Origin of the sequence: Variovorax sp. 22077, from assembly GCF_052044195.1 — a bacterium.
Lineage (GTDB): Bacteria > Pseudomonadota > Gammaproteobacteria > Burkholderiales > Burkholderiaceae_C > Variovorax > Variovorax atrisoli.
In genome coordinates, this window is sequence record NZ_JBQEQC010000013.1 from 1 (window position 1) to 107,671 (window position 107,671).

Consider the following 107,671-nt stretch of genomic DNA (forward strand, 5'->3'; position numbering starts at 1 on the left):
CATTCCGTTCCTGGTCGTCTGCGCAGCATCGGCGCTGCTGCTGCGGCTGGGGTGATCTTTCGTCCTGACTCTCACATCAACAAAGGAAGAAACCATGCCTCATCACAACTCCCACGAAACCGTCGACGTCTGGTCTGTCGAAGGCCGCTTCGCGCACTACCTCTACAGTCCCAAGGGCGGCATCGAGGGAATGCTCATCGAGACCGACGGCATCCCCACGCAGTTCGTCTTCGAGCGCCACGGCGAAGGCCTGCCTTCGCAGCTCGCGGACATCCGCGCCGGCCAGGCACTGGTCGTCGAAGGCATCGAATCGCCGCCGTCTCCCAAGGGCGAGGCCGCACACACGGTGTACCGCTTCGAGCGGCTCGCCGCGATCGACGGCAAGCCGCTGCCCGAAGCGCAGCCCGACGACAGCGTCGACGGGCACGTGGCGCGCATCCACTACGCGCGCCACGGCGAAGCGAATGGCGTCGTGCTCCACAGCGGCGACTTCGTCCACACGCGGCCCCAGGGCTTCGCGCAGCTGAACCTGAAAGTCGGCGACAGGGTGCAGGCAGAAGGCCGGGTCCGGCCGCTCGCCACGGGTGAGGGGCGCGTGGTGGAGGCGGCACGAGTCAACGACATAGAACTGGAATGAGCACGCGACCGCTGCCGGCCAGGGCCTCGTAGATCTCGCAAGACCCGGGAGGCGCTGCCTTGCAGCGGGTTGGGCGGCACGTAGACGCTGCGCCCGACCTTGCCATAGTCACGAATTGAATAGTAATATTATTACTATGAAATCCGTGAAACGCTCCACCCTGGCCCTCGCGATCCTCGGCATGCTGATGCAACGGCCGCTGCACCCCTACGGGATGCAGCGGCTGATCAAGGCGCGCGGCAAGGACGAGGTGATCAACGTCACCCAGCGAACCAGCCTCTACCAGACGATCCAGCGGCTGGAGCGCGAAGAGCTGATCCGTGCGCAGATGACGCTGCGCGACGAAGGCCGGCCCGAGAGAACCGTCTACGAGATCACCGACGGCGGACGGACGATCGCGCTGGAATGGATGCGCCAGATGCTCTCGACGCCGACGCGGGAGTACCCCGAGTTCCCCGCCGCCGTGTCCTTCCTTCCGCTGCTGGCGCCCGAGGATGCGATGCAACAACTCGCGCTCAGGGTGAAGGCCATCGAGGCGGAGATCCAGCGGATCGACAGGGGCCTGCAGGAGGCCTCGGCCGTCCCGCGCCTCTTCCTGCTGGAATCGGAATACGCGCGCGCGCTCCTGGCCACCGAGCTGTCGTGGACCCGGGCCGTGGTCGAGGACCTCCGCGCGAAGCGCATCACCTGGGACGACGCCTGGCTCCGCATGATCGACGCGCAATTCGCCGTCGACCTGCAGCCCGAGAAGGACTGACGCCATGCACGTGCTGATCGTCGGCGCCGGCACGGGCGGGCTGGCCTTGGCCCATTCGCTCAGGCAGTCGGGCATCCGCGTATCCGTATGGGAGCGCGACCCCGTGCCGAACGCGGACACGGGCGGCTACCGCGTCGGCATCAGCCCTGGCGGCAGCCGCGCGCTGCGGGCCTGCCTTCCCGGCGAACTCTACGAGCTCTTCGCCGCGACCTGCGCCCGGCCGCCGGCCCACATCAACATGCTCACCGAGCAACTGCGCGAACTGCTGAGCTTCGACATCGAAGGCATGGGCGCGAATGGCCTCGACGGCGAAAAGAGCGTGATCCGAAAGACGCTGCGCCGGGTGCTCCTGAGCGGCCTCGAGGACCAGGTCTTCTTCGGCAAGGCGCTGTCGCACTACACGCACAACGCCGACGCAACGGTCACCGCCCACTTCGAGGATGGCAGCGTCGCCACCGCCGATGTCCTTGTCGGTGCGGACGGCACGAACTCCGCCGTGCGCAGGCAGCGCCTGCCCGAGGCCCGTCTCGAAGACACCGGCATCGTGTCGTTCGGCGGCAAGCTGCCGATGACGCCCGAGAACGAAGCGCTGCTGTCCCGCGGGATGCGCGAAGGCATGTCGCTGGTGATGGCGCCTCGGGGCTTCGGAGGCATCGTCCACTCGCTGCGCTTCGATCGCGACGACGTGAAGTTCGCCGCGCGCTGGCCCCACTTCGTCGATGCACTGGACGAGGACAGCATAGGCTGGGCACTGTGGGGGGCGCGGCAGAACGTTCCGCGCGATCCCGCCGGCCTCGACGGCCCCGCGCTGCAGGAAATGGGACTGGCGCTGACTCGCCACTGGCACCCGCACCTGCGCGAACTCATCCGCAGGAGCGAGCCTTCGACCCTGCTCCACGTCAACGTGCGAACCTCCGGCACGCTGTTGCCCTGGCGGAGCTCGAACGTCACGCTGATAGGCGATGCCGTTCACACCATGACACCGGGGCGCGGCGCCGGCGCCAACACCGCGCTGCGCGACGCCGCCCTGCTCGGCCGCCTGCTGGCCGAGACGCACCAGGGCCGCCGGCCGCTTCTCGATTCGATTCGCGCCTATGAGGCCGAGATGCTTCGCTACAGCAGCGAGGCCGTCCGGGCGTCGAGAAAGCGGATGGATTCACGCGACCTGATCCACAAGCCCTGGACGGGCGCCCTGCAGCTCGCCGCGATGCGCGCTGCCATGCGCACGGTCGACGCGGTGCCCTTGCTGAAACGCCGGGTCCTCGCACAGATGATGCGCGTCAGGGGCGAGAACTGAACGGGCTCGCCCAAGGCGGCCCCACGTCGGGGCGCAGACAGATCCTGCGGCTCAGCGGCCGTCGCGGCGCAGGAACACATGCGTGGCACGCTCGCCTGCGACCTGCCTGTCGCAGCGGTAGTCCAGCGCCGGCAGATCGAGCCCCTCGAACAGCGCCTCGCCCTTGCCCAGCAGCACCGGCCGCACGGCAAGGTGCAGCTCGTCGATCAGGCCGGCCTTGAGGTACTCGCGCACGGTCGCCACGCCGCCGCCCACGCGCACGTCGCGCTCGCCCGCGGCGGCGCGCGCCTGCGCCAGCGCCTCGTGGATGCCGCCGGTGACGAAGTGGAAGGTGGTGCCGCCCTTCATGGTCAGCGGCGCGCGGGCATGGTGCGTGAGCACGAAGACCGGCACGTGGTAGGGCGGCTCGTCGCCCCACCAGCCTTTCCAACTCTCGTCGGGCCAGGGGCCGCGCACCGGCCCGAACATGTTGCGCCCGAGAATCCAGGCGCCCATCTCGGCGAAGCCCTGTTCGGCGATCTGGTTGTCGATGCCGGTCTCGCCGGCCTCGCCCGTCTTCTGCATCTGCTGCCAGACGCGCGTGGGAAAGAACCAGTCCATGAGCTCCGGCCCGCGGATGCCCAGCGGGTTCTCCAAGCTCTGCTGCGGACCGGCGGCATAGCCGTCAAGCGAAACGCCGAAACTGCGTACGAGCAATCGGGTCATGCATGCGTCTCCTGTGGAAGGAAAGCGGCAGTCTACGCGGACGCTGGGGCGACCGGGCTGCACTTGCGGGCTGCACCTGCGGGCTGCGCCGCAGCGCATCACGCGCGCCCGGCCTGCGGGCCGGGAGGGCCGAACCAGGTCGACATCGCCTCGTGGAGGCCATCCGATGTTCCCCCGCCCACCCATGCCACGTGCCCGTCGGGCCTGATCAGCACCGCCGCGGGCGCGCCGACAGCGCCGATCGCGGGCAACTCCCAGGGGCCGTCGTACCTGCCGTGAACCAGCCTGACGCGGCCCGACCACGGCGCGACATCGAGACGCCCCGGCGTCGCCAGGTCCAGCAGCACGGGCCGCGCGTCGTGCAGCAGCGCAAACACGCGCACGGGGCCTTCGGGGGTGACCAGGTCGAGGTCGGGCATGCGGCGGCCGACCAGGGGGTGCGTCCCTGGCAGGTCGTAGCGGATGCCCAGTCCGGACATCTCGGCGGCGATGCGCTTGCGCGGCTCCTCCATGCCGAGCAGCTCCAGCACGACTTCGCGCAGCGCCTCGGTGCGATCGTCGGTGCGCTGAAGGGCGACCTGCGCCATCGTCGTGCGCAGCACGCGTGCCGCGACCGGGTGCCGCTCGCGGTGATAGGTGTCGAGCAGGCTGTCGGGCGAAACGCCCTTGACCACCTGGGCGAGCTTCCACCCGAGGTTCACCGCGTCCTGCACGCCCGTGTTGAGGCCCTGACCGCCCACCGGCGAGTGCACGTGCGCGGCATCGCCGGCCAGCAGGACGCGGCCCCTGCGGTAGCTCTCGGCCTGGCGCGACATGTCGGTGAACCGGGAGATCCACTTCAGGTCGTGGATCCCGAAGTCGGTACCGCACAGCTCGACGAGCGCCGAGCGGAGGTCGTCGAGCGTGGGCTCGGCCGTGGCATTGGCGGTTTCTTCAGTCACCATCACGCCGATCGGCCCCTCCTGCGCATAGACGATCTTGCCGTCGCGGATCTCGTACTGCTCCCTGCTGAAGGCATGGATGCCGCGAGCCGTGCGATGCACGCCCAGCGGCGGCTCCTCGGTCATCTCCGCCTCGGCGAGGATGCTGCTGGTCGTCGCCTCCCATCCCGGAAACGCGATGCCGGCCGTCTTGCGCACGAGGCTGCGGCCGCCGTCGCAGCCGACGAGATACGCGGCACGCAACGCTTCGCCCCCGGAAAGCTCGATAGTGATGCCCGCGTCGTCCTGCACGAAGCCCGCCAGGTCGCGCCCCCGATAGATCGGCACCGCGAGCTCGTCGATCCACGCGGCGAGGATGCGCTCGATGTGCTTCTGTCTGAGCGCCAGCCCATAGTCGTGCCGGGTCGGGAAGTCGCTGATGTCCAGTCGGGTGACGGCGAAGCCCGTGACCTGGGCCTTCTGCCCCTGCGCGAGGAACCGCTCGACGATGCCGCGCTGGTCCAGGACCTCGAGCGTGCGCGAACTCAGGCCGCCGGCGCGCGAGCCTGCAAGCGCCTGGTCCGGGCGGCGCTCGACGATGGCGACGTCGACGCCTGCCAGGGCCAGTTCGCCGGCGAGCATCAGGCCCGTCGGCCCCGCGCCCGCGATCACGACTGCATGTTCTTTCATCCGTGAATCCTTTTTCATTTGCTCACAAGTGAATGGGAAGTGAACGGCAATGGTTGCCCGGACATCCGCGAAGGATCGCGGACGCCGCAGCAGGCCGTGGCCCAGTGACATTTGGGAACGTTCTTCACCGTCGCGATGTGCGCGGTATCGGGTCGCCGTCCGTTGGAAGCGCATCAGGGCGATTCCCGCCCTCTGGAGTTGAAAAAATGATTCTCTCGCGAACCGTCTTCAAGCTCGCCGCTGCAGGCCTGGTTGCCGCCGGCGCCCTGACCGTCGCCGCATCGGCCAACGCCGGCACCAGCTGGTCCGTCGGCATCAACGTCCCCGGCGTGGTCGTGAGCGAGCCGGCGCCGGTCTACTACGAGCCGGCGCCCGTCTACACCCATCCGGCGCCGACCTACTACCAGGCTCCGCGGCCGGTCTACTCCGCTCCGCCGCCCGTCTACTACGACCCGGCCGCGCGCTGGGAGGAACGTCGCGCCGAGCGCTGGGAAGAGCGCCGTGCCGAGCGTCGCGAATGGCGCCGCCGCCAGTGGGAGCGCGAGCAGTACCGCCGCTACTACGAGGATCGCGACTGAGGCCTGCCGCCTCGCGCGCAGGGCCGCCTCCTCGGCACCTGCGCTTCAGCCCTGCGCGGGCAACGGCTTCGTGAGCGCCGCGGGCGCGACCTGTCGACCGACCAGCCCGCCCACCGCCAGCAGCGCGAGCACGTAGGGCAAGGCGATCAGCAGGGCGCTGGGCACCTCGATGCCCATCGCTGGAAGCTGGAACTGCAGCGCAGTTGCGGCTCCGAAGAGGCAGCAGGCCATGACGGTCCGGCCGAGGCGCCAGTTGCCGAAGATCACCGCCGCGATCGCCAGGTAGCCGGCGCCGCCGGTCATGCCTTCCGTGAAGGTGTGGATGTCACCGATCGACAGGAAGCAGCCCGCCAGCGCGGACATGAAGCCGGTGAACAGCACGGCGCCGTAGCGGATGCGGCTCACCTTCAACCCCGAATGGCTCGCCGCCTGCGGCGACGTGCCCGCGGCATGGATCGCCAGGCCGAGCGCCGTGGCGCGCATCACCCAGCCCACGAGCACGATCAGCACGATGGCGGCATAGAGCAGCCATGCCTGCCGGAAGACCTGCTCGCCCAGGTGCGGGATCTCCGACAGCCCGGGCGGTGCCCACTTGTCCAGGCCCGGGATCTCGGCGCGCGAGCGGCTGCCGAAGATCGCCCGGTAACCCAGGGTTGTCGCGCCGAGCACCAGGATGTTGATGCCGATGCCGGTGACGATCTGGTTGGCGCGCAGCGTGATGCTCAGGAAGGCCTGCAGCCACGCGATGGGCAGCACGCACAGCACGCCGCAGAGCAGGCCGAGCAACGGCGAGCCGGTGGCCCACGAGGCCGTGGCGCCTGCGAAGGCGCCGGCCAGCATGAGGCCCTCCACGCTCATGTTGAGCACGCCGGCCCGTTCGCTCACGAGCTCGCCGGTAGCGGCGAGCAGCAGCGGCGCGGCGAGCCGGATGCTCGAGCCGACGAAGACGGCGGCCAGTTCGGGATCGATCATTTGCGTCGCGCCTCCATGCGCTGGATGCCGATGGCTGCCCCGGCGAGCGTCACGATGATGAGACCCTGGATCACCACGACCAGGGCGGTGGGCACCTGCGCCACCATTTCCATGTTGATCCCGCCCGAACGCAGGAAGCCGAAGAGCAGCGAGCCCGCGACCACGCCGGTCGCGCTGCCGCGTGCGAGCAGGCCCACCACCAGGCCGTCGAAGCCGTAGCCCGACGAGAAGCCGGCCTTGAGCGTGTACTGCTCGCCCTGCAGCATGAAGGCGCCGGCGAGTCCGCCGAAGGCGCCGGCTGCGCAGAGCGCGCCGATGGCGAGGCGGTCGATGGGCATGCCGGCGCGGCGGGCCGCACGCGGGTTCAGGCCGGTCGCGCGCAGCTGCAGTCCCGTCACCGTGCGGTTGAGCAGCAGCGCCACTGCCACCGCCAGCACCACACCGATCAGCAGGCCGACGTGCAGCGGCGTACCCGCATCGCCGGTGAGCAGCGGCAGCTGGGTCGCCACCGGGATCTCCAGCGACTCGGGCAGCGTCGCGCTGCTCGTCATCGGCCGGCGCAGCAGGTGCTCGGACTGCACGCTGCCGTACACCATCCAGATGGCGATGAATGACAGCAACAAGGTCGCGATGACCTCGTTGGTGCCTATCTTGACGCGCAGGACGCCGGCGATGCCGCCCCAGAGCGCGCCCGCCGCGCAGGCGCCGAGCATCGGAACGATGAAGGCCAGCCCCCACGGCAGCTGCGCCACGGGTGACCACAGCGCGAGTGCCGTGGCCGTGATGCCGCCGACGGCAATCTGCCCTTCTCCGCCCACGTTCGTGAGGTTCGCGCGCTCGGCCAGGATGAAACCCAGGCCGACCAGCATGAGCACCAGCGCACGGTTGATCGAGGCAGCCAGCGCATAGGACGAGCCCCAGGCGCCGTCCGCGAACGCGGCGACGGCATCGCCCACGGGCACGCCGAGCGCGGCGATCAGCAAGGCACCGACGCCGAAGGCCAGCAGCACGGCGGCTGCCGAGACCTGCAGGGCGGGGGTCGGCCTGAGCCGCGACCAGGCAAGTACAGGACCGCTCATGGGGCGACCTCCTCTGCAACATCTTCCTTGTCACGGTGCCCGGCCATCCAGGCACCGATGCGCGCGCGGTCCGCGCCCGCCGTGGGGCATGCGCCCATCACCCGGCCCCGGTAGAGCACCAGCACGCGGTCGGCGACGCTCAGCAGTTCGTCGAGCTCCGACGAGATGAGCAATACGCCGACCCCGCGGTCCGCGGCGGCCCGGATGTGGCCGTAGACGGCCTCGACCGCGCCGACATCCAGGCCGCGCGTGGGCTGCGCCGCCAGCAGGAAGCGCAGGCCCTCGAGCGTGAGCTCGCGCGCGAGCACCACCTTCTGCTGGTTGCCGCCCGAAAGGCCTCCGAACGGCACGTCGGGGCTGGCGGCGCGCACGTCGTAGCGCTGCATGAGGTCGAGCGCCTCGCGGCGCATGGCCGCGCGGTCGAGGAGGCCGAAGCGACGGAACCGGTCCAGGCGGTCGAGCATGATGTTCTCTGCGACGTTCATGCCTGTCACGCAGGCCAGCGCGTGCCGGTCTTCGGGCACCACGCCGCAGCCCGCGGCGCTGAGCTGGCGCGGCGTGGCGCGCGTCATCCCCTCGCCGCAGACGAAATAGCGCCCCTCGGTGGGACGCAGCATTCCCGAAAGCACCGCGCCCAGTTCGCTCTGGCCATTGCCCTCGACGCCGGCGATGGCCACGATCTCGCCCGGCTCCACCAGCAGGGTGAAGTTGTCCAGGCGCACCACGCCATCGGCGTCGCGCACGGTGAGGCCGTCGGCCAGCAGCGCTGCCTCGCGCGTCGGGCTGCCCGGTGCCGGCCGGGACGCACGAGACGCCCGTACCGGCGCGGCGGCAGGCGCCTGCAGGTCGCGCTGGATCATCGCGCGCACCAGCGCGTCGATGTCCTGTGCGGGCGCGTCCGAGCGCGCCACCACGCGGCCGCCGCGCAGCACGGTCGCACGCCGCGCTACGCGCTGGATCTCCGCCAGCTTGTGGGTGACCAGCACCACGCCGCAGCCCTGCTGCGCCACGCGCGTGCACACCGAGAGCAATGCCTCGATCTCCTGCGGCAGCAGCACCGCGGTGGGTTCGTCGAGCACCAGCAGGCGCGGCTCGCGCACCAGGCACTTCACGATTTCCACGCGCTGGCGCTCGCCCACCGACAGGTCCTGCACCTTCGCATGCGGATCGAGCGCGAGCCCGTAGCGCTCCCGCATCGCGGCGATGCGCGCCGCGCCGGCCTTGCGGTCAAGCACGCCGCGCACCTGGCCGAGCAGCAGGTTGTCGAGCACCGTCATGTCGGGCACGAGGCTGAAGTGCTGGTGGACCATCGCGATCCCGTGCGAAAGGGCATCCGCCGGCGAGCGCGGGCGAAACGCCTCGCCGGCCAGCGTCATCTCGCCCGCGTCCGCGGCGTGCACGCCGAAGACGAGATTGCACAGCGTGGACTTGCCGGCGCCGTTCTCGCCCAGCAGGCAGTGGACCTCGCCGGGATGGAGCGCCAGCGAGACGTCCTGCAGCGCCTGCAGCGCGCCGAAGCGCTTGGACAGCCCCTCCAGCTTCAGCAGCGGCGCGGCGGGCGGGGCTGCAGCGAGCCCCGGGCCGCCGTCGCTGATGCCGTCATGGAGGCCGTCACCGAGGCCGATGGCGTGGCGCTCGCGCATCAGCCCTCCAGCACCTTGATCTTGCCGGACAGGATGTCCTTCTTGATCTGCTCGAGCTTGGCCTTCTGTTCGTCGGTCGCCCCGCAGATGACCATGTCCGACGCGTTCGGCCCCATGGCCAGTCCGAAGGGCTTGTAGCCGGCCTTCCAAGTACCGCCGACGGCCTCCTTGATGGCGTACTGCACCTGGTAGCCGACGCCGGTGATGCTGTAGGCGGGATACAGCGGATCGGTGCCGCAGCGGTTGGTGTAGCTGCCGATGATCTTCGTGCCCTTCTCCTTGGCCGCCTGCTCCATGCCGCGCAGGCCGAGGTTCAGGATGTGATAGTGCACGTCGGCGCCCTGCGCGATGGCCGCCAGCGTGGCTTCCTTGGCCTTGGCCACGTTGTCGAAGTCGCCGGTGTAGTTCTCGAAGTACTTGATGCCGGGCTTGATGTACCTGGCGCCGTTGCCGAACTCCTTGCCGGCGTTGACGATGGACGGGATCTCCATGCCGCCCACGTAGCTCACGGCCCCGTTCTTCGAGAGCATCGCGGCGGCGGCGCCCGCGACGAAGGCGATCTCGGCCTGCTTGACGTCGTAGCCGGCCACGTTGGCCGTCTCTTCGGCCTTGTTGCCGCCGACGATCGAGAAGTGCGTCTTGGGGAAGCGCTTGGCCACCTTGAGCACGGCGGCCTGGGTCTGGCCGCCGACGCCGATCACGAGCGCGTTCTTGCTGGCCAGGTTGGTCAGCGCCTGCTCCATGTCGGCGTAGTTGATGTTCTCGATCATCTGCACCTTGATCCTGGCGCCGTACTCCTTCTGTGCGGCCACGAGGCCGTCGTAGCCGGACTCCATCCATCCCTTGTCCGACTTGGAACCGGGAATGAGGATGCCGACCGCGATCGGATCGGCGGCCGAGGCCGGCAGGCTCAGCACGAGGGTGGTGAAGGCGCTGACGCCTGCGAGGACGGCGGCGCGGCGGGAGAGGGACGGAATCTGCATGGCATGCCTTTCGCTAGTTGGAGGGTTAAGTAACTAATCAATTACTTACCGACAACGCATCGCAATAACAGTGCCAGTGAATTCGCCGACCTTTTGCCGCATATCGGTGCGGCGACCGCAACGAATGCACCAGCCTGCGGCGATGCGCCCTTCGCCCGCACACCACCGGAGCCTTTGATGAAACGCCACCCCTATCTTCCCGATGCCCGGCCCGACGGCGCCCTGGGCCTGGGCCAGCAGTACTACTGGGTCGCCAGCGAGCGCGAGGTCGACATGGCCGTGGAGCCGCCCGCGCCGCTGCGCGCCCGGGTGCAGGCGCAGCCGCAGAACGTGGTGCTCGACCTGCGCCGCACGGCCATCGTCATCATCGACCTGCAGAACGACTTCTGCACCGAAGGTGGATGGGTCGACCACATCGGCGGCAACTACGCGGCGGACCGCACGCCGATCGCGCCGCTGCAGAAGCTGCTGCCCGGGCTGCGCCGTGCCGGCGTGCCGGTCGTCTGGGTCAACTGGGGCAACCGGCCGGACCTGGCCAACATGCCGCCCAACCAGATCCATCTGTACAAGAACAGCGGCACGGGCGTCGGCCTGGGCGACCCGCTGCCCGGCGGCAAGGGCCACGTGCTGCAGAAGGACTCGTGGGCCGCGGCCATCGTGGACGAGCTCGCACCGCACGAGGGCGACTTCCTGGTCGACAAGCACCGCATCAGCGGCTTCTGGGACACGCCGCTGGACAGCATCCTGCGCAACCTCGGGGTGCGCAGCATCCTCTTCGCGGGCTGCAACACCGACCAGTGCGTGCTGCACACGCTCACCGACGCCAACTTCCTGGGCTACGGCTGCGTGATGCTGAGCGACTGCTGCGCCACGAGCTCGCCGGACTTCTGCACCGAGGCGACGATCTGGAACGTCAAGAAGTGCTTCGGCTTCGTGACCGACTCGGCCGCCGTGCTCGCGGCGCTGCCCGCCTGATGCACGCGGCGACAGCGCACGGATCGGGCGGCTGGATGCCCGGCCCCCGCTGCGAGCGGCCCGCCACCGGCAATGGCGCGCTGAATGGGGTGCGCCTGGGCGTGAAGGACCTGATCGACATCGCAGGCGCAGTCACCGGCGGCGGTAACCCGGACTGGGCCGCCGGCCACGCGCCGGCCGTGCACGACGCGCCCTGCGTGGCCGCGCTGCGTGGCGCAGGCGCGCGGGTCGTCGGCAAGACGATCAGCGACGAACTCGCCTTCAGCCTGGAGGGCGAGAACGCCCACTACGGCACGCCGCGCCATCCGCGCGACCCCGATCGGCTGCCCGGGGGGTCGTCCAGCGGCAGCGCCGCCGCGGTCGCATGGGCGGAGGTCGACCTGGCGCTGGGCACCGACACGGGCGGCTCGGTGCGCGTGCCGGCGGCGTTCTGCGGGGTCGCCGCGATGCGGCCCACGCACGGCCGGATCCCGCTCGACGGGGTCCTGCCCTTCGCACCGAGCTACGACACGGTGGGATGGTTCGCGCGAGATGCCGACCTGCTGCGCCGCGCCGGGCAGGCGCTGCTCGGCACCGAAGCCCGCATCGGCGGCGACCGGTCCGCGCCGCCCCTGCGCCTGTGCGTCGCCACGGACGCACTGGCGCTGGCGGAGCCCGCGGTGCGCGAGCCGCTGGCCGCGTGGGCCCGCCTGATGCGCATCGACAGCGAGCGCAGCGCCTATGGCGGCGGCGACTGGCGCGACTGGTTCGAAGCCTATGCCGTGCTCCAGGGCCTGGAGATCCAGGCCCACGTCGGCCCGTGGATCCGCCGACGGCGGCCGCGTTTCGGCGCCGCCATCGCGCCGCGCTTCGAGGCGGCCCTGGCGCTCGATGCCGCGCAGGGAACGCGCTGGAGCGACTGGCGCGCGCAGGCCGCCGCGCGGCTGGCGCAGAGGATGGGCCCCGACGAGGCATGGCTGATTCCCGCCGCACCCTGCCTTGCGCTGTCGCGCCGGGCCGATGCGGCTCAGCGCGGCGCCTTCTACGAGCGCGCACTGGCACTCGGCGCGGTGGCCGGCCATGCGGGCCTGCCGCAGGTGGTGTTTCCGCTGCCGGCTGCCGAGGGCCTGCCGCCTTGCGCATCCTTCATCTCGGCCAGGGGCAATGACGAACGGCTGCTCGAACTTGCCGCGACACTAGCGCCTGCATTCCCATCCACACCATGAGCAAACTTTCCCCACGGCAGGCGCCGGCCCAGGAGACGATCGCGCGGCGCGACGCCGCACTCACGCGCGCGAAGCTCCTGGAAGCCGCGATCGACGAGTTCTCGAACGAGGGCTACAGCGGCGCGCGCACCGAACGCATCGCACGGCTCGCCGGCACGAACATCCGCATGCTGTACCACTACTTCGGGAGCAAGGACGACCTGTACGTCGCCGTGCTCGAAGCGGTGATGGCCGACCTGCGGCACGAAGAACTCCGGCTGGACCCTGAGGCCGAGGAGCCGCTGACCGGCCTGCTGCACATCGCCGATTTCGTGGACCACCACTTCGCGACGCACCCGCGGCTGCGCAAGCTGCTGGCCTTCGAGAACCTCAACGAGGCGCGGCATCTGGCGCGCTCGAACCGGATCCCGGAGATGTCGTCGCCGGTGATCGCGCTGATCCGCCGCCTGCTGGTGCGCGGGGTGGCGGCCGGCGTCGTGCGCAGCGGCATCGATGCGCTGCACTTGTACGTGGCGATGGTGAGCCTGTCGTACTACGGCCGCGCCCATGCGTTCACGCTGTCGCGCATCTTCAACAAGGACCTGCAGGCCGCGGCCTGGCAGAAGGCGCACCAGAAGATGACCCGCCAGATGGTGGCGGCCTTCCTGACGCAGGCGCCATGAACGAACTTCCGCATGACTGCTTCCATGTCCGCTGAGCCCGCACACCAGCCCGCCGCCCCTGCTTCGGCCACCTCCCGGCGAGGCATGGTGACGAGCCCCCATCCGCTGGCCAGTGCGGCGGGCCTGGAGGTGCTGGCCGACGGCGGCAACGCCATCGAGGCCGCCATCGCCATGGCGGCGGTGCTGTGCGTCGTGTGCCCGCACTTCACCGGGCTCGGAGGCGACGGCTTCTGGCTCATCGCGCAGCCCGGTGCGCCGGTGCGCGGCATCTCCGGCATCGGGCAGGCCGCCGCAGCACTTCCACCGCTGGCGGGGCCGGTCCCGCTGCGCGGCGGCGCGTCGGCATTGACCACGGCCGCGGCGGTGGACAGCTGGGCCCGGGCCTTCGACATCTCGGCGCGCGACTGGCGGGGCCGTCAGCGCTGGGCCTCGCTGCTGTCTCGCGCGATCGAGCATGCGCAGGAGGGCTTCGCGGTGTCGGCCTCGCAGCGCTTCTGGCACGAGATGCGGGCCGCGGAGGCGCAGCACTGGCACGGCTTTGACGCGGCGTTCCCCGCCGGCCTTTCGCAGCAGCAACAGCCCGGGCTTGCACGCACGCTGTCGCGGCTCGCGTCCCAGGGCCCGCGCGAGTTCTACGAAGGCGAAGTCGCGCACCGTCTCGCGGCCGGCCTGCAGGCCGCGGGTTCGCCGCTCACGCTGGACGACATGCGAAGCACCCGCGCCCGGGAAGTGACGCCGCTGGCGGTGCCCTACCGCGGCGGCACGCTGCTGAGCCTGCCGCCGCCGACGCAGGGCTTCGCCACGCTGGAAGCCATGGGCATCCTTGGCGAGCAGGATTTCTCCGGCATCGCCGAAGGCAGTGCCGAGCACTTCCACCGGATGGTCGAGGCGATCAAGCTGGCCTTCGTCGACCGCGACCGCTTCCTCGCCGACCCCGATTTCGCCGAGGTGCCCGTGCAGCGGCTGCTCGACGCCGCCTACATTCGCCAGCAGGCGGCGCGGGCGCAGGCCGACGCACGGGCGATGCCCTGGCCCCAGCGGTTCCGACAGGGCGACACCGTGTTCTTCGCGGCCGCGGATGCCTCCGGCCGCGGGGCGGGCGTGCTGCAGAGCATCTACTACGACTGGGGCAGCGGCGTCGTGGCCGGCGACACCGGCGTGCTGTGGCACAACCGCGGCGCGGCCTTCCACCACGATGCGAGCCATCCCAACGAGCTGCGCGGCGGCAAGCGGCCCTTCCACACGCTGAACCCCGTCGCCTTCATGCGCGACGGGCGGCCCGAGCTGTTGCTGGGCACGCAGGGGGCGGACGGACAGCCGCAGACGCTGGTGGCGCTGCTCACGCGGCTGATCGACTTTGGCCTGGACCCCGCGCAGGCGCTGGCACGGCCCCGGTTCCTGCTCGGGCGGACCTTCTCCGACAGCCGCGACAGCCTGAAGCTGGAGGAGGACGTGGGAGCGCAGGTCATGGCAGCGCTGGCCGCGCGCGGCCACGAGATCGCGCCCATCGCCGCGCACAGCCCGCTGGCAGGGCTGCCCGGCGTGATCCGCTTCGAAGCCGACGGCAGCCTGGCAGGCGCGCACGACCCTCGCGGTGATGGGGTCGCACGGGGTCTCTGAATGCCGGGCTGCCGGCAGCCCGGCCCTCAGGCCTTCTTCGCCCAGGCGCTGCACCACCCCTTGGCGTTGACCTGCTTGCCGGGGAAGAGCGCGCAGTTGCCCTGCGGGTCGGTCGGCTTCGATTGCCACAGCGCGCAGCCGTTGCACAGCTGGGCGTTGTCGTGCTTCGGGAATTTCTTCGCGTCGGCCCTGGCCGAATCCGCGACATAGCCGAGCGCCACGGCCTGCGGGTCCTTCTCGTCGAGCTGGGCCTGCGCGAACGCACCGGAGGCGCAGGCGGCAGCGCCTGTCGCGGTCAGAGTCAGGATGAAGATGCGGCGGCTGGATGTCATCGTGGAGCTTTCATCGTGTGTGGAACGGGTGCAAGGCCGTCCGGCGCGGCGCTGCGCTCATTCAGCCCCGCCAGCACGAGAACGCCCGTGGCCAGCAGCGTGGCGATGCAGAACCCGACGACCTGCAGGATTGGGTTCGATGTGATGTTGTTCATGGGGCGACCTCGCGTTGGATGTTTGGACTGGCCTGCGCTCATTCTTGAGCGGCCTGCTGCATGCGGCCTTGCGCAGGATCAACCGCGCGAATCGCGCGCGGGCCGGCGGGCGCGGGCGATGCGTCGACCGGCCCCACCTCGTACAGCAGCTGCCCGTGGATGCCGGCCAGCGAGATCGCGCCGGTCAGCACCGCGACGAGGCTGGGCGCGCAAAGCAGCGGCAGCTGCTCGATGGCGGCCCAGCGGAATGCGTCCATCTCGGGGCGCCGCCGTCCTGAACGGTCGGTGTAGAAGCTGGAGCACACGCAGGTCTTCGCCTCGAAGTGATGCACCAGCACCGCGAAGAGCCAGAGATCCTTGGTGCTGCGGTAGCGAAAGCGTCCTAGCTCCCTCAGCTGCCGCGGCGCGAGCTGCAGGCCGCATTCCTCGGCGGCCTCCCGCGCGGCCGCGCGCGCGCCGGGCTCCTCCCCTTCCCTCATGCCCTTGGGAATGTCCCAGTAGCGGCTGCCGCTCGCGTGGCAGAGCAGCAACCGGGCCGCCGCATCGAAGACGAGGACACCGCAGCTGATCGATGGTTGCACTCGCATCACGAGCGCCTCAGGGGGTCGGCACGGCGGCTTCGCCTGCGCGCCTGGCCACCGGCGCACGCGCAACGCTTCGCGGCAGGATCGCCACATAGCTTCGGGCCGAGCCGCGCACGACGAGCAGCGCGACCGTGTCGCTCTCGGCGACGGAGCGGATCGCCGCATCGAAGTCGGCCAGGCTGGCCACTTCCACGTCGTTGACCGCGATCAGCATGTCGCCGTATCGCAGCCCCGCGAGCTGCGCCGAGCCCGAGACCGACTGCACATAGAGCCCGGGCGATGGCAGGCTGATGCCCAGCACGCCCTTGCGCTCGGCGAGTTCCAGCCCGAAGCGCGTTTCCTGCGCGAGGGTGCGCCCGGCCGGCCGCGGCGGGTCGTCGGGCGGGTTCTCGAGCACGCCCACTTGCACCGTCAACGGCGCCCTGTGGCGCCAGATCTTCAGCGCGACGCGGCTGCCCTTGCGGGCGGCGGCCACGCGGTTCTGGATGTCGGCATAGCCCATCGGGGCATCGGCGTCGACGGCCAGCACCACATCGCCGCTGCGCAGCCCCGCCTCCGCGGCCGGGCTGTCCGCGTCCACGCGCACCACCAGCGCCCCCTGCGCGGCGGCTAGGCCGAAGGCCGGCGCCAGGTCGGCCGTCAGGGGTTGGGTGCGCACGCCGATGTGCCCCCGCCTCACGTGTCCCGTCGCGCGGAGTTCGTCGGCGACGCGCATCGCCGTGTCGATCGGCAGGCTGAACGACACGCCGAAATACCCGCCGCCCGGCGAGTAGATCATCGAGTTCATGCCCACCACCTCGCCCCGCTCGTCGAACAGCGGCCCGCCCGAGTTGCCGGGGTTGAGCGCCACGTCGGTCTGGATCAGCGGCACGCCGCTTCCTCCGGGCATGTAGCGCGGATTGGCGCTCACCACGCCCGCGGTCACGCTGCGCTCGAACCCGAAGGGCGCTCCCATCGCCGCGACCCACTCGCCGGGGCACAGCACGCTGCCGCGCCCCAGTGCGACGACCGGCAGGCCGCGCGCCGACACCTTGAGCAGTGCGACATCGCTGAGGCGGTCGGCTCCGGCCACCTCGGCATCGAAGCGGCGCTGGTCGGCGGTGACGACGGAAATCGACCGGGCGCCGGCCACCGCGTGCGCGCTGGTCAGGATGTATCCGTCGCTGCCGATGATGAAGCCAGAGGCGAAGCCGCGGCTCCATCCCCGGTCCCACGGCATGGGCGAGCGGCCTTCGCCGGCGACCGGCCGTTCGCCGCCGGCTTCCATGACCAGGATGCTCACCACCGCGGGCGATTGCCGCGCAGCCGCGGCCGCGAAGTCGGCGGCCTGCGACACCGACGGCCCCCGTTCCAGGCAGGAAGTCGACTGCGCCCCTGCCTCCACGGCAAACGCGAGCGTGAATGCGAATGCGCCGACGGCCAGCGCGAACGAGCCCCGCGCCAGGGCGACGGCTTTCATCAACGCACCAGCAGCACCGGCACCGTGCACGCAGCCAGCACCTTGGTGGCCACCGAACCCAGCACCAGGTTCGTCAGGGCGCCATGGCCGCGCGAGCCCATCATCACGAGATCGAACTGCCCCTTCTGCGCGAACGCGGCGATCTCCTCGGCGGGATGGCCGATGCGGTGTTCGAAGCGCGCCTCGATGCCGTTCCTGGTCAGCATGCCGCGCACCGGTTCGAGCACCATCCGCGCATCGTCCTCGTAGTAGCCGTGCACGATCTCCGGCCCCGCGAACGCGGCGGCGCGATGCGGCACGGGCAGCACCACGTGGAAGACGGTGAATTCGTGGCCAGCGCCCGCCCACTCCTTGTGCGACGCCAGGTAGCTCAGCATGCGGGCGGTGTAGTCGCTGCCATCGACGGCAAGCAGGATCTTCATGATGGTTCCTTCAGCAGGGGGCATCCCCGATGCACGAATGCTCGCCGTGAAGGGTTCGCCTGCCCTTGATGCAGCGCAAGGCGATGCGGGCCTGCACTGCCTACATTGGCTCGACATCCATGCAGCAGAGGCCAACATGAGCAACGTCCTGGTGATCGTCTACTCCTACACCGGCACCTCCCGGCGCGTCGCGGAACTCCTTTGCAGCCAGCAGAACTGGCCGCTCGCGAGCATCACCGAGGTGCAGCCGCGCGCGGGCGGCCTCGGCAGCCTGCGCTGCGTGATCGATTCCCTCCTGCGGCGGCGCCCCGCCATCCGCTACGACGGCCCGCCGCCCACCGACTTCGATGCCGTGGTGCTGGTTTCACCGATCTGGTTGCTGCAGCTCGCCAGCCCGATGCGCGCGTTCGTCGCGCGCCAGCGCGGCCGGCTACCGGACGTTGCCGTGCTCTCGGTCATGGGCGGGCAGGGAGCACCGAACGCGGCGGCCGAAATCGCCCGGATCCTCGACCGCGCGCCGATCCTGAGTTCCTCGGTCACGATGCGCGAAGTGGACGACGGCAGCTGCGCCGCCAGGCTGCAGGCCTTCGGCACTGCCGTGCGCGATGCTGAAGCCTCGCACGATGTGGTTCGTCCCGTCACGCTGTCGCCGCAGTCGAGCTGAAGCAGGATCCGGATCGACCTGACCATGTTCGCCAATCGCCTCGCCTGGGCACTCGCTGCCGGCGCGTGCCTGCTGTGCGCATGCGCCGCGCCCGGCCCTGCACCCGCGGACCTGCCCGCGTCGATGCCGCCGCCCAAGGCGCGCGCGGAGGCCACCTCTGGCGCAAGCGATTTCTCGTCGCTGCTCGCCAGCCGCAGCCGGTCGGTGGTCGACATCAGCACCCTGCGCATCGGACGCGACCTGAATCCGGAAGACATCGAGCTCGAGATCGCCCCCGAGCACGATTTCGCCGACCGCCTCGCATGGCCCCTGCCCGCGAGCGCACGCATCAGCCAGGTCCGTGACCTCGCTTCGGGCCTGATCATCCGCAGCGACGGCCTGATCCTCACCAGCGCGCACGTCGTCACGAACATCGACGAAGTGCAGGTCCAGCTGGACGATGGCCGCCGGTTCACGGCGAGCGTGGCCGGCGTGGACCGGCGCACCGACGTCGCACTGGTGAAGATCGATGCGACCGACCTGCCCGTGGCCGTGATCGGCGATTCCTCGTCGCTTGCGCCCGGCGACTGGGTGGCCGCGGTCAGTTCGCCCTTCGGCTTCCACGGCAGCGTGACCGCCGGCGTGGTGAGTGCCGTCGGGCGCGTCATGGCAGGTGCCGGCGAGATCCCGTTCATACAGACCGATGTCGCGATCAATCCGGGCAGCTCGGGCAGTCCGCTGTTCAACAGCCGTGCGGAGGTGGTGGGCATCAACTCGATGATCTACAGCGGCAGCGGCGGCTACATGGGGCTGTCCTTCGCCGTGCCGATCAACCTGTCGATGCGCATCGCCGGCGAGCTGCAGGCGCATGGCAGCGTGCGCCGGGCCTACCTGGGTGCCGAGTTCCAGGAAATGACGCCCGCGCTGGCCCAGTCCTTCGGCCTGCCGGCCCCGACCGGCGCCCTGGTGGTCCGCGTCGAACCCGGCAGCCCGGCGCAGGCCGCCGGCCTCGCGCAGGGAGACGCCGTGCTCGCACTCGACGGTCGACCCGTCGAGCGGTTCGCCGACCTCCCGCAGCAGATCACGCAACGCTCACCCGGCAGCCGGATGCAGCTGCAGGTATGGCGCCAGGGCGCCCCCCGGATGCTTCGCGCGACGCTGGCGGTGCAGCCCGCCACGGCCGGCACCTCCTTCACCGCTGCTCCCTCCGAATGGAACGACGGCCTGGGCCTGAGCCTCGGCGAGCTTTCTCCCGCCCAGCGGCTGCAGCTCCACCTCGACAGCGGCCTGATGGTGCGCGAGGCCGGCGGCCTCGCCCGCAGCGAAGGCATCCGGGCGGGCGACGTGGTCGTGGCCGTGAACACGACGAAGCTCTATCGCGTCGAGGACCTCGGGCAGGCGCTCGCCCACGTGCCGGGCGGGAACACGGTCGCGCTGCTGGTCATGCGCGACCGCCGGCTCGCCTACGTGGCGGTGCGCCTCCCCGCTTCGCGCCGGGGTCGCTCATGACCGCATGCCGCAGCCGGGAAACGTCGCGCGCATCCCATCCGCAATTCATTCACCGCAAGGACCCCGACCATGAAACACCTCGATGCCACCGACCGCCGCACCCTCCATCGGCAACTCGAGTCGATGAAGCGGCAGGTTCTCGATGAACTCCGCGCCTCGGCCCCCACGGCCGAACTGCTGTCCGCCGACGGCGGCCGCGAAGTGACGACCCATGCCGACGACGCCGAAGCGGAGCGCGCGGCCGACGTGCACCTGGCCGAGATCGAGATCGACCGCACCCGGCTGGAAGAGATCGAGCTCGCGCTCTCGCGCCTGTCGGACGGCCGCTACGGCGTCTGCGAGGACTGCCGCGCCGAGATTCCGCGCGCCCGGCTGTTCGCGCAGCCGACGGCGATCCGTTGCGCGGCCTGCCAGGCGGCCATCGAATCGCATCAGCGCCGCTGAAGCGGCGACCGGGCAGGCTGCCTCACCGCTCCTCGCCCGCCTTCTTCCCCTTTCCCTTCCTCGCCTTCCTGCCCTTGGCTTTGGGCTCGGACGAGGCCTTCGACTCCTTGACCTGCTGGCGATCCGTCGGGTGCAGCAGGGTCTTCTCGACATTTCCGGTCGATGCCTTGTCGCGCGCAAAGCTCACGACCCGGTACACCGAGCGCGTGGCCGCGCCGCTGCCCAGGTTGCAGATCACCGTGTCGTTGCCGCCCTCGCTCACGAACTCTGGCGCCTCGTGTTCGAGCCAGTCGTGGTTCTCGATGGTCGTTTCGATCCGGCACTCGCCTGGCACCACGATGCCGAGCCGGTGCAGGAACTCGCGTGGCCGGCCGAGGTAGGTCCGGAACTCGGCGGGCGAGCATTGCCAGAAGTGCATGTGGAAGGGTTCGTCCCGGATCACCTTGGACCGGGCGGAGAGATCGACGATCTTGATCGGCATGTTGCGCTCCGATGGGTTGGGATGGCTTGAAACGGCAAGACGTCGGAAGCGTAGAAGCACCCCGTCGGCGCGACCTTGACGCTGCGCAAGGCGATCCGCGCGCGGCACTGCAGACTTCAGCGCGGCGCCCGCAATCCCCGGGGCGCGTTTCCCCAAAGGAGCTGGAGTGACCCGCCCACACAATGAATTCGACCGCCTGCTTCACGCCGCCTGGGGCCGGCTAGGCGGCGGCGTGTCGCCGGCGGCGCTGATGCTGGCGTGGTCCGACTGGGCCATCCATTTCGCAACCCAGCCCGGGCGTGGCGCCAGCCTGGCGCTGCACCAGGCCCTGCCCTGCGCGCAAGCGCAGGCGCACGACCCGAGGCTGACCGGGGACGACTGGGCGCCGTGGCCCTTCTGCGCCTACCGCGAGGCCTTCGAAGCTGTCGGACGGCGGCTGCTCGAATTGGTTGGCGATGTGCCCGGCGTGGACCGGCACCACGGCCAGCTGGTGGCCTTCACCGTGCGGCAATGGCTCGAGATGGTGTCGCCGGCCAACTTCCCCGCGACCCACCCGCAGGTTCTGAAGAAGACCGCAGCCACCGCGGGCATGAACCTGTTCACCGGCGCACTGCAAGGCACGCAGGACCTGTTGCGAGGCGCTCTCGGGATGCCGCCGGACGGCGCGGAAAAGTTCAGGCCGGGGCACGAGGTGGCGCTCACGCCGGGCAAGGTCATCATGCGCAACGAGCTCGTCGAACTCATCCAGTACGCGCCCGCGACGCCGACAGTGCATGCCGAGCCGGTGCTGGTCATCAGCGCCTGGATCATGAAGTACTACGTGCTGGATCTCTCGCCGCACAATTCGCTGATCCGCTACCTCGTCGGGCAGGGCCACACGGTATTCGCCGTCTCCTGGAAGAACCCCGATGCCTCGGACGCAGGCTTCGGGATGGACGACTACCTGCGGCTGGGCATCCGCGCCAGTCTCGACGCCATCGAGACCGTGATGCCCGGCCACCGCGTGCATGCGCTCGGCTACTGCCTCGGCGGCACGCTGATGGCCATCGCGGCGGCGGCAATGGCGCGCGACCGGGACGACCGCCTCGCCTCGCTCTCGCTGCTGGCCGCGCAGACCGACTTCACCGAGCCCGGGGAGATCGGCCTGTTCATCGACGAGAGCCAGCTCGCCTTCCTGGAGAACATCATGGCGCACCAGGGTTTCCTCGGCGCTGCACAGATGGCAGCGGCCTTCCAGTCGTTGCGCCCCGGCGAACTGATCTGGGCGCCATGGGTGCGCACCTGGCTGCTCGGCGAACGCCCGGCGCTGAACGACCTGATGGCATGGAACACGGACGGCACGCGCATGCCCTACCGCATGCACGCCGACTACCTGCGCAGCCTCTTCCTCGACAACGCGCTGGCCGAGGGCCACTACCTCGTCGACGGCCGGCCGGTATCGCTTGGCGACATCGACCTGCCTGTCTTCCTGCTCGGCACCCGCACGGACCACGTCGCGCCCTGGCGCTCCGTCTACAAGTTCAGCCTGCTGTGCGACGCCGAGCTGAGCTTCGTGCTCACCGAAGGCGGCCACAACGCGGGCATCGTGAGCGAACCCGGGCATGCGCACCGCGGCTTTCGCATGCTGCACCGGCCCAGGCATGGCGCGTACGTCGCGCCCGACGAGTTCCTCGACCGCTCGCGCGAAGTCGATGGGTCGTGGTGGCCCGCATTCCAGCAATGGCTCGCGGCACGCTCGGGCCCCAGGCGCCGCCCGCCCACGATGGGCGCGCCGCGCCGCGGGCTCGCTGCGCTGTGCGATGCGCCCGGCACCTACGTGCTGGTGCGATGAGCAGCAGAGAAGAAGGCCGGAGAAATGGATGGAAAGGGCGGCCGGCCCTACAGCGCCGGCCCCAGCCCGATGGGCGCGGGCACGATGTTGACGATGCGGGTGAACAGCGCGTTGTATTCCAGGTCGGGCACGTGGCCGGTCATCGGGTCGCGGTTCTGCGCGAAAGCCTCGTCCAGGTCGCGCCAGTCGTCTTCGGTCAGAACCCGCTCGGCCAAGGGCAGGATCTCGCGCTCCTCCAGCGCCATGTGATCGAGGTAGAAGTCGACGTATTCGCCGACGGTCTTCTCGAACTTCTCGCGCCGCGGCTCGCCCAGCATCTCGAAGGCGAGCAGCGCGTGCTCCACGTTGCGGATCCGCCGTTCGCCCCTTGCATGGTCGCTGTCGAGCCTGTCGAGCAGTTCCCGCGAGATCGGCGTCCTGGCGCGCAGCTTGGGAAACAGCAGCTCGGTCTCCTTGCGGTGGTGGCGCTTCTCCGGGAACTCGTCCACGTAGAACAGCATGGCCCTGAGCGTCGCGAAATCGGGCAGCGTGCCCTTCCTGCGGTGCTGCTCGAGCAGCATGACGATGGATCGGAGCATGGCGGCGAGGGCCGCGTGCTCCTGCCGGATGATGCGGACGGTGGCGTGGGGCATGAGAGTGTTCCTGTGCATGCCCCGAGGGTCGCGCTTTCGCCGCGCAAGGGCTTGTTCCATATCAAGTCCGGCCTGCCGCGGGTCCGTCCCTTGATCGACGTCAAGCCGCGTCGAACGTACGTCCGGATACTGGAGCAACCTCAACCAACAAGCCGGAGTCGTGCCATGTACCAGCGGATTCTTGTTCCCATCGACGGCAGTTCCACCTCCAGCCGCGGGCTGGCGGAAGCCATTCAGCTGGCCAAGCTCACGGGCGGGCGCCTGCGCCTGGTGCATGTGATCGACGAACTCTCGTTCGCGCTGACCATGGATGCCTACGCAGGCTATGCGGGCGACTGGTCGGAAGAGCTTCATGCCAACGCAAGGAAGCTGCTCGAGGAGGGCCAGAACCAGGCTTCCCAGGAAGGTGTCGAAGTCGATGCGATGGTGCTCGACAGCTTCAAGCGCAGCGTGCACGACCAGGTCATCTCGCAGGCGCAATCCTGGAAGGCCGACCTGATCGTGATCGGCACCCACGGCCGCCGGGGGCTCGGTCGCTGGGTCATGGGCAGCAGCGCGGAACACATCCTGCGCCTGTCGCCCGTGCCGGTGCTGCTGGTGCGCGCGCCCGAGAGTGCGAAGGCCGAGCACGAACGGTTCAAGCTGCCCAGCGGAGAGCTGGCCAGCCAGTGAAGGGTCACCAGCCGAAGCCCGCCGAGCGCCATTGCGCCAGCAGCTGCGCGATGTCGACAGGCTCTTCGGTGGACACCTCGATCGCGGCCCGGCGTTCGTCCGCATCCAGCGGCTCGTGCGTGGCCAGCTGGCGCTCCAGCACGGCCAGCCCGGCTTCCGATGCGTCGGCGCCCGCGGCCTCCCGCTCGGTCACGCGGTGGCGCAGCGTGGCCGGCGTGGCGCTGCAGTCCAGGATCGAGAAGGGCACGCGCAGTTCCGTGGCCAGGGCCTCGAAGCTGCGCCGCTCCGCGCTGCGCAGGAACGCCGCGTCGACGATCGCCGGGTAGCCCGCGAGCAGGGCATCGCGGGCGCAGGCACGCAGCCTCTCGAAGGTCCGGCGGGTCGCCTCCGCGCCATAGATGTCCAGCCCTGCGGCGGCGGAGCGCTCCATCGGTGCGAGGCCGAAGAGGCGCTTTCGCTCCACGTCGGAGCGCACCCTCACGGCGCCGGCGGCGCACAGGAGCTGCCGGGCCACGCTGGACTTTCCTGAACCCGAGAAGCCGTGCGTGATCAGCAGCCGCGGGCCCGCTTCCGAAGGCGCGGCCAGCTGCCGCGCGCATGCAAGGTAATCGGGCCCCTTCCTCCTTGCGTCCGGATCGCCCGGCTCACCAGGTTCGCCTGGCATGAGGCCGGACGCCATGGCCCGAACCAGCGCCCTGTAGACCTCGTAGAACCGAAGCACCTGCAATCCCGCGTAGTCGCCGCTGTGCTGCAGCCATGCATCGAGGAAGCGGAACGCGAGCTCGCCATGGCCGTGGGCCTTCAGGTCCATGGCGAGGAAGGCAACGTCGCTCATGACGTCGATCCACCGCAGGGCCGGGTCGAACTCGATGCAGTCGAAGGGCGTGAGCGCGCCGTCGACCAGCACCACGTTGGCCAGGTGCAGGTCGCCATGGCATTCGCGCACGGCACCGGCCTGCTGCCGGGCGATCCAGGCCATGCGCAGCGCGTGGCCCTGGTCCTCGATCCAGCGGCCGATATCGGCCAGCGATGCGGCACGAGCGCCCTCGTCCTTGCGGCCTTCGCCTTCGTGCACCTGGGCGCGCAGGGAGGCCAGCACCTCGGCCGCCGCCTGGACGATCGCATCGGGCGCGCCGAAGCCCGAGACCGGGGCCGCGCGCGGCGCCTGTCCATGCAGGCCGGCCAGCCGCTGTGCGAAGCCATCGAGCAACCGGGGCTGCAGCGCGTCCGCCGCCACCAGGTTGCGCAGCAGCGCGGACTCGTCGAAGCGCCGCATGCGCACCACATGGTCGATCGGCATGCCGCCGCCGATGTGCGGCGACTCCGGGGTGCCGCAAACGGGCGCCACGTCGATGTAGAGCGACGGCGCGAAGCGCCGGTTCAGGCGCAGTTCCTCCTCGCAGAAGTGCCTGCGCGACTCCGGCGTGCCGAAATCGAGGAACGGCAGCCGCACCGGCTTCTTGAGCTTCAAGGCCTGCGTGGGCGTCAGCAGCACCCACGAAATGTGCGTCTCGACCAGCGCCACGGGCTGTCCGGTCTCGCGCTGCAGCTGCGCGCGCAGGGCGTCGATCAATGTGGTGTCCATGGGGCGGCTTCAGCCGGGTGGAGCCCGAAAGGGGATGACGGGGTGCAGGCGCAGCGCCGGAAGACCCCGCAGACCCGACTCAGTGCGCCATCAGCACGGGCACGGTCATCTGCGACAGTATCTGGCGCGTCACACCGCCCAGTATCCGCTCGCGAAGGCGCGAATGGCTGTAGGCGCCCATCACGAGGAGGTCGGCGCCGAAGTCGGACACCCGAGAAAGCAAGGCGTCCGCAATGCCGATCTCCGTGACTTCGGATTCGGCCCGCGCCTGCACGCCGTGGCGCTGCAGGAACTGGATCATGTCGTGGATCAGCAGGCGCTGCGCGCCGTCCTCGTCGCGCGGATGGCGCAGCGACAGCAGCGTGACGCGCGCACTGCGCAGGGCGGGCAAGGCCGCGTGCAGGGCCACGGCCGCCTCGCGCGAACCGTCCCAGGCGACCACGATGTTCCTCGGCACCCCGTCGAACTCGCCGGCCGAAGGAACCACGAGTACCGGCCGGCCGACTTCCATCAGCACGTGCTCGGCGAGGTCGTGCACCGTGGTGTCCCGCCGGGTCGAATCGTCGCCCTGCCCCACCACGACGAGATCGCTGGCATGCCCGTAGCGCACCACGGCGTCCTCAGTGACGCCATCGACCAGCTGCACCTCGTACGACAGCGGCCCCGTGGCTGCGATGTCCTGCCTGAACTCCCGCGCGATGGCCTCGGCGCGGCGGCGCAGGTAGTCGGCCGATTCGGCGATGTAGTCGGTCATGCCGGTGGCGATGGCATCGGCGGGAATAACGCCGTCATAGAGGCCGGTGGGTATCAGGCCCGTCAGGTGGCTCTCGTGCGAACGCGCCCACCGGGCGGCCAGTGCCGCACGCACCGGGCTGCGATCGGAACGGTCCAGGTGGACGAGGATGGTTCTGAAATTCATGTCTGCCCCGCAAGGTGGTGCGCCGGGTCGCGACGCGGAAATCGGAAGGAAATGCCGGAAGCAACTAGCGAAAGGAGATGCCGGCCCCGCGTCCATGTTCGCGCCCCGTGTGGGCACGGAGGTTGACGACGATCAAGTCCGTGTCGGGCTCAGCGCTTGAGCACGCACTTCTCGTACAGGCGCGGTGCCCTCCCCTCGGGGTCGTAGCGTTGCTTGAGTGCCTCGTAGGCAGCCATGCCGTAGGCGCGGTCGAACTCCTCGCGCGTGAAGAAGCTGTCCGAATAGAGCGATTTGATGCCGCCCAGGCGGAGCGCCTCCTGCTCCACCAGCCGGTTGAAATGCCCCGCTTCGTACGCGTCCCGGCGCTCGACCACGTCCCAGAAGCCGAAGTTGACGTACAGCGTGCCCGCATCGAGCGGATAGAGCACGAAGGCTGCGCCCGGCTGGGGCACCCGCACCGGACAGATCCAGACCGGAAGGATGCCGATATCTCGCAGCAGGAACGCCAGGAAGTCGCGTGCGCGGCCGATCGGAATGTCGACGTCCTGGATCACCGATTCGGTGTGCATCCCCCGCAGCGCGGACAAGCGCCTGGTCAGGCCCCAGCGTGCGTTCATGCGCATCAGCCGCGTGTAGGTGCGGGAGTTGAGATGGCTGCGGCCGAACAGTCGCCGTACCAGCGGGTTCTGCGCCGCGAAGTTGCGCGAGCACCAGAACCAGTCGGTGTCCCAGCGCCACAGGTAGTCGCGCACGGCGAGGTGATCGACGGGCATCTCAAGCAGCGAGCGGTAGTAGATGCGCTCGAATTCGTAGTTGCTCGCCCAGGGCGCGGCCTGCTCGAAGCGCGCGACATTCAGCACCATCGAACGGGAGCCGAACACCACGGCATCGACGAAGTCCGCATCGCCTTGTGCCGCCTCCGCCAGGGCCCCGAAGAATTCACTCGGATGCTCCCAGGCGATGTGCTCCACCCGCACGAAGGGCAGCACGGGCTGCGTGCGCAACACCAGCCGCAGCGCGTAACCCAGCGAGCCATAGGAGTTGGGGAGGCCGAAGAACAGGTCGCGATGCTCGTTGTCGGGCGTGCATTGGACGATGCGGCCGTCCGGCAGCAGCACGTCGAGCTCCAGCATCGTGTGGTGGACCAGCCCGTGGCGCATCGAGCTTGCTTCGATGCCCACGCCCGCCACCGCCCCGCCCGCCGTGATGGTCTTGAGCTGCGGCACCACCGCCGGCATCACGCCGCGCGCCAGCGTGGCGTCCACCAGAGTCTCGTAGGTCGCCATGCCTTCGACCTCGACGGTGCCGCGCGCCGCGTCGACATCGATGACATGGTCGAACTCGCCGAGGTCGATCCTTCGCCGGGCGCCGGCCTCGCGGTCGCGGAACAGGTTCGACGTGCGCTTGGCCAATGCGATCGGTGCCCCCGAGCCCGTGCCGCTCTCGCGCAGCGCATCCAGCAGACGGCTCCTGCGGGCCTCGTGGGCCCGCGCTTCGCTGCCGGGGATCATGGCCCGGGCACGTACAGGTGTGCACGGTCCATCGGGTAGCTCCGCGGCGTCACGTTGCCCTTGCTGAAGACGATCTGGAAAAGGTGCGTGTAGCCCGCGGGCGACCGGAACATCTCGGCGCAGCCGACCAGGTAGGTGCGCCAGATTCGCCGGAATCGCTCGTCGAAGCGTTGCGGATCGAGGCGCTGTATCGCGGGCCAATGCTTCTCGAAGCGCTCGGCCCAGGCATCGAGGGTGGGCGCGTAGTGCCTGCGCAGGTTCTCGATGTCCAGCACCTCCAGGCCGTTGCCTTCCATCTCCATGATCACGTCGGCGAGGCTGGGTATCCAGCCGCCCGGGAACACGTGCTTGCGGATGAAGAGCTCCGTCTCGAAGCGGCCCACATGGCCGATGAAATGCAGGATGCCGAGCCCGCCGGGCTTCAGGAACTGCGCATGGGCCCGGACCACCTCGGGCAGCTGGTCGCGGCCCGCATGCTCCAGCGTGCCGATGGAGACGACCTTGTCGTACTGCTCGTCGACGTCGCGAAAGTCGGCTTCGCGCACCTGCAGCGAGGCTTCGAGGCCACGCCGCTCGATCTCGTCGCGCAGCCACTCGACCTGCTCGGTGGCTGTGTTGAGCCCCACGCCCGTGGCGCCGACCTTCTCCTGGGCGCGGAACATGAAGCCGCCGAAGCCGCAGCCGATGTCGATGAAGCGGTCCTCGGGCCGCAGGAGGATCTTGCGGCAGACGTGGTCGATCTTGCGGCGCTGCGCCTCCTCGAGGCTGCGCGTGCCTTCGGGCCAGTAGCCGCAGGTGTACATCATCAGCGGATCGTCGAGCCACAGGCGGTAGAAGCCGGTGCCCAGGCCGTAGTGCGCCCGGGCATTGGCCTTGGCATGGACGGGGTCCCGGTTCGAGTGCCGCAACTCGTGCAGGCTGTTCTCGATGCCGTTGAGCGCGCCCGCCCGATGATCGAAGCCGGCCGCCATGCCCGCGGCCAGGGCGGCGCCGAAATCGCCTTCGACATCCACCTCCCGCTCGAAATAGGCTTCCATCAGGCCGATGTGGCCGCGCGTCGCGGTGGCGAACAGGGCCGCCTCGGTGTGGAAGACGACCGTGAAGGCCGGCGTGCCCTCGCCCACACGGTGGCGGCTGCCATCGGGCATCGCGATGGCGAAGCAGGCCGCGGACCGCCGGCCAAGGTCGTCGAGCATGTGGCGCAGCGGCGGCGACAGCGTCATGGGGCGCGTCCGGTCCCGCTTTCGCCTAGCCGTCCAGCGGCACGCCGCCGCCGAACCTGCAGATCCACTGGTCCGTGAGCTCGCGCTGCACGGCGCCGAAGGAGCGCTGCCAGTCGGTCATCAATTCCAGTTGCCGCAACTGCACCTGCAACGCGCTGCCCGCAACCGCGATCTGCCAGTTCACGAGGGCCTGGAGGTAGTTGCCGTCCAGGGGGACCGGCTGCGCCTGGATCAAAGGAAAGGGTTCCGCGGGCATGAGGGTTTTCTCCTTGGGTCTTCGAGAGCCGAGTTCATCCTAGGCACATGCCGCGGCTGCGGCTTGACACACATCAAGCCCACGCTGCATGCCTTGCGCCTATTTCAGGCCGGCGCGTCGCGCATCGCACTGCGCAGCCGCGCCGCCGCCTGGCTGGTCTGAGCCTCCACGGCCTGCCAATGATCGGCGTCGGCGGCATCCATCTCGGCCACCTTCTGCTCCACCGCCTGCGAGGCCTGCCGCAGCACGAGGATCTGTCTTTCGAGGTTCGCGCGGGCCTTGCCGCCCTCGCCGAGCGCAAGCTGGCGCTCCAGCCGCGCGAGGGTCCGCCCTGCCCGGTCGACGTCCTGCAGCGCCTGCTCGACGATCGCACTCTGCGTGCGGGTGATCGGCGCATGGACGAACGCCGGTTGCAGTGCCAGTGCCTGGCGATCGGCATCGGGCAGCAGCAGGCGGGCGCCGCGCACCACCAGCTGCGAGGCCGGTACGGCGACCAGGTGCCGCGAACCCGAAGGGAAGTTCCCGATCTCGACGATCAGGAAGGTCACGCGCCTGTCCGGCGCGACGATCAGGTCGAGTGCCCTGCCGATGCGCTCGCCCGAGGCGTCGTACACGGCCTGCCCGAGGATGCTCTGCTTTGCGCTCCATCCCGAGATCAGCTGGCCGGTCTCCGTCAGGGTCGCACCCGCATGCGTGACGCCGGCCACCTGCGCGACCGCGATGCCTGTGCCCGCGGCGACCAGCGCCGGCACCAGTCCCAGCGTGGCGAAGTGGCGGATATTCACGCCGCGCCTCCCGATCAGCCCGCCTTCATGGGCGCGGCCATGCCCTCGTGCACCGCGAAATACCGGCGCGCCAGTGCGACGAGCTCGTTCGTGCTCATGCGCTGCACCGTCTCCCAGCCGACGATCTGCCGTGCCAGTTCGGGCCTGTGCTTGTCGACATAGTGGCGAAAGTCGGCCTGCGCCGTGTGGGAACCGGTGACGAGCACCTGCGCGACCCCCTTCATGGCGTCGCAGACTTCGCCGAAGAATTCGTGTTCGCTGCGCACGCTGCTGCCGTGCTGGCGCGTGTAGCGGGCGTGCTCCCTGACCTGCTGCGCGAGGACCTGGGACGCATCGAACTGGAAGACTTGCGCGGCGTGGTGATCGACCCAGGCGACGGCGTGGAAAAGGGACATGGCTCGGATCCGTTCAGAGAAATGAAGAGGCGAGAAAGGAAGGGCAAGGCCCCGGGCGCTATGCCTCGATGAGGACCTTCAGCGCATGCGTCTCGGCCGCGCGAGAGAAGGTGTCGTAGGCATCGATGACCTGGTCCAGTCTGAAGCGGTGCGTGATCAGCCTCGACGGGTCGACCTTGTTCGACTGCACCGTCTTCAGCAGCATCGGCGTCGAGACGGTGTCCACCAGCCGCGTGGTGATCGCGATGTTCTGCGACCACAGGCGCTCCAGGTGGAGATCGGCCGCATGGCCGTGGACGCCGATGTTCGCGATGGTCCCGCCGGGCGCCACGATGTCCTGGCACAGCACGAAGGTGGCCGGGATGCCCACGGCCTCGATGGACACGTCGACACCGCGTCCGCCGGTCAGCGCGAGCACCGACTCCGCCGCGTTGCCGCCGGTGCTGTTGACCGTGTGCGTCGCGCCGAAGCGGCGTGCAACCTCCAGCCTTCCCTCGTCGAGGTCCACGAGGATGATCTGCGAGGGCGAGTAGAACTGGGCCGTGAGCAGCGTGGCCAGGCCGATCGGGCCCGCGCCGACGATGGCCACCGTGCTGCCCGGCGCCACCTTGCCGTTGAGCACGCCGCACTCGAAGCCGGTGGGCAGGATGTCGCTGAGCATCACCAGCGCTTCCTCGTCCACGCCCGGCGGCACGGGGTAGAGGCTGGTGTCGGCGTGCGGTATGCGCACGTACTCCGCCTGCGTGCCGTCGATGGTGTTGCCCAGTATCCAGCCGCCGGTGGCGCAATGCGAATACATGCCGCGGCGGCAGTTCTCGCACTTGCCGCACGAGGAGATGCACGAGATCAGCACGTGGTCGCCGGGGTGGAACGCGGTCACGCCCGCGCCCACGGTCTCGATCACGCCCACGCCCTCGTGGCCGAGGATGCGTCCCGGCGTGCAGCTGGGCACGTCGCCCTTGAGGATGTGCAGGTCGGTGCCGCAGATGGTGGTCTTGAGAATCCGGACGATGGCGTCGCCCGGCGCCTGGATCTCCGGCTTCGGGCGGTCTTCGAGCGACTTCAGGCCGGGGCCCTGGTAGACGAGTGCTTTCATGCCCCGCACGTTAGGTCCCCGAAGAGGCAGCTGCCTTGATCCAGCGCAAGGGACTGCGGCTCGCGCGCCTTGACGCGGCCAGGCGGCCGGAGAGACTGCGTGCATGAACTCGTCGGCCGCGATCGTCGGACTCGCCGTGGCCCTGGGCGTCGGCCTCGTGATCGGCATCGAGCGCGAGCGCCGCAAGGGCGACGGCGACCGCCGCGCGGCGGCGGGGCTGCGCACCTTCGCCATCGTGGCGCTGACCGGCGCCGTCGCGCAGATCCTCCCCGTCCCGTCATTGGTGCCCATCGGAGGCGTGCTGGTCGCCGCGCTGGCGGCGGTGTCGCACTGGAAGAGCCGCTCGCTGGACCCGGGCATGACCACCGAGATCGCCCTCTTCGCGACCTACCTGGTCGGCGTGCTGAGCGTTCTCGAACCGGCGCTGGGTGCCGCCTGCGGAACGGGCCTGGCGCTGCTGCTGGCGGCGCGCCGAAGGTTGCACCGGTTCGCCACGCAGCTGCTGAGCGAGCAGGAGCTGCACGACGGCGTGCTGCTGGCGGCGCTCGCCCTGATCGCGCTGCCGCTCATCCCCTCGCGGCCCATCGAGGTGCTTGGCGGCATCAACCCCCGGCCGCTGGCCTCGATGGTGCTGCTGATCATGGCGATGCAGGCCGCCGGGCAGGCGGCCGTGCGTTGGCTCGGCGTGCGCGGCGGCCTGCTGGGTGCCGGCTTCGCGTCCGGCTTCGTCTCCAGCACCGCCACCGTGGCCTCGTTCGGCAACCGCGCGCGGGCGCAGCCGCTGCATACCGGGCTGCTGGCCGGCGCCGCGGCGCTGTCGGCGGTGGCGACCTGGGTGCTGGCGATCGCGATGACGAGCGCACTGTCACCGCAGGCGGGGGCCGCCCTGGTGCCCGTGGCGCTGGCCGGTGCGGCGGGCGCCGTGGCCGCCGGCCTGTTGCCGCTGCTGACGTCGCGCGACGCCGCGGCCGTCGAGCCGCCCGCCACGCAGCGCAGCGCGCTGCGTCCGCGCGAGGCTCTGGCCGTCGCGCTCGCGCTGGCGCTCGTCGCGCTGCTGGTGGGCTCGGCGCAGCGGCACTTCGGCGATGCAGGGCTGCAGGCGGGCATTGCGCTCGCGGCCCTGGTGGATGCGCACGCTCCCGTGGCTTCGCTCGCATCGCTGCACGCCGCCGGCACATTGACGACGGACCTGTTCATCCAGGGTGTGCTGGTGGCGGTGGGAACCAACACGCTCACGCGGTGCGCGGTGGCGCTCGGCGCGGGCGGCCGCGCCTACGCGCTGCGCGTGGGCGCAGCACTGGTGACCAGCCTGGGCTGCGCATGCATCGCGGCCGCCTGGCTGCGGGCCTGAACCCCATCGAGCCGCATCGAGCCCCACCAAGCCGTCTCAAGCCGCAGCCACCGGCGCCGCACAGCCGCTGCACGCCGGCCGCGTGCGCACTTCCAGCACCGAGCCCTGCGCCGCCGAGCCCGATCGGTAGGCGGCCAGGCCCTTGAGTCCCAGCTGCCAGGCCTGCATGTAGAGTTCCTTGAAGTCCTCGTAGGCGCAGTCGACCGGCACATTGACCGTCTTCGAGATGGCGGCATCGATGTAGGGCGCCACCGCCGCCGCCATGTCCACATGCGCCTTCGCGCTCATCTGCAGCGCGGTGACGAAGGCCGGCCCGAGCGCTGCGCGCTCGCCCCTGCGCTGGCGATACAGCCTCAGCGCGTGATCCTCGACCTCGTACTCCCGCGTCCCGCCTTCGGGCAGGCGCTTGCGCCGCGTGCAGCTCCACGCGAAGGCCGGTTCGATGCCGTTGCTCGCGTTGTCCGCGAAGGCCAGGCTGATGGTGCCCGTGGGCGCGATCGACAGCAGGTGCGAGTTGCGCATGCCCCAGGCGCGGATGCGCGTCTTCATCGGCTCGGACAGGCGCGACGCGAAGGTGCCCCACCCGAGGTACGTGCCGGCATCGAAGAGCGGGAACGCCCCGCGCTCGCGGGCCAGCGCGCACGAAGCGGCGTAGGCCGCATCGCGCAGCGTGCGCGCGATGCGCTGTGCGGTGGCGCGGCCCTGCGGCTCGTCGTAGCGCAGGTTGAGCATGACCAGCGCATCCCCCAGCCCGGTGAAGCCCAGGCCGATGCGCCGCTTCAGCAGCGCCTCGCGACCCTGGCGCTCCAGCGGCCAGGCGGTGATGTCCAGCACGTTGTCGAGCATGCGCACGGCCAGCGCGGCGAGCCGGGAGAAGGCGTCATCGTCGAAGCGCGCCCCCGGCTCGAAGGGGTCCCTCACGAAACGGGTCAGGTCGATCGACCCCAGGCAGCAACTGCCGTAAGGCGGCAGGGGCTGTTCGCCGCAGGGGTTCGCAGCGGCAAGCGTCTCGCAGCTGTAGAGGTTGTTGTCGGCATTGATGCGATCCAGGAAGAGCACGCCCGGCTCGCCGTGTGTATGGACCGAGCGCATGATGCGGTCCCACAATGCCTTCGCGGGGCGGCGGCCGTACACCCACAGCCCGTCCTCGCGCCGGTGCTGCTGCGCGCTGCGGATGCGCGGACCGGGCTCGGCCCGGTGCACCAGCTCGACCTCCCTGTCGTCCAGCACGGCCAGCATGAAGGCGTCGGTCAGCGCCACCGACAGGTTGAAGTTGCTCAGTTCGCCGTCGTCCTTCGCGCCGATGAAGGCCTCGATGTCGGGATGGTCGCAACGCAGCACGGCCATCTGCGCACCCCGTCGCGCTCCGGCCGATTCCACGGTCCGGCACGAACAATCGAAGACGCGCATGAACGGCACGGGTCCCGAGGCGCTGGAGCGCGTGCCGGCCACCCAGGCCCCGTGCGGGCGGATGCGCGAGAAGTCGTAGCCCACGCCGCCACCCATGCGCATGGTCTCTGCGGCTTCCGCCAGCGCGATGTAGATGCCCGGATAGCCCTCGTCGTTGCCGATGATCGAATCGCCCACGGGCTGCACGAAGCAATTGATCAGGGTGGCAGCCAGCGTGGTGCCCGCCGCGGCCTGGATGCGCCCCGCGGGCAGGAAGCCGTCACGCAATGCCTGCAGGAAGCGCGCCGCCCAGGTCTCCCGCTCACCGGGCTTCTCGGCCTGGGCCAGCGCCCGCGCCACCCGGCGATGAATGTCGTCGATGCCGTGTTCGCCCTCCTGCGCGTACTTCTCCATCAGCACGTCGCGGCAGATCGGCTGCAGCGGCAGTTCGGGCGGGCTTGGGCTGTCGGCGGTGTAACTGGTCATGGCCATCGACGCACGGGTGGAGCACCCATGATGGACACGCATCCGGGGACCGCCTTGATCCATCGCAAGACCCCGGCCGCCTCGAACTCCTAGATTCAACCGGACAGCCACAACCAGGAGAAGAAGCACCATGCCAAGCCACTATCGCCTTGCCGACATCACGGTCCGGATTCCCTCAGGCACCACCGAGCCGGGACGCATCGCCCTGCTCCAGGAAGCGGGCATTCCCGTCAACCTGTCCGGCGAGGTCGCACGGGGCTTCCTGTACGAGCGGCAGCCGCGGAGGCTGGGTGCCGATTCGATCTGCCGCTGGTTCGACACCGGCGAAGTCGCGCCCGCGCACGGCATTCCGGGCATGCCCGCCATGTCCTCCATGTCCTCCTCCATGGGACCGGCCGCCGACCGTACGTCCGCCGCTCGCACAGCCTGAGCACCCGAGATGAGCACGCTGCGTTCGATCCTCGTCCATCTCGATGGCACCGACCGTGCCGAGGTGCGACTGCGCCTTGCGCACCGCCTCGCGGCACTGCACGGGTCCGCCTTGACCGCGCTTTTCGCGGTGTCGCCCTCGGTGCTGGCGGTGCTGCCGATGATCGGCGGCCTGCCTCCGATGCCGATGGCCGGCGACATCGACCCCGACCACCGCGCCCATGCGGCCGCGATGTTCGAGCGCCTGCTGCAGGACCACGCCAGCCGCAGCGACTGGCACGAGTTGCGTGGCGAGCCGGTCGTCGAGAGCTTCGTCCAGCATGCGCTGACCAGCGATCTCATGGTGCTGGGACAGCGCGATCCGCGCGACAAGGCCGGCTTCGACGTCCCGGCCGATTTCGTCGAGGCGGTGGTGCTCGCCAGCGGCAAGCCGGCGCTGGTCGTCCCGTTCGCGGGCAGGGTGTCACCGAACCCGGGCAGGGTGCTGGTCGCATGGCGCTGCGCGCGCGAGGCGGCCCGTGCGCTGGAGACCGCGCTGCCCCTGCTGCGCTCGGCGCAGGAGGTCCACCTCGTGGCCCCGGTGAGCGCCTCGGATCCCGAACACGGCACGACGATGTCGAGGCTGCGCGACTACCTGCGGCTGCACGGCGTCGGGCAGCTGCGGGAACACAAGGCGCTGGCGGAGGACAGGCATGCCGGCGAGGCGCTGCTCTCGCTCGCGCAGGAGACCGGCGCGGGCCTGATCGTCATGGGCGCCTACGGCCACAGTCCGGCACGCGAGCTCATGCTGGGCGGCGCCACGCGCACGGTGCTGGAGCGGGCCTCGGTTCCGGTCTGGATGGCGCACTGAGCGCTGCCTTGGGACCTGTTCCGCCGGAACTCATCCAGCCTCCTTCCATATCCGGAGCAGCGATTCGGGCGCCTGCTCCTCGGGCACCTCGAAGACCACAGCCGGGACCGGGCCATCGCCGCGCCCCCCTGCTCCAACGTCGTCGCCGTCGTTGTCGTTCTCGTCGATGAATATCTCGACGCGGTAGCGGCGCCGGTCGGCACCCTGCACGCCGGGGCCGCTTTCGCAGCCGCGCTCCGCGGCCTCCCGCAGCATCTGCATCAGGCGCTGCCTCGTGGCCCCGCCGTCGCCATCGAGCACGACGCTGCGCGGCCGCGAGAGACCTGGAGTCCAGGCAAAACCGCCTTCGCGCGCAATGCACACGGCCCGGATGCGGCGGGCTGGCGGCAGATCGATCATGGCGCTGCGGCACTGCGGCCCCAAGACGCTGCGGCGAACGCCGCGACGAAGCGCGGCAGCTCCCCGAGCGGCAGACTGTCGATGCCGGCTGCGCGCGCACGGCCCGCGCCACCGAACCGGCTGCACAGCGCGTGGGCGCCGTGCGGGCGCGCCTGCGGCGCGCGGACGCTGACGACGTAACCCTCTTCCCGCGCCACGAGCACCGCATGCGCGAGCCCGGGTTCGCTGCTCGCCAGCTCGTTGGCCAGGCAGCCCTGCACGCGACGGCTCCAGGGCGCATCGGGCAGCACGCGAACGCTTCCCTCCTCGCCCTGCCAGATCGGCGCGGTGCCCACGGCCCGGCGCAGGTCGGCCTGGCGCACCGCATCGATCTCGTCGACGATGCTCTCGTGCGCCAGCATGTCGCGCGGGTCGCGGTAGCGCAGCATCAGCGCGTAGAGCAGGCGCGGCGGGATGCGGACGTCGCGCTCATGCTCGCCGTAGGCGTTGTAGTTGATCAGCATGCCCAGCCGGTGCAGCCCCGCACCATCGCCGGGCTCGAAGCCGCCGTCGAGCGCCAGCTGGTCGGCCACGGCCGCCATGTTGTCGCCATAGATCCCCACCAGCGCCCAGGCGCGGCATGCGCCGCCCAGGTGCCGATCCACGAGCAGGCTGGTGCAGACCGCGCTCGCCTCGTCGATGTGCGCCTCGAGCTGCGGATGCCGTGGCACCTCGCCCGCGGCGTGGTGGTCGAAGTAGCGCACGCGCGCGCCCTCGCCGAGCAGCCGCAGCAGGTCGGCGCGGTTGCGCAGCATCGAGAGGTCGAACACGTTGACCTCGTCACCGCGCCCCGCCGAGACGCCGCCGAGCAGTGCGATGTCGCGCTTGAGGCCCGTCACCAGCCGGACGGTGCCTGGCCGGTGCAGCCGCCATTGCACGGCCGCGCAGAGGCCGTCGGCATCGCCGTTGCAGACATCGAACCTCGTGGCCATCGTCCGGCCCTGCCTCTGCCTGTCTCAGGCCCCGGTGCGCCAGGAGCCGTCGGGCTGGCGGCACGCGCTGCCGGCGATGCCGTCGGGACGGCCGCCGACCACGACTTCGAGGCGGAATTCGCGGCAGCGGGCGCCGCTGCGCTCGAAGCTGCGCGTGGGCGTGAACACGAAGCTGTCGCCGGTGTCGCGGTTGTGCCAGGCCGACGACTCGCCGTTGCCCAGGCTCTCCAGCGCGCTCGCCGCGCGGCGGCGGTCGCTGTCGTCCATCGCGCGGGCCGCCACGCTGCCGGGCACGAAAGAAGCGATCGAGCCGGTGAGCATGGCTCCGCCCGGCGCTGCGGCCGGAAAGCCGCCGCATGCGGCTACCAGGGCAGCAGCCGAGATAGCGACAGCAACGGCGAGGGACATCGGAGGCGCCGGGCAACGCTTCATTCGCAGCTCCTCGGCGCCGGCGCTTTCAAGTGCGTTCAGGCGTAGGAACGCAGCCGGCGCGAAAAATCCGCCAATGGCGCGATGCCGCTCGCCTCGGCACGCTGGCACCAGTCCTGCAGTTGCCTGGCCAGCTGCTCGCCGGTGGCGCTGGAACGGCTCCACAGTGCAGCCAGCTCGTCGCGCATCGAATACATCGTAGCCAGCGCCTGCGAGGCCTTCAACGCCTGCAGCATCTGCCGGTGCCGCGAGGGTCCGAGCAGGCCCTGGTCCTTGCCCAGCCAGGGCTTGACGGCCTTCAGGGCGCGCGCAGCTTCAGGCGAGATGCCGCGCAGGCGGTCGAGCTCGGCCACGCAGGCCTTCTTCAGCGAGCGCGTGTAGTTCGACAGCACGTCGTAGTGGCAGCGGATGATCGCCTGCACCGTGGCCAGGTCGACGTTCGCCTTGGGCGCGACCAGCCGCGGCGTGGGCGCCACATGCTTCACGCGGGCCAGGCCCAGCGCCTGCAGCGTGCGGATGTAGAGCCAGCCGATGTCGAACTCGAACCACCTGCTCGACAGCTTCGCCGACGCCGGGAAGGCGTGGTGGTTGTTGTGCAGCTCCTCCCCGCCGATCAGGATGCCGATGGGAAAGATGTTCGTGCTGGCGTCGCGCGCCGGCCAGTTGCGGTAGCCCCAGTAGTGGCCGATGCCGTTGACCACGCCAGCCGCCCAGAACGGGATCCACGCAATCTGGGTGAGCAGCACCAGCGCGCCGGGCACGACGCCGAAGAGCGCCATGTCGACCACGCCCATCAGCACGATACCCAGGGTCTTGTGCTTCGCATAGACGTGCCGCTCCAGCCAGTCGTCAGGCGTGCCGTGGCCGTAGCGCTCCAGGGTCTCGGCGCGCCTGGCTTCGCGCACGTAATAGAAAACGCCGCCCCAGAGCACGCGGTTGAGCCCGTGCACCTGCGGGCTGTGCGGGTCTTCCGGGGTCTCGCACTTGGCGTGGTGCTTGCGGTGCACCGCAGCCCACTCCTTGGTCGCCATGCCGGTGGTCAGCCAGAGCCAGAAGCGGAAGAAGTGGCTCGCCACGGGGTGCAGATCGAGCGCGCGGTGGGCCTGGTGGCGGTGCAGGAATATGGTGACGGAAGCGATGGTGACGTGCGTGAGCGCGAGCGCGGCCAGCAGCACGCCCCACCACGGAAGATCCAGCACGCCGGAATGGAGCAGGGATTGCATTCGTACCTCTTGAACAGTGCCGGCGATTCTGCGTACTGCGGGGGCGCGCACCTTGATGCACGTCAACACGCATCGTCCGGTTTCGCGTTCAGCGAGATCACCCGCCGGAACTTGCCGCTGCGGCCGCATTGCGTGCTCTCGCCCGCGCGGCACTCGATGCGCACGCCCTTCGCGCCCTGCGTCTCGAGGAACGCCGCGAGCGCCGCGCGCGCCTTGCGCAGGGTCCGCTGCATCTTCTGTCCCTGCCCGCGGCTCCTCAGCAGCAGCTCGCGCGGCCCCTGCTGCACCAGCTGGAAGTCGAAAAGTCCCGCCTCCTCCTCGAGGACGGTGCTCACCGCCAGCGGAACCACCCTCACCGCCGGCATGCCGACACCGGCCGCGAGGCACAGGGTGTCGTCGTCGCGCCCATGGACCTCGATGACCGGAAGATGCGATCCGCACCCGCAGGGCGCATCGAGCAGCCTGACCCTGTCGCCCAGGTCGTAGCGGATCACCGGTTGCAGGTGGTTGGCCAGGTTGGTCAGCAGGGTCGTGATACCGGCATGGCCGGCCGGCACTGCCCGGCCCTGGGCATCGACCGGCTCCAGGATCGCCCAGTCGCTGTTCAGGTGCAGCACGCCCAGCGAACATTCGAACGCCAGTGACAGGAACTCCGAGGCGCCATAACTGTTGGCGACCGGGCAGGCGAACGCCTCCTTCAGGAAGGCGCGTCCGGCTGCAGAGAGCGTTTCCCCGCCGGTCCATATCTCGCGCGGCGCTGCCTTGAGCCGGCCAGCCTCCCGCTCCTGCGCGAGCACGATGGCGGCGCTCGGATAGGTGGCCAGCACCGTGGGATTGAAGGCATCGAGCTCGTCGCAGAGCCTGTCCAGCGGCTGCAGGAATGAAATGCCGCGCAGGCGGGACGCGAGGCCGGGCTGCAGGCGGCGCAGCCGCTCGACCGATACCGTGCTCGCGAAATGCCCGCCGGTCGCGCCCACGAAGGCGATGCGCTCCCCCAGGCTCCACGGGTCGAGCAGCCGCTCGAAGGGCCGAAGCAGCGGTCTGCGCAACGCCTCCAGCGCGTCGTACACGGCCATCGCACGCGCGTCCTGCACGAAGATCGCGGGCTCGCCGGTGCTGCCGGAGCTTTCCCATGCCGTGTAGGGGCCCAGGCAGTCGGCCGCGATGTTCGCCGGTTCGGCGAGGAAGCGTCGCAGCGCCGGCAGCGACAACGCCGGGTCGCAGACCCAGCCTGCGAAGTCGCCCATCAGTTCCGCCTTGCGGGCCACCGGCAGCTCCTCCAGCCGCGCAGTGGCCGGATCGCAGCCGGCCAGCAGGCGCCGGTAGCGTGGCGAATGCGCTGCCGCCGCGGCGAGCAGCTCCGCCAATCGCTGCGACCGCATCGCGGCGAGCGAGCCCGCAGCCGCATTCGTGGCCATCGATACCTCGGCCGCAACCACACAGGCCCGCCACGGATCAAAGATCGGCGGCATCGGGCGCGGCTCCGGGCGAACGGGTATCCATGGCGGGTTCCTCGGCCATGGAGCTTGCGCCCATGCCGGCGCGACGGGTTGACGTGCATCAAGCCGGCAGGTCGCGGCGGCCCGCACGATGGCATGTCCCGTCACTGCCGCGCCGTCTTCAATGCCATGACCATCCGTCATCTGGACCGCCTGCTGTCGCCGGCCTCCGTCGCCGTGTTCGGTGCCTCGAACCGGCCTGCCAGCGTTGGCGCCACGGTATGGCGCAACCTGCGCGCCGGCGGCTTCAAGGGCGCGGTGCACGGGGTGAATCCAAAACATGCCTCGCTGGACGGGGTGCCCGTCTTCCCCGACGCGGCGCACCTGCCTGCCGCGCCCGACCTGGCGGTGATCTGCACGCCGCCGGCCACGGTCGCGCCGCTGGTCGCCGAGCTCGGCGCACTGGGCACCCACGCGGCGGTGATCATCACGGCCGGCCTGGAGCCGCGGCAAAAGCAGGCCGCGCTGGAGGCGGCGCGCCCCTTCACCCTGCGCCTGCTGGGACCCAACTGCCTCGGCCTGCTCAGTCCGCACATCGGCCTGAACGCCAGCTTCGCGCACACCGACGCGCTGGCGGGCGACGTGGCCTTCGTCTCGCAGTCGGGTGCACTGGTCACGGCCGTGCTCGACTGGACCCGCAGCCGCGGCGTGGGCCTGTCGCACATGGTCTCGCTGGGCGAACACTGCGACGTCGACTTCGGCGACCTGCTCGACCACCTGGCCAGCGATGCGCACACCCGCTCGATCCTGCTGTACGTGGAATCCATCGAGTCGCCGCGCAAGTTCATGTCCGCCGCGCGCGCGGCCACACGCAACAAACCGGTGATCGTGCTCAAGGCCGGGCGCGCCGGCCACGGCATTGCCGCCGCCACCTCGCACACGGGCGCACTGGCGGGGTCGGACGCGGTCTACGACGCCGCGCTGCGGCGCGCCGGAATGCTGCGCGTCGACACGCTGCAGGAGCTCTTTTTAGCCGCAGAGACTCTGTCGCGCTTCCGGGGCAATGGCCACGGCAGGCTCACGGTCATGACCAACAGCGGGGGCGCCGGCGTGATGGCCGCCGACGCGGCGGCGCGCGAGGGCGTGGTGCTGGCCGACCCGGGTTCCGCGCTGCTCGCCCGCCTCGACGCAGCGTTGCCGGCGAACTGGTCCCGCGCCAACCCCATCGACATCATCGGCGACGCACCCGCCGAGCGCTATGCCGAGACGCTCGGCGCACTGCTGGCCGACACGTCGGCCGGGGCGGTGCTGTTCATGCATGCACCCACGGCCATCGTGCGCAGCGAGGACATCGCGCGCGCGTGCCTGCCGCTGGTGCGCGGCCAGGCCTCGCGCGTGATGAGCGCCTGGCTCGGCGACGCTGCGGTGACCCAGGCGCGCAGGCTCTTCGAGGAGGCCGGCGTGGCCGACTACGCCTCGCCCGAAGAAGCGGTGCATGCCTTTGCGATGCTGCAGACCTATCGGCGCAACCAGGAGATCCTGATGGAGACGCCGGGCGCCGCCCATGGCGCCGTGCCCGATACCGATGCGGTGCGCGCGACGCTGGACGCGGCGCTGGCCGAGCAGCGCGAATGGCTCGGCGAACAGGAGGCCAAGTCGCTGCTGCAGGCCTACGGCATCGAGACGGTGCCCACCGTCGCCGTTGCGCCGACGGCCGAGGCGGCGGTCGAGGCCGGCAAGGGGCTGGGATATCCGTTGGCGTTGAAGATCCTCTCGCGCGACATCACGCACAAGACGGACGTCGGTGGCGTGCGGCTGGGCCTGCGCGACGAAGCCGCGCTGCGCAGCGCAGCCGGTGAAATGCTCGAAGCGGTGAGGAACGCCCGGCCGCTGGCGCAGATCGACGGCTTCACCGTGCAGCACTCGCTGCACCGCCCGCACGCCCAGGAAATCATCGTCGGCGCCAGCATCGACCCTGTCTTCGGTCCCGTGATCCTGTTCGGCCAGGGGGGCACCGCGGTGGCGGCCGCCGCCGACACGGCCATCGCGCTGCCCCCGCTGAACCGCGCCCTCGCCGCGGAACTGGTGTCGCGTACCCGCGTGGCACGCCTGCTGGCCGGCTTTCGCGACCATCCGCCGGCTCGCCTCGATGCGCTCCACGACGTGCTCGTCGCCGTCTCGCGCATGCTGGCCGATCTGCCGCGGCTGGCGGAGCTGGACATCAATCCGCTGTGGGTCGACGAGCATGGTGCGCTGGCGCTCGACGCGCGCATGCGGCTGTCGCGTACGCCGCAGCACGGCACCGCGCGCTTCGCGATCCTGCCCTACCCCGACCAGTGGGTGCGGACGCAGACCTGGAACGGGCGCGAAATCGTGGTGCGGCCGATCAGGCCGGAGGACGAGCCGCAGCATCGACGCTTCCTGGAGTCGCTGGACGCGGAGGACATGCGGATGCGCTTCTTCTCGGTGCGCAAGGAAATGCCGCGCAGCGAGCTCGCGCGATTGACGCAGATCGACTACGACCGGGAGATGGCCTTCATCGCCGAGGACGTCGATGCGCAAGGCCATGCCCGCACGCTCGGCGTGGCGCGCACGGTGTGCGATCCCGACAACGTCGAGGCCGAGTTCGCGCTCGTCGTGCGCTCCGAGCTCAAGGGCCAGGGGCTGGGCAAGGTGCTGTTCGAGCGGCTGATCGAGCACGCGCGCAGCCGCGGCACCCTGCGGCTGGTGGGCATCGTGCTGCGCGAGAACACCCGGATGCTGAAGCTCACGGCCGCGCTGGGCTTCAAGGCCGATCCGGCCGAGCCGCCTTCGTCGGACCTGCGTCGGATGGTGCTGCAACTGAGGGCTTGAGCAGGGTGGTCGCGCTCGGGGGCGCGAAGCCGTAGAAGCGGTCGTTCAGATAGCGGGCGACCTCCATGATGTCCTGGTCGCGCCAGCCCAGCGAGGAGGCCTGCTGCCAGCGCCGCACCTGCTCCTCGAGGCTGTCCCAGTCGTTGACCAGCTTCCTGCCGCGCCAATGCATCTTCTCGTTGTGGCAGGCGACGCAGTTGGCGTTGTAGAGCAGCTCGCCCCGGGATTGGGCTGGGGCGGGGCTGACATGCAGGCCCAGGCAGAGCGACAGGGCGAGCGCGGCCGCGGCACCGCACCCCGACATGCGGCCAGTCTTGCAGGCGATGGGAATCGGGCGCATGGAACTCTCCTTCGAGCGGTGTTGAACGTCGGCCTCGCATCCTCTCGCGTCGACAGCCGGCGCGCTTGATCCAGCGCAACGGAAATCCCGCCGCGCGCGCCTAGATTGAAGTTCCCTCAACCCACTCATGGAGTAAGCGCATGAACACCGCACTGTCCCGCCTGGACCGTATCGAGAACCTCTTTCCCGACATGCTGCGCCGCTGGGCGCGTCCGCTGCAGCTGATCGACGAGGCCGAACTGCCGGCCGACATCCGGCTCGACATCAGCGAGAACGACAAGGAATACCTCGTCACCGCCGAGATCCCCGGCGCGAAGAAGGAAGACGTGCGCGTCTCCATCGACGGCAGCTACGTCTCGATCTCGGCCGAGGTCAGGAAGGACGAGGAAAAGAAGCAAGGCCGCTCCATCGTCCGGGAGACCTATCGCGGCAGCATGTCGCGCGGCTTCTCGCTGGCCAGCGAAGTCGACGACAAGACCGCCGTGGCCAAGCTCGAGGACGGCGTGCTGCACCTGACGCTGCCCAAGCGCGAAGGCACGGCCCGCACCACGCTGAAGATCCAGTAGCGACCGTGCCCTGGTGCCGCCGGCAGCGGGCTCCCCGCGCGGGCCGCCCCGCCTTCGAAGGAGAAAGGGAGCGAAGGAGCCCGCATGCTGAGCGCCTACATCACCCACGCGGACTGCGCGCGCCACGACATGGGCGCGGGCCATCCGGAATGCCCCGAGCGGCTTGCCGCGATCCACGACCGATTGCTGATCTCGGGGCTGCTGGACTACATGGCCCCTCACGACGCCCCGCTTGCCACGGCCGCCCAGCTGGCGCGCGCGCACACGATGTCGTACGTGCGCGAACTCACGGCGATGGCGCCCACCGAGGGTCACCGCTTCGTCGACCCCGACACCGTGATGAGCCCGCACACCCTCCAGGCCGCGCTGCGCGCCGCCGGGGCGGCAGTGCTCGCCACCGATCTGGTCCTGGCGGGCGAAGCGCCCACGGCCTTCTGCAACGTGCGTCCGCCCGGCCATCACGCCACGCGCGACGCCGCCATGGGTTTCTGCTTCTTCAACAACGTGGCGGTGGGCATGCGCCACGCGCTCGATGCGCACGGCCTGAAGCGCGTGGCCCTGATCGACTTCGACGTGCACCACGGCAACGGCAGCGCCGACATCTTCCGCGACGACGAGCGCGTGCTCATGTGCTCCATCTTCGAGCAGGGCCTCTATCCGTTCTCGGGCGAGGACGACAACAGCCTGCGGATGGTGAACATCGGCCTGCCCCCGCGCTCGGGCGGCGATGCGTTCAGGGCGGCCGTCACGCAGCACTGGCTGCCCGCGCTCGACGCCTTCGCCCCCGAGCTCATCTACGTTTCTGCAGGCTTCGACGGGCACCGGGAGGACGACATGGGCAATCTCGGCCTGGTGGAAAACGACTACGCCTGGGTCACCCGCAGGATCATGGAGACGGCGCGGCACCACTGCGGCGGGCGCGTCGTGTCGTGCCTGGAGGGCGGCTACGCGCTGAGCGCCCTGGCGCGCAGCGCGGCCGCGCACGTCAAGGTGCTGATCGGCGCCGACTGATCGGACGGATCGGACGGAGCGCGGGCGACCTGGACACCGGCACCGAGGGCCGCGAGGCCCGGCGACGGGGCCCGGACTCAATGCCCGCTGGGCCCGTGCGCCCCGATGCCGGTTTCCGAGCGCACCTGCTGCGCGAGGAAGCCGCCGCGGTCGACCTGCGCGCGCGCGCTGCGGTCGAGCACCGAGAAAAGCCAGATGCCCGCAAAGGCGATGCTCATCGAGAACAGGCACGGCGAGGTGTACGGGAACAGCGAGGAGCCGGCCGGATGACCGAACGTGGCCTCCCACACCGAGGGCGACACCACCGTGAGGGCCACCGAGGACACCAGCCCGAGGAACCCGCCGATCACCGCCCCGCGCGTGGTGCAGCCCTTCCAGAGCACCGACATGAAGAGGACGGGGAAATTGGCCGAGGCCGCGATGGCGAAGGCCAGCGACACCATGAAGGCGATGTTCTGCTTCTCGAACACGATCCCCAGCAGCACCGCCAGCGCGCCCAGCGCCAGCGTGGTGATCTTGGAGACACGCAGCTCCGCCGCGCTGCCCGCGTCGCCTTTCCTGATGACGGTGGCGTACAGGTCGTGGGAGACGGCCGATGCGCCCGAAAGCGTGAGGCCCGCCACCACGGCCAGGATCGTGGCGAAGGCCACCGCCGAGATGAAGCCGAGGAACACGTTGCCGCCCACTGCGCTCGCCAGGTGGATCGCAGCCATGTTGCCGCCGCCCTTGAGCGCGCCCTTCGCATCGAGGAAGTCGGGGTTCGTCAGGACGAAGGTGATGGCGCCGAAGCCGATGATGAAGGTCAGCAGGTAGAAGTAGCCGATCCATCCGGTCGCCCACATGACCGACTTGCGCGCCTCCTTCGCGCTGGGCACGGTGAAGAAGCGCATCAGGATGTGGGGCAGCCCGGCCGTGCCGAACATGAGCGCCATGCCGAAGGAGATGGCCGAGACCGGGTCCTTCACGAAATTGCCCGGCCCCATGATCGACTGGCCGATGCTCGCAGCCACCTCGGCGGCCTTGCCGTCCTTCAGCGCCAGGTCGGTCTTGACCTTGACCGCGCCCGCGAACATCGCCTCGGGGCTGAAGCCGAAGTGCCAGAGCACCGAGATCGCCATGAAGCTCGCGCCGCCCAGCAGCAGGCCGGCCTTGATGATCTGCACCCAGGTCGTGGCGGTCATGCCCCCGAAGAGCACGTAGACCATCATGAGCGAGCCCACGATGACGACCGCCACCCAGTACTCGAGGCCGAACAGCAGCTTGATCAGCTGCCCGGCGCCCACCATCTGCGCGATCAGGTAGAACGCGACCACCACCAGCGTGCCGGAGGCCGCGAAGATGCGGATCGGCGTCTGCTCGAAGCGGAAGGCCGCGACGTCGGCGAAGGTGAACTTGCCGAGATTGCGCAGGCGCTCCGCCATCAGGAAGGTGATGACCGGCCAGCCCACGAGGAAGCCGATGGAGTAGATCAGCCCGTCGTAGCCGGAGGCCATCACCGCGGCCGAGATGCCGAGGAACGACGCCGCGGACATGTAGTCGCCCGCGATGGCAAGGCCGTTCTGGAAGCCCGTGATGCCGCCGCCGGCCGTGTAGAAGTCGGCCGCGGAACGGGTGCGCGCAGCGGCCCACTTGGTGATGAAGAGGGTTGCCACCACGAAAAGGCCGAACATGCCGATGGCGGTCCAGTTGGTGGCCTGCTTCTGCAGCTGGCCGAGGTCGGCGCCGGCCGCGTGGGCTGCCGCGCCAACCGTCGACAGCACGCACAGGAGCGCGGCAAAGCGCGCGCGCAGGATGCTTGCGGAACGTGCGTTCATGGCTTGTTCCCCTTCACGGCCTCGACGACGGCATCGGAGAGCGCGTCGAACTCGGCGTTGGCGCGGCGGACGTAGTAGCCGGTGATCGCCACGGTGAAGACGATCACGCCGAACCCGATGGGCATGCCCAGGGTCATGACGCCGTCGCCGATGCGCCGCGCCAGGAAGTCCTTGTCGAAGGCCACCAGCAGCACGAAGCCGTAGTAGGCGACGAGCATCAGCGCCGCGAGGGTCCAGCCGAAGCGGTCGCGCCGGCGCTTGAGCTGCTGGTACTTGGGATCGGCCGCGATGCGCGCAGCCAGTTCGTCTTTCATGGCGTCTCCTTGTTGGCGATGGGCGCATTAGGAACGTCCGCATCGGCGCGAGGCTTGCGCTGGCGCAAGCTTTTCCCGCTGGGTGCCGGCAAAGATCTCGCACCCATCCAAGGACACGAGACATGAACGCTCCCGATCTCCAGCCCCGCCTGCCCACCTATGCGCCGCCGCCGGCCCTTGCGCGCAATGCCCATGTCGCGGGCCGCGCCGCCTACGATGCACTGGTGGCCGAAGCGCAAGCCGATTACGAGGGCTACTGGGCCCGCCTGGCACGCGAATTCGTCGCGTGGAAGACGCCTTTCACCAAGGTGCTGGACAGCAGCGACGCACCGCACTACCGGTGGTTCGAGGACGGCACGCTCAACGTCTCGTGGAACTGCCTGGACCGCCAGGTCACCAGTGGCCGGGGCGACAAGGTGGCGATCGTCTTCGAGTCGGACGACGGCCAGGTCACCCGCACGACCTACGCGCAGCTGCTGGCGCAGACCTGCCGCATGGCCAACGCGTTGAAGTCGCTCGGGGTGGGCAAGGGCGACCGAGTCGTCATCTACATGCCGATGTCGGTCGAAGGCGTCGTGGCGATGCAGGCCTGCGCACGGCTGGGCGCGGTGCATTCGGTGGTGTTCGGCGGCTTCTCCGCGCATGCGCTGCGCGACCGGGTCGCGGACACCGGCGCCACGGTGATCGTCACCGCCGACCAGCAGGTCCGCGGGGGCAAGCGGCTGCCGCTGAAGGCGCTGGTCGACGAGGCCCTCGCGCTCGGCGGCTGCGAGGCGGTGCGCTCGGTCATCGTCCATCGGCGCACCGGCGAACCCATCGACTGGACGCCGCGCGACGTCTGGATGCACGAACTCACCCAGACCCGCAGCGACATCTGCGAGCCCGCGTGGGTCGGTGCCGAGCACCCGCTTTTCCTGCTCTACACCTCGGGCTCGACCGGCAAGCCCAAGGGCGTGCAGCACTGCAGCGGCGGCTACCTGCTGCATGCGGCGCTCACCACGACGTGGACCTTCGACATGCACGACGACGACGTGTTCTGGTGCACGGCCGACATCGGCTGGGTCACGGGCCACACCTACATCGCCTACGGCCCGCTGGCCATCGGTGCGACGCAGGTGGTGTTCGAGGGCGTGCCCACCTATCCCGACGCGGGGCGCTTCTGGCAGATGATCGAACGGCACCGCGTCACGGTGTTCTACACGGCCCCCACCGCCATCCGCTCGCTCATCAAGGCGGCCGAGGGCAACCCAGCCGTGCACCCCGATCGTCATGACCTCGGCAGCCTGCGCGTGCTGGGCTCGGTCGGCGAGCCGATCAACCCGGCTGCCTGGGAGTGGTACCGCCAGCACGTGGGCGGCGGGCGCTGCCCGGTGCTCGACACCTGGTGGCAGACCGAGACCGGCGGCCACATGATCACGCCGTTGCCCGGCGCCACCGATCTCGTGCCGGGCTCGTGCACCCTGCCCTTCCCGGGCATCGAGGCCGCCATCGTCGACGAGACCGGCAACGATGTGCCCGACGGGGAGAGCGGCCTGCTGGTCATCAAGAAGCCCTGGCCGAGCATGATCCGCGCGGTGTGGGGCGACGACGCGCGCTACCGGTCGAGCTACTTTCCGCCGGAGCTGCGCGGCTGCTACCTGGCTGGCGACGGCGCGGCGCGCGACAGGCTCACGCGCTACTTCACCATCGGCGGGCGCATCGACGACGTGCTCAACGTCAGCGGCCATCGCATGGGCACGATGGAGATCGAATCGGCGCTCGTGGCCTGTACGGCGCTGGTGGCCGAAGCTGCGGTGGTCGGCCGGCCCGACGAGACCACGGGCGAGGCGATCTGCGCGTTCGTGGTGCTCAAGCAGCCGCGCCCCGCCGGCAAGGAGGCGGACCGGCTGGCCGCAGAACTGCGCGCGTGGATCGGCAAGGAGATCGGCCCCATCGCCAAGCCCCGGGAGATCCGATTCGCCGAGAACCTGCCCAAGACGCGCAGCGGCAAGATCATGCGGCGCCTGCTGCGCTCGGTCGCCAGGGGCGAGGCGATCGCACAGGACGTGTCGACGCTGGAGAACCCGGCGATTCTCGATCAGCTGACCGAGACGCACTGACCCGCGCGGATGGCGGCGGACCGCTATCGGCCCGCCGGGTGCCGGTGCGCGGGAAGCGCGTTCACCGGGATGCGCAGGTACGCGACGCCGTTGTCGTCGGCAGGCGGCAGGCGACCGCCGCGCACGTTCACCTGGATCGAAGGCAGGATCAGCGTGGGCACGTCCAGCGTCGCGTCGCGCGCGGTGCGCATCGCCACGAATTCGTCGGCGCCGATGCCGTCGCGCACGTGGATGTTGTGCGCGCGCTGCTGCGCCACGGTGGTCTGCCAGCCGGGTTGCCTCGATGCCGGCGGGTAGTCGTGGCAGACGTACATGGCCGTCTCGGGCGGCAGCTCCAGCAGCCTGCGCATCGACGCGTAGAGCTGGCGGGCGTCGCCGCCGGGGAAGTCGGCGCGTGCGCTGCCGAGGTCGGGCATGAAGAGCGTGTCGCCGACGAACACGGCGCCATCGACCAGGTAGGCCATGTCCGCGGGCGTGTGGCCCGGCACCAGCCAGGCGGTGACCTCGATCTCGCCGATTCGGAAGACCTCGCCGTCCTTGAAGAGATGGTCGAACTGGCTGCCGTCGGGCAGGAAGGCGCGCTCGAAGTTGAAGAGCTTGCCGAAGGTCGCCTGGACGACGCGGATGTTCTCGCCGATGGCGATCTTTCCGCCTGCATGCTGCTGGACATGGCGCGCGCCGGAAAGGTGGTCGGCGTGCGCGTGCGTTTCCAGGATCCACTCGAGCTGCAGCGCGTGCTCGCGCAGGTAGGCCAGCAGCCTGTCGGCCGAGGCGGTGCCGGTGTGGCCCGACCTGAAGTGGTAGTCGAGCACCGGATCGATGACCGCGGCATGCCTTCCCGCGTGCTCCCACACGACGTAGGACACGGTGCCTGTGGCGGCATCGAAAAAACCCTGGATGGTTGTGCGTGCGGTCATGGCGGTTCCCGAGACAAACAATATATATTTAAATATAATATTCAAATCGAAAACGTCAACCCGTCCCGTGAAGAAATCCACCCTCGCCATCGATCCCGAAGTGCTGCGCGGCGCCGCCGGCAAGGCAGTCGCGGCGCTCAAGCTGCTGGCCAACGAAGACCGACTGCTGCTGCTGTGCCAGCTCTCGCAGGGCGAGATGTGCGTGAGCAACCTCGAGGAAACGCTCGGCATCCACCAGCCCACGCTGTCGCAGCAGCTGGGCGTGCTGCGCAACGAAGGCGTGGTCGACACCCGCCGCGAAGGCAAGAACATCTTCTACAGCGTGGCCGATCCTGCGCTCATGGAGATCCTGCGCGTGCTCTATCGCCTCTACTGCCCCCCGGAGAAATGATGTCCATCGACTGGAACCACTTCACACCCCTCGCCTCGCTGGCAGGCGGCGTACTCATCGGCATCGCCGCGGCGATGTTCTTGCTGCTCAACGGGCGCATCGCAGGCATCAGCGGCGTGCTGGGAGGCCTGCTCAGGCCCTCGAAGGGCGACATCGGCTGGCGTGCCGCCTTCGTGCTCGGGCTCGTGGGCGCGCCATCGGTCTACCTGCTCTTCACGTCGCTGCCCCACCCGCAGATCGACGCCGGCTACGGCACGCTGGTGCTGGCCGGCCTGCTCGTCGGACTGGGCACGCGCTACGGCTCCGGCTGCACCAGCGGCCACGGGGTCTGCGGCCTCTCCCGTCTGTCGCCGCGCTCGCTGGTGGCCACGGGCGCGTTCATGGGCGCGGGCTTCGCCACGGTGTTCGTGGTGCGCCACTTGCTCGGCATCTGAGGAGAACGCCATGACCCTTTTCGTCTCGCTGCTCGCAGGCCTGGTCTTTGGGCTCGGCCTCATCGTTTCGGGCATGGCCGATCCGGCCAAGGTGCTCGGCTTCCTGGACCTGGCCGGACGGTGGGATCCATCCCTGGCCTTCGTGATGGCGGGCGCGATCGGCATCGCATCGATCGCATTCCTCGCCGCCAGGCGGCGCAGCGTGTCGCTGCTGGGCGCGGCGATGCGCCTGCCGTCCGCGCGCGAGATCGACCGTCGCCTGGTCCTGGGCAGCCTGGTCTTCGGGGTGGGCTGGGGCATCGCCGGCTTCTGCCCCGGTCCGGGCCTCGTCGCCCTGGGCATGGGCGAATCCAAGGCCTTCGTCTTCGTGCTCGCGATGCTCGCGGGCATGGGCCTCTTCGAACTCATCGAGCACCGCGCGCCACGGGCCTGACACTACCCTGCGGCTGTCTGCTCGCCTGCGGCCGCATGCACCAGCAGCACGGGAACGCCGGTGCCGCGCACGATCCGCTCGGTGCTGCTTCCCAGCAGCAGCTGCCCGAGGCCTCGCCGGCCTCGCGTGCCGGCAATGATCAGGTCGGCGTGCCATCCCCGTGCCTCGTCCGCGACGAGGCTGGCCACGGTGCCGTCCGCTTCGCTGTAGAGCACGGTGTCGACCTCGACGCCGGCGGAACGAACGCACGCGCTCGGCGCTGCGCGCAAGCATGCGCGCGGCTTCGGCGCGCAGCTCGGGCGATCGGTCATGGGCGAAGCCGGCCCGTGAAACCGAGAGGTCGTCGATGGCGTGGAGCAGCCGCACCCGGCTTCTCATCGGCCGGGCAAGGCCGATCGCCTCCTCGATGCCCTGGGCCGATGCCGGGCTGCCGTCTATGGGAACGAGTATTCGTCGGTACACGGTGGCTCCTTGCCGGACGGGGCTGCGTCAGCAGCCCCAGTGCCTGCACGCTCTTCACCCATCCATTCTGGGCATCGCCGCGGCCTTCGGATTGACATGCATCAACCGCGGATCTTGCCGTCCACCACCTGGATGATGCGGTCGCAGCGCCCGGCCAGCTCGGGGTTGTGCGTGACGAAGAGAACCGCCATGCCGCGCTCGCGGTTGGCCTTGCGCAGCAGCTCGAAGACGGCATCCGCCGACTTCGTGTCGAGGTTGCCCGTGGGCTCGTCCGCGAGCAACAGCGGCGGATCCATCGCCAGGGAGCGCGCCACGGCCACTCGCTGCTGTTGGCCGCCGCTGAGCTGGGTGACCATGCTGTCCCGCCATTTCGCCAGGCCCACGCTCTCAAGCAGCGCGGACGCGCGCTGCGCCATGTCGTCCCTGAAGAAGCCGGCATCGCCGAGCATCGGCATCGCCACGTTCTCCAGCGCGGAGAAGCCGGCGAGCAGGTTGTGGTACTGGAAGATGAAGCCGATGCTGTGTCCGCGCAGCCGCGTGAGCGCGCGCTCGTCGAGCAGACGGGTCTCCCGGCCGCCGATGCACAGCGACCCGCTGGTCGGCCGGTCGAGCAGCCCGACGATGTTCAGCAGCGTGCTCTTGCCCGAACCCGAGGGGCCCATGACCGCGCAGAACTCGCCGCGCGCCAGCGTGAGATCGATGCCGTGGAGCACCTGCGTCTCGTTCGGCAGCCCCAGGTTGAAGGCCTTGCGCACGTCGCGCAGGCTGACGACCGGCTCAGCCACGGATCGCCACCACGGGGTCGAGCTGCGCCGCGCGCAGCGCCGGCGCGAACGCCGCCGCCAGCCCTGTCAGCGTGGCCAGCAGCAGCGACGCCACGAACAGGCCCGGCTCGATGGCCAGCGGAAAGAGCGGTGTGCCGTCGGGGTTGAGTGCGTAGCGCTGCCACAGCAACAGCGCCACCAGCCCCATGCCGGCGCCACCCAGCGAACCGAGCAGCCCCAGCAGCCCGCCTTGCAGCAGGAACACCCGCAGCACCTGGCCGCGGGAGATGCCCATCGCGCGCAGGATGCCGATCTCCCGCGACTTCTGCACGACCGACACCACCAGCACGCTGGCGATGCCGAAGGCCACCGACAGCCCCACGAAGAAGCGGATGGTGGTGTTGGAGGTCTTCTGCGCCTGCACCGCAGTGAAGAACTGGGCGTTGGTGGCGATCCAGCTGTCGGCCTCCACGCCGGTGGCCGCGGTGATGCGCTGTGCGATGACATCGGCGGCGTAGATGTCCTTGACCTTCACCTCGAGGCTGGAGACGCCGCCCACGAGGCCCAGCAGGCTCTGCGCCGTGCGCAGCGCCACGAAGGTGGTGCGCTGGTTGGCGGGCTTGCTGCCCAGGTCGAACAGGCCGGTCACCATGAGCGTCTGGTCGCCGCCGCTGGCCGACGACACCCGCAGCTTGTCGCCGACGCCCACGCCCAGGTCGCTCGCGAGGTCGGTGCCGATCAGGATGTCGCCCGGCGTGAGGCGCGTGCTGCCGCGCACGATCTTCTCGGGCAACGCCACGATCAGGAAGTAGAGCGCCGGATCGATGCCGTTGACCGAGACCGCGCGGCTCGCCTCGCCGCGGATCGCGAGCGCGGAACCGCTCGCGGTGGGCGCGACCACCTCCACGTCCGGCATCGCGCGAACCTGCGCCGCGACCGACTGCCACTGGTCGATCGACTTGAGCCTTTGCAGCGGTGCCTGCACCACCGCATCTTCGAGCGCGCTGCCCGCGCCGAGCCGACGCGCCACCTCCTTCGGCGGCAGCAGCTGGATCTGCGACTGCGCCGTGAGCACGCGGCGCACGAAGTTGGACTGCAGCCCGTTGAGCAGCGCCGACATGAACACGATCACGGCCACGCCGATCGCGATGCCGGCCACGATGAACAGCGTCTGCATCCGCCCTTCGCGCAGGAAGCGGAGCGCCACGATCCATTCGAAGGGCAGCCAGCGGCTCTTCATGGCTTCAGCGCTTCACGGCGAGGGCGCGCGCGCGTCCGGCGGCTGCACGGCGATCGCGCGCAGGCGTGAGCCGCTTGCAATGCCCTGCGCCTTCGCCGACAGCACCAGGTCGCCAGGGCTCAGCCCGTCGAGCACCTCGGCGAAGCCGCCGCCACGAAGCCCCAGCCGCACCGGCTGGCGCCGCGCGTGACGGCCATCGACCTTCAGCACCCACGCCGAGGCGAGGTCCGCGTCGCGCAGCGCATCGGACGGAACCAGCACCGCCTGCTGCCGCTGCGCGACCTGGATGTCGACCGACACGGTCATGTCCTGGCGCAGGTAGGCCGGCGGCTGCGGGACGTCGAGCTTCACCTCGACCGAGCCGCGCTGCACGTCCACGCCTGGATTGATGTAGACCAGTTCGGCGAGCATTCGCTGGCCCGGGTAGGCGTCGGCCGAGGCAATGGCCTTCTGGCCCGGCGCGAGCATCTGGAGGTTCTTCTCGTCGATCTGCACCACCAGCTGCGTCTTGCCGGCCGGCGACAGCACCATCAGCGCCTTGCCCGGCTGCACCACGTCGCCGGGTTCCACCGCGCGGTCGATCAGCGTTCCCTCCACCGGTGCGGCGACCGTGGCGTAGACCAGGCGGGAGCGGGCCACGGCCGCGCCCGCCACCGCCTGCGCCAGCGCGGTCTCGGCCATCGCGTGGTCGCTGCCGCCCTCGCGCGCGCTTTGGAGCTGGCTGCGGCTCGCACGCAGCTGCGATTCGGCGAGCTCCGCCGCCTTGCGCAGCTCGTCCAGCGCGGCCTGTCCCATGAAGCCCTGGCGGAACAGGTCCGTGTTGCGGCGCAGCTGAGCGCGCGCGTTTTCCAGGTTGACCTCGGCCTGCCGCACGGTCTGCGCCGCCACAGGCGCCTGCACCTCGCGCAACTGCCGCAGCCGCGCCCTCGCCTGGGACACGGCTGCCTCGGCCTGCGAGAGCGCGGCCGACCACTCCGCGCTGTCGAGTTCGATCAGCACCTGCCCCGCGCGCACATGCTGGCCCTCCGCCACAGGCACGGCCCTCACGACACCCGTGACCTGGACGCCGATGTTCACGCGATGCGGCGCCTCCACATGCCCGCTCGCGACCACCGACTGCACGAAGTCTCGCCGCACCACCAACGTCGCCTCCACGCGCGGCCCGAGCAGGAACCGAGGCGCCAGCCACGCAACGGCCGCGATCGCGCCCAGCGCGACGAGGGCGATCGCGATGCGGGGCCTGACGGCCGTCCACAGCCGAGCAGTCCATGCGCGGCGTGGCGATTCAGGCGACGGCTGCGGCATCTTCTTGCGCCGGCAAGCTGCCGGACTCCTTCATCGGCCGTGCCGCATGCACCACGAGCCGCACCGGGATCGTTGTGGCGGCCCGCACGGCGTTTCCGAGACCACGGCGCCGCCCGTTCGTGCCGATCACGATGATTCCCGCCTTCCAGGCCCCGGCCTGCTCGACGACGAGGTCCGCGATACGGTCCGCCCCCGCCGTGAAGAGCAGGGTCTGCGCGGCGATACCGGCGGCCTCGGCACGTGCGCGGCCCAGTTGCAGAACCTGCATGCCGGCCTGCTCCATCCACGGGATCAGGTCTGCGCCCGCGGGCTTGCGGCGGCCGACGCATCTCGCGGTGTCCACGACGTGCACGAGCCGCAGTGCGCAGCCATCGCGCACCGCGAGACGGATGGCTTCGTCCAGTCCGCGCAGCGAAGCGGTGCTGCTGTCCAGCGGGACGAGGATACGGGCGGGCATGGCAGCTTCCGGTCGTGCGGCGGTGTGGCTCGGGTGGGGTCGGCTCGGCTGCAGTCTCCGTGCGCCGACGCCGGGCGGCTTGACGCACATCAAGCCGCCGGCAGCGCCATGGCGATGTTGATGTGGCGCAAGCCCGGGCTCGGCGCGCGACGGAAGAATCTGGCTGCCCGTCGCGCCGGGGCCGGCGGCAGGTGCCTGTTGCAGGCGGCCCCGAGGACCCGAGGAGAAACCCATGTCCGTCTACAAGCACGTGCTGGTTCCGGTGGATGGCAGCCCCACGGCCGACTGCGGCCTGCAGGAAGCCATCCGCCTGGCAGCCGAACTCGGGAGCAGGCTGCGCCTGCTCCACGTGATCGACGACTTTCCCATGCTGATCGAGATGTCGAGCGTCTCCAGTTTCGAGGCGGGCCTGCAGAAGGCGCGCGAATACGGCGAATCCGTCCTCGGGCGTGCCCAGGCCAGGGCGACCGCTGCCGGCGTGGAGGCCGAGACCGTGCCGCGCGAGATCACGCAGGGCCGCATCGCCGAGGTCGTGACCGAAGAGGCCGCCAAGGCGGCCTGCGACCTGATCGTCATGGGAACCCACGGCCGCCGCGGCTTCAGCCGGCTGGCACTCGGCAGCGACGCCGACCGCGTGGCGCGAAGCAGCCCGGTGCCGGTGCTGCTGGTGCGCGCCGCGGCGACGCCGAGCTGAATGCACAGGCCGCCCCACACCACCCTTGAACCAACGGAAGACGCATGAACTCCCACACACTTCGCAACCTGATGGCGTGCGCGACCCTCGCCGCCGGCGCCTGCGCATTCGCTGCCGACTACGCCGCACCCGGCCAGCTCAGCCCGCCCGAGAGCGCAACGCAACGAGCGGCGCAAGAGGCGGGCAAGGCGACGCGCGCAGCGGCCAGCCGGGCCGCGCGCGATGCGGAAAAGGCGGCCCGCAAGGCAGCGGATGCCGCCAAGGCCGCCGCCGACATGGGCAAGGCCACCACCGGCAAGGTATCGAGGGCTTTGGCCGAGGGCATCCGCCAGGCTGCACGCAAGGCGGCCCAGGCAGCGACGCGCCTGGAGGAAAAGACCGCCCTGTCGGCCGCCAAGGCCATCGACGAAGGCAGGGACGCCGCGCAGGCCGCCCAGGAAGAAAGCCGCAAGGCAGCGCTGGCGTCGAAGGAGGCCCTTGCCCGGGCGGAGGAATCGGTGAGCCGGTCCGCGCAGGCCGGTAAGGAAGAGGCCGAGAAGGCGGCGCAAGCCACGCGCGAAGCGCTCGACAAGGCGGAGGAGGCGATGCGCTCGGCCGCCAGGGCCGCCGCCGACGCCTCTGCGCGCACCGCCGAGGCCCTGAAGCGCAAGCCCCCTGCCGCGGGCACCGAAGGAAAGTGACGCCGGCGCCCGTCGCCGCAGAGGAAGACCCATGAATCCCGACATCCAACTCAGGCACGACGTCTTCGCCCAGCTCAACTGGGATCCGGCCGTCAACGGCTGCGACGTCGACGTGTGCGTCAAGGACGGCGTCGTGACCCTTCGCGGCCAGGTGGCCGACGAGGCGCACCGCGCCGCCGTCGAGCGGGCGGCACGCCGCACCGAGGGACTGACGACGCTGCTGAACAGGCTCGTCGTGCTGCCGCCGCGGTAGGCAGCGCAACCCTCCGGCTGTGGGCGCGAGCCCGCCCGACCGCGACGCGGCAGCGGCGCGCGCCCTGGTTAGGTTTCAATGCGCCATCAGCAGGGGGATGCCGGTTCGCGTCAGCACGTCGCGGGTCACACCGCCCAGCCACTGCTCCTGCATGCGGGCGTGGCCATAGCCTCCCATCACGAGCAGGTCGGTGCCGAGCACCTCGGCGCGGTCCAGCAGTGCGTCGCCGATGCGCAGCGGTGTCGCGAGGCGTTCGACGCTGGCCTGCACACCGTGGCGCAGCAGCCAGCCGCTCAGTGCCGCCGGGTGGGGCGCATCCGGCACATGCGCCGAGGCCTCGGCCGAGTCCCCGCGTCGCAGGGTCAGCACCGTGACGTGCGCGGCGCGGCGCAGCAGCGGCATGGCCCCGCGCATCGCCATCGATGCCTCCCGGCCTCCGTCCCAGGCCACCAGGATCCTGTCGAAACCCGAAGAACGGCGGCACCCTGCGCACGGAACGATGAGTACGGGCCGCCCTGCATCCAGCATGACCTGCTCGGGCAGTCGGCGCGCGGCGTCGCTCACCGCCGCTGACATGTCGGCCTGGCCGACGACGATCAGGTCGCTGGCCCGTCCATGGTGGACCACGGCACTCACCGGATCGCCGTCCACCAGCCTTGCGTCGCACGAGAACGTCGCCGGCCTCGTCCGGCTGCGGAACACATGGGCGACGGTTTCGGCACGCCGGCGCAAGTACAGGGAGGCCTCGACGATCGCTTCGTCCAGCCGCCCTCCGCCACGGACGGCCGTGCCGGCGGCGGCTGTTGTCCATGTGGGCACGATGCCCATGAGATGGCTCCCGTGCAGCCTCGCAAGCTGCACCGCCAGGCGCGTGCGTGCCTCGCAGCACTCGGTGTGGTCCAGGTGCACGGAGATGGTCGACAGCGTCATGCGTGCCGCCTTGCCGCAGGTGCGCTGCGGCCTGCCGCGGCGCGGCGCGCGGCAGGCGCCGTGGCCAGAGCGTCGTGCAGGGTGTGCAGTGCCTGGTTCACCACGGCCTTTCGCGAGGGCGGTGCCTGTACCGGCGCGGGTTCGGCGGGCCGCGGCATGTGCGCGGCTTCGCCCGATTCCGAATGGCCGAATACCTGCATCGGCGCCATGGCCAGCGCGTACCAGTCCTCGGCGCGGATGACCGCATCGGTCTCGGCGCGGGTCAGCGCGATGCAGTCCTGCAGCAGCCGCGAGCCGATCGTCTCGAACATCGATACCGCGTGCAGACAGATGCCGTACTGGGCCTTGCACAGCGCCAGCGGGAAGGTGAAGTCGGTGCTCATCGCGTGTCCTCCAGCCCGAAGGGCTTCGCCCGGATGCTGACGCGGCGACGCCCTGCCCGGTTTGCGCGGGATCAAGACAACACAAATCCGCGGCTGCTGTATCGGTTGTTACCGGTTTGACGGACATCAACCCGATGCGCACCCATGTGCCCATACTGGAGCGTCGATCCATTCCGCAGGAAATCGACATGCCTTCTCCCCGCGAAACGGCGGTCCCGGACGACTTCACGCTGCTCGACGCCTGGTGGCGCGCCGCCAACTACCTGTCGGTGGGCCAGATCTACCTGATGGACAACCCGCTGCTGCGCGAGCCGCTCGCGCTGCACCACATCAAGCCGCGCCTGCTGGGCCATTGGGGCACGACGCCGGGCCTCAACTTCGTCTATGCCCACATGAACCGCGCCATCAACGCCCGGGACCTCGACGCGATCTTCATCGCGGGCCCCGGCCACGGCGGCCCGGGCGTGGTCGCCAACACATGGCTCGAAGGCAGCTACAGCGAGGTCTATCCGGAGGTCGGACGGGACGCGGCAGGCCTGCAGCGGCTGTTCACGCAGTTCTCGTTTCCTGGCGGCATTCCGAGCCACGCGGCGCCCGAGACGCCGGGCTCCATCCACGAGGGCGGCGAGCTTGGCTATTCGCTGCTGCACGCGTACGGCGCCGTGTTCGACAACCCGTCGCTGCTCGCCTGCTGCGTGGTGGGCGACGGCGAAGCCGAGACCGGCGCGCTGGCGGCGAGCTGGCACTCCAACAAGTTCCTGAACCCCGAGCGCGACGGCGCGGTGCTGCCGGTGCTGCACCTCAACGGCTACAAGATCGCCGGCCCGACCGTGCTGGCGCGCATCGGCGAGGAGGAACTCACGCAGCTGCTGCGCGGCTACGGCCACGAACCGTACTTCGTGGTGGGCGACGAGCCCGCCGACATGCACAGGCAGATGGCGGCGGCGCTGGACACTGCGCTGGACGGCATCCGCGCCATCCAGGCCAATGCCCGCACGAACGGCTTCCACGTGCGCCCACGGTGGCCGATGATCGTGCTGCGCTCCCCAAAGGGCTGGACCGGCCCGCGCCACGTGGACGGCGTGCAGATCGAAGGCACGTTCCGTGCGCACCAGGTTCCGCTCGCCGACTTCTCGGCCAAGCCGCAGCACATCGAGCTGCTGGAGCGGTGGCTGCTGAGCTATCGCCCGCAGGAGCTGTTCGACGCCGACGGCGCCCTGCGCCCCGAAATCGCCTCGATCGCACCCCGGGGCGATCGCCGCATGAGTGCCAATCCGCACGCCAATGGCGGGCTGCTGCTGAAGGACCTGGCGCTGCCGCCCTTTCGCGCGCACGCGGTTCCCGTGGCGGCGCCGGGAGGCTGCGACGCCGAAGCCACGCGCGTCGCGGGCACCTTCCTGCGCGAGGTCATGCGCGCCAACGAGCAGGCGTGCAACTTCCGCGTGATGGGACCGGACGAGACCGCCTCGAACCGGCTCTCGGCCCTGTTCGAGGTGACCGGGCGGACCACGACCGCGCAGGTGTGGCCGGGCGACGAGAACCTCTCGCCCGACGGCCGCGTGATGGAGGTACTGAGCGAACACCTTTGCCAGGGCTGGCTGGAGGGCTACCTGCTGACCGGGCGGCACGGCTTCTTTTCGTGCTACGAGGCCTTCATCCACATCGTCGACTCGATGTTCAACCAGCACGCCAAGTGGCTCAAGGTGACGCGCGGCATCGGCTGGCGCCGGCCGATCGCCTCGCTGAACTACCTGCTCACGAGCCACGTCTGGCGCCAGGACCACAACGGCTTCAGCCACCAGGACCCGGGCTTCCTCGACCATGTCGCAAGCAAGAAGGCGGAAGTCGTGCGCGTGTACCTGCCGCCCGACGCCAACACGCTGCTGTCGGTGGTCGACCATTGCCTGCGCAGCCGCGACTACGTCAACGTCATCGTGGCCGGCAAGCAGCCCGCGCCCCAGTGGCTGGACATCGAGTCGGCGGCCCGCCACTGCGCCGCGGGCCTGGGCATCTGGGAATGGGCGAGCAACGACGAAGGCGGCGCGCCCGACGTGGTGATGGCCTGCGCCGGCGACGTGCCCACGCTGGAGACGCTCGCGGCCGTCGACCTGCTGCGCGGGAAGCTGCCGTCGCTGAAGGTGCGCGTGGTCAACGTGGTCGACCTGATGGCGCTGCAGTCGCCGGACGCTCACCCGCACGGGCTGCCCGATGCGGATTTCGATGCGATCTTCACCACCGGCCGGCCGGTGATCTTCGCGTTCCACGGGTACCCGGCGCTGATCCACCGGCTGATCTACAAGCGGCGCAACCATCCCGGCTTCCACGTGCACGGCTACTGCGAGGAAGGCACCACCACCACGCCCTTCGACATGACGGTGCTCAACCGGCTGGACCGCTTCCACCTCGCAGCCGACGCGATCGCCCGCGTACCGGGCCTGTGCGACAGCGCCGGCCACGTGCAGCAGCACCTGCGCGACCGGCTGCTGGCGCACAGGGCCTACATCACGCGCCACGGCAAGGACATGCCGGAGGTCGAGGACTGGCGCTGGCGCGGCCAGCCCCCGTGCGGCGAAGGTTGACGGCGCTGGCGGCGCGGCACCGGGCTACCCCGGGGGGTACCCTGGTGCAGGTGCTTTGGCGCTGCCTGCGTGCTACGCTCAGCGCAGGCCGGACCACCCATGCAGTCCGCGCCCCATCTTGTTGCCAGCGCATGAAAACCACGCCCCACATCGTTGTTCTGGACGACGAAATCGACATCACGCAGTTGCTGGCCAACTATCTCCAGGGCCACGGCTTCCGCGTCACCCAGGTGCATGAGGGCCGCGCCCTCATGGCGCTGATGGAGTCCGACCCCGCAGATCTCGTGCTGCTCGACCTGGGCCTGCCCGGCGAGGACGGCTTCTCCATCGCGCGGCGGATGCGCGAGAGCTGGCATTGCGGCCTCGTGATCGTGACGGGCCGCGGCGATGCGGTGGACAAGGTCGTGGGCCTCGAGGTGGGCGCGGACGACTACGTGACCAAGCCCTTCGACCTGCGCGAGCTGGCGGCCCGCGTGAAGGCGGTGCTGCGGCGGCTCGCGCCGGCCATGCCCGCTGCGCCGGCTGCAGCGTCCGCCTCCCCCGACAAACTGTGCTTCGCCGGCTGGCAGCTCGACACCGCCGCGCGCAGCCTGATGAATCCGCGCGGCGAGCCGGTGACCTTGACGGGCGGCGAGTTCGACCTGCTGCAGGCCTTTGCGCGCCATCCGGGCCGCGTGCTGTCGCGCGACTTCCTGCTCGAACAGACGCGCGGGCGCGAGGCCGCGCCCTTCGACCGCACGATCGACGTGCAGGTGGGCCGGCTGCGCAAGAAGATCGAGGCCGACGCCGAGGATCCGCAGCTCATCAAGTCGGTGCGGGGGGCGGGCTACATCCTGGTCCCGCCGGTTTCCCATGGCTGACACGGCCGGCGAGGCGCGCCAACCCTCCGCCGGCAGCGGCCAGATCCTGCCGTCCGGCATCGACGAAGGCAGCGTCTTCCGCTCGCTCTTCTCCGCATATCCCGACTCGCTGCTCGTGGTGGACCAGTCCGGCGGCATCGTGCTCGCCAACCCCTCGGCGGCCGCGCTGCTGGGCTATGCACCGGACGAGCTCCTCGGCCTCAACGTCGACGCGCTCGTGCCCGACAGCATCCGCCCGCGCCACGCCTCCTACCGCGAGGCCTACGGCCGGGCCCCGCGCCCGCGTCCCATGGGCACGCACATGGAGCTCGTGGCCAAGCGCAAGGACGGCAGCGAGGTGATGGTGGAGATCGCGCTGAGCCCGCTGCAGAACCATGGCCTGCCATTCGTCGTCGCGGCCATCCGCGACATCGGCGCCTACCCGCGCGTGAAGCAGGCGCTGCAACGCGCGCGCTACAGCGAGCACCTGGCCCAGCTGGGCCGCCTCGCAGTCGACACGCGCGACCTGCAGGCGGTGCTCGAGCACGTGCCGGAGATCATCGCCAAGGCCCTGGAGGTGGAGGTCGCGATGGTGTGGCTGCTCGACGCGGGCCGCTCCGAGTTCCGCGTGGCCAGCGGGGTCGGGCTGGTCGCCGGCGAGGAGATCGGCGCGCGCCTGGCGAACCGTCCGGACACGCCGCCGGGCTTCGTTCTCTCGCAGAACCGGCCGGTGGTGGTGCAGGACTACCGCAAGGAGACGCGGTTCCGCGTGCCGGGGGCCTACCTCGATGCCGGGCTGGTGAGCGCACTTGCAGTGCCGCTGTCCGACCGGGGCCGCGTCACCGGGATGCTCTCGGTGCGCTCCAGGGAGTCCAAGCGCTTCGGCGACGAGGAGGTGCGCTTCCTCGAATCGCTGTCGAGCCTGCTCGCGACCAGCCTGCAGCGCATGCAGACGGAGGAGGCGCTCAACCATGCCCAGCGGCTGGAGAGCGTCGGCCAGCTCACCGGCGGCATCGCGCACGACTTCAACAACCTGCTCACCGTGATCCAGGGCAACCTCCAGGTCCTCGAGGAGCTGCCCGCCCTCGCGCACGACGGCTACGCCCAGCAACTGCTGGGCGCCGCCACCCGCGCTTCGCGGCGCGGTGCGGAGCTCACGGGCAAGCTGCTGGCGTTCTCGCGCCGGCAGGTGCTGCAGCCGGTGGCGGTGGACACGCACGCGCTGCTGCATTCGCTGGCCGACATGCTGCGCCGTACGCTGGACCAGCGCATCCGCATCGAGATCGCCACGGCGCCCGGCCGACCGCTGGTAGTGGCCGACCCGGGCCAGCTGGAATCCGCACTGCTCAACATCGCGATCAACGCGCGCGACGCCATGCCCGACGGCGGCACGCTCCATTTCCGCACTGCCATCTGCGGCGCGCTGCCGACGGTCCTTCGCAACGAGCGCAACGAACCGCAGGCGGGCACCGCCGCGCACTTCGTCGCGATCTCCATCGCGGACAGCGGCAGCGGCATGTCCGACGAAGTCAAGGAACGGGCCTTCGAGCCCTTCTTCACCACCAAGGAGGCGGGTCGCGGCACGGGGCTCGGGCTGAGCACGGTGTACGGCTTCGTCAACCAGTCGCGCGGCGCCGTCGCGATCGACAGCGAGATCGGCCGGGGCACCACGGTGACGCTCTACCTCCCGCAGCAGCAGGAGGCCTGCGCGCCCGCCGCGATGGAAGAGCATGGTGGCGATGCGCTCGCGCCCGGCCTGCGGGTGATGCTGGTCGAGGACGACGCTGAAGTCCGCAAGGTGGTGGAGAACTTCCTGCACACGCTGGGCTGCGAGATCGTCATCGCGGCCCCCACCGCCGAACAGGCGCTGGCTGCACTGGATGCGGGCGCCGGCGACTTCGACCTGCTGCTCAGCGACATCGCGCTGGGCGCCGGCATGCGCGGCACGCGGCTGGCCGCCGAGGTGCAGCAGCGCCTCCCGGGGGTCGCGGTGCTGCTGATGTCGGGTTTCTCGTCGGAACTGCTCGATGCCGACCGCGAGGTGCCGCAGAGCTGGGAACTGCTTCGCAAGCCCTACACGCGATCGGAACTGGCGCAGGCCATGGCGAGGGTCCTGGCCGGCCGGGACTGAGCGCCGCCGCAGCCTGCGCTACTGCGGCTACTGCAGCATCGCGGGCGCAGGCGCCAGGCAGCGCTGCACGAATGCGGAGAGGGCGCCCACATCGGGAATCTGTACATCGCGGCGCCCCTTGGTCGCGAACCCGATGACGTTGTCGCGCGCCAGGCGCGACAGCGCGCGGCTGACGCTCTCGAGGGTCATGCCCAGGTAGTTGCCGATCTCGGCGCGCGTCATGCGCAGCGTGATCTCGTCGGCGCGCATGCCGCGCTCCGCGAGCGACTCGGCCCAGTAGCGCAGGAAATCAGCGACCCGGGCATCGGCCGGAAGGGTGCACACGGACATCAGCGAATCCCGGTCGTGCGAAATCTCTCGGCTCATCGCGGCGTGCAGTACCTGCAGCAGCTCGGGACGGGTGATGCAGGCTGCCAGCAGCGCCTCGTACGAAACCACCCAGACCTCTCCGGTGTCCATGGACACCGCGTCGCACGAATAGCGCCCGCCGGCGATGCCGTCGAAGCCGAGCCAGTCGCCGCGGAACTTCAGTCCCACCACCTGCTCGCGCCCGTCGGCCGACAGGTTCACGATCTTGAAGAAGCCCGAGTTCAGGATGTAGAGATTGCCGAAGCGCTCGCCGGCCTGGTAGATCGTGTCGCCCATGTGGACCACGCGGCGCTGCGGCCTGAGCTGCTCGCCGAGCAGCCGGAGCGTCTCGGCGGTGCTGCGGTTCCCGCCATCGTGGCCGGCGGCAGCGGGCATCCCCGGACATGGGGAAGAAGGAGCAATCTTCGAGGCGGCGGCGGTGTCGAGCATCTTCGTTCCTTGGTGGTTCTTGCGTGTCGATGGAGGAATGCTAGGAAGCCCTCGGCAACGCAATGACAACGGTCGGAATCGCTGCGTAACGCTCGGTGAATGCAATGTGTCCGGCGTGTATCAAGGGCCCGCGGCGTGCTGCAGTTCACACGCTGGCGTGCCATGGCTTGCGCTGCATCAAACAGGGGACCACCCGCCCCCCTACCCTCGGCAGGTCGCACATTGACACGCCCTATGCCGCCTACCCATACCGTCCGCAGTCCCGAGGCCGACCTCAAGCTCTCCCCGCTCAACGCGGCGAGCCTGCTGGCCCGCGCGCGCATCCTTCAGCAGGCCTGCGTCGACGGCACCACGCGCCCGCTGCTGCGCGGCAAGAACCTGGGGCTGGTCTACGAGGCGCAGCCCGCCGAATCGCTGGCCTTCTTCCGCCGCGCCGCCGAGGAGCTCGGCGCCCACGTGGCGGTGATGCGCTCGAGCCTGTCGGCGGCGAGCACGCCGCAGGAAGTGCAGCACACGGCCCGCATGCTCGGGCGCCTCTACGACGCCATCGAATGCCAGGGGCTCGACCCCGCGCTCGTGCGGTGCATCGGGCAGCACGCCGGCATTCCGGTCTTCGAGGGTGCCGCGATGAAGACCCACCCGGCCAGCCAGCTTGCGGAACTGCTCTCGGACGCGACCCTGCCGGCCGACAACCGCCGCTTCATCCTCCAGGCGATGCTGCTCGAAGCGATCGGATGAGGCGCAAGGCCGGGTGCGCCCACGCTTGATCCAGCGCAAGACGCCTTTCCCGCGCCCTTCCTACAGTGGATTCCACGGCCGCCAGGGCTGCGCCAGGACGACCGGCTCCATCCATCCAACGCAAGGAATCCCACCATGAAGACCGATACCCAATTGCGCAACGACATCCAGGCCGAGCTGAACTGGGCTCCCGAGGTCAAATCCTCCGACATCGGCGTGATCGTCAAGGACGGCGTGGTCACGCTCACCGGCCATCTCTCCAGCTATGCCGAGAAATACGCGGTCGAGCGCGCCGTGCAGCGCGTCTACGGCGTGAAGGCGCTGGCGGTCGAACTGACGGTGAAGCTGCCCTTCGACAACCAGCGCACGGACGCGGACATCGCGCTGGCGGCCGAACGCGCGCTCGAATGGAACGCGCTCGTGCCCGACGGAAAGATCCACCCGATGGTCGAGAAGGGCTGGCTCAGCCTGACCGGCGAGGTCGAGTGGGACTACCAGCGCAGCGCCGCCGAAGTGGCCGTGCGCGACCTGATGGGCGTGACCGGCGTGTCGAACCTCGTGAAGGTCAAGCCCAGGGTGAGCCCCGCCGACGTCGAGAAGAAGATCCACGACGCGCTCTCGCGCCAGGCCGACCGCGAGGCCCGCAAGCTTTCCATTGCGGTGGACGGCTCCCACGTCACGCTGCGCGGCACCGTCCATTCGTGGTCGGAACGCGACGCCGTGCAAGGCGCTGCCTGGTCCACGCCGGGCGTCACGGTCGTGGTGAACGACCTGCTCGTGGACGCCTGAGATGCGCGTCGCGCTCGTCACCGGCGGGACCTCGGGCATCGGGGCGGCCACGGCCGAGGCCCTGCAGGCGGCGGGCTACCGCGTGGCGGTGAACTTCGCCAACCGCACGGAGGCCGCGCAGGCCTTCGCCGCGCGCACCGGCATCCCGGCGTTCGCATGGAACGTGGCGGAACATGCGGCCTGCCAGGCCGGCGTCGCGCGCGTCGAGGCCGAGCTCGGTCCCATCGACGTGCTGGTCAACAACGCCGGCATCACCCGCGACACGATGCTGCACAGGATGAACCTCGAGCAGTGGCGCGAGGTGCTGGAGGTCAATCTCGGCGGTTGCTTCAACATGTGCCACGCCGTCATCGGCGGCATGCGCGAACGCCGCTTCGGCCGGATCGTGAACATGGGCTCGGTCAACGGACTGTCCGGGCAGGCGGGCCAGGTGAACTACGCGGCCACGAAGGCCGGGCTCGTCGGCCTCACCAAGTCGCTCGCGCTGGAAGGCGCCTCGCGCAACATCACCGCGAACGTGGTCGCGCCGGGCTACACCGACACCCCCATGGTGGGGGCGGTCGCACCCGAGATGATGGCGAGGATCCTGTCGGACATTCCGGCCGGCCGCCTCGCCACGCCCGCCGAGATCGCGCGCGGCGTCGTGTTTCTCGTCGCCGACGAGTCCGCGTTCATCAACGGCATCACCCTGTCGATCAACGGCGGCAAGTACATGGCCTAGGCGGCGGCCCGGAACTTCGCCCATCACGAGCGCGAGCCCTCCATGCGCAACACCTCCGAGACGCGCGACATCGAGCCGGCCTGTGCAGTCGCGCCGACCATGCGGGCCATGGTGCTGAACGCGGCGCTGCTGCCGCTGCAACTCGAGCGGCGCAACATCCCGCAGCCCGGCCCGGGCGAGCTGCGCCTGCGCGTGCTGGCATGCGCAGTCTGCCGCACCGACCTGCACGTGGTCGATGGCGAGCTGCCGCTGCCGCTGCTGCCCATCGTGCCGGGGCACGAGATCGTCGGCATCGTGGAGGCCATGGGTGCGGGCGGACAGGGCCATCGCATCGGCGACCGCGTGGGCGTGCCATGGCTGGGCCACAGCTGCGGCTGCTGCGCCTTCTGCGCGGACGGCCGCGAGAACCTTTGCGACACGCCCCGCTTCACGGGCTATCACCGCGACGGCGGCTTCGCGAGCCATGTGATCGCTGAGGCGGCGTTCTGCCTGCCGCTTGCCATGCCCGAGACCGACGCCGCGCGCATCGCCCCGCTGCTGTGCGCGGGCCTGATCGGCTGGCGCAGCCTCAAGGCCGCGGGCGACGGCGCACAGCGGCTGGGCATCTTCGGATTCGGCGCCGCAGCGCACCTGGTGACGCAGGCGGCGGTTGCGCAGGGGCGCGAGGTCTGCGCCTTCACCCGAGCCGGGGACACGGCGACACAGGCCTTCGCGCGCAGCCTGGGGGCCGCCTGGGCCGGCGGCTCGAACGAGCGCCCGCCCGAGCTCCTGGATGCCGCCATCATCTTCGCGCCCGCCGGCGAGCTGGTGCCCGCGGCGCTGCGCGTGGTGCACAAGGGTGGCCGGGTGGTGTGCGGGGGCATTCACATGAGCGACATTCCCGCCTTTCCGTACCGGCTGCTGTGGGAGGAACGCAGCGTGGTCTCGGTGGCCAACCTCACGCGCGCGGATGCGCGGGAATTCCTCGACTTCGTGCAGACGCATCCGCTGCAGGTCCACGTCACGACCTATCCGCTCGCGCAGGCCAACGAAGCGCTGGCCGATCTGCGCGCCGGCCGCATCGAGGGCGCCGCGGTGCTGGTGCCCTGATGCGCCGCCGCCGTGATCCCCGGCTCAGAGTTCCAGCGATTCGCGGTATTCGGGCACGGTGCACGGCCAGCCGTGGCGCTCCTCGATGGCCAGCCGCAGCGCGTCCGCGGCCACCGGTTCTCCATGCGTGACGAACACGCGCCGAGGCGCCTGCTGGGCGTCGAGCCACGCGAGCAGCTCCTCCCGGTCGGCGTGGGCCGACAGCGTCTCCAGGTTCGCGACCTCCGCGCGCACCGGCACGTAGGCGCCATGGATCTTGACCGCCTCGGCACCGGCCACCATGGCGGCACCGCGCGTGCCGGCCGCCTGGAAGCCCGCGAACAGGATGGTGTTGCGGGCATCGGGCGCGTAGGCCTTCAGGTGGTGGAGTACCCGCCCGCCGGTGGCCATGCCGCTGGCGGAGACGATGATCGACGGAAAGGCCAGGGTGTTCAGCCGTATCGATTCCTCGACCGTGTTGACGACGATGGTCTTCCCCAGCATCGTCGCGCACTGCTGCGCGCTCAGCCGATGCTCGTCGCAGTGCTTCCTGTAGATGCGTGTGGCGTCGGTCGCCATCGGGCTGTTCAGGTACACCGGCATGTCCGGGATGCGGTGCGCGTCCTTGAGCAGGTGGATGCAGTGCAGCAGCGTCTGTGCCCGTCCGACGGCGAAGGCCGGGATCAGCACGATGCCGCCGCGCGCGGCGGTGCGGTTGATCACGCCCGCGAGCTCGGTGAGCGTGTCGGCCGTGGGATGCCTGCGGTCGCCGTAGGTGGATTCCATCACCACGTACTCCGCGGGGCGGGCCACTTCGGGCGGACGCATCAGCAGGTCCTGGCTGCGCCCCAGATCGCCCGAGAAGAGGATGCTCGCGCCGCCCCAGCCGACGCGCAGGCTGCCCGCGCCGAGGATGTGGCCGGCCCTGGCCAGCTGCCAGGACCATCCGGGCCACGGGGAACACTCCTGGCCGAAGTCCACGGCCTCGAAGCGTCCGAGCGCCGCACGCGCCTCCTGCTCGGTGTACAGCGGCAGCGCGGGCTTGTGCTTCGAATGGCCGTGCCGGTTGGCATAGTCGGCATCCTCCTCCTGCAGACGGCCCGAATCAGGCAGCAGCAGTTCGCACAGTTCCAGTGTGGCCTTCGTGCAGTACACGGTCCCCTTGAAGCCGAGCCGGACCAGACGCGGTACGAAGCCGCTGTGGTCGATGTGGGCGTGCGTGAGCAGTACGGCATCGATGCTCGCGGGATCGACCGGCAGCACGTCCCAGTTGCGCAGGCGCAGCTGCTTGAGCCCCTGGAAGAGCCCGCAATCGACCAGCAGCCGCCGGCCGCCATGGCTCAGCAGGTACTTCGAGCCGGTGACGGTGCCCGTGCCACCGAGGAAGTCGATGCGCATGAAAGCCTCAGTGGGACATCAGCACCGGCAGCGTCATCCACTGCAGCATGGACAGCGTGGCACCGCCCAGCACCCACTCGCGCGCCCTGCTGTGGCCATAGCAGCCCATCACCAGCAGGTCGGCGCTCAGGTCGGCAGCCAGCGAGAGCAGGCGGTTGCCGACGTCATCCTCCTTGTCGCCACCGGGATGCAGGCGGACCTCGCCCACGCCCTGCATCCGCAGGTAGGCCCGCAGGCTCTGCAGCGATTCGTTCGCGCCCTCGCCGTAGGCCACGGCATCCACCCGGCCCGCCTTGCGCAGCCATGGCAGTGCGGCGCTCACGGCGCGCGCGGCCTCGCGCGTCTCCTTCCAGGCCACCAGCACCTTGCTGCCGATCGGGCCGACCGGCCCCGCGTAGGGCAGCACCAGCGCCGGCCGACCGCTTTGCACCAGCAGGCTGGGCAGGAAGTCGCCGGGGAGCTCGCCGTCCATCGGGTCGTTGCGGTCGCGCTGCCCCAGGACCAGCAGGTCGGCGTACAGGGCGCGCCGGGCGAAGCCCCACGGGCCGTCGCTCTCGGGCTCGGTCCAGTGCAGGCGCGGCGAGCCCGCGCCGTGCTGCATGAAGGTGGCGTGCATCTTGTCGCGCGCGTCCTTGTCGATCTCCTGCATGATCGCGACCGCCTCGGCGGCCGCTTCGATGGCGTACGGATAGCGCATGAGCGCGGACAGGGTGCACGGCTGCGCCGTGACCTCTGCCTCGAAGGTCTCGGCGAGCTCACGGGCCAGCTTGATGCGCTCCACCGTGCGGGCCGAGCCGTCGAGATGGAGCAGGATGGATTTGGGGGTCTGCATGGAGGCTCTCCTGGACAGGCGGTTTGCGATGGAAGCGACCTTAGGCCTGCGGGCCGCGCACGGGCTTGCGCTGCGTCAATCGGCCGCAGGACCGCAGCAGCCCGCGCCACGGCTTGATCCACCTCAACCCCCGCCACGGTCGCGGCACGCAAGATTTGCTCCCATCGTGCAAAGGAGATGTCGCATGCCTTTCCTGACGAAGAATGTCGGAGTCCTCGACCGCGCGCTGCGCATTGGCGCAGGCCTGCTGATGATCGCCCTGGCGGTGCGGGGAACCATCGGGTTCTGGGGCTACATCGGCGTGGTGCCACTGCTGACGGGCGTGGTGGGCAACTGCCCTGCCTACACGCTGTTCGGCGTCAGCACCTGCCCGCGCGACGGCCACTGAGACTGGCGGATGCGCATCCGTCGAACGACGCAGGGCCGCATGTCCGTCCATCTGCTGCTGCTCATCGTGCTGTGTGCCGCGCTGGGTGGCGCAGTGCTATGGTTCGCGTTCCAGCTCCTCATCAAGTGGCTCACGCTGGACTGAGCTTCGTACGGAGGCTGCCATGTGCATGAACCTGCTGCGCAGGCTGGCCGCCTCGCGACTGCCTTGCAGCGAGGCGGATCCCGCGATGATCGACAGGTTGCGCGTGCTCCTGGCCGCGGGTCAGGTCGAGGCCCGCATTCCTCCCGCCGTCTCGCAGCCGGGCCATGGCACGGGCGACTGCACGCACCAGGATGCGGCCACGGTGACCCGCATCACCCCTCGCGGGTGGGAGACCCTCGCCGCAGATGCGCCACCGGGCGAGGCCACGCGTTTCATCGGCACCAGGCATCGATCTGGCGCATGAGGTCCGAGCCCACGGCGTGCGCGGCGGCGCCGGCCAGCAGCACGCCCGCCAGCCGTGCGCCCCAGGCCTGGCCCGCCGCACCGCTGGCCAGGCGCAGGCGCCGCCACAGCCACGGACCGACCGCGAGCGAAAGCCCGCTTCCCACCGCGAACAACGCCATCAGCATCGCGCCTTCCCACGGCCCGCTGCCCAGGCCCGCCAGCATCAGCGCCGAATAGAGCAGCCCGCACGGCAGCGCCACCCACAGCAGACCGGCCGCGAGCACGCCGAGCCCCGTGCCCCCCGCATGCGGACGAAGACGCGCTTCGAGCGAGCGGCCGATGCGCCGCGCCCACAGCGGCTGCCGCCCCGTGACGGCCAGCATCGCGCCCCAGGCGAACACGAAGACGTGCAGCAGCACCCACAGCGGCCGCAATGCGGCGACCTGGGCGCTGGCCAGCGCGAGGCCGTCGACGCTGGCCGCCGCGATGGCGCCGGCCGCCGCGTAGCTTGCGACGCGGCCCAGATGGAAGGCACCGGGCGCGGCGAGTGCCGGCACCGCGCCACCACCTGCGGCGGTGAGCGGCACGATCCTTATCACCGCCGACGAGGCGGCACCGCACATCGCCACGCAGTGCGGCCCGCCGGCAAGGCCCATGAGCAGCGCGGCACCGGCGAGCGCGGCCTGCATGGTCAGACCACGCGCGAGAAGCGCGTGCGGTTGGCGCGGCAGTATCGGTCGAACACCATCGCGACCGCGCGCACGAGGAACCAGCCCTCCTCGGTGACCGCGAGGCCGTGGTCGCTCAGGCGCACCAGGCCGTCGGCGACCAGCGGGCCGAGCGCCGCGAACTCGGTGGCGAAGTAGCGCCGGAAGTCGACCGCGAAGGCTTCGCCGATGGCATCGAAGTCGAGCCGCCCCCGGCACATCAGCGCCATGATCACCTCGCGCCGCAGCAGGTCGTCGCGCGACAGCGCAAGGCCCCGCACCACCGGCAGGCACCCCTGGTCGAGCAAGGCGCGGTAGTCGTCCAGGCTCTTGGCGTTCTGGCTGTAGGTGGCGCCCACGCGGCCGATGCCCGATACGCCGAGCGCGATCAGGTCGCCTTCGGGCCGCGTGCCGTAGCCCTGGAAGTCGCGGTGCAGCCGCCCTTGCTTCTTCGCGACGGCGAGCGGATCGTCGGGCAGCGCGAAATGGTCCATGCCGATGTAGACGTAGCCGGCGCCCGTGAGCCTCGCGATGGCGTTCGCGAGCATGCGCACGCGCGCGGCAGCGTCCGGCAGTTCCTCGGCATGGATGCGCCGCTGCGGCTTGAAGCGCTCGGGCAGGTGCGCGTAGGCATAGAGCGCGATGCGGTCGGGCCGCAGCTCGCAGACCTGCGCGAGCGTGCGCTCGAACGAGGCGTCGTTCTGCCGCGGCAGGCCGTAGATCAGGTCCACGTTGATCGACTCGAAGCCCAGCGAGCGGGCCTCGTCCATCAGCGCGAAGACCTGCGATGCGGGCTGGATGCGGTGCACCGCCTTCTGCACGGCCGGGTCGAAGTCCTGCACGCCGAAGCTCAGGCGGTTGAAGCCGAGCGCCGCGAGGTTGGAAAGCCGTTGCGCGTCCACCGTGCGCGGATCGATCTCGATGGAGCGCTCGCCGCCGGGCACGAAGGCGAAGGCCCGGTGCAGCAGCGCCATGAGCTCGCCGAGCTCCGCATCGTCGAGGAAGGTCGGCGATCCGCCGCCCAGGTGCAGATGGGACACGGTGGCGCTGCGGCCGAGCTGCGCGACCTGCAGCTCGACTTCGCGCCCGAGGTACGCGAGGTACTGGCGGCCCCATTCGCGGTGGCGCGTCACGATCTTGTTGCAGGCGCAGTAGTAGCACAGCGACTCGCAGAAGGGGATGTGGACGTACAGCGACAGCGGCGGCGCCTCGGGGCCGGCTGCGCGGCGCTGTGCCAGCGCACGCACGTAGTCGTTCTCTCCGAAGGCCTCGACGAAGCAGTCCGCGGTGGGATAGGAGGTGTAGCGCGGGCCGGGCACGTCGAACTGCCGCAGCAGGTCGATCGGCAGCGGGGCCTGCACGGTTCCGGTTTCGGTTCCGGTGTCGGGAGCGAGGGCAATGGAAGTCATGGGGTGGGTGTGCGCATGGGAGCGTCGGGCTGCACGGGTGCAGGCGGCGCGGTCAGCAGCACCGTGCAGGCGCTCGAGGCCGCGGCCATCAGCCAGAAGACGAAGAAGGCACCCGTATAGATGCCCTGCCGCGTCATGTGCAGCGCATCGGCGCCGCAGAAGGTGTTGATCGGATCGACCAGCGCGAAGACCAGCACCTCCATGCCGCAGGCCACCAGGAAGGAAGGCCAGAGGATGGCGGCGACCAGCCGCATCGCGTTCATGGCGCCGCCCTCGAACCCGCGGAGGGCACGTCTTCCGCAGGCGTCATCGCGTGGTTGCGGCCCGTCAGCGCGGGGAGGTGGCGCTTGCCGGCCAGCGTCTTGTTGATCTCGATGCCCTCGCGGTAGTAGTCCTCGGACACCAGCGCATCGGGGCTTCGCCAGGCCAGCCAGAAGGTCACGAAGCTCGCGATCATCACGGCCACCGGGCCGCCGATCACCATCCACAGCAGCGGATGGCGCCACCAGGGCTTGTGCGCCTCGAGCGCTTCGGCGGCCAGCGCGTTCATCGTCGAACCGGTTGCTGCATTCATTCCAGACCTTTCAGCGCGGCACCAGGAAGGCCGCTTTCTCGGAAACCTGCGCGCCGCTGCCTTCCTCGCGGATGCCGAAGTGCACCGTGTGCGATCCGGCGGGCACGCTGCCGTAGGGCACCTGAAGCCGCACCGCGACCCAGCGCGACTGGGCCGCATCGACGGCCACCGGCTCGTCCGGCGACACGCTGAGCCCTTCGAGCCCGCTGGCGGCGATGCGGTAGCGCTGCGGCTGCTCGGTGGCGTTCATGATCTGCAGCCGGTAGACGTTCTCGAGCCTTCCGCCCTCGGCGATGCGCGCCAGCGCGGCCCGGTCGCGCACCACGTCGACCTTCAGCGGCGAGCGCACCACCAGGCTGGCCAGCAGGCCGGTCACCAGCAGCAGCAGGATCGCGGCGTAGACCAGCACCCGCGGGCGCAGCACGCGCCGCAGCAGCTGCCGGCGCGACCACCCGGCCTCCATGCCGTTCTGCGTGTCGTAGCGGATCAGCCCCGGCGCATAGGCCATCTTCTGCATGACCGTGTCGCAGGCGTCCGCGCACAGGCCGCAGCCGATGCATTCGTACTGCAGGCCCTGGCGGATGTCGATGCCGGTGGGGCACACCTGCACGCACAGGCCGCAGTCGATGCAGTCGATGCAGTCGCCGAGCGCCATCGACCGCGGATCGGGGCCCTTGCGGCGCGGCGCGCGCGGCTCGCCGCGCCGGGGGTCGTAGGTCACGATGAGCGTGTCGCGATCGAACATCGCGCTCTGGAAGCGCGCATAGGGGCACATGTACTTGCAGACCTGCTCGCGCATGAACCCGGCGTTGCCGTAGGTCGCGAAACCGTAGAAGAACACCCAGAAGACCTCCCACGAGCCCATCTTCGTCTGCAGGAAGGCCACGCCGAGCTCACGGATCGGCGTGAAGTAGCCCACGAAGGTGAAGCCGGTCCACATCGCAATGCCGATCCACAGCAGGTGCTTGGCCCACTTCTTCACCAGCTTCTCGAGCGACATCGGCTCGGCGTCCAGCCGCATGCGCGCAGCGCGGTTGCCTTCGATGCGCTGCTCCACCCACATGAAGATTTCGGTGTAGACGGTCTGCGGGCAGGCGTAGCCGCACCACAGCCGCCCCGCCACGGCGGTGAAGAGAAAGAGCGAGAGCGCGCTGATGACCAGCAGGCCCGAGAGGTAGATCAGGTCTTGCGGGTAGAGCACCAGCCCGAAGATGTAGAAGCGCCGCGCCACGAGGTCGAACAGCACCATCTGGCGCCCGCCCCATTCCACCCAGGGCATGCCGTAGAACACGAGCTGCGTGAGAAAAACCAGCGCCCAGCGCCAGCGCGCGAACACACCGCGCACGGTGCGGGGATAGATCTTCTTCGAGGCCTCGTACAGGCCGACCTCCTCGCCGCCTCCCGGGTTGGCGTTCGCGATGGGAATGATCCTGCGGGTCATGGCGGTCCGCCGGCCTCAGGGCGTGGCCGCAGGCGCATTGTTGGAGAGCCCCCAGACGTAGGACGCGACCATCCGGATCTGTGCCTCGGTGAGGCGGCCTTCCTGCGCGGGCATCTCGTTGTGCTTGCCCGAGTTGATCATCTGGATGATGGCGGCCTCGCCATAGCCGTGCAGCCAGATCCTGTCGCTGAGATTGGGCGCGCCCAGGGCCTGGTTGCCCACGCCGCCGATGCCGTGGCATGCGGCGCATGCCGTGAACTTCGCCTTGCCGAGGCCGGCGCGCACCGAGTCGTGCGGCTCGCCCGACAGGCTCAGCACGTAGTTGGCGACGTTCTTCACGTCGTCGGGCGTACCGACGGCGGCGGCCATGGGCGGCATCACGCCCACCCGCCCCCTGGTGATGGTCTCGATGATCTTCTCGGGCGTGCCGCCGTAGAGCCAGTCCTTGTCCGTCAGGTTGGGAAAGCCCTTGCTGCCGCGCGCATCGGAGCCATGGCACTGGGCGCAGTTGCCCATGAAGAGCCGCTCGCCGATGGCATGGGCCTGCGGGTCGCGCGAGATTTCCTCGACAGGCATCGACGCGTACTTCGCATAGACGGGTGAGAGCTCCTGCGTGGCCCTGGCGACTTCCGCCTCGTACGCGCCGCGCGAAGTCCAGTCGGACTTACCGCGGAAGCTCCCCAGCCCCGGAAAGAGCGCGAGATAGCCGAGCCCGAAGACGATGGTCAGCACGAACAGGCCGACCCACCACATCGGCAGCGGGTTGTTGGCCTCGCGCAGGTCTTCGTCCCAGACGTGGCCGGTCGTGTTGTCGGCGCTGGCGGCGACGCGCTTGCGGGCCGTGAGCCACAGCAGGATCACGCAGCCGAGGATGCCCAGCAGCGAGACCGCGGCCACGTAGTCGGACCAGAAACGGTGGATGAAATCGCTCATCGTGCTTATCCCTTCACTTCAGTCCTGCTCGAAGGGCAGGCGTGCCGCTTCCTGGAAGCCGGGCGCGTTGCGGCGCGAATACGCCCAGATCACGATGCCGATGAACAGCGCGAAGCACACGACGGTGGCGGCGACGCGCAAGATGGTGAGGTCGATCATGGTTTTGCGTCCTTTGCCGCTTGCCTACTTGAGCGCCAGGCCCAGCGACTGCAGGTAGGCCACCGTGGCCTCCATCTCGGTCCTGCCCCGGACGTCTTCCGCGGCCCCGGCGATCTCGGCATCGGTATAGGGCACGCCGACGCGGCGCAGCGCGCGCATGTGGGCGGGCAGCGACTCGGCATCGACCGGCGTCTTCTCCAGCCAGCTGTAGGCCGGCATGTTCGACTCGGGCACGACGTCGCGCGGGTTGTTCAGGTGGATGCGATGCCACTCGTCGCTGTACTTGCCGCCCACGCGCTGCAGGTCGGGGCCGGTGCGCTTGCTGCCCCACTGGAACGGATGGTCGTAGACGAACTCGCCGGCCACCGAGTAGTGGCCATAGCGGAGCGTCTCCGAGCGGAAGGGCCGGATCATCTGCGAGTGGCAGTTGTAGCAACCTTCGCGCAGGTAGATGTCACGGCCGGCCAGCTGCAGCGGCGTGAGCGGCTTGACGCCCTGCACCGCCTCGGTGGTCGACTTCTGGAAGAACAGCGGCACGATCTCGACGAGGCCGCCGACGGCCACCACCACGAGGATCAGCACGATCATCAGCAGGTTGTTGGTCTCGATCTTCTCGTGCGTGAAGCCGCCCGAGCTGGAAGTCTTGGAATTCATCGTGCGTCCTCAGGCATGGGCCATGGCAGGCGGCGGGATCTCGGCGCGCACCGCGCGCCCGGAGATGACGGTCATCCAGACGTTCCACGCCATCAGCAACATCCCGCTGAGGTATAGAACGCCGCCGATCACGCGCACCAGGTAGAACGGGAAGGTGGCCTTCACGCTCTCCACGAAGGTGTAGGTGAGCGTGCCGTCGGGGTTGATCGAGCGCCACATGAGACCCTGCATCACGCCGGCGATCCACATCGCGGCGATGTACAGCACGATGCCGATGGTGGCGATCCAGAAGTGCACCTCGATGGCCCGCACGCTGTACATGGCGGTGCGGCCGTACATGCGCGGGATCAGGTAGTAGAGCGACCCCATGGTGATGAAGCCCACCCAGCCGAGCGCGCCGGAGTGCACGTGGCCGATGGTCCAGTCGGTGTAGTGGCTCAGGGCGTTGACGGTCTTGATGGACATCATCGGCCCCTCGAAGGTCGACATGCCGTAGAACGAGAGCGCCACGATCAGGAAGCGCAGGATCGGGTCGGTGCGCAGCTTGTGCCAGGCGCCCGAGAGCGTCATCACGCCGTTGATCATCCCGCCCCAGCTCGGCGCGAGCAGGATCAGCGAGAACACCATGCCCAGCGACTGCGTCCAGTCGGGCAGCGCGGTGTAGTGCAGGTGGTGCGGGCCCGCCCACATGTAGGTGAAGATCAGCGCCCAGAAGTGCACGATCGACAGCCGGTACGAATACACCGGCCGTCCCGCCTGCTTGGGGATGTAGTAGTACATCATCCCCAGGAAGCCGGCCGTGAGGAAGAAGCCCACTGCGTTGTGGCCGTACCACCACTGCACCATCGCGTCCTGCACGCCGGCATAGGCGGAGTAGCTCTTCATCCATCCCGCCGGAACCGCCGCGCCATTGACGATGTGCAGCAGCGCGACCGCGATGATGAAGGCGCCGAAGAACCAGTTGGCCACGTAGATGTGGCGCACCTTGCGCGTGCCGATGGTGCCGAAGAACACGATGGCGTAGGCCACCCAGACCACCGCGATCAGCAGGGCGATCGGCCATTCGAGCTCTGCGTATTCCTTGCCGCGCGTGTAGCCCATCGGCAGGCTGACGGCGGCCGCCACGATCACCGCCTGCCAGCCCCAGAACACGAAGGACGCGAGCCGGGGCGCGAAGAGCCGGACCTGGCAGGTGCGCTGGACCACGTGGAAGCTGGTCGCCATCAGCGCGCAGCCGCCGAACGCGAAGATGACCGCGTTGGTGTGCAGCGGCCGCAGGCGTCCGTAGCTGAGCCATGGCACGCCGAGGTTGAGCTCGGGCCACGTCAGCTGGGAGGCGATGACCACGCCCACCAGCATGCCGACCACGCCCCACACCACGGACATGAGCGCGAACTGCCGCACGACCGTGTCGTCGTATTCCGCGGCGGGGGGTCTGGGTTCCTGCATCGTCGTGCCCTTGATTGAGTTGCGGGCAGTTTCCGTGGGTTACCAGCCCGAGGGCTTGATGCATATCAATCGCCGTGCAGGATGCGTTCGCCTTCCATGTCGACGTCTTCGAACTGGCCGCGCTCGATGGCCCACCACAGTCCGCCGAGGATCGCGAGGACCAGCATCACGGACAGCGGCACGAGGAGAAAGAGGATGTCCATCAGCGCACGCCTTCTCCAGCGCCAGCGCGCGACAGCCGCGCGGCGTTGAGGACGACGACGAGCGAGCTCGCGGCCATGCCGAGGCCCGCGAGCCAGGCCGGCAGCCAGCCGGCGACGGCCAGCGGCACGCACAGCGCGTTGTAGCCCGCGGCCCACACGAGGTTCTGCCGTACCACGCGCAAGGTCCTGCGTGCCTGCGCGATCGCCTGCGGGATGCTGGCGAGCCTGTCGCCGAGCACCACGAAGTCGGCGTGCGCGCGCGACAGCGGCACCGAGCGGCCGAAGGCGAACGAGGCATTCGCACGCGCCAGCGACGGGCCATCGTTGAGGCCGTCGCCCACCATCGCGATCCGCCGCCCTTCGGCCTGCAAACGCCACAGCACGTCGAGCTTGTCTTCCGGCGTGCAGTCGCCCTGCGCGAAGTCGATGCCGCAGCGCACGGCGATCTCCCTCGCAGCCGCGTCCCTGTCGCCCGAGAGCAGCCGCACCGTGACCCCTTGCGCGCGCAGCGTCGCCACGGCCTCGGCGGCATCGGCGCGAAGCTCCTCGGCCAGCACGAAGCTCGCGAGCCAGCCCTGCTCGTCGGCCAGGTGGACCTGCGCGGCCTCGACCTCCAATGCAGCCACCTCGCAGAAGCCCGCCGAGCCCAGGCGCACGCGCCGGTCCGTGCCGGCTGCTGCGCGCGTGCGATGCAGGCGGCCCTCGATGCCCTGGCCCGCCGCCTCGACGGTTTGCTGCGCGATCCAATCGGGTGGCGAGCGGAACTGCGCGTTCCAGGCATTCACCAGCGACTGCGACACAGGGTGCAGCGACTGCCCGGCGAGTGCTGCCGCCATCTCGAGCGCATCGCCGGGCCGCAGGCCCTGTCGGCAGTAGATGCGCTCCAGCCGGGGGACATCGCCCGTCAGCGTGCCGGTCTTGTCGAACACCACGGTGTCGACCGATTCCAGCGCTTCCAGCGCCTGCAGGTTCGAGGTCATCACGCCGCCGCGCGCCAGCGCGCCCGCACTGGCGAGCATGGCGGCCGGCGTCGCGAGCGAGAGCGCGCACGGGCAGGTCACGATGAGCACCGCGACCGCCACCATCAGCGCCCTGCCCGGGTCCGTCGGCCACCAGAACGCGGCTGCGATGGCCGCCGATGCCAGCACCGCGACGAGGAAGGGACGCGCCACGCGGTCCGCCAGCAGCGCGAGGCGCGGCTTGCGCGAGGCGGCGCTCTCCATCAGCCGGACGATCTGCGCGAAGCGCGTGCCCCGGCCCACCGATTCGATGCGCACCCGCACCGGAGCCGTCAGGTTGTGGCTGCCGGCGAGCACGCGGTCGCCGCATGCGCGGGGCACCGGCCGCGATTCGCCGGTCAGCAGGGCCTCGTCGGCGCTGGTGTCGCCTTCGACCAGCACGCCGTCGGCCGGGAAGGCTTCGCCAGGGCGCACCCGAACCACGTCCCCCACGGCGAGCCGGCGCACTGCCACGCGCTTCCAGCTGCCGTCGGCCGCGAGTCGGTCGATGGCATCGGGCAGCCGGTTCATCAGCGCATCGAGGGCGCCGGCCGTGCGCTCGCGCAGCCGCGCCTCCAGCCATCGGCCGGTGAGCAGGAAGAAGACGAACATCGTCAGCGAGTCGAAATAGACCTCGTGGCCGAGCCGGCCGCCGGCATCGAAGGTGGCGGCGCTGCTGACCGCGAAGGTGACGAGCACGCCGAAGGCCACGGGCAGGTCCATCCCGATACGGCCCATGCGCAGGTCGCGCCAGGCGCTGCGAAAGAAGGGACCGCAGGAGAAGAGCACTACCGGCAGCGTCAGCACCCAGGAGGCCCAGCGCAGCAGTTGCGCCGAATCGGCGCCCATGTCGCCGGGCCGCGCGACGTACGCGGGGTAGGCGTACATCATCACCTGCATCATGCAGAGGCCGGAGACCAGCCACCGCCACAGGGCCAGCCGCGATTCGCGCCGACGCAGCTCCCTCGCGGAGCGGTCGCAGCCCGGCAGCAGCGGGTAGCCGGCCTTCGTGCTCGCCTCGAACCAGCGCGAGGGCCGCGTCTGCGCAGGCGACCAGACGACGCGCGCACGCCGGCTGGCCGCGTTGACCTGCGCCTCGCGCACGCCGGGAACCCGGCGCAACGCGTCCTCGACGGTGAAGGCACAGGCCGCGCAGGTCATGCCCTCGACCATGACCTGCGACTCCCAGCAGCCGCCATCGGTGTCATTCAACTCGCGCCCGAACGCGGCCCACTCGGCCGGATCGTCCAGCATCTGCCAGGCGTCTTCACCGACTGGAGCTGGCAGAGCTGGAGCAACTGGAATGGCAGGGATCACGGCGCGATCCGGGGCGAGCGTGGCATTCATCGGGCGAGCCTAAGAGGCAGGCGCCGCGAGGCGCTTGATATGCATCAAGCCGCAAGGACCGTCGCCTGCCTAAGCTCGGGCGCACACTGTGTGGAGATCCTCAATGTTCAAGCGCATCCTCGTCGCCACCGACGGCACCGCCCTTTCGAAGAAGGCCGTCGACAGCGCCATCTCGCTGGCGGTGCAGAACGACGCCGACCTGGTCGCGCTGACCGTCGTTCCCCGTTATCCGAAGAGCTATTTCGAAGGCTCGATGACCTTCTCCGCCGAAGACGTCGGCCGCATCGAGAAGCAGTGGGCCGAGAAGGCGCAGGCCATGCTCGACAAGGTGCGCGACCGCGCGCGGGAACGCGGCGTGCGGATCAAGACGGCACAGGCCAGCTCGGACCTGGTCGCCGAGTCGATCATCGCGGCGGCGAAGAAGCACCGCAGCGACCTGATCGTGATGGCCTCGCACGGGCGCAAGGGCCTCAAGCGCCTGCTGCTGGGCAGCGAGACGCAGCAGGTGCTGGTGCGCTCGACGCTGCCTGTGCTGGTGCTGCGCTGAAGCGGTGCCTTGCGGAGGGCAAGGTGATCCGCGAGTCCCTTTGAGCGGCCGCTGGCGCACCCGCTCAGATGCCGCGCCGCACCAGACCCCGGAAAACGTCATCAAGAGTGCCTGTATGAAGCGCGCATATGTCGGGCTCTCGCGAGAACGGTGGAGCTTCGGGCCGTTAGAGTGTCGAAGTTGCCATTTTTTCGAGCCGACCAATGATCACTGTCACCTCCGTCGAGGCACAAGGCAAACTCGGAGAGCTTCTTGACAATGCGCAACGCGAGCCGGTCGTCATCACGCGCGACGGGTGCCCCGCTGCGTACCTCATTTCTCCGCAGCAAATGAAGGAGCTTCAAGAGGGGCGTGCAAACGCCGAGCACAGCAAACCATACAGCTGGACAGCAGCCAACGTTCAGACTTGGAACGACTTTGACGCTCGATTCGGCGCGTTCGCAGACGAGCACTCGCTGCTCTGAATGCATGACGCCAGTCGCCCTACGTCGCAACAAGGGCAGTCAGAAAGACCGCATCCCTTTGCAGTCGCGATTCAGTCCGCGCGATGCAATGCCCGTAGCAGGCGCATGTGATCGGGCGAAACTTGGTGAAAGGCAGGCCGAACCGGCATCCAACGATGCGCGCCGCGCTGCAGGAAGACGGCGCCCCGCTGGATCTGAAAACCATATAGGCAGCCTGCCTACGCACGGTTCCAACCACCTCCCAGCGCCTTGTAGAGATTGACGAGGTTCACCGCATCCTTGAGCTGAAGCTCGATCAGTTGCTGCTGCTCGGCGTACAGCTCGCGCTGCGCGTCCTGGCTGGAGAAATAGTCTTCGAGGCCGCTGCGAAAGCGTGCCTGCGAGATGCGCGCGACGTTCTCCAGCGACTGCACGCGCAGCTGCTGCGCCTCCAGCTGCGGGCGCAGATGGTCGCTGGCGATCAGGGCGTTGGCGGTTTCTCGGAGCGCTACCTGGGCTGCGGATTCGTACGAGGCCATCGCCGCGGCGAGCTTCTCTTCGTTGCTCGTGATATTGGCTGAGCGGCGCCCCCAGTCGAACAGCGGCAGCGACACGCCCAGCACGCCGGCCCAGCTCCTGTTGCCGCTGCTGAGCAGCGTGCTCAGCTCGTTGCTCACGCCGCCCGTCAGCGCGGTCAGCGAGATGGTCGGCAGCATGGCTGCCTTGGCCGCGCCGATGCCGGCATTGGCGGCTTCGACACGCGCCTGGGCGGCCAGCAGGTCGGGCCGGCGCTGCAACAGGCTGGAGGGCAGCCCCGCCGCCACCTGCTCGGTGGAGCGTTCGGGCCAGGGCCGCGCGGAACCCGTGTCCTGCGGCACGGGCTGGCCGACCAGCACGTTGAGCCCCTGCAGATCCTGGGCGACGCGCATGCGGTACTCCTCCTGCCGCACGCGTGCGTTCTGCAGCAGCGACTGCACGCGGTACACGTCGAGCTGCGCTGCGCCGCCCACGGCCTTGGCGCGGCCGATCGTGTCTGCGTTGGCCGAGAGCGAGGCGACGTTGGCGTCGGCCAGTGCGAGCAGTGCGCGATCGGCGCGCAGCGCGAGGTACGCGTTGGCGACCTCGCCTACCAGATTCATGCGGGCGGCCGCATAGTCCATGTTGCCGGCCTCCGCGAGGGCGCCGCTTTGCTGCGCGGAGCTCCGCTGGCGCCCGAAGAAGTCGAGCTCGTACGACATCACGCCGGCCTGGATGTCGAAGCTATTCGAGACGCGGCCATCGGACGGAACGTTGCCCACCGGGCTGAGCGAGCCCTGCGGCGTGGTCTGCGCGCGCTGGGCGTTGCCGGAGAGGCCCAGCTGCGGGAACAACGACGCGCGGCTTCCCGCGTAGACCGCGCGCGCCTCGCGTGCACGCGCTGCATAGACGCGCAGATCCCGGTTCTGGCGCAGGGCCGTGTCGATCAGGCCGCGCAGTTCTTCGTCCTGCACGAAGCCGCGCCAATCGGCGGGCTGCGCCGTCGCCACCGTCGCGCCGGCGGGCCAGCTCGACGGCACGGCCAGATCGGGCTGCTTGAGCGGCGGCGTGAGGTTGCAGCCGCTCGTCGCCAGCAGCACGCACACCGCCAGCACGAGCAGCGACACGCGCAGGAACATGCGCACGAAGCCGGCACCGGGCGAGCCGAAGCCCGCGCTCGCAAGCAGGGCCGAGGCCGCGCCCCAGGGCCGCACCTGCACCGCGACGTGGCTCGGCGATACGTTGAAGACGTGGCTCACCAGCTGCTCGCGCTGTGCCTCGGTGGCGGCGAAGCGCAGCTCCGCGCCGGCTCGCCTGCGGCGCACGATGAAGGCCGGCAGCCATCCCACCGTCTCGACGTGGACCTCCAGCGGCTGCCCCGCGCACAGGCGCCTGAGCACCGCGCCGCCTTCGAGCATGGCGCCGTCCGCCGCGATGTTGACGAAGCGCGAATCGCCCTCCCCTGCGGCCGTGCGCACGCGGGTCGCGGCGGACCAGGGAAAGCGTTCCTCGCCATCCGGCCGGGGCAGGTCGACGCAGGCGATGAGCGCGCCCAAACATAGGACGAGCGCGATGCCGGTCCACACCAAGTTGAGCTCATCGCCCGGCGCGAGCGCCGGCCCGGTCATGATGGCCGTCGCGCCCCCCAGTTGCAGCGCGACGAGCAACCCGCCGAACACGGCGACCAGCTTCCAGTGCACCACCGTTTTCGAGCGGTCCAGGCCCTTGGCCGTAACCTTGAACGGATGCCCGAAAGGCTTGAGCATCGCGCTCAGCAGCGTGCCCGTGACGGCCATCGCGGCGACGAGCTGGCTCACCTCGCTGAACACCGGCAGGCAGCGCCGCTGGCTGATCCAGTAGCTGTAGGCCCAGAACATCACGAGCGGCGGCAGCCCGTAGGCGGCGAAGGCCTGCGGGGTCGCGTGGAAGGCCGACACGTCCGCATACCAGTACAGCGCGGGCGCCAGCATGATCAGCGCCATGAAGGGCTTGCCGAGCCAGTGCAGCAGGCCGTGCAGGAAGTGCAGCCGCGCCGAAAGGCTGTAGCCCTTGCCGCGCAGCGGCCCGTTCGGCAGCAGCGCGAGCTGCACCGTGCCCAGGCACCAGCGGCTGCGCTGGTTGATGTAGTCGATGATGCTCTCGGCCGACAAGCCGTTCGACAGCCGCTCGCCCAGCCAGCGCGTGATGTGGCCGCGCCGCAGCAGCAGGTAGGTGGTGTGGATGTCCTCGCACACGCTGCCCACCGGGAAGCCGCCTGCGGCCGTGATCAGGTCGCGGCGCACAATGAACGAAGTGCCCACACAGAAGGCGGAGTCCACCGCATCCTTCGCGGGCTGCAGCACATCGAAGAACACGCGCTGCTCGTCGACCCAACTGTCGGTGGCGCGCAGGTTGTGCTGGATGGGATCGGCGTTGTAGTAGAACTGCGGCGTCTGCACCAGCCCCACCTTCGGGTCGTCGAAGAGCCCGAGCATGCGGTAGGCGATCTGCCGGCGCGGGGCGAAGTCGGCGTCGAGCACGAGGATGAACGGCGCATTGGTCGTCTGCGCCGACAGCCGCAGGCCGTTGTTGAGATTGCCCGCCTTGGCGTGGCTGTTGTCGGGGCGGCGCGCGTAGTTCACGCCCCTGCGCGCGCAGTAGTCGCGCAGCCAGTCGCGCCGCGTGTCGTCGAGCACCCAGACCTGCAGCCGCGGGTAGTCGATGGCCTGCGCGGCGATGATGGTCTTCTCGAGCACGGCCAGTTCCTCGTTGTAGGTGCAGATGAAGACGTCCAGTGCGGGCACGTCCGCGCCACGCCCGCGCAGCGCAGCCTCGCCCAGATCAGCGAGCCGCCGGTTGTCGCGGCGACGAACCAGCATGTGAATCGACATCAGCGTGTAGACCACGGCCGTCATCTCGAAGAACAGAAACACCCAGGCGAAGAGAGTCTCGAAGCCGAGGTCCGACGGGGGCATGGTGGCCGTGACACGCCAGACGGCGTAGCGCATGAGCAGCAGCGCGGTCAGCGCCCCGAACAGGACGCGGTGACTCGTGCGCTCGACACGACCCCAGGTCATCAGGAGCAGCGCGAGCCCCGCCACGAGGGCGTTGAGCTGGAACTCCGGCGTGGCGATCAGGTGGGACATGATGGAATGGCTCCTGCTGCGGCGGTCTTGCCGGTGAATGGGTTGAAGCCGGTGGCAGCCAGCGCGATCCACGCGGTGGCGCCCAGGTGCGGCCAGTGGTAGTAGAAGAAGTCGGGGCCTGGCGAATCGGGCCCGATGGCCAGTCCGGTCGAGATGCGCGCGCTGGGGGTGGCGTAGTACAGGCCGTTGTCCGCGCGCTGCGATGCGAGCAGCCGCCACAGCGCCTCGGGTGCCGTGCCCCTGCGAGCGACGAGCGTGGCGGCGAACTGTGCGCTGCCCTCGGTCCAGATGCCGTCCGGCTCGCGCGAGAAGCCGTAGCCCTCGCCAAAGCGGTGGTGCTTCTGCGCCCAGTCGAGCGCACCCATCCAGGCGCAGGAGCGATCGGTGGCCGCCAGCAGCGGCCAGAGCTGCGCGTCGAGCCCCGATCCCTCGGTGGAAATGGTGGAGCCGTCTTCCTTCGTGCCGATGTGGAAACGCTGCTGCGCCGGGTTCCACATGCGGCCCACGAAGTCGAGCGCGGTGCGTGCCTGTCGGCGCACGGCCTCGTCCTGAACCCCGCTTGCTGCGGTGCCTCCCGCCCGTGCAGCCCAGGCGGCGGCCACTGCGATGTCGATGTTGTGTTCGGTCGACTTCCAGGTTTGCGGGCGCTGGGCTTCGTCCCAGCCGAACCAGCCGCCGTTGTAGCCGTCGGGATCGTTTTTCGCGCGCGTGCGTTGCTCGACCCAGCCAAGCAGCTTTCTCGCACCCGCCAAATAGGCCGGCGAGGGTTCGGCCTGCGACAGGTTCAGCAGCAGCAGTGCGGCCCAGGCCACATTGCCGGTGGCGGTGCTGACCTGGTAGGCGTCGGCGATCCACTGTTTGCGGCCTTCGTCCCAACGGCCGGGCAGCGTGCCTTTCTCTTCGGTCATCGGACCGGCGCGGTACGCGTTTCGCACGCGACCGTCGGCGACGTGGGGGTCGCGTTCGATCGCGCGCACGACGGCGTCGCCGATGCGCCGGGCGGAGGCTGGGTCGCCACATGCAAGGAGCGCAATGCCGGCCAGAGCGTTGTCGTACGTGTAGGCCGCCCCCACGAGCGCAGGCTCCAGCGGCGGCGAGCCGCGATCGTTGCCGGCCATGCGATAGCTCGGAAGGAACAGCGGGCCGGTGGCCGCGCCCTTCTGCGCATCCTTCACGGCCTGGCGCAGGCCGTCGCAGCTTTGCTGCGCGAGGCGTTGTTGCGCGGCCGTCGCCGTGGCAGTCGCTGTCGCGCTCGTCGTTGCGGCCGTGCCGGACTGTTGCGCGAAGGACGCCGCCGGCGACGCGAGCGCCAGCCACGCAGCCATGCACGGCGCCAGGGTGAGCGTCGATGGAGCGGCTCGCATGGTTGGCACTTTCGCGAAGGACATGCCTTGCCTCAGGAGCGCAGGCTCGCCGTGACGACCTTGCCGGGCGCGCACAGCGTGCTTCCTTCCGTGGCCTTCTGCGCAGCGTCGCCTTCGAAGTCCGCCACGGCATAGATGGAACCTTGCTCCGCGAAGGGGAACGGCACGCTGTAGGTGCTTTGCAGCGCATCGGACACCACCGGCAGCAGCTGCTGAACGCGCGCGGGCATCGCGGGGCCGTTCTGGTCGAGCTTCACGTCGAGCATCGAGCCGATGCTCAGGCGCTTCGCCACCCGCGCGGAAAAGACGGCGACCACGCCGAGACGCCGACAGTCGGTGACGCGCACCAGAGAAGCGCCGGCGGTGACGTAGGCACCTTCCGGTGCCAGCACGGTGTGGACCAGTCCGGGCTGCGCCGCCCTGACTTCGTAGGCGGAGAGTTTCTCCACGCGCTGGCGTTCCTCGTTCTCGAGCGCCGTCACCTGCTTGAGCTGCGAGAGGATGGCGGCACCGTCCTGCTGGGTGCGATTGACGCTGTTGCGCAGCACCTCGCGCCGGCTCTCCAGTGTCTGGAAGATGCTGTTGCCCCCGGCGCCCACGAAGGCGCCCTGCCCCGCGCTGGCCACCGTCTGCGCCTGACCGGCGAACGTCTGCTCGGCCACCGCCGCATTGGCACGCGCCGTGTTCAACTGGGCCTCGGCCGCGTTCATCACCTGTTCGCTGATGGCACCCTGTTCGAGCAGCGCCCTGTTCACGCGCACCTTGTTCTCCTGCTCTTCCACCACGCTGTGGGCGACGTCGCGCTGCCGCTGCGCGATCTGCCACGCGTCCCAGGCCTGCGCGAGCGAGGCCTCGCGATGGACGTTGGCCTCGTGCCCGACGAACTTCAGCTCCTGGCTGTCCGCCTTGTAGTGGTTGCCCAGTTGCGCGAGCTGGCTCTGCAGCGCCAGGCGCTGCGAACTCAGCGTGGTGAGGAGCTCCTGGTTGATGGTCGGGTTGCGTACGGTTGCCACGACGGTCCCCGGCTCGACCGTATCGCGCGCGTGCACCACCATCTGCGTGACCACGCCGTTGATCGGCGACGTGATGAGCCCGACGGGCGCCTGCAGCACGGCCCGGGTGGCCTGCGAGGAAAGCAGCGGCTGGACCAGCGTCGCGATCATCAGCCACAGCACGAAGGCCAGCAGGCCATAGGCTGCCAGCTTGGGCACGAAGGCGCCGCGCTGCCGAAACCGGCCTTGCGAAGCGGAAGGCCCGAGCGACCGTCGGCGCTGGAAAGAAAGACCTGAGCGGAGTTTCGAAGCAGGCATGACCACCTCTCTTTGGGATGGGCGCACGCGGGGCTCGCACCGCCGGCACACGTCCATGGGTTGATGAATTGAGGCACTGATTGGCAATGCGTCTGCGGGGGTCCGATTCGCCGTCGCTGATTTGCTGCAGTGCAATATCAAGGTACGACGGAACTCCGTTCTTGGCTGCGTCGGTGCGAAACAGAGTGTGCAAAGTTCACATTTCGACCACAACGCGAAGCGAGCCAAAGTCCTACAGCACCATGGGAAGAAGCGCACGCGGCGACAAAAGGTTGAACCTTTAGGCAACGCCGTGCGGGCGCAAGTCGTCAGAGGGGACGCTTAGAGTCCGCGAAGCGAATGTGGCGCGAAGCCCAGATGAAGACGGCGAGGGGCAGGCCGATATTCAGTAACGTCAGTGACGGATCGGTCCAAACATGAACGCCTTCTGACGCCCGGCAAGTGCAGTTGAACCTCCTCGAGGTACATGCTGGAGCGCCGGGTTGTGGCGCTGACGATCCGACTCATTGGTTGTCCCGGCAGATGCGCAGCTTCCGGGAAAGGTCACTCGCGCGTGATCTCGGTGCTGGGTGAGCAGCCGATCACGCGCATCGCACTCCCTGGTCGTTCGGCGTCACCGGCCGCCGAACTCATCGGCCCGCAGCTGATCTGCGGAAGGCATCAGCAGATTTTTCTCGTGCCCGAGGTTTTCCATCGCCTCGCGCATGGGAGCTGTGATGGGCGCGGTAGTCGTGGCATCCGGCGCCATTCGGTAGCAGCAGCATGATCTACCGCTTCACCTGATACGGCGCTTCGCGCGACTGGACGAGGGGGTTCGACCTTCGTGGCAGGGCACACGCAAAAGAGCAGGATTTCCTCTTCAGACGGGGCATGCATTTCCAGCACCGCACAGAAGGCGGTATGGACCCGTCCCTTTTTTGAAGCGCGACGGTGCACTTGCCTTGCGTCAGAGACATGTTCAGCGTCGCCCCGGCGCGCATCGGCCCGGCTAACCGGGCGCGCCGCCTGGCCTAGCGGAAGAACAGGGCGATGAGGATGATGATCGGGATCGGTACACCCAGGAAGTACAGCAGAAGTGAGCGCATGGTGATTTCCTTCGGGGATTGGATGCGAGAGCGCTATCGGTCAAAGGTCGCGGCAGCGGCCGCCATAAGTTGCGGCGAAGCTTGCGACGAAGGCGCCGATCAGCAGCGAGACCACCAGCCACAGCGAGGCATAGGCCGATGCCTTGCGCGCCGTGTCGGCGGCCTCCCTGGCCTTGGCCTGCGCGTCCTTCAGCGCAGCCTGGGTCTTCGCAAAGGTGTCGGTCACACGCTTCTCCGCGTCCTGCTGGCTGAGGCCTGTGCGTTGTGCGACCAGCTGTCCAAGGTATCGCGTGTCCTCGGAAGGCAAGGCGCCGGTGCGGATGCCGTTGAGCAGGATGCGGCTGGCTTCGGCATCGGTGGCCATGGGGTTGCCGCTCGGCGTCAGCGGCGGGATCGCGGGCGCCGTGGTGGTGTCGCCCGACGGCGCGCCCGATGCCGAGGTCGCGGCCGAGGTGGAGGCGACGGGCTCGCGGCGGAACAACGAATCGACGAAGTAGCTCACCGGTCCGGTGCTGGCATCCGACCCGCCTTGGGCTCGGGTCGCGTTCGACGCGGAAGCCACTGTCGCGGATGCGGCGGTGGAAGCGGCGCCGCCGAGCACCGTGGCGCCGGCCTGGGTGCCCGCGCCGACGATTGAGCTGACGACGGAAGCCAGCAAAGATGCCGTCAGCAAGGTGGCCATGGCCCACGCGAGAAAGCCGTGCGCCGTGTCGCGGAAGTAGACCTCGTCGGTATGCACGCCGGTCCACTTGGTGCGAAGCCGTCCCGCCAGGTAGCCGCCCATGCCGGAGGCCGCGATCTGCGTGAACGCGAGCCACACGATGGTGGCCATGCCGAGCGTGGCGGCATTGGCGCCCTGGCTGGACCAGGGACTGATGGAAGACATGCCGAGGCCTGTGCCGAGCAGCAAAAGCACGAGGGACAGCGCCGCGGCGCCGGCGGCACCAGCGAAGATCGCCCCCCATGAAACACCGCTGAGGCCGGAGGAATCTTCGGTGACGCCGATCGGTGGCTGGACGCCGTACTGGGCCATGGCTGCTCCTTGTGTTTGTAGTGAAGCCTGGACTTTTCTGCGGGCGTTTCATCCCACTGGTCAGCGGCTTGCGTGTCGTCGGGTAGGTAACGATGCCGTGCGAGGCCGGCTCGTGCAGGTCGTGCTGCAGGCGCCGAGCCGCTGCCGCTCGCTTGCTGGCATGTTCGTTGGCGGAGTGAAGAGATCCAGCGCGGCGCCCGGCTGATTCAGGCGAGCCTGTCGGCAGCGCGCGCGACTGCCGGACCTGCGCGATCTCAGAGGATTCAGCGGATGTCTTGGGGCAGACGCAGCGTGGCTTCAGGGCCCTGCGCCGGTGTCGCCGGCGTTGCGGACAGCAGCTGAAGATCGAATTGGAAAGCTCCTCCGGCGCGCTCTCGCTCCACGGCCAGATGCAGCAGGGCGATGGTGGCGATCATCACCGTGATCGTGAGCAGGAGCCAGAACTCCCCCCGCGGTGGCTGCGGCTGTGGCTGCTGGGTGTCTCGACGATTGCGACTTCTCACTTCTTTCCTCCGGTGGTTGGGCAGTGGAGTCTGCGTTCCGCGGGCTGGTCGGGGCTGTCGGACAAAGTTGGTGTGCGTTGTCTTCCGCTGCCGATAGCTCGGCGCGCAGCCCCTCGACACCCGGCAGTCTGGAGGCGGGATGAGGCCCGACGATCCTGGAGACCTGCCCTGCTCAGGACCGTGGCAGGTACATCGAGGTGGTGGACCGCGACGCGTGGCCCATGTTGTTCTGCACCGCCGCCAGGGGCATCGGCGCACGCCCTTCCCTTCCGCGCAAGGCGTGTGCCCCGTGCGAGTGCCGCAGCCAGTGCGTGCTGGCCTTTCTCAGTTGCGCGGCGTCGGCGGCGTCGAGTTCCTGCGCGGCGCGGGCAAGGAAAGCCTTGATGGCCTGGTACAGGCCCGACGCCGACCACCCGGTCGGGCGCTCGGCCCCCGTGCCGAAGCGCGCCAGCAACGGGACGCTCCGATTGGCGGGCGCATCGACCTGGCGGTCGAAGCCGTGGCGCGCCAGCTCCTCGCCGAGCTCGTCGATCAGTTCCGGTGGCACCGGAACCTCGCGGCGCTCGCCGCGCTTGCCGGTCACGGACAGCAGCCAGGGGCAGCCGTCCGGGGCCGGCTGCCCGGGACGCAGGTCTCCACAGCGCGCTTCGCTGATCTCGGACAGGCGCAGCCCGGTCGCGTAGAGCCAGCGCATGCCCCTGCGCAGGCGGCGGCCGGGCTCGGTGTCCACGTGGCTGCGCAGTTGTCCGTCGACGTGGTCCCACTGCGCGAAGCTCAGCATGCGGTTCGCCCCGAGGCGGCCTTGCGCATCCGGCGGCAGCACCGACTGCGAGAAAGGGTTGCCCGTCACGTAGCCCTGCTCCACCAGGAAGGCGAACAGGCTTCGCAGGATGATCAGCGACTGCCGCATCGCCGCCGGCGTCAGCGCGCCTTCGAGCGGTCGCCACATCGGCGACCAGCGCTGGTGATGACGCGCGCCGCACCATCGGGCGGGCGGCTGCGCGAGAAAGGCCTGGTAGGCCTGCGCGTCCTCGCCGGTGAGGGAGGACAGGGCTTTGCCGTGTTCCAGGACCGACCACAGCAGCAGCCGCTCCGCTTCCTTGCGGTAGGAGCGCTGGGTGGAGGTCATGGGCGCCCGGGGCTCGCCATTCCCCTTCGAAACGAGCCATGCGCCGATGGCTTCGTGGTCGTCTGCTGCCACCAGATTGCAGAGCTCACGTGGGGCCCGGCAGGCGCCCTCCCGGCCATTCAGGTTCGCGGGCAGCACGAACTTCTCGTAGGGCACCAGCGCGGTCGCGGACGGAACCACCGACGCCAGGGTGGATGGGTTCAATTGGGCTCGGGGTGCAGCAGCGTGAGCGTTCACTCGCAGACCCAGCACCTGCTCGTTGGCATGCAGCCAGTCGAGGATGCGTGCCGCCTTGCCCTGCCCCACGCCCTGCACCTCGACCCACCAGCGGGCGCCGCTGTCGTTGATGTGCGCGACCAACTGGGCCAGCGTCGCCAGCCCCGAGCGTTCCAGCCGCTCCGCCAGCGCGGGGTGCAGCCAGGCGGCCACGCTGTCGCCGGGGCGCGGGTCCTGCGCGACCAGGCGCTCCAGCCAGTGCAGCGCCTCCAGTTGGCGCTCGATGACGCGCGCCCGGCGCGAGCCCCCCCCATGCCGGCCTCCGGCCGAGCCGCCGCCTTGCCCGAACGCCGCCTCATAAGCCTCGATCTGCTCGGCCTCGGAGAAATCTTCCAGGCCTTCGGCTTGTGCGAATTCGGCCAGGCTCGGCAACGCCGGCGTCGCGGTGAAGCGTTCGGGATCGAGCAGGATCAGGCGCGCCGTGCCCGGCTTGTGCTCGCGGCGCGCGGCCGCGGCGAAGGCGTCGCGGATCCAGGCGATGGTGCGGCGCACCGTCCGCAGGTCGACATGCTCGCCTTCCAGCCGAAGGTAGCGGTCCCAACTGGCACGCTCGTCGACGCCCTGCGCGAGCGCGCGCATGAAGGCGAAGTGGCCGCGGTGAAGCTTGCGCGGGGAGGTCGGCTTCACAGGGAGGAGGACGCCTCGGATGCTGGCCGGGTCTGCCAGAACTTCCACCAGCGGCGTGGCTCGACCACGGGCGGCGGCAATTCCTGGGCGCGGCTCACGCGGATGCGCTGGCGCCACTCGACCTCCAGCGCATGGGCCACGCCGTAGGCTTGCCGGGCACCGCGCGAGGCGCGGGCGCGCCACTCGATGGCCAGGCGCTCGAGTTCGTCGTCTTCCAGGCTGGCGAGTTCCTCTCGGGTCGGAACGGGATGAGAGCTCATCGTGCCAGCTCCTCTGCACAGCTTCCGGCGGCAACCGCGCAGCATGCATGCCCAACGGGGGCCCCTCTCCAGATCCTCGTGCTCACTGCGACCTCCTTTGCATGACCTTTTCCTGAATGCTACCTGCCGCGCTGAACCGCGGACGCTCCGGATCATCGCTCGCTCCCCTTCTTGGCTTTGTAGGCGGATAGGCGAAGCGATGGCGACTCACATAATCATCAATGATAATTTGTGTTGTTCTTGCTGGCAATCTCGACAGGTCACTACCGGAGATGGGGCTAACTTGTTGATTCGCTTGGATATTTTCACGGGGCTTGTCAGTGATGGACACGCCGACGTGCGGACGAATGTGCCATCTACTGAGCATCGAGGTTCACTTTGTGCTGCAAGTGGTTGCCGTAGCAGCGTATTTGGGTTCAAGGCCACGCCGCTACTTGGCGGAGGTTTTGCCGTACGAAGTTGGAGGGGTAGTAAAGATGCGGGGTTGCTTACTGGGCGAGTCCGACGACACCAAATGCAGCTCAGGTGAGCGAGCCGGTCTTCGGGGCCCTCTTCGCCTCAAGAACAATCCCGCTGCCACGTGCCTTAGATCTCGATCTTTCCACGGCACGTGTTGCAGGCGCAATGCGAGAACGACGCAGTGCCCAGGCCAAGCGACGGCGCAGCATTAACTCCCCACCTCGCCGATTTGAAATGTGTGGTTATTTGGGATTTAGGAATTCGCTGAGAAGTGGGCGCAAACATACCGAACGACGCCACCGGGCGAGCCAGCTTCGGAGGTTTTGCGCTATTGGTCCGGAGCTGGTCGGCCGTGATTTATGTTCCGAACCGGGAAGCCGTGCTCTATCCACGGTGCATGCAGATCTTCACGTCACGCGGCCCCACCTGAAGCGGCATGTTGAGCTCGCAGCTTGAGTTCGTGTGCTTTTCCAGAACCAGTGCTTTCATGTCTCGGAGTCCGTCGATCGATGTTGTCGGCACAGCGCGGATGGGATGAACTCGGAGATATTGCGATCGCCTTGATCGAGGTTCATTGGCACCTGGCTGCTGAGGCATTCGTGGCAGCGGAAGCGCGTTGACGGCTCGACTGGCCAGCGCATCTTTGGCATTGGCGGCACAGCCGGCAAGCATCGCCTCAAGATTAGATGGAGGGGTGCCACGAGTCGTCTGCTCGCATCCCCTCTGCACACAGGAGCCAAAGCCCCCATGTTCCGCCCGATATGCCGTGGATGAGGATGGAGCCCCCCTGGTTGCGCGAATAGGCGCATTCGATTTGCTGGGAGCGTTATCGATGCGGCCAATGGCTGTGCCGGCCTTGCCCGCCCTCGCAGCCGAGCGATTCAGATGAAGAGAGGGCGGCGCCCTTCCCTCTCCTTCTGACATTCAGGCCCCGCTTCGTTTCCCAACGGTGCTCACATGAGGCGCAATGGCGCCCCGGTCAGCCCAGCAGGCGAACCCGCTGCAGGGTTTCCGCCACGGATCGGACCAATGCATCCGATGCCACTTCAGACATGGCACCAGGCAGCAATGTCAGCGTCACGGTCCCGTCGACGGCGCGCTGGCATGAACCCACCGTCTTGCCATCGCTCTGGATCGCGAGCTTTTCCGGTTTCGCCGCCGCCTCCATGCCGAGCAGGCGTGCCACCACCGCAGCGGGTGCGAGCTTCAGGCCCCGGACCTTCTCGGCGCGCTTCAGGACGCTGCGGCGATCCTTGTCGAGGGCAGCATTGAGTTGCTCCGCATGGCGGTGCTGCACTTCCAACGGGCTGCGGAAGCACTCGAGCACGGCTGACGGCAGCTGAGCCACCATCAGCGCCTTGCGCACCCAGGTGTGGCTGCGCCCCACTTTTTCAGCAAGCTGGCGCTGGGTCGGGAACAGCTGCTCGTCGAGCGCGCGCTGGTACATCACGCCCTGCTCGTACGCCGACAGGTCCGTGCGCTCGCGGTTCTCACGGTCCATGGCCGTGAACAGCTCGATGTCACCAAGCTCGTCGACCCAGATCGCCGCCAGTACAGGAATGCCGAGATCCAGGCATGCGCGATGGCGCCGATGACCGAACACCAGCTCGTACTGGCCTGGCTCGTTCGGCACGGCACGCACCAGGATCGGCTGCACGTTGCCGCCCGCCTGTTCGATGTCGGCCTTCAGCGCGGCGAACGCCGCTGTCTCAAACGAGGCTGGATGGCGGTTCGCCCATCGCGATGCACGGATGGTCTTGGGGTCGAGCTTGCGCGTCGGCGTCGATCCGTCATGCTGCTGGAGGCGCTCGCGCAAGGCCGCAAGTTCCCCTTCCACCGCCTGCATCTGGCCGCGGAATGCCAGCATCTGGCCCGGCCCCGTGCGTGGTGCCATCGCTCCGGTCTGGGCCGGTGGAAACCTGGTTTCCATGGGTGCAGCTGTTGCCGCACCTGGAAAGACCGGCGCCACCGCAACCGGGGCCGCGGGCGCCGCCGATGCAGGCGCCGGTTCGGGAATCGACAATCCCGCGGTCAGGGCTTCGAGGCGTTTGCGGGTACTAGCCATTGGAATCTCCTTGGCGGTGGAAACCAGGTTTCCAGGTACCGCGCACCGCGCGCCCCTGGCTGGGTGCGGGCGGGCGAGCCGCCGGCACTGAATGGACTGGAAGGCTGGGTTCCAGCTGGCTGGTCAGGATTGATGCCTGCCCATGGAAACCCGGTTTCCACATGCGCATCGCTGTCGACAGGCACTGGTAGATAGCTGTCGCGCCGCCGAGATGTTGCCGCCTGACCATCCAACGGGTTCCGGTCTGAATCGCTACACGACGGGCAAGACATGCGAGGCTGGAAACCTGGTTTCCACGCTGCGCCCGCAACCTCGTGAATTGATGGGTGGCCTGCCTCATTGCACCTGTGCCTTGTCTGCCCAGCTGCTCACCACGGACTGCTCGACCAGATCGACGAACGCGTCATAGGCGTCCGACGCGCGCTTGTAGGTCTTGGCAGCGCCTTCGTATTTCTGGACGTCATAGACGGTCGCAAACTCCGCCGCCTTGTTGCTCGTCACGCTGGTCTTCGGGATTTCGACGGGCAGCGTGTACTCGCCGTACGTCGCCTGGATCCACTGCCGCACCGCCGGCGTGGCGGGATCGCTCGGATCGACGCGGCTGAGCAGCACGTGCAGGAAATCGAAGGCCTTGCCGGCCATGTCGCCGCCTTGCGCATCGAGGTTCGCGCCCAGGTCCGCCAGCAGTGACCAGAACTGCGCCGAGGAAGCGAAGTCCAGTCCGGACGGCGGCACCGGCACAACGATCCCGTTGGCAGCCCATAGCGCATTGATGGTCACATAAGACAGGGAAGGAGGCGTGTCGATGATGATCACGTCGTAGAGATCGCGCACGCTCTCCAGGCCCGCGTTGAGCACGTCCCAGAACCGCGCACCCGGTTCCTGCATCTGCCGCGCGGGCAGCGCGAATTCGGCCGAGAAAAGGAAGGGGGCCGCAGCCACCAGGTCCAGCCCGTCCCAATAGGTCGAGCGGATCGCATAACGGATGTCGGACTGGCTGCCGTCGCAAAGCGGGGCAATGGTCATGTCCTCGCTGATCTCAGCCTCTGGCAGCAGACCGTGCAGGGTCGTGAGCGAGCCCTGCGGATCGGTGTCGATCGCCAGCACCCGGTGACCGCGCAGGCTCAGGCCCTGTGCCAGCACCATGGCGGTCGTCGTCTTGGCGACGCCGCCCTTGAAGTTACCCACCGCAATCGTGAATGCCTTCTTGCCCGCGGGTCGCATCTTGTCCGCGCGGTACGTGCGGGTCCAGGCGCGGAGCTCGCTGAGCTCGAAGTTGCGCTTGCCGCCAGCGGGCGTCAGCCGGCCACTGGGCAGATCCTCCTTGGTGATGCGGTAGGCCACATGTGCCTTGTCGACGCCGCACAGGGCCGCCAACTGGGCAGTGGAATACACCGGCGCAACCTTGCGCGCCTCGGGTGCCAGCAAGCGCCCACGGATCTGCTCGACCATGGAGCCTGCGCGGACAGCCAACGCCGCGATGCGCGGCATATCGATGCGCGCGCGCTCGGGAGATGCAGCGACGGTGGAAGAGGGGGAGGGTGTGGAAACCTGGTTTCCAACCCCGGCGGGGACGGGCAATGCCATGAAGAACAGCCTTATTCGACAGAATTTAGCCATTCTATGGGATTCTGTCGAATGAACAAGAACTGCCGATACAGGCACCCCGAGCCGTACTCCGATTGTGAGAACGTTTGGGGACCGAGGTGAGATCGATTGGGATTGTCCTCCCGCCGCCGCCTCTCAGGTGAACGGAATCGAGCTCGAGACAGCCATTCGACGGCGATGAAAAGCCCCGACCCGGTCAATTCACGGGCTTCAGGCCCCGGCAACCCCCAGCGTGGGTGCAACCACCCCCAGTCCACTCACGCTAAATCCCAACCATCCACACGCCAAACATCCCAAAACCCCAATCGAGCTCACATTCAATCCCAAAACCTCTCACGTCAAATCCCAACGGTACTTACAGAAACGCTTCCAAGCCCTTGTCAAGACTGAAGAAACAGCTCCCTCAATTCTTCAACCTCCTCAAGTGTTCTCTTTCAAAGTCTCAAGAGAGCTTTCGTAGCTTTGTAAATTGACCGATTCACAAAACAGCGGCATGATGTGAATCCGCATATCCCCGAACGAGGCCCCAATGGAAGACGGCGAAGTTACGCGACAGCCGCCCAAACCAGCGCAGGCCCCTGACGAACAGAGCGTGGCGAAGGCCAATGAGGCCATCGCCATCCGCCCCAAGCGCGGCCGGCTGACCTTGCTGTCCCGCCGCATCTACAACGCGCTGCTGTACCACTCGCAGCGCCAGGGGGTCGACGAACCCGTTTACAAGCTCGCGCTCAGCGAACTTATCGGCGACGCCCGCTTCAACTCGAACAACACCGAACTGCTGAAGTCCCACCTGCGCGACATGCAGGCGACCACCATCGAATGGTCGACCAGCGGCGCAGGCCTGAAACGCTGGGTGTCGTCACAACTGCTCGGCACCGTGACGATCGAGGAGCAGGGCAGGGGGCGGCCGTGCACGATCACCTGGCGCTACCCGGAAGAGATCCGCGAACGCCTGGTGAAACCGCACCAGTACACGCGCGTGCTACTGGAGATCAGCGGCCAGATGCGCAGCTATCCGGCGGCCGTGCTCTACGAGATCGGCGCGCGCTATCTCACCTCGCCGAGCCGCCTGTCGATGCGCGAGGACGTCCTGTGGTGGGCTGCGGTTCTCACGGGGCGCAGCGACATCACCGAGGTCGACTACCGTTTTCTCAAGCGCGACGTGATCAGCAAGGCCCTCGCGGAGATCGACGCCCTGTGCGAGGACTTCAGTCTCGAACTGATCGAGCACAAGCGGGGGCGCCGCATCGAGGAGATCCAGTTCCGCGTTCTGCCCAAGGTGCAGCAGCGGCTCGGCGCCGCCGACGATCCCAGCCGCAACGTCTTCGACCTCGAACTGGTCGGCAAGCTCATCGCGCTCGGCATCAAGCAGGACGAAGCCCAGGACCTGTACGCCACCACCGACGAAGCGCAATTGCGCGGCACGCTCGAGCATGTAGAGCAGCGTCTTCGCAGCCAGTCGCTGCCGGCGCTCAAGTCGCCGGCGGCGTACTTCAAGGATGCGCTCAAGAAGGGATACGCAGGCGTGAAGGGCGCGATCGAAGTCTCCGAACCCGCGTCCGCGCCCGCCCTCGCGCAAGGACGCGCCGCGCCCGCTGCGAGCGGCGAGGACCGCATGCATCGCATCCGTGAACTGTGGGAGAACGACCGGATGCAAAAGGCCAAGGCGCTCTACAAGGAGATGCCCGAGGCGATGCAGGCGGAAATGCGCTCTCGCTTCGAGACCGAACGGCTCGCGCAGATCGCCACGCCCATTGCGCGGGCCTGGCGGCGCGACGGACCGGCCAGCCGCATCGCGGGAACGACCTTCCATCGTTGGCTCGCCCAGGTCACCTGGCCCGAGGAACCTTCCGACCGCGTGCTGCTCGACTTCGCTCTGGCGCAGGGCGTCGCCGGCATGTGAGCGGTGCAGGGGGGCGCGAGCGGGCGCTCACTGAGCGATCGAAGGTCTCCCCCACAAGCCTCGGCGTCGAAGCACCTGCCTCCCTGTGCTCCGGAGACTTTCGCCGTTGCGCCGTCGGGCGTATGGCCCCGTTCCACGCCCGGCTGCACCATGGCGGTCTGTTCTCCCTAGGAAGCACATGCTCATCGCACAGTTGTCCGATCCGCACATCCGGCCTGAAGGCGTGCTCTACCAAGGCGTCGCAGCTTCTAACCAGATGTTTGCGGAAGCACTTGCACATTTGCACACGCTCGACCGCGTGCCCGACCTGCTGCTAATCACCGGCGATCTCGTGGACGAGGGACGACCCGAGGAATACGCGATGGTCCGCGAGTTGCTCTCGGCATCGCGCATTCCCTTCCTCGTGATCCCCGGCAACCACGATCACCGCGAGAACTTCCGCATCGCCTTCCGGGACCAGCCCTATCTGCCGGCCGAAGGCGCTCTGCACTGGTGCGTGGACGACCATCCGGTGCGCTTCATCGGGCTCGACTCGTGCCCCGTCGGAAAGCACCACGGACACGTCGACGCGCAGGCCGTCGAGTGGCTGGCGCACACGCTCGCGCAGGACACCGCCAAGCCCACCGTGCTCATGCTTCATCACCCGCCCTTCATCAGCGGCATCCCCTACATGGACATCTACCGCTGCATGGAGACACAGCAGCTGGAGGAGGTGGTTCGCCGCGCACCCAACGTCGAACTCGTGCTGTGCGGCCACGTGCATCGCACGATGCTGCGGCGCTGGGCCGGCACCGTTGTCTGTTCCTGCCCGAGCACCACCACCGAGATCGATCTGCAGCTTGCCGCCGACGCGCCGCCGCAGTCGCACATCGGACCGCGCGGCTGCATGCTGCACCTGTGGGATGAGGCCCACGGCATGGTCAGCCACGTGAGCCACATCGGCGCTTTCGCGGGTCCCTACGGATTCGCCTGAGCACGGCGAGCGACGAGGGAGCGCTCCTGCGCGGGAGGAGCTGTCGTTCGATCATTCGCCTGCAATTGACCGAAGACCGCGCTGGGCGCACATATCCACGCGACAGCAGCAGGAGCGAGCGTGTCACGGCAAAAAGTCAAGAGGCGATTGCCTCGAATACAGGCACTCTGGCGGCGACCCGCATGATTGCTGGCAACGCCGATGTTGTCCCTGTGTTATCCACAAAGTTTCCCACAGAGCCATGGGACAACTTTCCTGCGGGAAGACATCGTCTCGCGCTTCCCCGCGGCCTCATCTCGTCTCTGCACGGCTGGAGCAGCTGCTGGTTCCTCGGCTCGCCGATCCGCTGGCGCCGACAGAAACGCTGCAGCAGGCGACGGGCGAATCGCCTGTGACGCCGGCAAACTACTAGCGGGTGCTTTCCTGGTCGCGCACGTGAAGGATGGTGCCGTCCTGCGAAAACTCGAGCAGCAGGGGCGCATCGAGCATCTGGTACTTCTGCGCGAGCTGGAACAGCGCCTCCTTGAAGGACCCGCTGAAGCTCGCGGAACGGACCTCCGGCGTGATCGTGTAGTCGCGAGTGCTGTCCCACTGCACGCTGACGCCCACCGCGTTGCCCCAACGCAGGATCACGAGCCGCAACGACTCGTCCTCGATCGGCCAGTGGGCACGCACTGCGCGGACTCGCCGGTCGATCAACGCGGCGGCATCCGCTGCCGAGGTGTCGGTCGCGGCCTGCGCAGGAAGCACCGCTTCCGGCGCAGGCAGGGCAACGGCCGCGGGCATGTCCCGCCCGATCTTCTCCACCTGCACTCCCGCGGTGGCACCGGCGAGGGTGGTGAAGAGGCTCGCGCCGAGGGCTGCCCAGGTCGATGGATGGAGCAGGGCTCTTCCGAGCGTTGAATTCACAGATTGACGGTGTTCTGACAGTTCGATTCCGGGGCCACCGCGCACAGCCACCATGTCGCGGCCGGCCACCATTTCTGATGGTATCCGGCTCGCGAGGTCGGGATCTGCTTCGGACCTGTCGAACCGCGCTGCCGATGGGCATCCGTGCGCGCCTCGTGACCCTGCTGAAACAGCCATCCCCGACAGTAAAGCGCTTGGGGTTTGACCCACCATGCGCTGACCTGCTTCCCCCCAAAAAGAAAACCCGCCGAAGCGGGCCAAATGGACAGCCGGTGGAGGGAGGAGGGAGAGAATGGCTGTCCGGGGTGGAGTTTAATCCTTTTGTACTCAACATAAAACCCCGGTCGGGGACGCGGTGTCCGTGGCACCTGACCTGTCCGGAGGCCGCATGCCGTGGGGCCCTTGCGTTTCTTGAACTGGCGGGGCCGATCCCTATGTTCCGCCTCGGAGTGAACTGTTGAGGAGTTGCAATGCCGATGGACTTTCTGCGGCGCATCGAGGAGGCTTCCTTTCCCCTGGCCATCCACGAAGAGGCCGACATACAGCGGGCCGCCGTGCTGGTGGCCGCCCAGTTGATCGAGGCCAACCTTCCCGAGCCCGGCAAGGGCGAGGGGCGCGGCGCGGTGATCCTGCGCATCACGCCGTTGGGGCGGGCGGAGCTCTCTCGGCTTCGGCCGCAGTGAGGGCGAGGCATCAGGTTCGTTTCGCGCTGGCTCGGCGCTCACACCCCCGCCGGTAGCAACGCGGCAAGCGCGTCTCGCATCAGCCGCGCGATCAGCTGCTGGCGCTCGCGCGGCATGCGCTCCAGGGTCGATGCCACGCTGATGGCGGCCGAGGGTTCGCCTTCGGCGTTGTGCACCGCCATGCCCACTGCGAGAACGCCGTCGGTGGCATGGTTGCCGATGACCGACCAGCCCCGTTCGCGCGTGGCCTGCACCAGCAGCGCCATCCGCTCGGGCGTCATCCCGCGGTAGCGCGGCAGGCTCGTTGCGTTGGCTGCAATGGCGGCCTTCACCTGATCGTCGGGCAGTGCCGACAGCAGCGCCAGCCCCGCCGCGCCCACGCCGAGCGGCTGGCGGGTTCCGACTTGGATCACGAGGATCTGTATCGGGTGCGTTCCGACGTGCCTCGCGATGCATCGCGAGGCGGCGCCCTCGCGCACGATGGCGAAGGCCGCGTCTCCGCATGCCGTGCTCACCCGTTCCAGCACGGGGCGCAGGCGCGCCGCCAGGTTCGGCGCCGCATCGTTCAGCGCCAGGGCGGCCAGCCGCTGCCCCGCCACGTAGCGGAAGCGCCCGCGCTGCGCCACGTAGCCGCTCTCCACCAGCGTGGCGATCAATCGGTGGACCGTCGCGCGCTCCAGCTGCGCGATGCGGCACAGGTCCACCACGCGGAGTCCCTCGCGGTCGGCCGCGAGCACGGCGTCCAGCAGTTGCAGGCCGCGACGAAGCGTCCGGCCGCCGCCGTCCTCCGCTTGCTCGCTGCCGGATCGGCCGCGCGCCGGGGTCGTCGAAGCGGGCTCGGGATCGAGGTTGGTGGAGGGGCGGCGGGTCGGCATGCGGTGGATCTCGGGGCGGGAGCGGAACCTCCGAGTGTGCCCAAAACGTCCGCCTGCCGGACGTTTCGATTGGTGCGTTGGTCGGGCCTGCCGAAGAATTCCCCGCTGACGCATCGGCCGCCTGCGAAATGCAGGGCTGTTGGCAGGGGCCATCGCCGACGTCGAGACCTCGAAGGAGACAACACGACATGATTCCCCCCACCGCATCCCGCCGGCGGCTGCTGGCACTTGCCACCGCGCTGCTTTGCAGCGCGGCCCTTCCCGCACGGGCCGAGCCCGCCGCCTGGCCGTCCAAGCCGATCAAGCTCGTGGTCGGCTATGCCGCGGGAGGCGCCACGGACGTGGTCGCGCGCCTGGTCGCGGTGCGGCTCGGCGAGCAGCTCGGACAGCCCGTGCTCGTGGACAACCGCACGGGCGCCAACAGCAACGTGGGCGCAGAGGCCGTGGCGCGCGCCCCGGCGGACGGCTACACGCTCTACGTCTACACCATCGCCAACACGATCAACGCTTCGCTCTATGCGCGGCTCGGCTACGACCCGGTGAAGGACTTCGAGCCGGTCGGCCTGATCGCGAAGATTCCCAACATCCTGGTGGTCAACCCCAAGCTGCCCATCAGGAGCGTGGCCGACTACCTGCGCTTCGCGAAGGAGCAGCCCGACGGCATCACCTTCGCCTCCTCGGGCAGCGGTTCGTCCATCCACCTGTCCGGCGAGATGTTCAAGATGAAGGCGGGCCTGAAGATGCTGCACGTGCCCTACAGGGGGAGCGCACCCGCGATCACCGACCTGCTGGGCGGGCAGGTGCAGTCGATGTTCGACAACATGCCCTCGGCGCTGCCGCACGTGCAGGGCGGACGCCTGCGCGCGATCGCCATCACGAGCGCGCAGCGTTCGCCGCTCTTGCCCGACGTCCCCACGGTGGCGGAGTCGGGCTACCCGGGCTTCGACGTGCAGTCGTGGTTCGGGCTGGCCGCACCGGCAGGGACGCCGCATCCGGTGATCGAGCGCCTGAACGCCGCGCTGGACAAGGTGATGGCCGCACCCGAGGTGCGCCAGCGCCTGAGGGACCTGGGCGCCACGCCCGAAGCCGGCACGCCCGAGCAGATGCGCGCCCTCGCCGTCGCGGAGATTAAGCGCTGGCGCGAGGTGGTCAAGGCCTCGGGCGCCAAGGCCGAATAGATCGCAGCCAAGGCAACCCCCAAGCTCAACCCCGACAACGCCGACAAGGAGCCTCCACCGCATGTTTCCGATCGACTTCTTCTGGCGTGCTGCCCAGCGCTGGCCCGAACGCATCGCCATCGATGCCCCCGAGGGCCCGATCCGCTACGACGCGCTCGCCGCGCAGGTGGCCGCGCTCGCCGCCGCACTGAATGCCCTCGACCCCGAACCGCAAAGCCGCGTGGGCATCTGCGCGAACAACAGCGCCGGGCACATCGCGGCACTGCTGGCCGTGCTGGCCTGCGGCAAGGTGTGGGTGCCGCTCAATCCGAAGAGCACCCGCCCCGAGCTGCGCCGCATCGTCGACGCAACGGAGCCTTCGATCCTCGTCGTCGAGCCAGGCTGCGCCGGCCTGCTCGAAGGCGCGCCGGGCGCGCGCATCCATTGCGGCGAAGCAGCGGCCGGCGAACCCACCGTCGCGTCGCTGACGGCGCGCCATGCCGGTGCCGCACGGCCATCGTTCCATCTGCCGCCCGAGGCTGCGCAGGCGATCAAGTTCACCGGGGGCACCACCGGCGCGCCCAAGGGGGTGATCCAGCCGTACCGCGCCTGGATGGCCACGATCGTCAACCAGATCCATGCCTGGGGCTTCGACGCGAACGACCGCTACATCGTGGCCGCGCCCATCACGCACGGCACCTCGACCTATCTCCTGCCCATCCTGGCGCAGGGCGGCTGTCACGTGCTGCTGGCGGAAGGCGGCGCGCAGGCGGTGCGCACGGCCTTCCGCGAGCGCGGGGGCACGGTGTGCTTCATGCCGCCCACCCTGGTCTACATGCTGATGGCGCTGCCGGGCGCATCGCGCGCCGACTTCCCTCAGCTGCGCCGGCTGATCTACGGCGGAGCGCCGATGCCGCCCGAGAAGATTCGCCAGGTGCGCGACTTCTTCGGTCCGGTGCTCGGCACCACCTACGGCCAGACCGAGGCGCCGCAGATCCTGACCGTGATGCGGCCCGAGGACTTCGAGGACGAGCGCAACTGGGCGGCCGTGGGCCGCGCCACGTGGTACAGCGACGTGGCCATCATGGCGCCCGATGGCCGGCTGCTGCCTGCAGGCGAGGTCGGCGAGGTGGTGGCGCGCGGCGACCTGGTGATGAGCGGCTACTGGCGCCTGCCCGACAAGACCGCCGAGACGCTCGTGGGCGACTGGCTGCACACCGGCGACCGCGGCCTGATCGACGATCGCGGCTATCTGTACCTCAAGGACCGGCTCAAGGACCTCGTCATCACCGGCGGCTTCAACGTCTATCCGGTGGACGTCGAGAACGCGCTCGGCCAGCACCCCGCCGTGCACGAGTGCGCCGTGTTCGGCATCCCCGACGACAAGTGGGGCGAGGCGGTGCAGGCCGCCGTGCAGCTGCGCCCCGGCACGCAGGTCTCGGCCGCCGAGCTGATCGCCTTCGTGCGCGAACGCCTGGGGCCCGTGCAGACGCCCAAGCAGGTCCACTTCTACGAGAGCCTGCCTCGCTCGCCCGTGGGCAAAGTGCTCAAGGCGGCCGTGCGCGAACGCGCGGTGGCCGGCGGGGCCGCTACCTCGGCCACCTCTTCTTCCTCTTCAACCGCCACCGTCCAATGAAAGACCACGCCATGCCCGACGCTCCAGCCACGCCCGTGACGGGCCTTTGCACCCATACGCTCACCAGCCTCCACTACCGGGACGACGACCTCGTCGAGGACCTGCTCGGCAAGAAGACCTTCACCGAGGCGCTACTCAAGCAGATCCTGAACCGCACGCCGCGCGGCGTGGACCTGCGCATCACCGACGCCGTGTTGATCGTGCTGATGGAGCACGGCCTCACGCCCAGCGCCATCGCCACGCGCCTGGTCTACATGAGCGCGCCCGAGAACCTGCAGGGCGCCGTCTCTGCGGGGCTGCTCGCGGTGGGCAGTTCCTTCGTCGGCACGATGGAGAACTGCTCGGGCCTGCTCGATCGCATCGGCGCAGCCGCCGATGCGGACGCCGAAGCGCTGGAGATCGCGCGCGAGCACAAGGCGCTCAAGGCGGCGGTGCCCGGCTTCGGCCATCACCTGCACAAGCCGGTCGATCCGCGCGCCTACAAGCTGCTCGACATGGCACGTGCCGAGCCCGAACTGCCCGGAGACAAGGTGCGCGCGCTCGAGCGCCTGTCGGCGGCGGTGGACGCGGTGGCGGGGCGCCCCATCACGATCAATGCCACGGGCGCCGTGGCGGCCCTGCTCGGCGAGATCGGCGTGCCCACCGCCGTGATGCGCGGTTTCGCGGTCATCTCGCGCGCGGCGGGCCTGGTGGCGCACATCGTCGAGGAGCAGCAAAGCCCGTCCGGCCGCTTCATCTGGGACACGGTCGAGCACGCGATCCCGTTCGTGGCTGCAGCCGAGGCGCCGCGATAAAGGCGCCGACGTCGGCGCGCGGCCGAGCCTGCGGGGCGGTGGTCACCGTGGAGCGACGACCTCGAATTCGAACTGCACGGGGGCGGAGCCCTCGACGTAGACGCTGATCAGGTAGCGGCCGGGAGGGTCGCCCTTGACCACGTCCCAGGCCTTCGAGATGGTGCCGTCGTAGACGGTCAGGGTCGCGTCCAGCGAAAGCGTCTTTCGGTCCGCCGACATGCCGTGAGCCTGCCCGCCGGTGCCCCATGTCTTCGGGGCTTCCGGCAATGTCATGCGTTCGAGCACGCGCACCTTGCCGTTCTTGCGGTTGAGCTTCAGGGCCCATCCGTAGCCCTGGCCGACCGCCAGGGGGACGGTGTTCGAGACCCTGAAGTCCAGCACTTCGTTGTTCGGCGCGAGCCTGACGAGGCCGAAGGTCGCGTCGAGCGGACACGCGGCGTTCGATGCCGCAGCCTCGGCGCAAGCCTTGAACACGGCGGCGTTGGATTCGGCGACGGCGCTGCGCGAGGCGGCGCCCGTCGTCTGAGCGCCCGCGTGGGTGCAAGCGGCTGCGGCGAGTAGAACGAGAAGGTGGCGAATGCGTTTCATGGGATATGAACTCGGTCGGCGACGGGCGAGAGATTAAGCCATCGGACGCGCGTGCCGGCATGCTTCGAAGGCCGATCGATCGAGGGCTTCAGGCGAAAGGATCGATCTAGAAAAAATGTTCTAGAATATTTGTTCTAGATAAACATCGACCCGCCCCCGTTGGCGGATTCCATGCCCAAGTCAAATCGCCCGATCAAGCCCACGCCGGCCGAACTCAACCTGCTTCGCGTCCTCTGGGAACTCGGCCCTGCGACGG

Annotated in this window: 109 protein-coding genes and 1 pseudogene (1 of these 110 cut by a window edge); 44 read left to right on the plus strand and 66 right to left on the minus strand. The window is 69.3% G+C overall.

Annotated features, from left to right (window positions below):
• Positions 1-94: 94 nt before the first annotated feature.
• The 3 genes from ACTJLF_RS19225 to ACTJLF_RS19235 all read left to right on the plus strand — a co-directional run bounded on the left by ACTJLF_RS19225 (position 95) and on the right by ACTJLF_RS19235 (position 2,691).
• The gene (locus ACTJLF_RS19225; RefSeq protein WP_440883704.1) at positions 95-637 is read left to right on the plus strand and encodes a hypothetical protein; all 543 of its coding nucleotides are present in this window, start codon (positions 95-97) and stop codon (positions 635-637) included.
• 130 nt (positions 638-767) lie between these two features.
• On the plus strand, positions 768-1,394 hold the full coding sequence (locus tag ACTJLF_RS19230; RefSeq protein ID WP_440883798.1) for a PadR family transcriptional regulator: 627 nt from the start codon (positions 768-770) through the stop codon (positions 1,392-1,394).
• A gap of 4 nt (positions 1,395-1,398) precedes the next feature.
• Positions 1,399-2,691 carry an FAD-dependent oxidoreductase gene (locus tag ACTJLF_RS19235; RefSeq protein WP_440883705.1) on the plus strand — a complete coding sequence of 431 codons (1,293 nt, stop codon included), beginning with the start codon at positions 1,399-1,401 and terminating at the stop codon, positions 2,689-2,691.
• Positions 2,692-2,742: 51 nt separating this feature from the next.
• Here the strand turns inward: ACTJLF_RS19235 and ACTJLF_RS19240 are convergent, their stop codons facing one another.
• Positions 2,743-3,396: a dihydrofolate reductase family protein gene (locus tag ACTJLF_RS19240; protein ID WP_440883706.1), complete on the minus strand. Its 654-nt coding sequence runs from the start codon at positions 3,394-3,396 to the stop codon at positions 2,743-2,745.
• A gap of 98 nt (positions 3,397-3,494) precedes the next feature.
• Positions 3,495-5,006, minus strand: a complete 1,512-nt coding sequence (locus tag ACTJLF_RS19245; protein ID WP_440883707.1) for an FAD-dependent monooxygenase — start codon at positions 5,004-5,006, stop codon at positions 3,495-3,497.
• Positions 5,007-5,212: 206 nt separating this feature from the next.
• Here ACTJLF_RS19245 and ACTJLF_RS19250 point away from each other — a divergent pair, with 206 nt between their 5' ends.
• Entirely contained in the window at positions 5,213-5,584 is a 372-nt protein-coding gene (locus ACTJLF_RS19250; RefSeq protein ID WP_440883708.1) for a hypothetical protein, read from the plus strand.
• Between the two features lie 45 nt (positions 5,585-5,629).
• Here the strand turns inward: ACTJLF_RS19250 and ACTJLF_RS19255 are convergent, their stop codons facing one another.
• From ACTJLF_RS19255 to ACTJLF_RS19270, 4 genes are read right to left on the minus strand one after another with little or no spacing between them, the layout of a single operon-like run.
• Positions 5,630-6,556 (minus strand): ABC transporter permease, encoded by a 927-nt coding sequence (locus ACTJLF_RS19255; RefSeq protein WP_186475809.1) that lies wholly within the window; start codon positions 6,554-6,556, stop codon positions 5,630-5,632.
• Positions 6,553-7,635 (minus strand): ABC transporter permease, encoded by a 1,083-nt coding sequence (locus tag ACTJLF_RS19260; protein ID WP_440883709.1) that lies wholly within the window; start codon positions 7,633-7,635, stop codon positions 6,553-6,555. Before ACTJLF_RS19260 ends, ACTJLF_RS19255 begins: the two co-directional genes overlap by 4 nt.
• Complete coding sequence (locus ACTJLF_RS19265; RefSeq protein WP_440883710.1) at positions 7,632-9,278, minus strand: ABC transporter ATP-binding protein; 1,647 nt, start codon at positions 9,276-9,278, stop codon at positions 7,632-7,634. Before ACTJLF_RS19265 ends, ACTJLF_RS19260 begins: the two co-directional genes overlap by 4 nt.
• Complete coding sequence (locus ACTJLF_RS19270) at positions 9,278-10,261, minus strand: BMP family protein (RefSeq protein WP_019657321.1); 984 nt, start codon at positions 10,259-10,261, stop codon at positions 9,278-9,280. The genes ACTJLF_RS19265 and ACTJLF_RS19270 overlap by 1 nt, the downstream gene beginning before the upstream one ends.
• Before the next feature lie 177 nt (positions 10,262-10,438).
• On the opposite strand from ACTJLF_RS19270, the gene ACTJLF_RS19275 reads away from it, so the two are divergent.
• Genes ACTJLF_RS19275 through ACTJLF_RS19290 form a run of 4 tightly spaced genes read left to right on the plus strand, consistent with a single transcriptional unit; the run spans position 10,439 to position 14,723 of the window.
• Complete coding sequence (locus tag ACTJLF_RS19275; protein ID WP_440883711.1) at positions 10,439-11,236, plus strand: cysteine hydrolase; 798 nt, start codon at positions 10,439-10,441, stop codon at positions 11,234-11,236.
• Positions 11,236-12,441, plus strand: a complete 1,206-nt coding sequence (locus ACTJLF_RS19280; protein WP_440883712.1) for an amidase — start codon at positions 11,236-11,238, stop codon at positions 12,439-12,441. The genes ACTJLF_RS19275 and ACTJLF_RS19280 overlap by 1 nt, the downstream gene beginning before the upstream one ends.
• Entirely contained in the window at positions 12,438-13,103 is a 666-nt protein-coding gene (locus ACTJLF_RS19285) for a TetR/AcrR family transcriptional regulator (RefSeq protein ID WP_019657324.1), read from the plus strand. The genes ACTJLF_RS19280 and ACTJLF_RS19285 overlap by 4 nt, the downstream gene beginning before the upstream one ends.
• Before the next feature lie 12 nt (positions 13,104-13,115).
• A complete protein-coding gene (locus ACTJLF_RS19290; protein WP_440883713.1) occupies positions 13,116-14,723 on the plus strand; it encodes a gamma-glutamyltransferase family protein in 1,608 nt (535 codons plus the stop codon).
• 26 nt (positions 14,724-14,749) lie between these two features.
• Here the strand turns inward: ACTJLF_RS19290 and ACTJLF_RS19295 are convergent, their stop codons facing one another.
• The 5 genes from ACTJLF_RS19295 to ACTJLF_RS19315 are packed head-to-tail and all read right to left on the minus strand — an operon-like array spanning position 14,750 to position 17,675.
• Positions 14,750-15,055, minus strand: a complete 306-nt coding sequence (locus ACTJLF_RS19295; RefSeq protein WP_440883714.1) for a high-potential iron-sulfur protein — start codon at positions 15,053-15,055, stop codon at positions 14,750-14,752.
• On the minus strand, positions 15,052-15,210 hold the full coding sequence (locus ACTJLF_RS19300; RefSeq protein WP_354413549.1) for a hypothetical protein: 159 nt from the start codon (positions 15,208-15,210) through the stop codon (positions 15,052-15,054). Before ACTJLF_RS19300 ends, ACTJLF_RS19295 begins: the two co-directional genes overlap by 4 nt.
• 38 nt (positions 15,211-15,248) lie before the next feature.
• Positions 15,249-15,797: an NUDIX domain-containing protein gene (locus ACTJLF_RS19305; RefSeq protein ID WP_440883715.1), complete on the minus strand. Its 549-nt coding sequence runs from the start codon at positions 15,795-15,797 to the stop codon at positions 15,249-15,251.
• A gap of 10 nt (positions 15,798-15,807) precedes the next feature.
• On the minus strand, positions 15,808-17,253 hold the full coding sequence (locus ACTJLF_RS19310; RefSeq protein WP_440883716.1) for a trypsin-like peptidase domain-containing protein: 1,446 nt from the start codon (positions 17,251-17,253) through the stop codon (positions 15,808-15,810).
• Positions 17,253-17,675, minus strand: coding sequence for a universal stress protein (locus ACTJLF_RS19315; RefSeq protein WP_019657330.1), 423 nt, complete (start codon positions 17,673-17,675; stop codon positions 17,253-17,255). The genes ACTJLF_RS19310 and ACTJLF_RS19315 overlap by 1 nt, the downstream gene beginning before the upstream one ends.
• 37 nt (positions 17,676-17,712) lie before the next feature.
• On the opposite strand from ACTJLF_RS19315, the gene ACTJLF_RS19320 reads away from it, so the two are divergent.
• The 3 genes from ACTJLF_RS19320 (at position 17,713) to ACTJLF_RS19330 (ending at position 20,271) form a co-directional block, all read left to right on the plus strand.
• A complete protein-coding gene (locus tag ACTJLF_RS19320; RefSeq protein WP_440883717.1) occupies positions 17,713-18,339 on the plus strand; it encodes a flavodoxin family protein in 627 nt (208 codons plus the stop codon).
• A gap of 24 nt (positions 18,340-18,363) precedes the next feature.
• Positions 18,364-19,827, plus strand: coding sequence for a trypsin-like peptidase domain-containing protein (locus ACTJLF_RS19325; RefSeq protein ID WP_440883718.1), 1,464 nt, complete (start codon positions 18,364-18,366; stop codon positions 19,825-19,827).
• Between the two features lie 69 nt (positions 19,828-19,896).
• Positions 19,897-20,271 carry a TraR/DksA family transcriptional regulator gene (locus tag ACTJLF_RS19330; protein ID WP_019657333.1) on the plus strand — a complete coding sequence of 125 codons (375 nt, stop codon included), beginning with the start codon at positions 19,897-19,899 and terminating at the stop codon, positions 20,269-20,271.
• 22 nt (positions 20,272-20,293) lie between these two features.
• Here ACTJLF_RS19330 and ACTJLF_RS19335 read toward each other — a convergent pair whose 3' ends face one another.
• Positions 20,294-20,752: a hypothetical protein gene (locus ACTJLF_RS19335; RefSeq protein WP_132752764.1), complete on the minus strand. Its 459-nt coding sequence runs from the start codon at positions 20,750-20,752 to the stop codon at positions 20,294-20,296.
• A 166-nt stretch (positions 20,753-20,918) separates the two neighbouring features.
• Between ACTJLF_RS19335 and ACTJLF_RS19340 the strand changes: the two genes are divergently transcribed.
• A complete protein-coding gene (locus tag ACTJLF_RS19340; protein WP_440883719.1) occupies positions 20,919-22,583 on the plus strand; it encodes a PHA/PHB synthase family protein in 1,665 nt (554 codons plus the stop codon).
• A gap of 47 nt (positions 22,584-22,630) precedes the next feature.
• On the opposite strand, the gene ACTJLF_RS19345 is transcribed toward ACTJLF_RS19340, so the two are convergent.
• Positions 22,631-23,215, minus strand: a complete 585-nt coding sequence (locus ACTJLF_RS19345; protein WP_440883720.1) for a hemerythrin domain-containing protein — start codon at positions 23,213-23,215, stop codon at positions 22,631-22,633.
• Between the two features lie 165 nt (positions 23,216-23,380).
• On the opposite strand from ACTJLF_RS19345, the gene ACTJLF_RS19350 reads away from it, so the two are divergent.
• On the plus strand, positions 23,381-23,887 hold the full coding sequence (locus ACTJLF_RS19350) for a universal stress protein (RefSeq protein ID WP_440883721.1): 507 nt from the start codon (positions 23,381-23,383) through the stop codon (positions 23,885-23,887).
• Between the two features lie 4 nt (positions 23,888-23,891).
• Here the strand turns inward: ACTJLF_RS19350 and ACTJLF_RS19355 are convergent, their stop codons facing one another.
• From ACTJLF_RS19355 to ACTJLF_RS19390, 8 genes are all read right to left on the minus strand, one after another.
• Entirely contained in the window at positions 23,892-25,472 is a 1,581-nt protein-coding gene (locus tag ACTJLF_RS19355) for an AAA family ATPase (RefSeq protein ID WP_440883722.1), read from the minus strand.
• A 79-nt stretch (positions 25,473-25,551) separates the two neighbouring features.
• Positions 25,552-26,391 (minus strand): universal stress protein, encoded by an 840-nt coding sequence (locus ACTJLF_RS19360; RefSeq protein WP_145760005.1) that lies wholly within the window; start codon positions 26,389-26,391, stop codon positions 25,552-25,554.
• A gap of 149 nt (positions 26,392-26,540) precedes the next feature.
• Positions 26,541-27,902: an FAD-binding oxidoreductase gene (locus ACTJLF_RS19365; RefSeq protein ID WP_440883723.1), complete on the minus strand. Its 1,362-nt coding sequence runs from the start codon at positions 27,900-27,902 to the stop codon at positions 26,541-26,543.
• Positions 27,899-29,125 carry an SAM-dependent methyltransferase gene (locus tag ACTJLF_RS19370; RefSeq protein WP_145760003.1) on the minus strand — a complete coding sequence of 409 codons (1,227 nt, stop codon included), beginning with the start codon at positions 29,123-29,125 and terminating at the stop codon, positions 27,899-27,901. The genes ACTJLF_RS19365 and ACTJLF_RS19370 overlap by 4 nt, the downstream gene beginning before the upstream one ends.
• Positions 29,126-29,150: 25 nt before the next feature.
• Positions 29,151-29,381: a hypothetical protein gene (locus tag ACTJLF_RS19375; RefSeq protein ID WP_020723310.1), complete on the minus strand. Its 231-nt coding sequence runs from the start codon at positions 29,379-29,381 to the stop codon at positions 29,151-29,153.
• A gap of 104 nt (positions 29,382-29,485) precedes the next feature.
• Complete coding sequence (locus ACTJLF_RS19380) at positions 29,486-30,166, minus strand: PRC-barrel domain-containing protein (protein WP_440883724.1); 681 nt, start codon at positions 30,164-30,166, stop codon at positions 29,486-29,488.
• Positions 30,167-30,180: 14 nt separating this feature from the next.
• Positions 30,181-30,561: a hypothetical protein gene (locus tag ACTJLF_RS19385; protein ID WP_440883725.1), complete on the minus strand. Its 381-nt coding sequence runs from the start codon at positions 30,559-30,561 to the stop codon at positions 30,181-30,183.
• A gap of 58 nt (positions 30,562-30,619) precedes the next feature.
• Complete coding sequence (locus tag ACTJLF_RS19390) at positions 30,620-31,657, minus strand: zinc-dependent alcohol dehydrogenase family protein (protein WP_440883726.1); 1,038 nt, start codon at positions 31,655-31,657, stop codon at positions 30,620-30,622.
• 103 nt (positions 31,658-31,760) lie between these two features.
• Between ACTJLF_RS19390 and ACTJLF_RS19395 the strand changes: the two genes are divergently transcribed.
• Positions 31,761-33,008, plus strand: coding sequence for an MgtC/SapB family protein (locus tag ACTJLF_RS19395; protein ID WP_184606623.1), 1,248 nt, complete (start codon positions 31,761-31,763; stop codon positions 33,006-33,008).
• 36 nt (positions 33,009-33,044) lie between these two features.
• On the opposite strand, the gene ACTJLF_RS19400 is transcribed toward ACTJLF_RS19395, so the two are convergent.
• The gene (locus tag ACTJLF_RS19400; RefSeq protein WP_440883727.1) at positions 33,045-34,889 is read right to left on the minus strand and encodes an adenosylcobalamin-dependent ribonucleoside-diphosphate reductase; all 1,845 of its coding nucleotides are present in this window, start codon (positions 34,887-34,889) and stop codon (positions 33,045-33,047) included.
• A gap of 124 nt (positions 34,890-35,013) precedes the next feature.
• On the opposite strand from ACTJLF_RS19400, the gene ACTJLF_RS19405 reads away from it, so the two are divergent.
• Together ACTJLF_RS19405 and ACTJLF_RS19410 are read left to right on the plus strand one after the other, a co-directional pair.
• Positions 35,014-35,313: a hypothetical protein gene (locus tag ACTJLF_RS19405; RefSeq protein WP_440883728.1), complete on the plus strand. Its 300-nt coding sequence runs from the start codon at positions 35,014-35,016 to the stop codon at positions 35,311-35,313.
• Positions 35,314-35,322: 9 nt separating this feature from the next.
• Complete coding sequence (locus ACTJLF_RS19410) at positions 35,323-36,162, plus strand: universal stress protein (protein WP_440883729.1); 840 nt, start codon at positions 35,323-35,325, stop codon at positions 36,160-36,162.
• A gap of 30 nt (positions 36,163-36,192) precedes the next feature.
• Here ACTJLF_RS19410 and ACTJLF_RS19415 read toward each other — a convergent pair whose 3' ends face one another.
• From ACTJLF_RS19415 to ACTJLF_RS19435, 5 genes are all read right to left on the minus strand, one after another.
• Positions 36,193-36,561, minus strand: a complete 369-nt coding sequence (locus ACTJLF_RS19415) for a protealysin inhibitor emfourin (RefSeq protein WP_440883730.1) — start codon at positions 36,559-36,561, stop codon at positions 36,193-36,195.
• A complete protein-coding gene (locus ACTJLF_RS19420) occupies positions 36,558-37,532 on the minus strand; it encodes a hypothetical protein (RefSeq protein ID WP_440883731.1) in 975 nt (324 codons plus the stop codon). The genes ACTJLF_RS19415 and ACTJLF_RS19420 overlap by 4 nt, the downstream gene beginning before the upstream one ends.
• Positions 37,533-37,556: 24 nt before the next feature.
• Entirely contained in the window at positions 37,557-37,940 is a 384-nt protein-coding gene (locus ACTJLF_RS19425; RefSeq protein WP_440883732.1) for an RT0821/Lpp0805 family surface protein, read from the minus strand.
• A 59-nt stretch (positions 37,941-37,999) separates the two neighbouring features.
• On the minus strand, positions 38,000-39,184 hold the full coding sequence (locus tag ACTJLF_RS19430; RefSeq protein WP_440883733.1) for a DesA family fatty acid desaturase: 1,185 nt from the start codon (positions 39,182-39,184) through the stop codon (positions 38,000-38,002).
• 62 nt (positions 39,185-39,246) lie between these two features.
• The gene (locus ACTJLF_RS19435) at positions 39,247-40,602 is read right to left on the minus strand and encodes a phenylacetate--CoA ligase family protein (protein ID WP_440883734.1); all 1,356 of its coding nucleotides are present in this window, start codon (positions 40,600-40,602) and stop codon (positions 39,247-39,249) included.
• A gap of 210 nt (positions 40,603-40,812) precedes the next feature.
• Between ACTJLF_RS19435 and ACTJLF_RS19440 the strand changes: the two genes are divergently transcribed.
• Positions 40,813-43,476, plus strand: a complete 2,664-nt coding sequence (locus tag ACTJLF_RS19440) for a bifunctional acetate--CoA ligase family protein/GNAT family N-acetyltransferase (protein ID WP_440883735.1) — start codon at positions 40,813-40,815, stop codon at positions 43,474-43,476.
• Here the strand turns inward: ACTJLF_RS19440 and ACTJLF_RS19445 are convergent.
• The gene (locus ACTJLF_RS19445; RefSeq protein ID WP_020723314.1) at positions 43,409-43,816 is read right to left on the minus strand and encodes a c-type cytochrome; all 408 of its coding nucleotides are present in this window, start codon (positions 43,814-43,816) and stop codon (positions 43,409-43,411) included. The genes ACTJLF_RS19440 and ACTJLF_RS19445 overlap by 68 nt on opposite strands.
• Before the next feature lie 140 nt (positions 43,817-43,956).
• Between ACTJLF_RS19445 and ACTJLF_RS19450 the strand changes: the two genes are divergently transcribed.
• The gene (locus ACTJLF_RS19450) at positions 43,957-44,382 is read left to right on the plus strand and encodes an Hsp20/alpha crystallin family protein (protein ID WP_019657355.1); all 426 of its coding nucleotides are present in this window, start codon (positions 43,957-43,959) and stop codon (positions 44,380-44,382) included.
• 84 nt (positions 44,383-44,466) lie between these two features.
• On the plus strand, positions 44,467-45,393 hold the full coding sequence (locus ACTJLF_RS19455; protein ID WP_440883736.1) for a histone deacetylase family protein: 927 nt from the start codon (positions 44,467-44,469) through the stop codon (positions 45,391-45,393).
• Between the two features lie 77 nt (positions 45,394-45,470).
• Here ACTJLF_RS19455 and ACTJLF_RS19460 read toward each other — a convergent pair whose 3' ends face one another.
• The gene (locus tag ACTJLF_RS19460) at positions 45,471-47,207 is read right to left on the minus strand and encodes a cation acetate symporter (protein WP_019657357.1); all 1,737 of its coding nucleotides are present in this window, start codon (positions 47,205-47,207) and stop codon (positions 45,471-45,473) included.
• Positions 47,204-47,521 carry a DUF485 domain-containing protein gene (locus ACTJLF_RS19465; RefSeq protein WP_019657358.1) on the minus strand — a complete coding sequence of 106 codons (318 nt, stop codon included), beginning with the start codon at positions 47,519-47,521 and terminating at the stop codon, positions 47,204-47,206. Before ACTJLF_RS19465 ends, ACTJLF_RS19460 begins: the two co-directional genes overlap by 4 nt.
• Before the next feature lie 122 nt (positions 47,522-47,643).
• Between ACTJLF_RS19465 and acs the strand changes: the two genes are divergently transcribed.
• Positions 47,644-49,620: an acetate--CoA ligase gene (gene acs / locus ACTJLF_RS19470; protein WP_440883737.1), complete on the plus strand. Its 1,977-nt coding sequence runs from the start codon at positions 47,644-47,646 to the stop codon at positions 49,618-49,620.
• Positions 49,621-49,643: 23 nt separating this feature from the next.
• Here acs and ACTJLF_RS19475 read toward each other — a convergent pair whose 3' ends face one another.
• Positions 49,644-50,537, minus strand: coding sequence for an MBL fold metallo-hydrolase (locus ACTJLF_RS19475; protein WP_440883738.1), 894 nt, complete (start codon positions 50,535-50,537; stop codon positions 49,644-49,646).
• 67 nt (positions 50,538-50,604) lie between these two features.
• Between ACTJLF_RS19475 and ACTJLF_RS19480 the strand changes: the two genes are divergently transcribed.
• From ACTJLF_RS19480 to ACTJLF_RS19490, 3 genes are read left to right on the plus strand one after another with little or no spacing between them, the layout of a single operon-like run.
• Positions 50,605-50,928, plus strand: a complete 324-nt coding sequence (locus ACTJLF_RS19480) for a metalloregulator ArsR/SmtB family transcription factor (protein ID WP_440883739.1) — start codon at positions 50,605-50,607, stop codon at positions 50,926-50,928.
• Positions 50,928-51,362 (plus strand): YeeE/YedE family protein, encoded by a 435-nt coding sequence (locus ACTJLF_RS19485; RefSeq protein WP_440883740.1) that lies wholly within the window; start codon positions 50,928-50,930, stop codon positions 51,360-51,362. Before ACTJLF_RS19480 ends, ACTJLF_RS19485 begins: the two co-directional genes overlap by 1 nt.
• Before the next feature lie 10 nt (positions 51,363-51,372).
• The gene (locus ACTJLF_RS19490) at positions 51,373-51,795 is read left to right on the plus strand and encodes a YeeE/YedE family protein (protein WP_019657363.1); all 423 of its coding nucleotides are present in this window, start codon (positions 51,373-51,375) and stop codon (positions 51,793-51,795) included.
• A gap of 2 nt (positions 51,796-51,797) precedes the next feature.
• On the opposite strand, the gene ACTJLF_RS19495 is transcribed toward ACTJLF_RS19490, so the two are convergent.
• The 6 genes and pseudogenes from ACTJLF_RS19495 to ACTJLF_RS19520 form a co-directional block, all read right to left on the minus strand.
• The gene (locus tag ACTJLF_RS19495; protein WP_440883741.1) at positions 51,798-52,106 is read right to left on the minus strand and encodes a universal stress protein; all 309 of its coding nucleotides are present in this window, start codon (positions 52,104-52,106) and stop codon (positions 51,798-51,800) included.
• A gap of 1 nt (position 52,107) precedes the next feature.
• Positions 52,108-52,257 (minus strand): annotated as a pseudogene (locus ACTJLF_RS19500) (universal stress protein); the annotation flags it as partial.
• 101 nt (positions 52,258-52,358) lie between these two features.
• Positions 52,359-53,042, minus strand: coding sequence for an ABC transporter ATP-binding protein (locus tag ACTJLF_RS19505; protein WP_440883742.1), 684 nt, complete (start codon positions 53,040-53,042; stop codon positions 52,359-52,361).
• Complete coding sequence (locus ACTJLF_RS19510; protein ID WP_440883743.1) at positions 53,035-54,261, minus strand: ABC transporter permease; 1,227 nt, start codon at positions 54,259-54,261, stop codon at positions 53,035-53,037. Before ACTJLF_RS19510 ends, ACTJLF_RS19505 begins: the two co-directional genes overlap by 8 nt.
• 12 nt (positions 54,262-54,273) lie before the next feature.
• Positions 54,274-55,566 (minus strand): efflux RND transporter periplasmic adaptor subunit, encoded by a 1,293-nt coding sequence (locus ACTJLF_RS19515; RefSeq protein ID WP_440883744.1) that lies wholly within the window; start codon positions 55,564-55,566, stop codon positions 54,274-54,276.
• Positions 55,547-56,023 carry a universal stress protein gene (locus ACTJLF_RS19520; protein WP_440883745.1) on the minus strand — a complete coding sequence of 159 codons (477 nt, stop codon included), beginning with the start codon at positions 56,021-56,023 and terminating at the stop codon, positions 55,547-55,549. Before ACTJLF_RS19520 ends, ACTJLF_RS19515 begins: the two co-directional genes overlap by 20 nt.
• A 232-nt stretch (positions 56,024-56,255) precedes the next feature.
• Between ACTJLF_RS19520 and ACTJLF_RS19525 the strand changes: the two genes are divergently transcribed.
• Genes ACTJLF_RS19525 through ACTJLF_RS19535 form a run of 3 tightly spaced genes read left to right on the plus strand, consistent with a single transcriptional unit; the run spans position 56,256 to position 57,650 of the window.
• Positions 56,256-56,717: a universal stress protein gene (locus tag ACTJLF_RS19525; protein ID WP_440883746.1), complete on the plus strand. Its 462-nt coding sequence runs from the start codon at positions 56,256-56,258 to the stop codon at positions 56,715-56,717.
• Between the two features lie 44 nt (positions 56,718-56,761).
• Positions 56,762-57,397, plus strand: coding sequence for a hypothetical protein (locus ACTJLF_RS19530; protein WP_440883747.1), 636 nt, complete (start codon positions 56,762-56,764; stop codon positions 57,395-57,397).
• 31 nt (positions 57,398-57,428) lie between these two features.
• Positions 57,429-57,650, plus strand: coding sequence for a BON domain-containing protein (locus ACTJLF_RS19535; protein WP_132752794.1), 222 nt, complete (start codon positions 57,429-57,431; stop codon positions 57,648-57,650).
• A gap of 75 nt (positions 57,651-57,725) precedes the next feature.
• Here the strand turns inward: ACTJLF_RS19535 and ACTJLF_RS19540 are convergent, their stop codons facing one another.
• Both ACTJLF_RS19540 and ACTJLF_RS19545 read right to left on the minus strand, forming a co-directional pair.
• On the minus strand, positions 57,726-58,580 hold the full coding sequence (locus ACTJLF_RS19540; RefSeq protein WP_440883748.1) for a universal stress protein: 855 nt from the start codon (positions 58,578-58,580) through the stop codon (positions 57,726-57,728).
• On the minus strand, positions 58,577-58,963 hold the full coding sequence (locus ACTJLF_RS19545) for a hypothetical protein (RefSeq protein ID WP_440883749.1): 387 nt from the start codon (positions 58,961-58,963) through the stop codon (positions 58,577-58,579). The genes ACTJLF_RS19540 and ACTJLF_RS19545 overlap by 4 nt, the downstream gene beginning before the upstream one ends.
• A gap of 188 nt (positions 58,964-59,151) precedes the next feature.
• On the opposite strand from ACTJLF_RS19545, the gene ACTJLF_RS19550 reads away from it, so the two are divergent.
• The 3 genes from ACTJLF_RS19550 (at position 59,152) to ACTJLF_RS19560 (ending at position 64,512) form a co-directional block, all read left to right on the plus strand.
• A complete protein-coding gene (locus ACTJLF_RS19550; protein WP_440883750.1) occupies positions 59,152-61,542 on the plus strand; it encodes a phosphoketolase family protein in 2,391 nt (796 codons plus the stop codon).
• Positions 61,543-61,673: 131 nt separating this feature from the next.
• The gene (locus ACTJLF_RS19555) at positions 61,674-62,402 is read left to right on the plus strand and encodes a winged helix-turn-helix domain-containing protein (protein ID WP_145759980.1); all 729 of its coding nucleotides are present in this window, start codon (positions 61,674-61,676) and stop codon (positions 62,400-62,402) included.
• Entirely contained in the window at positions 62,395-64,512 is a 2,118-nt protein-coding gene (locus ACTJLF_RS19560; protein WP_440883751.1) for a PAS domain S-box protein, read from the plus strand. The genes ACTJLF_RS19555 and ACTJLF_RS19560 overlap by 8 nt, the downstream gene beginning before the upstream one ends.
• Before the next feature lie 27 nt (positions 64,513-64,539).
• On the opposite strand, the gene ACTJLF_RS19565 is transcribed toward ACTJLF_RS19560, so the two are convergent.
• Positions 64,540-65,310: a Crp/Fnr family transcriptional regulator gene (locus ACTJLF_RS19565; protein WP_309936498.1), complete on the minus strand. Its 771-nt coding sequence runs from the start codon at positions 65,308-65,310 to the stop codon at positions 64,540-64,542.
• 234 nt (positions 65,311-65,544) lie between these two features.
• Between ACTJLF_RS19565 and ACTJLF_RS19570 the strand changes: the two genes are divergently transcribed.
• The 4 genes from ACTJLF_RS19570 (at position 65,545) to ACTJLF_RS19585 (ending at position 68,647) form a co-directional block, all read left to right on the plus strand.
• On the plus strand, positions 65,545-66,048 hold the full coding sequence (locus tag ACTJLF_RS19570; protein ID WP_440883752.1) for an ornithine carbamoyltransferase: 504 nt from the start codon (positions 65,545-65,547) through the stop codon (positions 66,046-66,048).
• A 135-nt stretch (positions 66,049-66,183) separates the two neighbouring features.
• The gene (locus ACTJLF_RS19575; protein ID WP_019657379.1) at positions 66,184-66,837 is read left to right on the plus strand and encodes a BON domain-containing protein; all 654 of its coding nucleotides are present in this window, start codon (positions 66,184-66,186) and stop codon (positions 66,835-66,837) included.
• Position 66,838: 1 nt separating this feature from the next.
• Positions 66,839-67,558: an acetoacetyl-CoA reductase gene (gene phbB, locus ACTJLF_RS19580; RefSeq protein WP_440883753.1), complete on the plus strand. Its 720-nt coding sequence runs from the start codon at positions 66,839-66,841 to the stop codon at positions 67,556-67,558.
• Positions 67,559-67,657: 99 nt separating this feature from the next.
• Entirely contained in the window at positions 67,658-68,647 is a 990-nt protein-coding gene (locus ACTJLF_RS19585; protein WP_145760109.1) for a zinc-dependent alcohol dehydrogenase family protein, read from the plus strand.
• Positions 68,648-68,671: 24 nt separating this feature from the next.
• Here ACTJLF_RS19585 and ACTJLF_RS19590 read toward each other — a convergent pair whose 3' ends face one another.
• Positions 68,672-70,024 carry an MBL fold metallo-hydrolase RNA specificity domain-containing protein gene (locus ACTJLF_RS19590; RefSeq protein WP_145759977.1) on the minus strand — a complete coding sequence of 451 codons (1,353 nt, stop codon included), beginning with the start codon at positions 70,022-70,024 and terminating at the stop codon, positions 68,672-68,674.
• 7 nt (positions 70,025-70,031) lie between these two features.
• Positions 70,032-70,856: a universal stress protein gene (locus tag ACTJLF_RS19595; RefSeq protein WP_145759976.1), complete on the minus strand. Its 825-nt coding sequence runs from the start codon at positions 70,854-70,856 to the stop codon at positions 70,032-70,034.
• A 184-nt stretch (positions 70,857-71,040) separates the two neighbouring features.
• Here ACTJLF_RS19595 and ACTJLF_RS19600 point away from each other — a divergent pair, with 184 nt between their 5' ends.
• Positions 71,041-71,244 carry a YgaP family membrane protein gene (locus ACTJLF_RS19600; protein ID WP_440883754.1) on the plus strand — a complete coding sequence of 68 codons (204 nt, stop codon included), beginning with the start codon at positions 71,041-71,043 and terminating at the stop codon, positions 71,242-71,244.
• Between the two features lie 169 nt (positions 71,245-71,413).
• Positions 71,414-71,692 (plus strand): hypothetical protein, encoded by a 279-nt coding sequence (locus tag ACTJLF_RS19605; RefSeq protein ID WP_440883755.1) that lies wholly within the window; start codon positions 71,414-71,416, stop codon positions 71,690-71,692.
• On the opposite strand, the gene ACTJLF_RS19610 is transcribed toward ACTJLF_RS19605, so the two are convergent.
• From ACTJLF_RS19610 to ACTJLF_RS19660, 11 genes are all read right to left on the minus strand, one after another.
• The gene (locus ACTJLF_RS19610; protein WP_440883756.1) at positions 71,661-72,362 is read right to left on the minus strand and encodes a sulfite exporter TauE/SafE family protein; all 702 of its coding nucleotides are present in this window, start codon (positions 72,360-72,362) and stop codon (positions 71,661-71,663) included. The genes ACTJLF_RS19605 and ACTJLF_RS19610 overlap by 32 nt on opposite strands.
• A gap of 2 nt (positions 72,363-72,364) precedes the next feature.
• Positions 72,365-73,789, minus strand: a complete 1,425-nt coding sequence (hemN, locus tag ACTJLF_RS19615; protein WP_440883757.1) for an oxygen-independent coproporphyrinogen III oxidase — start codon at positions 73,787-73,789, stop codon at positions 72,365-72,367.
• Positions 73,786-74,052, minus strand: coding sequence for a hypothetical protein (locus ACTJLF_RS19620; RefSeq protein ID WP_440883758.1), 267 nt, complete (start codon positions 74,050-74,052; stop codon positions 73,786-73,788). The genes hemN and ACTJLF_RS19620 overlap by 4 nt, the downstream gene beginning before the upstream one ends.
• Complete coding sequence (locus ACTJLF_RS19625; protein WP_145760106.1) at positions 74,049-74,339, minus strand: FixH family protein; 291 nt, start codon at positions 74,337-74,339, stop codon at positions 74,049-74,051. The genes ACTJLF_RS19620 and ACTJLF_RS19625 overlap by 4 nt, the downstream gene beginning before the upstream one ends.
• A 34-nt stretch (positions 74,340-74,373) precedes the next feature.
• Positions 74,374-75,804, minus strand: a complete 1,431-nt coding sequence (gene ccoG / locus ACTJLF_RS19630; protein ID WP_440883759.1) for a cytochrome c oxidase accessory protein CcoG — start codon at positions 75,802-75,804, stop codon at positions 74,374-74,376.
• 15 nt (positions 75,805-75,819) lie between these two features.
• Positions 75,820-76,737: a cytochrome-c oxidase, cbb3-type subunit III gene (gene ccoP / locus ACTJLF_RS19635; RefSeq protein ID WP_126186059.1), complete on the minus strand. Its 918-nt coding sequence runs from the start codon at positions 76,735-76,737 to the stop codon at positions 75,820-75,822.
• A gap of 18 nt (positions 76,738-76,755) precedes the next feature.
• Entirely contained in the window at positions 76,756-76,896 is a 141-nt protein-coding gene (locus ACTJLF_RS19640) for a cbb3-type cytochrome oxidase subunit 3 (RefSeq protein WP_126186060.1), read from the minus strand.
• Between the two features lie 24 nt (positions 76,897-76,920).
• Complete coding sequence (gene ccoO / locus ACTJLF_RS19645) at positions 76,921-77,550, minus strand: cytochrome-c oxidase, cbb3-type subunit II (protein WP_019657394.1); 630 nt, start codon at positions 77,548-77,550, stop codon at positions 76,921-76,923.
• A gap of 9 nt (positions 77,551-77,559) precedes the next feature.
• Entirely contained in the window at positions 77,560-78,999 is a 1,440-nt protein-coding gene (ccoN, locus tag ACTJLF_RS19650; RefSeq protein ID WP_019657395.1) for a cytochrome-c oxidase, cbb3-type subunit I, read from the minus strand.
• A gap of 65 nt (positions 79,000-79,064) precedes the next feature.
• Entirely contained in the window at positions 79,065-79,202 is a 138-nt protein-coding gene (ccoS, locus tag ACTJLF_RS19655) for a cbb3-type cytochrome oxidase assembly protein CcoS (protein WP_019657396.1), read from the minus strand.
• Positions 79,202-81,547 (minus strand): heavy metal translocating P-type ATPase, encoded by a 2,346-nt coding sequence (locus tag ACTJLF_RS19660; protein ID WP_440883760.1) that lies wholly within the window; start codon positions 81,545-81,547, stop codon positions 79,202-79,204. Before ACTJLF_RS19660 ends, ccoS begins: the two co-directional genes overlap by 1 nt.
• A gap of 103 nt (positions 81,548-81,650) precedes the next feature.
• On the opposite strand from ACTJLF_RS19660, the gene ACTJLF_RS19665 reads away from it, so the two are divergent.
• Together ACTJLF_RS19665 and ACTJLF_RS19670 are read left to right on the plus strand one after the other, a co-directional pair.
• Positions 81,651-82,094 carry a universal stress protein gene (locus tag ACTJLF_RS19665; RefSeq protein ID WP_354426388.1) on the plus strand — a complete coding sequence of 148 codons (444 nt, stop codon included), beginning with the start codon at positions 81,651-81,653 and terminating at the stop codon, positions 82,092-82,094.
• 203 nt (positions 82,095-82,297) lie between these two features.
• The gene (locus ACTJLF_RS19670) at positions 82,298-82,558 is read left to right on the plus strand and encodes a type II toxin-antitoxin system Phd/YefM family antitoxin (protein WP_126186065.1); all 261 of its coding nucleotides are present in this window, start codon (positions 82,298-82,300) and stop codon (positions 82,556-82,558) included.
• Between the two features lie 218 nt (positions 82,559-82,776).
• Here ACTJLF_RS19670 and ACTJLF_RS19675 read toward each other — a convergent pair whose 3' ends face one another.
• The 10 genes from ACTJLF_RS19675 to ACTJLF_RS19720 form a co-directional block, all read right to left on the minus strand.
• Complete coding sequence (locus tag ACTJLF_RS19675) at positions 82,777-86,178, minus strand: efflux transporter outer membrane subunit (protein ID WP_440883761.1); 3,402 nt, start codon at positions 86,176-86,178, stop codon at positions 82,777-82,779.
• Entirely contained in the window at positions 86,166-87,542 is a 1,377-nt protein-coding gene (locus tag ACTJLF_RS19680; RefSeq protein WP_440883762.1) for a hypothetical protein, read from the minus strand. The genes ACTJLF_RS19675 and ACTJLF_RS19680 overlap by 13 nt, the downstream gene beginning before the upstream one ends.
• A gap of 32 nt (positions 87,543-87,574) precedes the next feature.
• A complete protein-coding gene (locus ACTJLF_RS19685; protein ID WP_354327790.1) occupies positions 87,575-88,753 on the minus strand; it encodes an HlyD family efflux transporter periplasmic adaptor subunit in 1,179 nt (392 codons plus the stop codon).
• Between the two features lie 1,224 nt (positions 88,754-89,977).
• Complete coding sequence (locus ACTJLF_RS19690) at positions 89,978-90,970, minus strand: hypothetical protein (protein WP_440883763.1); 993 nt, start codon at positions 90,968-90,970, stop codon at positions 89,978-89,980.
• A gap of 263 nt (positions 90,971-91,233) precedes the next feature.
• Positions 91,234-91,386, minus strand: coding sequence for a hypothetical protein (locus ACTJLF_RS19695; protein ID WP_165924540.1), 153 nt, complete (start codon positions 91,384-91,386; stop codon positions 91,234-91,236).
• 259 nt (positions 91,387-91,645) lie between these two features.
• The gene (locus ACTJLF_RS19700) at positions 91,646-93,505 is read right to left on the minus strand and encodes a phage integrase family protein (RefSeq protein WP_440883764.1); all 1,860 of its coding nucleotides are present in this window, start codon (positions 93,503-93,505) and stop codon (positions 91,646-91,648) included.
• On the minus strand, positions 93,502-93,765 hold the full coding sequence (locus ACTJLF_RS19705; protein WP_019657403.1) for a hypothetical protein: 264 nt from the start codon (positions 93,763-93,765) through the stop codon (positions 93,502-93,504). The genes ACTJLF_RS19700 and ACTJLF_RS19705 overlap by 4 nt, the downstream gene beginning before the upstream one ends.
• 82 nt (positions 93,766-93,847) lie before the next feature.
• Positions 93,848-94,096 (minus strand): hypothetical protein, encoded by a 249-nt coding sequence (locus ACTJLF_RS19710; protein WP_440883765.1) that lies wholly within the window; start codon positions 94,094-94,096, stop codon positions 93,848-93,850.
• A 1,107-nt stretch (positions 94,097-95,203) separates the two neighbouring features.
• Positions 95,204-96,289 (minus strand): ParB/RepB/Spo0J family partition protein, encoded by a 1,086-nt coding sequence (locus ACTJLF_RS19715; protein WP_440883766.1) that lies wholly within the window; start codon positions 96,287-96,289, stop codon positions 95,204-95,206.
• 336 nt (positions 96,290-96,625) lie between these two features.
• Positions 96,626-97,876 carry an AAA family ATPase gene (locus ACTJLF_RS19720; RefSeq protein ID WP_026346703.1) on the minus strand — a complete coding sequence of 417 codons (1,251 nt, stop codon included), beginning with the start codon at positions 97,874-97,876 and terminating at the stop codon, positions 96,626-96,628.
• Between the two features lie 613 nt (positions 97,877-98,489).
• Here ACTJLF_RS19720 and ACTJLF_RS19725 point away from each other — a divergent pair.
• Both ACTJLF_RS19725 and ACTJLF_RS19730 read left to right on the plus strand, forming a co-directional pair.
• Complete coding sequence (locus tag ACTJLF_RS19725) at positions 98,490-99,800, plus strand: replication initiation protein (RefSeq protein WP_026346704.1); 1,311 nt, start codon at positions 98,490-98,492, stop codon at positions 99,798-99,800.
• A gap of 178 nt (positions 99,801-99,978) precedes the next feature.
• A complete protein-coding gene (locus ACTJLF_RS19730; protein ID WP_440883767.1) occupies positions 99,979-100,773 on the plus strand; it encodes a phosphodiesterase in 795 nt (264 codons plus the stop codon).
• 408 nt (positions 100,774-101,181) lie between these two features.
• On the opposite strand, the gene ACTJLF_RS19735 is transcribed toward ACTJLF_RS19730, so the two are convergent.
• The gene (locus ACTJLF_RS19735; protein WP_354413592.1) at positions 101,182-101,754 is read right to left on the minus strand and encodes a TcpQ domain-containing protein; all 573 of its coding nucleotides are present in this window, start codon (positions 101,752-101,754) and stop codon (positions 101,182-101,184) included.
• A gap of 398 nt (positions 101,755-102,152) precedes the next feature.
• Here ACTJLF_RS19735 and ACTJLF_RS19740 point away from each other — a divergent pair, with 398 nt between their 5' ends.
• Positions 102,153-102,365, plus strand: a complete 213-nt coding sequence (locus ACTJLF_RS19740; protein WP_019657409.1) for a hypothetical protein — start codon at positions 102,153-102,155, stop codon at positions 102,363-102,365.
• A gap of 38 nt (positions 102,366-102,403) precedes the next feature.
• Here the strand turns inward: ACTJLF_RS19740 and ACTJLF_RS19745 are convergent, their stop codons facing one another.
• Positions 102,404-103,240 (minus strand): IclR family transcriptional regulator, encoded by an 837-nt coding sequence (locus tag ACTJLF_RS19745; protein WP_440883768.1) that lies wholly within the window; start codon positions 103,238-103,240, stop codon positions 102,404-102,406.
• Positions 103,241-103,428: 188 nt separating this feature from the next.
• Between ACTJLF_RS19745 and ACTJLF_RS19750 the strand changes: the two genes are divergently transcribed.
• From ACTJLF_RS19750 to ACTJLF_RS19760, 3 genes are all read left to right on the plus strand, one after another.
• On the plus strand, positions 103,429-104,418 hold the full coding sequence (locus ACTJLF_RS19750; protein ID WP_354413598.1) for a tripartite tricarboxylate transporter substrate binding protein: 990 nt from the start codon (positions 103,429-103,431) through the stop codon (positions 104,416-104,418).
• A 61-nt stretch (positions 104,419-104,479) separates the two neighbouring features.
• On the plus strand, positions 104,480-106,033 hold the full coding sequence (locus ACTJLF_RS19755) for a class I adenylate-forming enzyme family protein (RefSeq protein ID WP_354413601.1): 1,554 nt from the start codon (positions 104,480-104,482) through the stop codon (positions 106,031-106,033).
• 11 nt (positions 106,034-106,044) lie between these two features.
• Complete coding sequence (locus ACTJLF_RS19760) at positions 106,045-106,827, plus strand: citryl-CoA lyase (protein ID WP_020723321.1); 783 nt, start codon at positions 106,045-106,047, stop codon at positions 106,825-106,827.
• 42 nt (positions 106,828-106,869) lie between these two features.
• Here the strand turns inward: ACTJLF_RS19760 and ACTJLF_RS19765 are convergent, their stop codons facing one another.
• Positions 106,870-107,415 (minus strand): hypothetical protein, encoded by a 546-nt coding sequence (locus ACTJLF_RS19765; protein WP_019657414.1) that lies wholly within the window; start codon positions 107,413-107,415, stop codon positions 106,870-106,872.
• A 171-nt stretch (positions 107,416-107,586) separates the two neighbouring features.
• Here ACTJLF_RS19765 and ACTJLF_RS19770 point away from each other — a divergent pair, with 171 nt between their 5' ends.
• On the plus strand, positions 107,587-107,671 hold the beginning of the coding sequence (locus tag ACTJLF_RS19770; RefSeq protein ID WP_126186117.1) for a BlaI/MecI/CopY family transcriptional regulator. The gene runs 299 nt beyond the window's last position; 85 of the gene's 384 nt are visible here — the first part of the coding sequence; its start codon is at positions 107,587-107,589; its stop codon lies beyond the right edge, outside the window.

What these genes read in the sequence shown, in the direction of transcription:
- ACTJLF_RS19410 (WP_440883729.1), top strand. Translation starts at nt 35,323, where the DNA reads ATGAGCACGCTGCGTTCGATCCTCGTCCATCTCGATGGCACCGACCGT.
- ACTJLF_RS19660 (WP_440883760.1), bottom strand. Translation starts at nt 81,547, where the DNA reads ATGAATGCCACGCTCGCCCCGGATCGCGCCGTGATCCCTGCCATTCCA.
- ACTJLF_RS19720 (WP_026346703.1), bottom strand. Translation starts at nt 97,876, where the DNA reads ATGGCATTGCCCGTCCCCGCCGGGGTTGGAAACCAGGTTTCCACACCC.
- ACTJLF_RS19440 (WP_440883735.1), top strand. Translation starts at nt 40,813, where the DNA reads ATGACCATCCGTCATCTGGACCGCCTGCTGTCGCCGGCCTCCGTCGCC.
- ACTJLF_RS19735 (WP_354413592.1), bottom strand. Translation starts at nt 101,754, where the DNA reads ATGGTGGCCGGCCGCGACATGGTGGCTGTGCGCGGTGGCCCCGGAATC.
- ACTJLF_RS19265 (WP_440883710.1), bottom strand. Translation starts at nt 9,278, where the DNA reads ATGCGCGAGCGCCACGCCATCGGCCTCGGTGACGGCCTCCATGACGGC.
- ACTJLF_RS19280 (WP_440883712.1), top strand. Translation starts at nt 11,236, where the DNA reads ATGCACGCGGCGACAGCGCACGGATCGGGCGGCTGGATGCCCGGCCCC.
- ACTJLF_RS19295 (WP_440883714.1), bottom strand. Translation starts at nt 15,055, where the DNA reads ATGACATCCAGCCGCCGCATCTTCATCCTGACTCTGACCGCGACAGGC.
- ACTJLF_RS19485 (WP_440883740.1), top strand. Translation starts at nt 50,928, where the DNA reads ATGTCCATCGACTGGAACCACTTCACACCCCTCGCCTCGCTGGCAGGC.
- ACTJLF_RS19360 (WP_145760005.1), bottom strand. Translation starts at nt 26,391, where the DNA reads ATGAATTTCAGAACCATCCTCGTCCACCTGGACCGTTCCGATCGCAGC.
- ACTJLF_RS19605 (WP_440883755.1), top strand. Translation starts at nt 71,414, where the DNA reads ATGAACCTGCTGCGCAGGCTGGCCGCCTCGCGACTGCCTTGCAGCGAG.
- ACTJLF_RS19670 (WP_126186065.1), top strand. Translation starts at nt 82,298, where the DNA reads ATGATCACTGTCACCTCCGTCGAGGCACAAGGCAAACTCGGAGAGCTT.
- ACTJLF_RS19375 (WP_020723310.1), bottom strand. Translation starts at nt 29,381, where the DNA reads ATGCCCGCGGAACCCTTTCCTTTGATCCAGGCGCAGCCGGTCCCCCTG.
- ACTJLF_RS19695 (WP_165924540.1), bottom strand. Translation starts at nt 91,386, where the DNA reads ATGATCGCCACCATCGCCCTGCTGCATCTGGCCGTGGAGCGAGAGCGC.
- ccoG (WP_440883759.1), bottom strand. Translation starts at nt 75,804, where the DNA reads ATGACCCGCAGGATCATTCCCATCGCGAACGCCAACCCGGGAGGCGGC.
- ACTJLF_RS19430 (WP_440883733.1), bottom strand. Translation starts at nt 39,184, where the DNA reads ATGCAATCCCTGCTCCATTCCGGCGTGCTGGATCTTCCGTGGTGGGGC.
- ACTJLF_RS19665 (WP_354426388.1), top strand. Translation starts at nt 81,651, where the DNA reads ATGTTCAAGCGCATCCTCGTCGCCACCGACGGCACCGCCCTTTCGAAG.
- ACTJLF_RS19300 (WP_354413549.1), bottom strand. Translation starts at nt 15,210, where the DNA reads ATGAACAACATCACATCGAACCCAATCCTGCAGGTCGTCGGGTTCTGC.
- ACTJLF_RS19740 (WP_019657409.1), top strand. Translation starts at nt 102,153, where the DNA reads ATGCCGATGGACTTTCTGCGGCGCATCGAGGAGGCTTCCTTTCCCCTG.
- ACTJLF_RS19465 (WP_019657358.1), bottom strand. Translation starts at nt 47,521, where the DNA reads ATGAAAGACGAACTGGCTGCGCGCATCGCGGCCGATCCCAAGTACCAG.
- ACTJLF_RS19620 (WP_440883758.1), bottom strand. Translation starts at nt 74,052, where the DNA reads ATGAACGCGATGCGGCTGGTCGCCGCCATCCTCTGGCCTTCCTTCCTG.
- ccoS (WP_019657396.1), bottom strand. Translation starts at nt 79,202, where the DNA reads ATGGACATCCTCTTTCTCCTCGTGCCGCTGTCCGTGATGCTGGTCCTC.
- ACTJLF_RS19245 (WP_440883707.1), bottom strand. Translation starts at nt 5,006, where the DNA reads ATGAAAGAACATGCAGTCGTGATCGCGGGCGCGGGGCCGACGGGCCTG.
- ACTJLF_RS19565 (WP_309936498.1), bottom strand. Translation starts at nt 65,310, where the DNA reads ATGCTCGACACCGCCGCCGCCTCGAAGATTGCTCCTTCTTCCCCATGT.
- ACTJLF_RS19760 (WP_020723321.1), top strand. Translation starts at nt 106,045, where the DNA reads ATGCCCGACGCTCCAGCCACGCCCGTGACGGGCCTTTGCACCCATACG.
- ACTJLF_RS19250 (WP_440883708.1), top strand. Translation starts at nt 5,213, where the DNA reads ATGATTCTCTCGCGAACCGTCTTCAAGCTCGCCGCTGCAGGCCTGGTT.
- ACTJLF_RS19240 (WP_440883706.1), bottom strand. Translation starts at nt 3,396, where the DNA reads ATGACCCGATTGCTCGTACGCAGTTTCGGCGTTTCGCTTGACGGCTAT.
- ACTJLF_RS19405 (WP_440883728.1), top strand. Translation starts at nt 35,014, where the DNA reads ATGCCAAGCCACTATCGCCTTGCCGACATCACGGTCCGGATTCCCTCA.
- ACTJLF_RS19435 (WP_440883734.1), bottom strand. Translation starts at nt 40,602, where the DNA reads ATGGCCACGAATGCGGCTGCGGGCTCGCTCGCCGCGATGCGGTCGCAG.
- ACTJLF_RS19515 (WP_440883744.1), bottom strand. Translation starts at nt 55,566, where the DNA reads ATGCCGCAGCCGTCGCCTGAATCGCCACGCCGCGCATGGACTGCTCGG.
- ACTJLF_RS19310 (WP_440883716.1), bottom strand. Translation starts at nt 17,253, where the DNA reads ATGAAAGCCGTCGCCCTGGCGCGGGGCTCGTTCGCGCTGGCCGTCGGC.
- ACTJLF_RS19395 (WP_184606623.1), top strand. Translation starts at nt 31,761, where the DNA reads ATGAACTCGTCGGCCGCGATCGTCGGACTCGCCGTGGCCCTGGGCGTC.
- ACTJLF_RS19750 (WP_354413598.1), top strand. Translation starts at nt 103,429, where the DNA reads ATGATTCCCCCCACCGCATCCCGCCGGCGGCTGCTGGCACTTGCCACC.
- ACTJLF_RS19290 (WP_440883713.1), top strand. Translation starts at nt 13,116, where the DNA reads ATGACTGCTTCCATGTCCGCTGAGCCCGCACACCAGCCCGCCGCCCCT.
- ACTJLF_RS19390 (WP_440883726.1), bottom strand. Translation starts at nt 31,657, where the DNA reads ATGAAAGCACTCGTCTACCAGGGCCCCGGCCTGAAGTCGCTCGAAGAC.
- ACTJLF_RS19610 (WP_440883756.1), bottom strand. Translation starts at nt 72,362, where the DNA reads ATGCAGGCCGCGCTCGCCGGTGCCGCGCTGCTCATGGGCCTTGCCGGC.
- ACTJLF_RS19275 (WP_440883711.1), top strand. Translation starts at nt 10,439, where the DNA reads ATGAAACGCCACCCCTATCTTCCCGATGCCCGGCCCGACGGCGCCCTG.
- ACTJLF_RS19330 (WP_019657333.1), top strand. Translation starts at nt 19,897, where the DNA reads ATGAAACACCTCGATGCCACCGACCGCCGCACCCTCCATCGGCAACTC.
- acs (WP_440883737.1), top strand. Translation starts at nt 47,644, where the DNA reads ATGAACGCTCCCGATCTCCAGCCCCGCCTGCCCACCTATGCGCCGCCG.
- ACTJLF_RS19730 (WP_440883767.1), top strand. Translation starts at nt 99,979, where the DNA reads ATGCTCATCGCACAGTTGTCCGATCCGCACATCCGGCCTGAAGGCGTG.
- ACTJLF_RS19285 (WP_019657324.1), top strand. Translation starts at nt 12,438, where the DNA reads ATGAGCAAACTTTCCCCACGGCAGGCGCCGGCCCAGGAGACGATCGCG.
- ACTJLF_RS19690 (WP_440883763.1), bottom strand. Translation starts at nt 90,970, where the DNA reads ATGGCCCAGTACGGCGTCCAGCCACCGATCGGCGTCACCGAAGATTCC.
- ACTJLF_RS19305 (WP_440883715.1), bottom strand. Translation starts at nt 15,797, where the DNA reads ATGCGAGTGCAACCATCGATCAGCTGCGGTGTCCTCGTCTTCGATGCG.
- ACTJLF_RS19445 (WP_020723314.1), bottom strand. Translation starts at nt 43,816, where the DNA reads ATGCGCCCGATTCCCATCGCCTGCAAGACTGGCCGCATGTCGGGGTGC.
- ACTJLF_RS19345 (WP_440883720.1), bottom strand. Translation starts at nt 23,215, where the DNA reads ATGCCCCACGCCACCGTCCGCATCATCCGGCAGGAGCACGCGGCCCTC.
- ACTJLF_RS19370 (WP_145760003.1), bottom strand. Translation starts at nt 29,125, where the DNA reads ATGACGCTGTCGCCGCCGCTGCGCCACATGCTCGACGACCTTGGCCGG.
- ACTJLF_RS19745 (WP_440883768.1), bottom strand. Translation starts at nt 103,240, where the DNA reads ATGCCGACCCGCCGCCCCTCCACCAACCTCGATCCCGAGCCCGCTTCG.
- ACTJLF_RS19260 (WP_440883709.1), bottom strand. Translation starts at nt 7,635, where the DNA reads ATGAGCGGTCCTGTACTTGCCTGGTCGCGGCTCAGGCCGACCCCCGCC.
- ACTJLF_RS19255 (WP_186475809.1), bottom strand. Translation starts at nt 6,556, where the DNA reads ATGATCGATCCCGAACTGGCCGCCGTCTTCGTCGGCTCGAGCATCCGG.
- ACTJLF_RS19535 (WP_132752794.1), top strand. Translation starts at nt 57,429, where the DNA reads ATGAATCCCGACATCCAACTCAGGCACGACGTCTTCGCCCAGCTCAAC.
- ACTJLF_RS19415 (WP_440883730.1), bottom strand. Translation starts at nt 36,561, where the DNA reads ATGATCGATCTGCCGCCAGCCCGCCGCATCCGGGCCGTGTGCATTGCG.
- ACTJLF_RS19510 (WP_440883743.1), bottom strand. Translation starts at nt 54,261, where the DNA reads ATGAAGAGCCGCTGGCTGCCCTTCGAATGGATCGTGGCGCTCCGCTTC.
- ACTJLF_RS19595 (WP_145759976.1), bottom strand. Translation starts at nt 70,856, where the DNA reads ATGCAGACCCCCAAATCCATCCTGCTCCATCTCGACGGCTCGGCCCGC.
- ACTJLF_RS19715 (WP_440883766.1), bottom strand. Translation starts at nt 96,289, where the DNA reads ATGGCTAGTACCCGCAAACGCCTCGAAGCCCTGACCGCGGGATTGTCG.
- ccoP (WP_126186059.1), bottom strand. Translation starts at nt 76,737, where the DNA reads ATGAGCGATTTCATCCACCGTTTCTGGTCCGACTACGTGGCCGCGGTC.
- ACTJLF_RS19585 (WP_145760109.1), top strand. Translation starts at nt 67,658, where the DNA reads ATGCGGGCCATGGTGCTGAACGCGGCGCTGCTGCCGCTGCAACTCGAG.
- ACTJLF_RS19315 (WP_019657330.1), bottom strand. Translation starts at nt 17,675, where the DNA reads ATGAAGATCCTGCTTGCCGTCGATGGCAGCGACTACACCGCCCGCATG.
- ACTJLF_RS19575 (WP_019657379.1), top strand. Translation starts at nt 66,184, where the DNA reads ATGAAGACCGATACCCAATTGCGCAACGACATCCAGGCCGAGCTGAAC.
- ACTJLF_RS19355 (WP_440883722.1), bottom strand. Translation starts at nt 25,472, where the DNA reads ATGGACACCACATTGATCGACGCCCTGCGCGCGCAGCTGCAGCGCGAG.
- ACTJLF_RS19320 (WP_440883717.1), top strand. Translation starts at nt 17,713, where the DNA reads ATGCTCGCCGTGAAGGGTTCGCCTGCCCTTGATGCAGCGCAAGGCGAT.
- ACTJLF_RS19555 (WP_145759980.1), top strand. Translation starts at nt 61,674, where the DNA reads ATGAAAACCACGCCCCACATCGTTGTTCTGGACGACGAAATCGACATC.
- ACTJLF_RS19590 (WP_145759977.1), bottom strand. Translation starts at nt 70,024, where the DNA reads ATGCGCATCGACTTCCTCGGTGGCACGGGCACCGTCACCGGCTCGAAG.
- ACTJLF_RS19570 (WP_440883752.1), top strand. Translation starts at nt 65,545, where the DNA reads ATGCCGCCTACCCATACCGTCCGCAGTCCCGAGGCCGACCTCAAGCTC.
- ACTJLF_RS19420 (WP_440883731.1), bottom strand. Translation starts at nt 37,532, where the DNA reads ATGGCCACGAGGTTCGATGTCTGCAACGGCGATGCCGACGGCCTCTGC.
- ACTJLF_RS19455 (WP_440883736.1), top strand. Translation starts at nt 44,467, where the DNA reads ATGCTGAGCGCCTACATCACCCACGCGGACTGCGCGCGCCACGACATG.
- ACTJLF_RS19640 (WP_126186060.1), bottom strand. Translation starts at nt 76,896, where the DNA reads ATGATCGACCTCACCATCTTGCGCGTCGCCGCCACCGTCGTGTGCTTC.
- ACTJLF_RS19530 (WP_440883747.1), top strand. Translation starts at nt 56,762, where the DNA reads ATGAACTCCCACACACTTCGCAACCTGATGGCGTGCGCGACCCTCGCC.
- ACTJLF_RS19425 (WP_440883732.1), bottom strand. Translation starts at nt 37,940, where the DNA reads ATGTCCCTCGCCGTTGCTGTCGCTATCTCGGCTGCTGCCCTGGTAGCC.
- ACTJLF_RS19755 (WP_354413601.1), top strand. Translation starts at nt 104,480, where the DNA reads ATGTTTCCGATCGACTTCTTCTGGCGTGCTGCCCAGCGCTGGCCCGAA.
- ccoN (WP_019657395.1), bottom strand. Translation starts at nt 78,999, where the DNA reads ATGCAGGAACCCAGACCCCCCGCCGCGGAATACGACGACACGGTCGTG.
- ACTJLF_RS19560 (WP_440883751.1), top strand. Translation starts at nt 62,395, where the DNA reads ATGGCTGACACGGCCGGCGAGGCGCGCCAACCCTCCGCCGGCAGCGGC.
- ACTJLF_RS19520 (WP_440883745.1), bottom strand. Translation starts at nt 56,023, where the DNA reads ATGCCCGCCCGTATCCTCGTCCCGCTGGACAGCAGCACCGCTTCGCTG.
- ACTJLF_RS19325 (WP_440883718.1), top strand. Translation starts at nt 18,364, where the DNA reads ATGTTCGCCAATCGCCTCGCCTGGGCACTCGCTGCCGGCGCGTGCCTG.
- ACTJLF_RS19225 (WP_440883704.1), top strand. Translation starts at nt 95, where the DNA reads ATGCCTCATCACAACTCCCACGAAACCGTCGACGTCTGGTCTGTCGAA.
- hemN (WP_440883757.1), bottom strand. Translation starts at nt 73,789, where the DNA reads ATGACTTCCATTGCCCTCGCTCCCGACACCGGAACCGAAACCGGAACC.
- ACTJLF_RS19400 (WP_440883727.1), bottom strand. Translation starts at nt 34,889, where the DNA reads ATGGCCATGACCAGTTACACCGCCGACAGCCCAAGCCCGCCCGAACTG.
- ACTJLF_RS19235 (WP_440883705.1), top strand. Translation starts at nt 1,399, where the DNA reads ATGCACGTGCTGATCGTCGGCGCCGGCACGGGCGGGCTGGCCTTGGCC.
- ACTJLF_RS19675 (WP_440883761.1), bottom strand. Translation starts at nt 86,178, where the DNA reads ATGTCCCACCTGATCGCCACGCCGGAGTTCCAGCTCAACGCCCTCGTG.
- ACTJLF_RS19495 (WP_440883741.1), bottom strand. Translation starts at nt 52,106, where the DNA reads ATGACCGATCGCCCGAGCTGCGCGCCGAAGCCGCGCGCATGCTTGCGC.
- ACTJLF_RS19490 (WP_019657363.1), top strand. Translation starts at nt 51,373, where the DNA reads ATGACCCTTTTCGTCTCGCTGCTCGCAGGCCTGGTCTTTGGGCTCGGC.
- ACTJLF_RS19545 (WP_440883749.1), bottom strand. Translation starts at nt 58,963, where the DNA reads ATGAGCACCGACTTCACCTTCCCGCTGGCGCTGTGCAAGGCCCAGTAC.
- ACTJLF_RS19625 (WP_145760106.1), bottom strand. Translation starts at nt 74,339, where the DNA reads ATGAACGCGCTGGCCGCCGAAGCGCTCGAGGCGCACAAGCCCTGGTGG.
- ACTJLF_RS19385 (WP_440883725.1), bottom strand. Translation starts at nt 30,561, where the DNA reads ATGTCCCTTTTCCACGCCGTCGCCTGGGTCGATCACCACGCCGCGCAA.
- ACTJLF_RS19525 (WP_440883746.1), top strand. Translation starts at nt 56,256, where the DNA reads ATGTCCGTCTACAAGCACGTGCTGGTTCCGGTGGATGGCAGCCCCACG.
- ACTJLF_RS19365 (WP_440883723.1), bottom strand. Translation starts at nt 27,902, where the DNA reads ATGATCCCCGGCAGCGAAGCGCGGGCCCACGAGGCCCGCAGGAGCCGT.
- ACTJLF_RS19550 (WP_440883750.1), top strand. Translation starts at nt 59,152, where the DNA reads ATGCCTTCTCCCCGCGAAACGGCGGTCCCGGACGACTTCACGCTGCTC.
- ACTJLF_RS19540 (WP_440883748.1), bottom strand. Translation starts at nt 58,580, where the DNA reads ATGACGCTGTCGACCATCTCCGTGCACCTGGACCACACCGAGTGCTGC.
- ccoO (WP_019657394.1), bottom strand. Translation starts at nt 77,550, where the DNA reads ATGAATTCCAAGACTTCCAGCTCGGGCGGCTTCACGCACGAGAAGATC.
- ACTJLF_RS19450 (WP_019657355.1), top strand. Translation starts at nt 43,957, where the DNA reads ATGAACACCGCACTGTCCCGCCTGGACCGTATCGAGAACCTCTTTCCC.
- ACTJLF_RS19765 (WP_019657414.1), bottom strand. Translation starts at nt 107,415, where the DNA reads ATGAAACGCATTCGCCACCTTCTCGTTCTACTCGCCGCAGCCGCTTGC.
- ACTJLF_RS19270 (WP_019657321.1), bottom strand. Translation starts at nt 10,261, where the DNA reads ATGCAGATTCCGTCCCTCTCCCGCCGCGCCGCCGTCCTCGCAGGCGTC.
- phbB (WP_440883753.1), top strand. Translation starts at nt 66,839, where the DNA reads ATGCGCGTCGCGCTCGTCACCGGCGGGACCTCGGGCATCGGGGCGGCC.
- ACTJLF_RS19705 (WP_019657403.1), bottom strand. Translation starts at nt 93,765, where the DNA reads ATGAGCTCTCATCCCGTTCCGACCCGAGAGGAACTCGCCAGCCTGGAA.
- ACTJLF_RS19680 (WP_440883762.1), bottom strand. Translation starts at nt 87,542, where the DNA reads ATGCGAGCCGCTCCATCGACGCTCACCCTGGCGCCGTGCATGGCTGCG.
- ACTJLF_RS19460 (WP_019657357.1), bottom strand. Translation starts at nt 47,207, where the DNA reads ATGAACGCACGTTCCGCAAGCATCCTGCGCGCGCGCTTTGCCGCGCTC.
- ACTJLF_RS19350 (WP_440883721.1), top strand. Translation starts at nt 23,381, where the DNA reads ATGTACCAGCGGATTCTTGTTCCCATCGACGGCAGTTCCACCTCCAGC.
- ACTJLF_RS19475 (WP_440883738.1), bottom strand. Translation starts at nt 50,537, where the DNA reads ATGACCGCACGCACAACCATCCAGGGTTTTTTCGATGCCGCCACAGGC.
- ACTJLF_RS19600 (WP_440883754.1), top strand. Translation starts at nt 71,041, where the DNA reads ATGCCTTTCCTGACGAAGAATGTCGGAGTCCTCGACCGCGCGCTGCGC.
- ACTJLF_RS19335 (WP_132752764.1), bottom strand. Translation starts at nt 20,752, where the DNA reads ATGCCGATCAAGATCGTCGATCTCTCCGCCCGGTCCAAGGTGATCCGG.